The organism is Psychrobacter sp. JB385, from assembly GCF_900163785.1.
Classification (GTDB): Bacteria; Pseudomonadota; Gammaproteobacteria; order Pseudomonadales; family Moraxellaceae; genus Psychrobacter.
Genome location: NZ_FUKN01000005.1, coordinates 57,672 through 173,014, shown reverse-complemented (window position 1 = coordinate 173,014; position 115,343 = coordinate 57,672). Strand labels below are relative to the sequence as shown.

Here is a 115,343-nt window from a genome sequence, read left to right as displayed (position 1 = left end):
GTTCGCGGTGATGGCGACATGATATTTTATGGACAGAAGCGTAGCGATGATGGCAGCGTTAGCTTTCGTGGGCATGACAGTGATGGATTTTTTGATATCAATTTGCCTACTCAGCCTGCAAGCATCGAAAAAATAGCCTTTGCATTCTCTAGTGAGCAAACCTTAGCCCAAGTCGGCGATGTGGATATTCAGGTGTTGCAAGGTAGTCAAGTACTGATGACTTGCCAATTAAGTGCAGCTGGGCGTAACGAAAAAGCCATTATTTTGGCGGAATGTTATCGTAGGCAGGGCAGTTGGAAGTTTCGTTTTATCGCTCAAGGGTTTGAAGGTGGTCTAAAGCCTTTGTCTGAGCATTTTGGCGTTGAGATTGCGGATGAAGCACCAGCTCAATCCCAAAATCAGTCTCAAAACCAAAATCAGTCACAACCTATCAATATACAACGTCCAATCAACACGCAAAAAGCAAGTAGTGCTTCTCAAGCGAGCACACCGCCACCGGTTCCATCCAATCCTTCAATCAATTTGAGTAAAATCACGCTCACCAAAAATCAATCTAGTATCAATCTTAAAAAGCGCGATGACTTTGGTAAAATTTCTGTCAATCTAAACTGGAACCAACGTCCAAACACTGATAAACAATCACCCAAAAAAGGATTGCTTGGCGATCTTTTCAAACAGCATAAGGCCGGCGGTATCGATCTTGATGTTGGGGCAATGATCCACCTAAAGAGCGGTGAGAAAACACTGATTCAAGCGTTGGGCAATCGTTTTGGTAGTTTGCAGTCAGCGCCTTACGTTTGTTTGCGCGCCGATGACAGGACAGGACAAATCAGTGGAGGAGAGTGGCTCGATATCAATGGTCAGCAGTGGTCGCAGATTGAGGAGGTATTTATCTTTGCCTTTATCTATGAAGGCGCGCCAAATTGGGCACAAACCGATGGGGTAGTGACGATACATGTACCAGAGCAACCACCGATTGAGACTCGCCTAACAGAAGGTACCAGTAATTTGCCGATGTGTGCCATTGCACGTTTGGTCAATCAACAAGGCAGTATCAATGTTGAGCGTATCAATCAATACTTTAAAGGCCATCAAGAAATGGATAAAGCCTTTAACTGGGGTTTTAGCTGGAAGCGTGGCAGTAAATAAAACAACACAGTAGACTATGAAAAATCAGCCCCTTTATTATAAATAGAGGGGCTGATAACGTGTAGCACTATAAGATGTGTTTAGCAAAATAATTAAGCGTGCGGTGTGATGGCAGGCATGAGGTCATGGAAGGTACGACCAGAAGCGGTTTCACCAATGGCATGCATTTTCCATTCGTTGTTATGGCGATAGACTTTTGCCATCACCATGGCAGTATGACCACCTTGTGCCGACAAATTATAACGCGCTACTTCGCTGTTGTTATTGGCATTAACGATACGGCAAAACGCATTTTCGACGGTCTCAAAGGTTTGACCTGTAAAGCTATTGACCGTAAAGACAAGTGACACCACATTGGCAGGGACTTTTGAGAGGTCAACATTAATGACTTCGTCATCGCCTTCGCCATCACCAGTACGGTTGTCGCCAGTATGCACGATACTGCCATCTTTTGAGGTAAGCTGACTGAACCAAATCGCATCGACCGCCTGTTTGTTTGCGTCAAACATAATGCATGAAGCATCCAAGTCGATAGAGTCACCACCGCTGCCACCACCGAATAATTTTCCCAAAAACCCACTTTTTTTATCTTGTGGAGCTTGGGCAACGTCCCAACCTAACCCCAGCTTTACCTGTGTAAGATCGCCACCAGCTTCTTTGCTGAGAGATATTTTTTGACCTTTTTGTAAATTAATCGCCATGAGATAATCCTTATAATAATTATGAATAAACTGTTAAATGACATTCGTTTTTACGTATTTTTGTCTTAGGTAGTATTGTTTTTTTATAGGGTAAAGCGCTATAAAATATTGTTTAAAAATCCGCTATTCCCACCACGTCCACCCGAGCTTGTGCCTAAGACGCTTTGTAACCAGCCTTGGTAACTGTCGCGATTGCGCGAGCAGATAATGACTTTACCTGTACCAGAAAAGTTCAATACCATGCCTTCGCCGCTGGTAACAGAGTTGATAATATTGCTCATGATGCCTTTTTTCTTGCTGGTCGACACAGAGAGCTTATAATCAAGGTTTGAGTCCCAGCACACCACATGACCATTATCGATGATAACGTCCTTGTCTGGGGTTACCTCAATCTCAAACAACGAACCAAAACCTGAGACGACCACTTGACCTTGTCCTTGTGTTTGCATGACCATAAAACCACCAGTATCACCAAACACGGCACCACCCAAGTTACGCTGAATATTGGCTCTGATATCGACGCCTGTCTGTGCCGCAACAAAAGCGCCATCACTCAGCGTGTACTGCTGCGCGCCGACATCAATAATCTGCATGTCGCCATCCAGCGTTGGCGCGAGTAGACAATCTCCTTCGCCATTGACCGCTTCGATCTGCTGCTGAAATAGGGACTCATCGTTTGCAAACCGGCGCATTAGTGACTGCATAAAACCGCCTTGCAATTTGCCTTTAAGCTCAAGGTTTGATTCCATCATTACCATTGCATTGGCTTCACAATAGATTGAGTCGCCTTTTTTGAGATTGCAATGTAAAAAAGGTTCAATGGTTCCAATTAAGCTGAATGTTGCGGCCATGGTTTGCAAGTCCTTGTTCTAATATCTTAAAAATGTATGCTAACGACACATGATTTTGTATGCCGATATTCTAAAAAAGCCATCAAATGCATAAAAAAGTACACTTGATGGCCTATCTTTGATCCAATCAAAATCTGATTGCACCAACTAAATGAGCAAATAATGATGCTGGTAAACGTTACACGTTCACACCATAAGAAGACGCTAATGGTCCAAGACCACCGCTGAAACCTTGACCAACGGCACGGAATTTCCAATCGCCATTGTGACGATACAACTCGCCAAATATCATTGCCGTTTCGGTGCTACCGTCTTCTGATAGGTCATAACGGGCAATTTCAGCGGCGCCGTTGTCGTTGACGACACGAATATAAGCATCACCTACTTGACCAAAGTTTTGGTTGCGGCCTTGACCTTCATAGATGATGGCGCAGATTGCCACTTTGCTGACATCAGATGGGATGCTAGCAAGATTGATTTTGATTTTTTCGTCATCGCCATCACCTTCACCAGTACGGTTGTCGCCCGTATGTTCAACAGCGCCATTGTCTGATTTTAGGTTGTTAAAGAAAATGAAATCTTGATCGTTGCGTACTTTGCCTGCTTCGTTAACCAAAAAACCAATCGCATCTAAGTCAAACTCTTGCCCGTCAGTGGCACGTGGATCCCATCCAAGACCAACTGTAATATTGGTTAAACCTGGCGCTTCTTTTGATAAGTTTACGTTGCCGCCTTTTGTTAAACTGATAGCCATACAAAGATCCTTTAGATTAATAATTAAGTGGATTAAGTGATAGAAAAAGTAAAATAAAAATGATTTGTTTATGAGTAAAAGTGGCAAATACCTCTAGCTGTATGCCATGCTCTACATATCACTACGCTTTACTATACTAAGCGTTTGCTGACTAAGCAAGGCGTATTTTGTGCGCTTACTATATGTTTACTAAGAGACATAATTGACGGTTATTTCTGATACTTTTTAACATGCTCTTTATATTGGTTAAGGTTAAACGATCATAGAATACTTGGCTCAAATATTGTTAATCAGAAAAAACTGACCAGCCCGTTTTTTCTACGAACAGCTCTAACGCTTTTAATCCAAGTTTGGAGTTTCCAATATGATCAAGCCCTGGCGACCAGACAGCAATAGAGCCCTTACCAGGGGCTATGGTTAAAATACCGCCACCAACGCCACTTTTACCAGGTAAACCGACGCGATAGGCAAATTCACCAGAGCCATCATAATGTCCGCACATCATCATTAGTGAGTTAATCCTTCTTGCTCGGTGCTCGTTGATCACACGTACTCCTGAGTGCTTATCAACCCCGTTAGAAACCAAATAGAGACCAGCGCTGGCTAACTGCTGGCAACTCATCGCAATTGAGCACTGATGAAAGTAGGTACCCAACACCTTATCCACATCGTGCTTGAGGCGACCAAAGGATTTCATAAAGTGGGCAAGCGATGCATTACGATCTTTGTGCTCCATCTCAGACGCTGCCACTCTGTGGTCAAAACGGATGGATTCATCGTCCGTAATAAAATGCACAAACTGCAAAATCTCACCCAATACTTCTCTGGGTTCGTGACCCATCATGATCGCATCTACCACCGCAATCGCACCAGCATTGATAAAGGGATTGCGTGGCCTGCCAGTTTCATGTTCTAGCATGACGATTGAGTTAAAGGGGTCACCTGAGGGTTCACGGCCAACGTGTGTCCAAAGTCCATCGCCCAACTTGCCAAGACCGATGGTTAGAGTAAATATCTTAGAGATACTTTGGATCGAAAACAGCGTGCTTGCATTACCTGCTGTATACATCTGTCCGTCAGGGGTTGCTACTGCAATACCAAACTGGTTTGGATCGACATGGGCCAGTTGCGGGATATAATCTGCTACTTTTCCACGATCGGTTTCAAGTGCCATCTGTGCGGCGATATCATCAAGAATCTGTTGCATATAAGTTGTATAGCCGTATTTCTGTTGGTGAAGGGAGTGTTAAAAAGGATTGTACTCATAAAGCAGCGATTTTAACCGAATAAAGGGTTACAAGGAGGAAAAATTTGCAGGTTGAGCGAAAATGGCTTGATAACATCGATATCTTAAAAATTAGCACCGTGAAAGAGTAGCGCTATACAAAAAAAGCAGACCATACCTAATGATATGATCTGCTTATGTACAACATATGATATTGATAAGACGTGTTAATTCAAAGGTGCTTCTTTGGCTCTTTCGAGCTTACGATGCTTGAGCGATGCCCATAGTGCAAAACCAATAAAGGCAATACCGATAAGACCAGTAATCAGCTCAGGCACGTGGAATTTCACTGACAGCAACATGATAACTGCAAGGGCACCAATGGCGTAATGTGCCCCATGCTCAAGATAGATAAATTCATCAAGTGTGCCTTTATCTACTAAGAAGATAGTCATTGAACGCACAAACATTGCACCAATGGCTAGACCAAGCATAATCACGATGACGTCATTAGTAATGGCAAATGCACCGATCACCCCATCAAAACTGAATGAAGCATCAAGGACTTCTAAGTATAAGAAACCGATAATACCGCCTTTCATGATAGCGCTAGTGGCAGCACCAGTACTGTTGCCTTGAGCGTCTAGCTCTTCTTCAAGATCGCCCTCAAGCATACCAGAGATTACTTGCACGCCCAGATATACTAAAATGCCCCAAACGCCTGCGATTAGTACAGCAGAAGCTTGTTCATCGCTCGCCCAAGATACTGAAATCATTAGGACAATAAGGGCAACGAATACGCTCATGGCATCGACCTTGCCTAGCTTGACCAAACGGCTCTCAAGCCAGTCAAACCAATGGACCTCTTTGTCATCAAAGATAAAGTTTAAGAATACTAATAGTAAGAAAATACCACCAAAGGCTGAAATTTCAGCGTGATGTGCCATCAATCTGGCAGAGTATTCGGCAGGATTGTTCAATGCCAAATCAATCACTTGCATCATGCCAAGATCGGCAGTCACGGCAACGATGACAATAGGGAACACCAAGCGCATACCAAATACAGCAATCAAAATACCAACAGTTAAAAATATCTTTTTCCAAAATTCGTCCCAGCCCTTAAGGACTGAGGCATTGACCACCGCATTATCAAATGATAATGAGATCTCCATAACGGCCAAAATAGCGGTAATGGATAGGGTAGTTATTAGGCCACCCATACCGCCATGTGAATATCCCCACCATGCAGCTATCGCTAGAGCGATCACTGTGAAGATAAAATCTAAATAAAAATGTCTCATGACACATCCTGTCTGGTTGCGTAAAGCTAAGGTCAGTCTAGTATAAACACGCCATAAAAAAGTGGTTATCACTAACCACTTTTTATGTATAAATTCAGATGAAACATAAAGTATTATTGACCATTTGGCTATCAATAATTGTGACTATTTTGCAACTAGACATGTTTTATATTTCAAGGTGGAATCCTTGTTTAGATATCAACACCATACTGCTGACACATGGCTTGCAGACCGCCTGAATATCCTTGACCGACGGCACGGAATTTCCATTCGCCATTGTGACGATATACTTCACCAAATACCATGGCGGTCTCAACAGAGTAATCTTCTGCTAAGTCAAAACGTACGACTTCAGTGCCTGTGTCTTCATTGACCACACGGATAAAAGCGTTAGCGACTTGTCCGAAGTTCTGATTACGAGTAGCGGCGTCATGGATGGTGACAGTGACCACAATTTTATCGATATCAGCAGGCACTTGAGTCAAATTTACTTTGATAACTTCATCATCACCATCGCCTTCGCCCGTACGATTATCACCTGTGTGCTCGACCGCGCCATTATCAGATTTTAGCTGGTTATAAAAGATAAAGTCATGGTCGCCGCGCACTTTGCCTGCATTATTTAGCAAAAAGACACTCGCATCGAGATCGAACTCAGCGCCAGAAGTGGCACGCTCATCCCAGCCAAGACCGATAAGCAGTTTGGTCAAATTTGGGTCAGTTTTTGTCAGCGATAAATTACCGCCTTTATTCAGTGATAAAGCCATGAGATTGTCCTTATTATTAGAGTTAATGAGAAGTGCAGATGCACCTATAATCATAAAAAAAGCAATGTCTGACCAAAAATGGCGTGAGACCATCGCTTAATGACGCTCTATCATAGCAACAAAAAATGACCCAATCAAAGCGGATTGGGTCATTGTTATGTTTCATATACATTGGGCAAAAAACCTAAGTTTCAGGTAGTTATGCTGCCGCGATGAATTGTTCTATTTATAAATACTAACTTATAGACTTTGGCGATGGCGAATCTCAAAGCTTTGATGAATCGGTTTTTTGATATTAAAATCAAACCCGATCGTTTTTTGTGTGATATCGACAATATCGTAACGCTGGGTCAACTGCTCATCCAACTCAAAGCGCGTAAAGTTATTAGAGAAATACAAGACACCATCAGAGGTTAAACGGTTCATTGCACGATTGATAAGGGCCGCATGATCACGCTGTACATCAAAAGTGCCTTGGAATTTCTTCGAGTTTGAAAAAGTCGGCGGATCAATAAAGATAATATCAAACTGCTCGGTATTGTCTTTGATCCACTCAAAAATATCGGCAGCAACGAATTGGTATTTGTTGCGACTGACATCTAAACCGTTGAGTACAAAGTTTTGTTTGCCCCAATCTAGATAGTTCTGTGACAAATCAACGCTCGTGACTTTTTTGGCACCAGCAAGCGCTGCATGCACGCTCGCCGTACAAGTATAAGCAAACAGATTTAAGACAGATTTGCCGCGGCTATTGTCTTTGATACGCGCACGCATATTACGGTGATCGATGAACAAACCCGTATCGAGATAATCGGTAAAGTTGACATAAAAATAAGCACCATCTTCGCGGGCGACATGAAACTTACCACGCTTTTCTGTGGTATTTTGCTTGCTGTACTGATCATTACCAGACTGGCGCGAGCGTGTTTTGATAAAGACTTGCTCACGATTGATATCAAACACTTCACGGATACCCATCAGTGCTAGATTGAAGCGTTTTTTAGCCGTTTCTGGTGGAATCGTTTTGGGCGGCGCATACTCTTGTACATGCGCATAATCACCGTACAGATCGATAGCAACTTTGAAATCAGGCAAATCAGCATCATAGACACGAAAATTGCTGACGTTGTCTTTTTTAGCCAGTTTCTTGAGTTTGGCAAGATTTTTTTGCAATCGATTGACAAAATCCTGTCCTTCTTCTACTTCAATCTCATGTTTCTCAAAGCGACTCACAAGATTGCCTGTTTGCCCAGCGATTAACGTCCCATAACGGAAGTAAACTGTGATTGCACCGTTGTGGCAACGCAAGGTTTTTGGTTCTTTAATAGGCAGTATATCGACTTGTTCGACATTGGACGCCAATATGCCAACCATCGGATTGATATCACTAGCCGCAAAACTGTCTTGCAAAATCAAGCCCAATGCGTGATATAGCGGCTTAATCATCTCTTCGTCACCCAAACGCTCACCATAAGGCGGGTTGGTAATGATTAAAGGATTACTCAATCGACCATCATCCACGAGCGGTTTTAGGGCGCTACCAAGTTGATCAAGCGCACGCTGTTCAATGTCGAGTAGGGGTAACAAATCTTGCAATCCTGCGGCGATAAGGTTTTTTTCAGTTGCCACAATCGCGCCGCTATCTGCATCAAATCCCAAGATTAAAGGTAGGGTATCTGGTTGCTCATTCGCAATCTCTAATGCTTCACGAAAGCGCATCTGCGCATCTGCGATCATCTCTTGCCATAACGCATCATCATGATGCTGCCACTCATAAAAACCAAATTGATTGGCCGCTTTATCAATACCTACGGCATAATCACAGTGCATGAGTAGCGCTTCGATAAGGAAGGTGCCAGAACCACACATCGGATCGACAAGCGCATCATAAAAAGGCGCATTGCCTGCGTCGTTTTTCTTATGCCAACCAGCGCTATAGAGCAGGGCAGCTGCCAAGTTTTCTTTTAATGGCGCTTCTGTCATAGCCACGCGATAACCACGGCGATGTAAACTGGTTCCTGATAAATCTAAATACAGCTCGGCTTGTTTGTCGTTTACCGTTGCAAAAATAGAAAAATCTGGATTTTTACTATCGACATTAGGACGACTGTCATAAACTTCATTGAAAGTGTCTGCAACGGCATCTTTGATACGCAGCATCGCAAACTGCTGGCTGACAGCCACGCGTTTATCAACAGACAGACGAATCGCAAACGTTTGTTCTAAGCCAAATTGCTCAGTCCAATTGACGGACTTTGCCAAACCATAGATCTGCTCAGCCACATCATATTCTGCATTGATGTTTCTACGTTTGATGAGCATCAATACTCGAGACGCAACGCGTGACCAAAGACAAATAGTATATAAATCACGTAAGGTGCCAGTGACCGCCAGACGCCCTGTGCTTTTAATATCGCTCACAATACCAAAACTTGTCAGCTCAGTCTGTAGCGGTGCCTCAAGCCCATCGGCACAAGTGATAATAAGATCCAGCGACAACTCCGATGGAGAAGCAGCTAAAGAGGCGGGTGCGGTTGTTACGGTCATACGGATACCTGTGAGCTAAATTGACAAAAAATGCAAATAATAAAATGGGCGGTTTAACCGTTAATTTTACCATAATTCGCGGTAGGATGGTTTAAAGTGGCTATGTTTAAAAAGAGGTTTTAAGAGAAGTATAATTGACTGCCAAAAATTTAATACGTATTGATAATATCAAGGATCGTTTTTTGTCAGTGGTACGCCTTCTGAAGCTACTGGCGTCGTCGCCATAAAAGATTTGGTGGAAACAGGGTAATCAGATTCGTTTGGCATCAGCAAACGCATATGCGGGTAGGGAGTAGAAACGCCCACAGTATCAAAAGCACGTTTGATATCTTCTCTTAAGTTTTCTTTGATTATGGGCATACGGGCGACAGCGGCAGGCTTTACCCAAAAACGGACGATAAAAAACACGCCATATTCGCCAATTTCTGCCACAGTGGCTGAATGTTCAGGGCGACTGAGTATCACCTCAGTATCAGTGAGTACTTGTAGAATCTCTTTACGTGCTGTGGCAATATCGTCTTCAAAAGCGATACGGACACGAATATCAAAACGTATAAAGTTTTTTGAGGTCAAATTAATGACCTCAGATGAGGCAACATTGGAGTTTGGAATAATGACAGTGATATTGTCGCGAGTCAAAATGTGGGTCGTACGCAAAGCAATCAGTACCACGCGACCTTCATTATCATTGATATGGATCCAATCGCCAACCTGAAACGACTGCTCAAGTAAAATAGTGATACCTGCGATAAAGTTGGCAAGCGTGGACTGTGCTGCAAAACCTACTGCCAATCCGACAATACCCAAACCTGCAACCAATGAAACAATATCGAAGCCGAACTGCGCCATGACGCTGGCAAGCCCAAGTACCAAAAGCAGCACAGACAAAATATTTTTGAGTAGCTGTTCTATGGAAGCATTGAGCCCATAGTGCTGCAACACTCTATGAATAACTTGTCCTGACGTGGCCCAAAGCACGTAATAAATACCCGCCCACGTACTGGCTTTTGCTGTGGCTTCAACTGTTTCTGGTCTAAAGTTCATTTGACTCATGATTGCAATGAAGCTGGCGACAATCCAAATGTAGCGTAGTACTGAGCGCACAATTTTGGTACGTCGCTCATTGAGCCGAATCTTTGTTCTGCTTTGCTTAACCATATAAACTGTGAGCCAATAAAAAAATCCCAATATGGCAAGCAATATCAGGATTTTTATACCAGTACTGGTCAGCTCAACTGCTTGTGATTTCCAATCAAACGTTTCTTCTTCTATCGAGCCGCCAAGTCCAAGGTAAAGGCTAGTATGGAGATCATGAACAATCTCTTCAAAAAAGTCCTTAATACTAGCAATTTGCATTTTTTGGTCCATGCGGCGTGTGAATGACGTTAGCGTGTTCAGCAGGTAACTTGAGTGACTATTACGACTGAATACATCTAATGCTCAATGTATCGATTTTCTTATGGTTAACCTAATTATTAAAAGGTGTTTTCTTGGGTGTCATGGAACTGATAGGGAATTTCCATTTTATGCTGAACATCTCGTAATGCGGTTCTTAGCCCTTCTAGTATCGTAGGATGGTAAAAAGGCGTATTTAACATATCTTTGACACTCAAATTATTGGTAATTGCTGTGGCTAAGATATGCCCAATATACTCAGCATCAGGCCCAACCATGCTTGCTCCTAATACTCTATCAGTTTTTTTACATCCGTAAATATGTAATAGACCACAGTTGACACCCATGACGCGACTGCGACCTTGATTATCAAATCTGACGCTACCCACGACGTACTCTAGCTCTGAATCTTGCTGGATTTCAGGAAGTGATTTGCCAACGTTAACGATTTGTGGAGAGCAAAAAACAATAGAGAAAGGTATTGCAGGAGGACGAATATAAGCGTCTTCATTGTTTTTACAGACCATACTGCCTGCACTATACCCTTCATCGCTTGCAACATGTAGTAATGGGATATGAGCATTGGCATCACCAACGACATAGACATTTAAGTCGCCAATTTGACCGGTTTTTTTGCTCAGATTTTTAGGACGGTTTTTGTCATCAAGCTCAACGCCTAAATGTTCAACACCCAGCTGTTTTATATTGTTGCGACGCCCTGTTGCGACCAGTACATACTCGCCTTGCCATTGCTGTGACTCACCAGCACTGTCTTCATAATTAATAAATGCAGCAGCCCCTTCATTTTCAGTAGCATTGTGACCAAGATCCTTAATTTTGCTACCCAAATGCATGGTCAATTCGCTACTTAAGCAATCAATGGCTTTGTTATTGATGTCATCATCTTTAAGACCAGCCACGCGTTTCTCTCGATTGAATAAAGTAACGTCTACGCCCAAACGATTGAACGCTTGTGCGAGTTCAAGTCCTATTGAGCCTGCACCGATGACTGCCAGTGATTTTGGTAAATCTGTCAGCTCAAACACGCTATCAGAGGTTAGAAGGGCATCGCCAAGCTTATCAGCCCAGCCCTCTGGAATAAACGGTGAGCTGCCTGTTGCAACGATAATTTGACTGGCCTCAATCAATTCATCGTTGACTTCAATCAAACCCTGCTCGTTGATATGCGCATGGCCTGCAATTTTTTTATCATCTGGCCAACTGTCTACTTGTTTTTTGATATAACTGGCAAAATGACTGCGCTCATCACGCACGCGCTGCATGACTTGCTTGCCATCTATCTGGGTGGTGGTATGGATACCAAACTCTGTAGAATGGTTAGCATCGTGCGCACGATCAGCGGCTGCAATCAGCAGCTTACTAGGCATACAACCGACAGCGATACAGGTGGTTGTCCAGAATCCTTCATTGATAATGACGACATCGTCGAACATTTTACTGGCTTGACGAAAGGCGTTTTGACCAGCCGTACCAGCGCCAATAATAGCCACAGATACCTTACGAGTGACTTTGGATGAAGCCTTATCAGAAACGCTAGACTGTTTATTCATATTATTCTCAAGTAGTGTTTTATTAGTAAGGAATGTATTTATTATTTGATTTTAGATTTTTATCATAACGCTTGTTGTCAGTCATTTCATAACTTTTTTATCAGTTACGCGCTTAGTTTGACGATGAGGCGCTCAAGGTCTCACGCAAACGCTCGGTGTAGCCTTGAGCACGTAGGTTACGCTGAGCATGAGTAAGCTTCCCTTCGGTATCAAAAACAAAGGTCGAACGGACCAGTCCTAATGTGATGTTGCCATACATATTTTTTTCTTTAATCACATCAAAGTATTGGCACAGCTTTTCATCAGTATCACTGATAAGTGCGATTTGTAAGTTTTGCTTGGCAATAAATTTTTCATGTGATTCTACGCTGTCACGAGATACACCAATAATGTCATAGCCCAAATCATCAAACTTGTTCAGTTGAGCTGTAAACTCTGTCGCCTGCGTGGTACAGCCTGGCGTATTGTCTTTAGGGTAAAAATAAAGAATGAGGCCTTTATTGGTATTGGCGACCATTTCTTTCAGACTAATCTCATCATGAATAAAGTGCCCATCCAATTCTCGTACCATGGTGACAGGGAAGGTTGGTAACGTGATGTTTTCTGTGGTTGGCTTTGCCATTGTAGATTCCTTTTTGGTTTTGTGTGTATATGCTCTATTTATAGATATCTTATTATAGGCAGATTTGCAGCAATTAAGGATGAGTTTTACACTTTGCTGCTGTATTGGCAACAAAAAAGACTGGCAATAGCCAGTCTTTTGTATATCAGTCCCATGATGGGTTAAGCAGGTTTTTGTGGCTCTTTTAAATCCAAGCCAACTGTGCATTGCTGTAAGTCTTTTTGCATTTTTTTCACATAAGGCAAGTTTGAAGGGTCTTTTTTGTCTTGCGCGTAGCTTTCGATTTCCCACATCTGACCGATAGTCATATTGCTTCGGACGCCAATCGTACAGCTACACAGTTTGGTCGCATTGCCTTTATCAGCGACTTTGTATTTGACCGCACCATTAACGCAAGTATTGATATTATTTTGTTTAATATCAGCAGCGTTTGCTTGTGGAATCACAAACATGGCCGCTAGGGCTAGGGGTAACATCGGCAAAAACTTCATAAACGTCCTCTTAAAGGTGGTGTCAATTTCTTAAATCTTGTACTCAAATGAGAGTCAGGTCACTCGTATGTGAATGCTTCATTGCATGATGAGTAAATATTGGTACATGCAAGCGCTCATACCATAGCAAGTATAGCGATTAAAATACAACGGCAGCTTGCTGTGTTAATGCAAGTAAATGTTTCGCTAATGTTTACTATCAGCCTTTAAGCATAACTGCTATTTTAATCGGCATCACGCTTGATAATGAGTGGGATCAGCAACACCTGCTTGGGCGAATCCTTGACGGCGTAACGCACAGCTGTCACAGACACCGCACGCAAGACCATTGGCATCTGCGCGGTAACAAGAGATCGTTTGACCATAATCAACCCCTAACGACAAACCAAGCTCGATGGTTTGAGCCTTTGACAACTGCTGTAGAGGCGTTTGAATAGACAAGTGGTGACCAGTGACGCCCGCTTTGGTGGCAAGATTTGCCATGTGCTCGAAGGCGGCAATGTATTCTGGACGGCAATCGGGATACCCAGAGTAGTCGACTGAGCTTACGCCAATGACAATATGATTGGCATCCGTGACTTCAGCAACTGCCAATGCATAAGATAAAAAGATAGTATTACGCGCTGGTACATAAGTATTAGGTATGGCGTCGTTATCGATCTCATCGTGATTTTTATTAGGGAATTTATCGGCGTCGCCATCAGGTACGATCATGCTGTGATCGGTCAGTGAAGAGCCACCCAGCTGAGCAATATCAATATCGATTATTCTATGATTAACCTCAGCGGCTTCTGCGATGGCTTTTGCTGCTACAAGCTCGCTATTGTGACGCTGGCCATAATTGAAGCTGACCGCAGTGACAGAGGCATAACGCGCCTTAGCCCAATACAAACAAGTGACTGAATCAAGTCCGCCTGATAGTAGGACAACAGCGTTCTGACGCTTATGAAGGTCAGATACGTTGGTATCAGAAATTGGATTGGTAGGGGTATCCTGCATAGTAGCGTTTGTCATAGTGGTATCTATTATTGGTTTACGAAAACGGGTATTTTAGCAAAAATACCCTCATTACAGAACCATGAGACTATGATAAAAATAGTATCAAATATAAAATGCGTGGATTGTCTTGGTTGTGTCGGTTCTCTCAAAAAAAGACAAAGCGATAAAACATTAGATAGCGATATAGCTTTTGTGCATCAAACGATCAAGGCGATGTGGTATTTAACTTGATAATTTAATGTCATATTTTCAAACCATTAACAATATTTGTTATAATCGCTGCTTTCAAAACCTCCTTGCTAATTCCTTTTTTGCTAATGGCATTATGGCACCGCTTTGTAGCAAATGGTCTGACAGCAAAACCATCATTGTAAAGATATTGAGTAATTTATGACCGCAGCGACCTTGTTTACGCCACAAATCACGCCTGAGCTTGATGATACTGGCTTAGATAATCATGACACGATAACTGAGACTGATAGCGTGAACTATGATGATACAGCTGACGATATGAGTGAAGAAGCTTTGACGGACGAGCAGACAAGCTCTCCTGAGTCTGATCAGTTTCGCAAATTACAGAAAAAGCTACGTAGACAAGTCTCTTGGGCAATTCGTGATTTCAATATGATTGAAGATGGCGATGTGGTGATGGTTTGTGTCTCAGGTGGAAAAGACAGTTATACGTTGCTCGATATTTTACTGCTATTGAAGCGTATTGCACCGATTAGCTTTGATATCGTCGCTGTCAACCTTGACCAAAAACAACCTGGCTATCCTGAGGATATCTTGCCTGCGTATTTAAATGAGCAAGGTATTGCCCACTATATCTTAGAAAAAGACACTTATAGCATCGTAAAAAGCGTGGTACCAGAAGGCAAAACTTATTGCTCAGCATGTTCGCGTCTGCGTCGTGGCTCATTATATGGTTTTGCCAAACAAATCGGTGCCACCAAAATCGCCTTGGGTCATCATCGCGATGACATGCTCGCTACTTTCTTTTTGAATTTGTTTCATGGTGGCGCGCTCAAGTCGATGCCGCCTAAACTACTCAGTGATGATAAGCAAAACCTGTTGATCCGTCCGCTGGCGTATGTTGAAGAAAAAGACATCATTGAGTATGCCAAGTTAAAGGAATTCCCAATCATTCCTTGTAACCTGTGTGGTAGCCAGACCAATCTACAGCGTGCCATTATCAATGATATGTTGAGAGAATGGGATAATGCCCATCCGCAGCGTTTGGCTTCTATCTTTAAGGCCATGCAAAACGTAGCACCGTCCCAGCTTGCGGATCGTGAGTTATTTGACTTTGAGCGCTTGAGTCTTGAGCGTGATGACAACGAGCGCGTTTTTGAAGGGGATAACATTCAAGCAGGGCAGACCGATAGTTTGGCTGAGATAGGCTTGCCAGTGTCGCCAAAAACACAGACATTTAACCCGAAGTTCGCAAGTGACAATATTAACAACAGTGACAGCCAACCCTCGACAGGTACAGAAAAAGCAGCAGAGCACAATCGTACTATGCAAAAAATACCTACAATCAATCCTGTATTATAAGATGATACTTTTATTATTATAAAATACTAAAGAGCATAAAAAGCCAGCCATTTTCGATCAATGGCTGGCTTTTTTATAGTGCTATGGCGCACGATAAATAAAATCAGCTTTTTGCAAAAACAGGTAGCGGGCTAAAACTCACCTCCGAGCGAGGCAGTTTGGCCACATCTTGCATACGCCAGTCTTCCTTACCATCGTGACTGACTTGTAAGTAGTATTTGGCTTTGACAGGATCAATATCGACTTGTGCGCTGTATTTGTTACCTTCCTCATGCTGTAACACCACATCGCGATCTTTTTTAATATCAGTGGCATGCGAGATAGATAGCGCCAGCTCTTTTGGATACACGAGCGGTGTCCCGTCCAACAATTTACCGGATTGTAAGCTTTGTTTAGGATAATCCAAATAAAAAACCACATTGCCATTGTCTGCAAACTGCATTTTACCATGCAGATCTAAATCGTAAGTAAGCTTATCGCGTGATACATCCTGATAAAGCGTCTTGCCATCCATATACCAATCGTCACGTACCACACTATCACGAATCTGGTACGAGTAATAAACAAACCAAATGCAAGCGACTACCACAAATGCTGGCATGCCAATGACAAAGATGACAACCATGTAGTTTTTATACCATGGCTGAGAATCCTGATGTTTAAAGTTCGATATTGGAGTAGACATAACATACCTATTAACTGTATCAACGGATAATCTGACGGCAATATGCTGCCAGTTAATGATAAATCAGTCCTCCATTTATTTTGGATGAATGGAGGATATATAAGAACCTCAATAGCTTATATTTAAAATTACTGGCCTTGAGTGGTAAACACGTTTTGCTTGCTGACTTTGTACTGACCATCTTCGCTGGTCACATTTAGAGTAATTGGGGTTTGACCAAACTCAATAACATCAGGATCACCATAAATACTGACAGGCATATCAAAGCTTTCACCCGCCTCTAATGGTACATCATTAAATCGCAACTCTAAACTCAAACCCTCTTGTGGAGCAAGCGTGATTTTATAGTTATGAGCATCCTGTGTCTTATTTGTCAGTTTAACAATATAGCTGTTTTCGATCATGCCTTGTGTGTTTACAGAAGACAGCTGATTACGGTCGCGACGAATATCAATCTCCAATGGAACCCGATCGGTTAGCGCATAGATAATGCCACCACACAATATCCCCAATAATGCCAAATAAGCAAACAATCGCGGACGCAGCACTCGGCTGGGTTCTTTTTCCACTAATTGACGCTCTGTGGTATAGCGAATCAACCCACGTGGATAACCAACTTTATCCATAATGTCATTACAAGCATCAATGCAGGCGGCACATTGTATACACCCAACCTGTAAGCCATCTCGTATATCGATACCTGTTGGGCAGACCTGAACACACATCTGACATTCAATACAGTCGCCTAAATCTTCAGGATTTGTGCCTTTTTTGCGCGTACCGCGAGGCTCACCGCGCTCATAGTCATAAGACACAATTAAGGTGTCTTTATCGAACATCACGCTTTGGAAGCGACCATAAGGGCAGATCTGAATACACATTTGCTCACGCATGTAACCTGCATTGGCATAGGTGGCAAATGTGAAGATAAACATTGAGACCCAAATCCATGTCGGCCAATCTGGGATAGGTAGGATACCAATGGTTTGCCAGCTCTGATACAGATAATCTGTTCCAGCAACATAGCTGACAAAGGTGGCAGCTGTAATCACTGAAAACACCAACCAAATAACATACACCAAAGAGCGCTTAAAAAATTTTGTCGCACTCATTGGTGCGCTATCAAACTTGAGTCTCTTATTGCGATCGCCAATGACCCATTTTTCAACATATTGATATAGGTGTGTCCAAATCGTTTGTGGACACGCATAGCCACACCAAACGCGGCCTGCATAAACGGTCACCACAAATAAAGCGAAAGCTGCAATGATTGCAAATATGGCAATGAAATAAAAATCCTGAGTCAAAAAGGTCATGCCAAAAATATAGTAATGCTGTGAAGGCACATCAAACCATATTGCTTGCCGATCATTGTAGCGCAGCCATGGCAAAAGCAAGAAAGCAGCCAGAAGCGCATACATGGTGACGACCCGAATATTCTGATAAAAACCTTTCACAAACCTAGGATGAACACGATGCTTAGTCGCGTCAAGATCTACTTGTTGCACAGGAATTTTATTAGAGTGTTGTGCTGACATAAACGTGCCTCTTTTAAAAAAGAATCAGTTTGCTGGCAGGATGAACAAACACCTGTACTCATCAGATGTATGAATGTGCGATGTTATCCATGTCAGTAAGTGGTGGATAAAACAGAAACCCAATTCAAATCCACTACTCAAAAATCGATTGCGAATAAATGGCTTAATAAAAATTAGTGATGACGATGAAGATCAGTAGCTTACAGGTCGGTCTAAAATAGTGTTATTTTAACATTATCCCTACTTTAAATGGGGTAATGGTCGTAAAATGACTGCCCAATATGTAAGAATAACTGTGCATTGAGAAATCATTTTAAGAGCTCAATCTATAAGAATAAATATTCTAGTAGAGAAAAATAAATAAAGGGAGAACTGCTGTGACAGTTCTCCCTTTATTCAAGCTTGTCCATTTTAATTAAACAACTGAAACTGACTCAGAAATATCAATTAGCCGCCGCTGTTTTAGTTACTGTAGGCTGAGCAGCAGCATTAGCAACGGCTGGTTGAGCAGCAGCTGGTTGAGCGGTTTTATCTGATAAAGAGTAAACATACGCAGCAAGAAGCATAATACGCTCATTACCTAATTTGGTTTGCCATTGAGGCATAACGCCCGCACGACCATAACGTAAGGTCTCACGAATAGTCTCACGATCGCCACCATATAACCAGATATTATCCGTCAGATCTGGTGCGCCAGTTGAAATCATACCTTTGGCATCATTACCATGACAAAGCACACAATTGGTCGGCTGATTAAATATTGCCTTACCTTGAGCAACCATTGTTTGATCTAGCTCATAATTTTGCTGATTACCAGAGATGGATAAAACATATTCAGCTGCTGCACGTACGCCATCTTCACCGATCTGATCACGCCATGCTGCCATACCACCGACGCGACCATTGTGTAGTGTCGTCAAGATATTTTCAGGGGCGCCACCGTACAACCAGTCATTATCCGTCAAGTTAGGGTAGCCCACGGCACCCTTAGCATTTGAACCATGACATACTGAGCAGTTCTGTAAGAATAAGCGACTACCCACTTTTAAAGCGTTTGGATTTTCAGACAATTTTTCAACGTAAGGCGCAAGTTCTGCAACCTTTCCATCAATCTTCGTCTGCAAATCTGCAGGTGGGTTTTCACTATGGCTTCTTTCTGACTGTAGCTCAGCAAGTTCAGTCAATGTAGACGTTGCCGCGCTGGCATCCGCTTGCGCTAAGATGTTCTTTTCAAAGTTATCAGTAAATACTTTATTGTTGCGTTCAAGATCGCTGTATAGCTCATTCTTAGACGTCCATGGCACAGTTTCGCCATCCACTTCTACGGTGGCAAGACCTTCCCATTTTGCTGGAACCATTGCTGGGAAAAATACCCAATATACAACGCCCCAAGCGATAGAACCAAAAAATATTACTAACCACCATTTTGGTAATGGTTTGTCATATTCTTTAATACCATCATAAGCATGACCTGTTGTACCGTCGTCGTCTAGCTTTGGCTTGTATTTCAATACCATCAGTAAGATGCCGAGGATAAATGCCCAACATGCGAAACTTAGTAAGGTAATCCAAGAACTCCAAAAAAATGTCATCGTTCATCCTTATTGCGCTGCTCTTCAGACAAAGCTTTTACATCTTTGTCATCAAGCGCAAGTTGTGCATCTTCTTCGAAACGTTTTTTGTTTTTTGGCGAATACGCCCACCATGCAATACCCACGAAAGCAATAAAGGCAGAAACGGTCGCAATTGTTTGTAATTCACCAATACCCATTAGCGCTGTCCTTCCATCGCGGTACCTAGCTGCTGTAAATAGGCAACCAAAGCATCAAGCTCAGTGGCGCCAAGGACAGCATCAGGAGCCCCTTCGATATCTTCTTCCGTATAAGGCACACCAAAGCGATCACGGAATAGACGCATTTTAGTTTGAACGTTTGCGCCATTTACTTCGTTGGTCGCAAGCCATGGAAAACCTGGCATAACTGACTCAGGTACTAGCGAACGGGGATCAATCAAATGCTGCTTTTGCCAGTCTTCTGAGTAGCGACCACCAACACGCGCTAGATCAGGTCCAGTACGCTTTGAACCCCATAAGAACGGGTGATCCCAAGTTGATTCAGCAGCACGCGAGTAAGGTCCATAACGTTCAACTTCAGCACGTAGTGGACGAACCATCTGCGTATGACAGACGTGACAGCCTTCACGAATATAGATGTCACGACCTTCAAATTCTAATGCAGTCCAAGGCTCCATAGAGGGAAGGGGAGCGTTCACCCCACCTTCTTCAGGACCTTTATAATCATAAATCAACGGCACGATTTCAACTAGCGTTGCAAAGCTAATAGCAATGACGATACCGATGACCAACAAGCCTGTATTTTTTTCAATAATTTCATGCGGTGTACCAGCCATGATCGCTCCTTATACGTTAGCAGCTGTCGAGGTTGCATCGACACTAGGTTCATGATCAGTTGGATCTGCGATGTCCACAGGCTTACCTTCTGGCATCTTGATCGTTTTGTAGCAGTTATATGCCATCACAAACATACCCGATACGTATAGGAAGCCACCAAAAGCACGCCCCATATATGGAAAATGTGAGAACTCAACGGTATCAACGAAACTGTATACCAAAGTACCATCAGGATTCGTTGCAAGCCACATCATGCCTTGCCCAATACCTGAAATCCACATAGATACGATATAGAAGATAGTACCTGCAGTTGCCAACCAAAAATGCGTGGTAATTAAGCTAATAGAGTACATTTTTGGCTTATTGTAGATACGTGGTAACAAGACGTATAACGAACCAATAGTAATCATACCAACCCAGCCAAGCGCACCTGAGTGAACATGACCAATCGTCCAATCCGTGTTATGTGATAACGCATTGACAGTTTTAATTGACATCATTGGGCCTTCAAACGTCGACATCGCATAAAATGACAAAGCCACAATCATAAAGCGAATGATGGGATCGGTACGCAGCTTATCCCAGCTACCTGATAGTGTTAATACGCCATTAATCATACCACCCCATGAAGGTGCGAATAGAATAATAGAGAACACCATCGCTAGCGATTGAGTCCAATCTGGTAGGGCTGAATAATGTAAATGGTGACCACCTGCCCACATGTATGAAGCAATCAATGCCCAAAAGTGAACAATAGACAAACGATAAGAATAAATAGGACGACCAATCTGTACTGGGACAAAATAATACATCATCCCAAGGAAGGCTGCCGTCAAGTAAAAACCAACCGCATTATGCCCGTACCACCACTGTACCATAGCATCGGTCGCACCACTAAATATCGAGTAAGACTTAAATGCACTAACAGGAATCGCCATGCTGTTTACAATATGCAGCAGTGCAATCGTAATAATAAAAGCGGCAAAGAACCAGTTAGCCACATAAATATGTGAGGTTTTACGTTTGATAAGAGTGCCGAAGAAGACAATGGCATAAGATATCCATACCAAAGCAATCAAAATATCGATTGGCCACTCAAGTTCTGCATATTCTTTAGACGAAGTCAGACCTAAAGGAAGCGTAATAACGGCTGATACAATAACCGCTTGCCAGCCCCAAAAGGTAAACCAAGCCAGATAAGGAGCAAATAATCTTGTCTTACAAGTACGCTGAACAATATAGTAAGACGTTGCGAACAGGGCAGAACCACCGAACGCAAAAATGACCGCATTGGTATGTAGCGGTCTTAGACGACTAAAGGTCAGCCATGGAATATCAAAGTTAAGTGCTGGCCATACTAACTGCGAAGCAATGAACACCCCAATACTCATGCCGACGATGCCCCAAACCACGGCCATTGTCGTAAAAAATCTTATGACAGTAATTTCGTACTCACGGTCCACTGGGGCGACTGCTGTGTTTTGTAAACTCATTGGATGATTCCTTTACAGCCCGAATTATCAACAGAATTAACTAAGGCACCGCATTCTCTGCGCTATAAAAATTTATAGGCAGATAATGATTGCGGGATATGCTGCTTTTTGATTCACTTATTGCTTTAACGCTATTAACCATCGATTTAAGCATTCTCTTATATTAGCCAGTACTAATAAAATAAGAAGAGAAGATCGAAACACTCAGTGCTAATCGATAGTAGGATTGTTAATAGGTTGTTGGTGCAAATAAGACGATGCGCCGTTTTTAACATTTGACCTCTAATGAGGTTGAATGTTTATCTTCATTATTGTCAAAATCTGTATTAATAAAGACAGACATTAATGCTTATAAAAAACACATGGCAATAGACGTGTACTAGCGGCGGCTAACAAAAAAACAGGTTTATGTAATGTTTAGTTAAAACTCCCGACTCTGTTTAAGGGTATTGTAACGCAATCTTAATGAAATATCATCAGGACTATACGGCAAAATACAAACTCTTTAGTAAAAATCTTAGCAATCAACCTGTTACTACTGGGTTTTCTACCCATTTTATGCACAAATATGTCCCTATTCTAGGGATATGTTCGAACCAAAAAATAGTAAGCGTGACCTAGTAAGCCCAAAAATACGAGCAATATTTTTGTAACAATTGCAGTCTCAGCGATGTAAATAGGTTTTACTTATCATCAAGTCGCCCCTTATAATGAGGCAGAAAAGAATGATGCTAGCGCTTACCTACGTCGCTATTATCCGTTCTATCTTAGAATTCGATATTCAATGGGGTGAGAGCAAAACGACTCCGTGCCACATAATACTAATTAAGGAAATAACATGGCTGTATTTTTAACAAATGAATGGTTTGAGCAAGTAGAGCAAATGGGGAATGAAGCAGGTGAGCTTAACTTGCCACCGGCACTTGCCAATATGATCGTCAATTTAAAGGTATCTGACGCTGAGCAAGATATTGAAGCCAACTTTACAAATGGCTTATTACATCGCGGTTTGAATGATTCGGCAACAACGACCTTATTGCTTGATCGTGATATTCTACAATCTATTATTACTGATTTTGATACCAATCAAATCATGGGTGCATTCATGAGTGGTAAGATTCGTGTCGAAGGCGATATGTCACAGCTGATGGCAGTACAGACAGCGCGTCCAAGCGCGGAGCAAAAAGAGTTATATAGTCGCATTAAGTCAGCGACGACAATGGCTTAGTATTTTTAGACTTATTTAAAAATACCAACAAAAAGCCCCTAATAGATATTAGGGGCTTTTTGTTGATTCAGCAAAGATTCAAATATTTTTCTTACTTAAATTAACTGGCTTTTGACTGCTGGGCGGTATTCTGTTGATTTTCTTTATAGATAGCCGCTTGTAACCACACGTTTGCTTGTACATAGTCATTGACTTCAATAGCCGCTGTCTCTTTAGTATCCAGTGCACCAATGCGCATCACAAACGGATCTGCATCTTGTTCACGCAATACCACCACATCAAATAAAATGATGGATTTATCATTAAAGACGGTATTTTGTTTGCCCAGTACTTGACCTTGACACCATGCTTCATCTTCTTGGCCTAAAGTATCTCCAAATAGATAAGCGCACATATGACCTAAGTTGATTTCTACTGGTGCCATTTGTGCTTCTGTCTCAGGTTTCCATTCGCTGATTTGCGCTTGCAGATCGTCTGGAATTTGACCATCGTTGGCCGCCACAATATCATTAAATGCACGATGATAACGGATCGATTCTTGATCTTCGACCATAATCACCTCGTTTTGTTCGCTTGGTTTGATTTCGTGCGCCCAAGCACTCAAGTTCACAAAATAAGACGTATCGCGCTGATACAGATGGCGATTGGTTGTGTAGAGCTGGTCAAAAGCATAAATGATACTACCATCAGCCGTACGTAAACGTAAAACAGCATCGTGCGAGCTGTCATTGGCAATAACGCGCTCAATTTTGCAATTCAGTCCATAAGGGCTATCAACACAAGGGTAGGCATTAATGAAGCATTCAGGCTTACCGTTTTTCATTGCCAGTACTTGGTTGATGTGGCAAGGTTGGTTTTCAGATAGCAACAAACAGCTGTCTTGAGCGCTCACGTTACTATTGAGCCCTTTGGGCATTGCTGCTTTTTCAATCATTTTTTGTAGCCATTCTGGCACGTCATGACTCATGTCATCGGTTAAGATACGCCAATGATCAGCATGACCTGCAGATTGCTCATCGGTTAAAGTGATTTTGGTAGGGGTTTGGATATTTTTATATTGGTAATTAATAGTCATGAAAATACTCAAAATTAAGTCAGCGTGAAGTTTGAACCCAAAACTGCTGTTGCGCATGTACCATACAATACTTAACGATATTGATTTATGATAGTCAGCAACGTCATCATCAGCATAGAGTCAACAAACAGCAATAAATGGTTAATGACAATTGTCCTTAGCATACAATATATAGGTATTGACGCAAGTAATAGCAAGTCCCTCATTAAAAATAGTAACAAAACCCAAATTTTTATCAGAAAATATACTCAATTTTCGCTAATGAGTGGCACATCTCAGCCAAATTGTGTCAAACTAGCTCCCTTTTGATAGCTGTCTTTGAGCTGTCTTAAACCCTGTTTTTGTGTTCGATTTATATGTGAGTATGACAAATGCAAGCGCATGGTGCATTTGATGTAGCTCATTTTATAACAAATATAAAGTCGCACGTAGATAAGATAAAGAGTTTGAATATGTTTCGTCCTTTAGCGTTATTTATCGGCTTACGATACACCCGAGCAGAGCGCAGTAACCGTTTTATCTCCTTTATATCGCTCATCTCGATGATTGGTTTGACGCTGGGAGTGGCTGTATTGATTACGGTGCTGTCAGTTATGAATGGGTTTGATCGTGAGCTCAAAACCCGCATCTTGGGTATGGTGCCACAAGCAACTGTCGTCTCAACCGAAATCATCGGTGATTGGCAGCAATTGGCTGATAAAATCAAAGAAGATCCAGAAGTGGCAGCCGTAGCTCCTTTTATTCAGTTGCAGGGCATGCTGACCTCAAATGGTCAGGTGGCTGGCATCATGGTCACAGGTGTCGATCCTGAATACGAGAAAAAGGTTTCGATCATCAATGATCACATGATTGAAGGCAGTATCGATACCTTGCAAAGTGGCGATTTTAGCATCGTGCTGGGTGAGGAGATGGTGCAGTCATTAGGGCTGCGTCTTGGTGATAAGGTCACACTGGTGCTACCAGAAGCCTCGCCTTCGCCTGCGGGCGTCATACCGCGCTTCAAACGGTTTACCTTGACAGGTATTTATACGATCAGTCCTGAAGTTGATAGTTTGATGGCGTTTATTCCGATGAATGATGCTGCAAAACTATTACGTCTCCCTGCTGGCGCACAAGGCGTGCGTATGAAGCTTAATAATATCTTCAATGCGCCAATGGCGTCAGAAAAAGCAGCTGCGATCGCGCCTGAACGCTTATATCCTAATAATTGGACGCAAACTCACGGCAATCTATTTGGCGCCATTCAGATGGAAAAAGCCATGGTAGGTCTGCTGTTATTCTTAATTATTTTGGTTGCAGCCTTTAATATCGTGTCCAGTCTAGTCATGCTCGTCACTGATAAAAAAGCAGACATTGCGATTTTAAAAACCTTTGGTGCTTCTCCTCGTTTGATTACGCAGGTCTTCATGGTGCAAGGGGTTGTTATTGGTGTCATTGGTACGATTGCCGGCACGATATTGGGTGTAATATTTGCGCTCACCGTGAGCGATATTTTGGGCTTCATTAATCAAACCTTTGGTCTGAATTTATTTGATGCTTATTTCGTTAACTATTTGCCATCGCAGTTACGTTTGTTAGATGTTGTGTTGATCACAGGCGCTTCGTTTATTTTGAGCTTCTTAGCAACCATCTATCCAGCACGCCGAGCGGCTAAAATTCAGCCAGCACAAACCCTACGTTATGAGTAATTAGAGACATTAGCAGCCTAAGATATGAATAATCTCCCTTAAAATATAAGCATGTTTTGAGGAAAACTTGGGTTGCTAGAGACTAATTAAACTTGATGAGGCATCAACCTCAGTATAAATAGAATAAAGGAAGCGTCATGTCTGCCATTTTAGAGGCAAAAGATATCAATAAGATATACGATGAAGGGGCAGTGAGTACGCAAGTATTGACTGGTCTTGATTTGACTGTTCACCCTGGCGAACGCATCGCTATCGTTGGCACCAGCGGTTCGGGTAAAAGTACTCTACTACACTTACTTGGTGGTCTTGATACACCAACCAGCGGCGAAGTCTGGCTGCATGGTCAATTGCTAAATAGTATGAATGAAACTGAGCGCGGTGCCATGCGTAACAAGTATTTAGGATTCATTTATCAGTTTCACCATCTATTGGCGGAATTTACAGCTGTTGAAAACGTTGCTATGCCTTTATTAATGCGTCCAAAAGTGTCGATAAATGAAGCGCGTCAACAGGCAATTGATATCCTCGAGAGTGTGGGTCTTGAGCATCGCTTGGCGCATCGACCAGGTGAGCTGTCAGGGGGTGAACGTCAGCGCGTTGCTATTGCCCGTGCCCTCGTGACCAAGCCCTCGCTTATTTTGGCAGATGAGCCGACAGGTAACTTAGATTATGATAATGCTCAGAGCGTTTTTGGACTGTTATCAGAATTGCAAAATACCATGCAAACGGCCTTACTCATGGTCACACATGATCGTAATCTGGCGGCATTGGCAGATCGACAACTTCTGCTACGTAATGGTCATTGGGAACAATATTAAACGCAGCAAGGTAAAATCAGCAATAAGAAATCATAAAAGAATGGAGAAGTGATTAGTCACTTACCATTTCTGTTAATGGAATAAGGATAAATACAATGAACGAAAATGACGATCCAATTGAAGCTTTCGGCAGCGCTGAAGAAGGCAACGAGCCATTAAAACCTTATATGGATACAACGCTGTTTGATACGTTTGATAGAAAATCACAGGTGGAGATTTTAACGCCTGTTTTTGATGCCATTACTCTGGCTGGGGCTGATTTTGATCTAAAAGCACAGGACAGCGCAACGGGTAAACGCTACACACTCCTCAAAAATGACGAAGTGATTGACGTTTTTGTGATGAATGCAAATCTTGCTGATGAAATTCAAGTAGCAATGGAAAACAGCCAAGACGAAGAGTGATTGAAACACAAAACGGCTCTACTGTTCATAGTGAGTGGTACTTGATCATATATCAGTATCGCTCCTAAGAGGCAGGCTTTGATCGCCCTGAGTTGTATGCTCTTCTACCAATTTAATATTAATGAGATACTATCAAGGTTTGGGTGACTTATCCGTTGGTTTGTGTTGCCGTTTTTGCCAGCTAATGACAGTTTTGTAGCGCCAAATTGCTTTAAATGCTAATCCGCAAATAAGACTTGTGATAATCGCTAAAACAATGACCCCGATACAAAAAGCCGCAAGTGAGACGGTGCCGCGATAGGTCACAAAAGGATTGTCGCCATTCGATAGTATCCATAAGCTAAAGTCAGCAATCATACGCCCGATCAGCCGTAGACTAATCATCGGCACATCAAGAATCTTGGCTCCTACATAATAACTTGCATAAAAGACGGGTAGGGTGGTGAGCGGATTGGTGATCCAAGTTAAGCCTAGCGCCATAGGTACATTAGCTCGGAAAATTAATGAGCCAATCAAAGCCAACAGCATCTGTCCTGGCAATGGAAAAAAAGCACTGAGTACGCCAATATAGACGGCCTTATTCAAACTATGGCGGTTAAATTGCCATAATCTTGGGTCTGCCAGATGGGGTGCAAATAATTTTAGCGTGCGACTTTCTAGGATTTTCTCTGGTGTAGGCAGCAAGTCTTTTAGACGTTTTTGGGGCACGGGATCGCCTTTAATCATTAACGACAGTCCGATCAATCTTATTGATGGGCTGATATAAAGTAATGTCATTAGTAAGAAGTGGGGATAAGAACATATTAGATGATAGTGTCAGATAGGTATTATCGCAATATGTATAATCAGTATAGGGCAATATAAATAGAAATGCTATTACATGAGGTAGTAGTTATGGTCGGTTTGAGTCTAGACCGTATCGACGCATTTTTTTGATAATAAATGTTCATAGGTAATTGCATCGTTTACCTTTATTATTACGCAAGGAGCATGGGTGTATTGGTTGATCGTTGGTTTGATTCTTATTGTGATGATAGGTGTGTTGGCAGTTGCAGGCAGTATACCGATGTCGCTCGATTCATCTTTGTTGGGCCTCACTAATAATGTTAGTTTATTTTTATTCTTAACGATATTATCGATCATTTTGGTCATTGTTCTTCAATTTACGACACCGTCAGCAAATCACCTAGAATCTTCTCAGACGTCTTCTCATATTTTACCTCGTCGTTCTACACGATTTTTCTGTATTATTACTTACACTTTAGCCGTTATGCTGGCAACTGGGCTTGTGATTGGCAGCGCCTTACAAGCAATAAGTAGTTATCAGCAGGCAAAGGCCACGGAAGTGGTCGAACCTGTGCGTGTGCAAGCCTTGGTCACGATTGAAGGGGTAAGCGATAGTGTTTATGATGCCTCTGCTACGAGCGGCTATCGACAGGTTGCCATCATCAGTCAAATCTCGCCATTGGTTGCTGATTTAAGTACTCAAGATTTAAATAAAATAACAGACAAGTATGTCATTGATAATAAAAATAGCCTAAGCAATAACACTTCAACTCACAATCCTGCTCACGAATATAGTAGTAAAAACGCTACCTATCGTATATTGCTCAACGCGTATCCAAAAAACCCATCCAAATCTTCACTTGGCAAACCCTCTAATGACAGTCAGTTAACAAGGTTGAATCATTTAAAGCCAGGCGATCAGCTATTCATGAGTTTGGCATTAGCACCACTTGCGACTGCTGAGCAAACCATCAATAATCCCTCAGGGTTTGATGGTTATCGTTGGCTAAAAGCGCGACATGTTGATGGCGTGGCAAACATATTGGCGACTGGCACCGTGACTGTGCCTGAGGTCAACTCAGCGTCCGTATCTTCTGATAACGCCTATCTCCATAACTTTCGCACACGAATTGACCAAGGACGGTGGTATTTACGACAGCATTTTTATGAGAACTGGTCAGAACTGAGTGTGATTGATCAGCAAGCAAGAGCGGTTACTTTGAGTTTGTTAACGGGTGATCGTAGCCTAATCAATCGAGATACCAAAGATCTGTATCAACTCGCTGGTATCTCGCATTTGCTTGCCATATCTGGCACACATATTTTGTTTTTGGCAATTATGTTGTCAGCATGCGCGGTATTCCTCTTTGATCGACTATACCCGATGATGTATCGCGCTGTCCCGCGTTGGCAGCTGCGCTGGGGGGTGATGGTGGGTGCAGCGTTTGTGTATGCATTATTCACAGGTTTTGATGTACCAGCTGCGCGTACGGCGTGGATGCTATTAGCATTGGGGTTGGTACGTTTGACATTGCGACCTATCAGTACGATACGTGTCTTATTTGCGTTGGCCGTGTTGATGGCATGGCATGACCCTTATGTATTATGGCAAGCAGGATATTGGTTGTCTTTTATTGCTGTGGCACTACTACTCAAATACGATGATACCTCAAACAGATATACACAATCTGATACAACCCATAACGTCGGTTTAAAGAATGCTTTTTCTAAGCGTATGTGGGGCACAAGTAAACGTCTATTTAAACTACAGTTTTGGTTATTTATTACTTTATTACCCATCACTTTGCTCTTATTTGGTAAAGCGTCGTTGTGGGGGCTTATCATAAATCTATTTGCAATCGGACTGTTTGGGTGGGTGATTGTACCGCTTAATTTATTAGCAGGGCTTTGTTATCTGTTATCACCTACTATAGCAGACAGTATTTGGACGCTCGTCATTACCATCGTGGCTCATTTGCATGAGCTTATTATTTGGCTAACGTCGCTACCTTCATTGTCAAAAGCGTGGTTATACACACCTGTAAATACCGCAATAGTGCTCATGGTGCTATTAAGTCTGGTGCCTTGGCTATTACCACGAGGGTTTGTCAGTCGCTGGCTGGCACTGCCTCCTCTGACATTATTGATGATGACAGTGTATGCCAATCAGCAGTCACCAAAAACGATACCGACATTGTATATTTTGCCAACGGGTGACCGTTATGTGAGCGCTGCCTTGTTGCAGTATTCCAATGGAAGTAATGAACGTGCAAGTAAGAATAAAAATACAAATTGGCTATTTTTAGCACATCATAGGCCTACCGACCTACGAACAATGCCAAGCAAATTAACATCTGATAAGCTATCTGAGATAATAGAGCAGCAATTAGGCAGTCTATCTGTCGATGCGCTAGAAGGCATCATAGTGCAGAGTGGCGATGCTGGATTGACGACCACACTTAATATTGATGACAAGCATACTACGCCTGATATCAGACAGTCTGAAGTCTTGCCTATGTCAGTTGCCCAGTTGGCTGCGCGTATTCCTATTGGTCAATATTGGCAAGCTGGTCGCTCTGATCGTTGGGGCAGTTTGCAGCAAGCATATCAGACCATTAATCATTCTGAGGGTAAGTTAGGTGTGAATACTCAGCCCTGCGAACAAGGGAAGACATGGCAACTACCAAACGGAGAGTTAACCATTCAAGCACTAACGGGTTGGAGTAAGGTAGGCGATGCCAGTGTTTGGGATTGTACGATAGCGCTTGATACCAGTTTGCCCATACAAATATTAAAATATGATGCCTCTCAGCCTCTCAAATCCTTGCCTTCTACTATTCAAACGCGCATATCGAACGATCATTCTACTGTTCAGCAAATAGATGATTCATCATCACGCCTTATATTAAATACTGATACGCACCAGCACGTCTGGCAAATGTGGTCGTTATTGTGTTCCGCTGATGCTTTTAATAATCAAAACTCATCCAATACCACTTGGCTTGGACATAGTGAGTCACAGATAACGACCGAAATACTGAAGCATCAAGGAGTAGATGCAATCATAACTTATGATGAGAAAGGATTAGAGGCAGCATTACCGTTAGGTGAGATTGGCAATGAATCATCTCAAAAATAGGGCTCATAAGAGGGATGTTACAATATCGTGATATTTCACAGTTATACTATTGAACCATAAATGAAATACCACCATACTTAGCAGCTTGTTAATATAGATGACAGCGATACTTCAAAAGTACGCAATGTGAGCGTTCGCTCTTATTTGATACTTTTTTATGTTATCTTTTTTATTGTTTTAGATTGTTTCTGACTTAGGAAGTTATATGCCCAACTGGCCACCAGACCCTAACAAACGTCCTGATAATTCGGCGAACCAGCCCGTACCCATGCAGCAGCAAAGACCGCCGAGTGGTCAAGAGTGGCGAGTGCTGGAAAATACATTGTTGGCTAGCGTGGTTGAGCAGCGACGTGCTCGACGCTGGAGTATCTTTTTTAAACTATTGACCTTTGGTTATTTATTGCTGATATTCTTGATGCTGAGCCGTAGTTGTAGTACAGCAACAACGGGTCTAGATGGGGTTGATACGAGCCAGCCGCATTTGGCAGTGGTTGAGCTGCAAGGTGTGATCAGTAACGATGACGTAGCCAACGCTTACGATGTCAATGAGGCATTGAGAGACGCTTTTGAAAACCCTAACTCTAAAGCGGTGGCGTTAGATATTAACTCACCTGGTGGCTCACCGGTACAGTCTGATGAAATTTGGCAGACCATGATGGATCTGCGTAAAGAGTACCCAGATAAAAAACTTTATGCCGTTATCGGTGATATTGGTGCTTCAGGTGCTTATTATATCGCCTCTGCCGCAGATGAGATCTATGTCAATCCATCGAGCTTGGTTGGTTCTATCGGTGTCATTATGCCAAGCTACAATGTCAAAGGTTTAATGGACAAAGTCGGCGTAGAAGATCGTACTATCACAGCGGGTGAGTACAAAGACATCTTGAGCTTGTCGCGTCCATTGACTGACTACGAAGAAAAACATGTCGAAGGTGTGCTTGCCAATACGCACAAGCATTTCATCAATGCTGTGAAAGAAGGTCGCGGTGATCGCTTGAAAAACCCTGAGCAAAACAAACTGTTTTCAGGACTGTTTTGGACAGGTGAGCAATCTATTGAGCTAGGTTTGGCAGACAAAACAGGTAGTATCACAAGTCTTAGTAAACAATTGGATCTTGATACTATCATTAATTACAGTCCAACCGATCCCTTCCAAATGTTTATGGATCGTTTTGCCGTACAACTGGGTGCAGGTATTGGCTCTAGCATGAGTCTTGATGGTTTTTTACCGCAAGAAGAAGGTAATGCAAAAATGCGTTAAGCATTTAATATTTTAGATTTACTGTGTATGATTGTTAAGGCTGAGCATAGAACTATGCTCAGCCTTAATTGTAGGTAAAAACAAACACAAAAATTGATAACCTTGTCAGACTTTGGGCAAAGACTGACAGAGGACAATCATCATAAAAATGTGTGACCTATTCATAATGATCTAATGAGTGCCTATTATGAGTGATGAAATTGATTTAAATACTTTTGAAGCGCTACCTGTATCTAAGATAACAAACAAACCAGTCATCCATTTTGCTCATGCCAATGGCATGCCAAGTGCGGTCTACGCACCGTTTTTTGAACCACTGACTGAGTTTTTTACGATTGAATATATTGCGATGTTGGGCGTGACCCCCGATTATCCAGTTGATGACCATTGGCGCAGCCTGACACAACAGATTATCGATAGTGTAAAACATACCTGCAATAAGCACAGCGTTACGCAAGTAGTGGGCGTGGGTCATTCACTTGGTGCTATGTGTACTCTGCAAGCATTATATAAAGCGCCTGAGCGCTTTAGCCAAGCGGTACTCATGGATCCGCCTTGGATATATGGCAAAGTCAGTTTGCTGTGGCATTTGGCAAAGACGGCTGATAGATTGCCACTCATGAATAACCGTTTGATGGATAAGCTGTCACCAGCAGGCGTGTCCAAGCATCGCCGTGATGTTTGGGATAGCCGAGCAGACGCATATGAAAAAATGCGAAATAAAGCGTTTTTCAAAAACTTTGATGAGCGTAGCTTCCAAGGCTATATCGATCATGGCTTGCATGAGCGCGCGGATGGTAAGGTTACATTGGCCATTCCTAAAGCTAATGAAGTGGAAGTATTCCGTACCAATCCTTCTTGGTATTGGTTGGCACCGAATCGCGGCCCCAAAGTGCCTGTTACCTTGATTATCGGTCAAGACAGTATTTTTTTAAAACGTCGCTTTCCACAGCAAGTCAAATCACGATTGGGTATTCCTTATGAAACCCACGCTGGTGGTCACATGTTTCCGCTTGAGCATCCAAAATCAGTGGCATTGCAGGTACTAGCATTGATTGAGAAACAGCTACAGATTAAAGAGTAATTGCCACTCATTATGCGTTTTATTATAGATTTGGACTGATGGACTGTCCTTTTGAGTAACGACTTTATGCCAAAAAATGCTATTGATTCAGACAGTTTCACACCTTTATCTAAGCAGACGCCTTTGTTTTCTCGCTTAGGAGCTTGTCTGTTGACCATAGGCATGGTGCTCGCTTTTTTTATCAGCCAATTGCTGGGAGTGTACGCTGCTGGTAAGTTCGTATTACCCTCTACTAAAAGCTCAACCATCGCTGATATATTCTTTTTTGGTGGTAACGATGGCACAGTGAGCAGTTATTCAATCATTATTGGCTGTGTATTATTGATAGCGATTAGCGTCTTGATTATTCGCTTGCGGGGCGGGAACAGTCGTCAGTATTTAGCATTGAAGCCATTTGCTTTTTCGACAGGCATGAAGATGCTTGGGTTATTAATACTCTTTATGATTGGTAGTCAAGTGTTGACGTATTTTTTGGATGAAACACCATTGGTATTTGTCGATCCTTTATACCAATCAGTCAGCTCAATTTGGCTACTGGTCTTTGCAATGGTGATTGTTGCGCCATTATATGAAGAATTGGTTTTTCGCGGCATACTATGGTCTGCGCTCTCAGAACAATTTGCGACATCTCAATCGAGACATCATGGAGCAATTGTGGCAAGTCTCGTGACCAGCTTGATCTTTGCGGTGATTCACGTACAGTATGGTATCTACGAGATCAGTACTATCGTGGTGCTAGCACTTCTCTTTTGCTATGCTCGTGTCAAATCAGGTTCGTTGCTGCTGCCTATGTTGATGCACATGATCAACAATGGCGTGGCAATGGGACAATATATTGCTCAAACAGCATAAACGACATAGATACTAAGCTACTAAATAAGCTACTAGAAATATGGCTTTTCTAATATTGTCTAGGCATCAGGGTTCAATAACAAAACCTCATCAGCTGCTCGTTTAACCTCGTCAAGCGTTAGTTGCGGCTTACCACTTAAGGCTTGTCGCCATTTACGAGCGCCTGTTAATCCTTGAAATAACCCCAAATAGTGCCGAGTCATCGTTGGCAGTGCTTCACCTTTAGCAATCTGTTGTTCCAAATAGGGATATAGTTGCTTTAAAATCTGTGAGCGTTTAGGAACAGCATCTCCCCACAAGCCATTGGCTTCTGCTAATAAATAAGGATTATGATAAAAAGCGCGTCCAATCATAACGCCGTCTAGATGCTGTAAATGCATGTCAATATCGCTGATTGTCTCGATACCACCGTTGATTTCAATATCAAGTTCAGGGAAATCTTGTTTGAGGCGATAGACGTCATCGTAACGCAGTGGCGGTATCTCGCGATTTTGTTTTGGGCTAAGGCCTTGTAACCAAGCGGTTCTCGCATGCACGATAAAACGTGTACAGTCAGCATCAGCGACTTTTTGAACAAAGTCTGCCATAAACTCATAACTATCAAAATCATCAATACCAATGCGATGCTTCACGGTCACAGGAATATCGACAGCCGCCTGCATGTGTTTGACCAAGTCTGCAACGGTATGAGGCTCTGCCATAAGACATGCCCCAATTTTGTTGTGCTGTACACGGTCAGAGGGACAACCAACGTTGATGTTGACTTCATCATAACCATATTGCTGAGCAAATACTGCGCACTGAGTCATCTCAGTCGTATCTGCTCCACCAAGTTGCAGCACTAAAGGATGCTCAAGCGCATCAAAACGCAAGTGACGCGCGCGATTGCCATGTATCAATGCACCCGTACTGATCATCTCGGTATATAGGTACGTGTGCGGGTTAAACAGTCGCGCAAAGTAACGGTAATCTGTCGTCGTCCAATCGATCATGGGTGCAACTGAGAGTCTTTTGTTGGTCATATCAACCATGGTTGTACAGCCTTAATAATGAAATGTTTGAGTCTTACTGTTTGCGTTTTTATGGTAAATAAATGCGCAAGGGGTATGCAATAAACAACCCCTTATACTAAATTGATATATAAAATAATGTACGTTCACTGGCTAGAGATATATCACTCAGATATTTATCAGATAATCTCATCAATTTTTTTGAATTCGGGTAAGTTATAAAAGTAGATACCCATAATAATACCAATAAAACCGACGAACGCGATGTAGAGCGCGGGCGAAAAACTGACGTATAACGTTGCGTAGCCAAGTCCGAACGGAACCAGTACGCCGACGATACCGTAAGCCATATTATAACAAAAAGCCATTCCCGTTAGGCGTACATTGGTTGGAAACAACCGAACAAGAATCGCTGGAACCATACCTACGATACCAGCAGCAAAACCTAAGAGAGAATACATGATGAGAATGTAGTCACCACTGGCTTGCAAATGATAAAAGAACAAAAACATCTGAATAATCAATAAAGCAGAACCAATCGCCAAAACTTTACCAAAGTTCTGTTGGTTTGATATCAGGCCATAGAATATACAACCAAGAACCATAAAGATGATTCCTAGGCTGTGTGAAAATCCAAACAAATCACTGTCTAAAGCAAAGCGTAATTCAATCAAATCAGGTAATAAAAGCACGATAACGGTGGTAATGCTCGATATAATAATTGTAAGAACCATGCCAATAAATATGGAGTGTTTGCAATGTTTAAAAAGAAGACGGAACGGTTTTGCAATATAGTTATCAGGTTTTGATCTTTTCATTTCGACAAAGAACGGTGACTCATCTATCCAGCGCCATGCTAGCAGAGGTAAGAGACTCAAAATAGCGCCAGTTAGGAAAGGCAAACGCCACCCGTAATCGGCCAATTGATCAGGTGTCATACTGTTGGTTAGCCAAATAAAGAAGGCGTTGGAAAATAAAACCCCTACATAAAAACTGGCAGTGACATAGCTACAGGCTACCGATGAGTACTGGCGCGGGACATGTTCTGCCACAAAAACCCAAGCAAGAGGAACATAAAGTCCAAAAGCAATACCTTGTATCAGTCGTAATATAATGAATAAGGCTGGTGCTAATAACCCCCATTGGGCATAAGTAGGTAGCATTGCCATAGCGGATAAGCTGATTACGGTCACTAACATACTGATCAGCAATACTGGCTTTCGACCCATGATGTCACCATAACGCCCAAAAACAAGACCGCCAAGTGGTCTTGCCAAATAGCCAATAGCAAAGAGTCCAAGCCCTTGAATTTTTGTAATAGTAGGGTTGACACTGACAGGAAAAAAGGTTGCCGCCACAACATCAGCGATATACAAATAAATCAAAAAATCGAAAAACGCGACTGCGCTGCTAAAACATACTAATAAGACAATGTTTTTATCTTTAGCAGACATAAGGGCATATTGAGAACGAGAAGGCATAGTAGGTCGCGTATCCACATATATAAGTGCTCATCAAGCCAGTTACTATCAAAATAACTGACCATAATAAAAAACGGCGCATCAGTATAAAAATAATGACTTGCCGAAAAGATAAAGTGTTGAGCAAAAGAGAATTGAAAAGTAAGCAGTCTCATGAAACGTGTATGATCCAAAAACGCTTAATACTTAATGTTATGAGCGTTTCAGTATCAACACATACGCTTTTTGAATACCGTCACTTTTTAGTATGATACTTATAACAGCCAATCAATAGGCAACCATGACATAATAGTCAGCCAAATATGATCACTCACATCAACGCGTGGTTCTGAATCGTAAACCACTTTTTTATCATTTTCCATTGTGTGCCATTGTAGTTTGCCGTTGTCGAGTAACTTAACCTCATAAGCTTGATTCAACAAATCATCACTCAACGCACCATGTAATTGTTTTGCCAGCTGGTCGTCATTGATGATGACGCCCATTTCTGTATTGATATTGGCAGAGCGCGGATCAACATTGTAAGAGCCGATGAAAACTTGGTAGTCGTCAACCGCAAACGTTTTTGCATGCAAGCTGGTTGAGGACTGGCTGCGCGCTTTCCACAATTTGTTTTCGCGCTTTTCTTCAGAAGCGGTTGATTTTAGCTCATAGATTCTAACGCCTGCCTTCAAAAGAACAGGACGCCATTGTATATAGCCAGAATGAACCGCAGTCACATCAGTGGCATCAAAGGAGTTGGTCAAAATTTTAATATCAATCCCAGACTCAGCCAGTTTTACCAATGTATCAACCCCATCTTTGGTTGGAACAAAGTAGGAGGAAATAATGGTTAATTGTTTGGTAGGGCTACCAAGCAAAGTGCGTAATTGATGCACCAAATTGGTCTCAGATGAGACGGTTTTAGATAGTTTGCCTACATCATCACTCAAAAACTGCATGTCTGTCCAACGAAAGGGCACACGCTTATTAAGCAAGTCTTCATCGATGGTAGATTCTTCGATGGCCGTCTTATAGACCGTCACATCACTACGATCATCATCCTTATCTTCTGGCCCAAGCTTATCTAAGGCTTCTAAGAAACCAGATGGGACATCATTATCAGGTTTGACTAATGTTTCGATATCGAACGACAGCGGTGAAGACCAATAACTGGCAAAGCTGTTGTCAATATCGCCAACTACCTTACCAATCAGCAATACATCCAAGTCTGCAAACTGACTGTTTTGATCATTACTCAGATATTCATTGCCGATATTGCGTCCCCCAATGATGGTGATTTGCTTATCAAAGGTCATGCTTTTGTTATGCATACGGCGATTGATACGTGGTAAACCCGTGACATAATTCAATGTCTGAAGCTTACGATGCACCAAAGGGTTGATGATACGTACTGCAATATTGGGATGACTGGCAAAACGCAAAAGATGCTGATCAAATTCGGCATTGTTATTAAAATCATCCAATAACAAGCGTACAATTACCCCACGCTCGGCAGCTCTCCACAGATCTTTTAACAATAACTGCCCTGATTGATCGTTATGCCAAATATAATACTGTGCATCGATATTACGTGTGGCCATCTCCGTTAAGATGCTGCGAGACGCAAAGGCATTCGCACCTGTTACGATAGGATGATAGCCTGACAACTCGGGATGGATATTGTTCTGCTCACTAATAGCGGCAACCAAATTGGTATTGTCGCCTGTATCCTGTACGCTATTTTGGCTGTCTTCTTGTTGATATAAGGCGTCGACGCGTGCCGATAACGCAACGCTTTCAGGTAAATGCGGTTGCTTTGGCAAAATTTGGCATCCACTAAGGCTTAAGCTAAGTCCAAGTATGAGACTCAGAGCTAGGTTATTAGGTTCTATACTAAACATGGACATAAATGAATTACCTTAGTGAACCTTTGTATAATGAAGCGTTTCTTTTAGAAAATGGGCTTGCGTTTGCTATCGGTTTTTATAGATGATAGCACTGAATATGAGGCGTATGATAATATCACCCAAGGCAAAACTCAAATCGCTGCTAAGCTTACCAGCTGTCGTTATCTCTGCCTATTATAAATACGTTATTTTTATAAGATTCAGCGACTCATTTACGAGCTTACTATTTAAAATAAGCTAACATGATATGATAATCTTGCTGTGCTAGCCAATAATCAAAAAATAAGCAGTTCTTTTACTATTAATTAAATCAATACCAATCAAAGCAATGGAATATTTATGAGTCAGTCGCAAACCTATGATGAGAGCAATGTGAACCCATTAGATCCAAACTGGCGCAATGATGCCTTAGATTTAGGGCTTGATTATGGCATGCAAACCATTGCTGTACGAGCAGGGCAACATCGCACGGATGAAGGCGAACACTCAGAACCTATTTTTACCACCAGCTCTTATGTCTACCAATCCGCGGCTGATGCCGCAGCACATTTTGATGGTACCAAAACAGGTAATGTCTATTCACGCCATACCAATCCAAGCGTTCGTACCTTTGAGCGCCGTCTTGCCGCGCTCGAAAATGGTGAGCGCGCCGTAGCGACAGCGTCGGGTATGGGTGCGATTTTGACCATGTGCTTGGCGTACCTAAAAGCGGGCGATCATCTACTGGCAGCCAATCAGCTCTTTGGCTCATCTATCGGACTATTTAATAACTATATGGCCAAGTATGGCGTTGAGGTAAGCTACGTTGATTGCTTCGATAATGACGCATGGGCAAAGGCCGTCCAGCCCAACACCAAAGTGATCTATTGTGAAAGCCCAAGCAATCCGCTAGCTCAGATTTGTGACATCGGTTATTTGAGTGAGCTATGTAAAGCCAATGACATACTATTGGTCGTGGATAATTGTTTTGCGACGCCAGCGCTACAACGCCCGCTAGACTTGGGTGCTGATGTGGTTATTCATTCTGCAACCAAATATTTGGATGGACAAGGTCGCGTGCTTGGCGGCGCTTTGGTTGGTAGCGACAAATTGATGCAAGAAGCGTTTACAGTAGTGCGCTCAGGCGGTATTAGCATGAGTCCCTTTAATGCTTGGGTCTTTACCAAAGGTCTTGAGACACTCAAATTGCGTATGAACGCCCATTGCGCCAACGCCAATCAAGTGGCGACGTTTTTGGTCAATCATCCCAATGTCAGTAAAGTGCATTTTTCTGGTCTTAGCGATCATCCAGCTCATGAGCTTGCAACCCGCCAGCATCATATGAAAGATGGCTATGGTGCTATCATGGGGTTTGAAGTAAAGGCCTCTGATAGCCGTGATCCAAAGGCCGCTGCGTGGCATGTGATTGATTCCACACAAATGGTCTCTATCACCAATAATTTAGGCGATGCCAAAACCACAATCACCCATCCAGCAACAACCACGCACTTTCGTCTTACAGCGCAAGAGCGTGCAGAGGCTGGCGTCAATGATGGTTTGATTCGTCTGTCAGTGGGCTTAGAAGACGTAGAAGATATTATCAAAGATTTGGCGTGTGGTTTAGACAGTTTATAAAGATAACGGTATAATCACTGTCAGCGCATGCACGTTACGTTATAGTCAATATTAACCAAAATACATACCGAGCATTATAGTGTGTGACTGAGACAATTTTTTGCTTGCTGTGTCTTCGCTGACGGAGACGATAAACAAAGGCTACAAAAGATTTGCGCTAGTTCCACTGTATTTTTTTATATTGAACCGACTATATTACTTATTACTATAAAAGAAAGAGGCAGTTATGAACATTCAAGCATTGATGCAACAAGCCCAAACGATGCAAAAGAAAGTAGAAGCCAACGTAGAAAACGCCAAAAAAGAACTGGCCAACAAAGAAGTGCAAGCAGAAGCAGGCAGTGGTCTGGTAAAGGTCACTATGACTGGTCGTCATGTGGTTAAGCGTCTGAGCATTGATCCAAGCTTGCTAGAAGATGAGCCAGACATGATCGAAGATTTGATCGCGGCCGCTATCAATGATGCAGTTCGTCAAGCCGATGAGCTATACGAAGAAACCATGGCTGGCGCGACCTCAGGTATGGGTCTGCCACCAGGTATGCAAGGCATGTTTTAAGCATTAAATACTTCATGCTAAAGACAAAATGGGGTTGTTATCGACATGATACGACCCCATTTTTATAGCTATGGTTTACAAATAAAGGAAGTAACTTTGCTGACAGCCAAATTTGATTTGCTGGTCAAACAGCTACGTGTGTTGCCGGGTGTGGGTCAAAAGAGTGCCCAACGTATGGCGCTGCATTTGCTCACCAAAAAACGCCCCCAAGGAATGGCACTGGCTCATGCCTTAGACGAGGCAATGCGTGACATCGTAGAATGTCAGCGTTGTCATAGTTTTAGCGATGAAGCGGTGTGTCCACTCTGCCAAGACCCTAGACGTGATGATAGTTTGCTGTGCGTGGTCGAAACGGCAGCCGATGTCATGGCAATTGAGCAAACCGCAGGCTATCGTGGGCGTTATTTTGTGTTGGGCGGTCATCTATCACCCATCGATGGCATCAGTGCGGATGACTTAAACATTGATCAATTGGTTTGGCGGGTCAAGCAAGAACCAGTTGAAGAGCTGATATTGGCAACGGGTACCACTGTCGAAGGACAAACCACGGCGCATTTCATCAGCGAAGCTGTCGGACGCCACGTCAATAAAATTACCCGCCTAGCACAAGGCGTGCCGATGGGCGGTGAGCTTGAATACTTAGATAGTATGACGCTGGGTCAAGCCATGCAGAACCGCTCCTTTTTATAAAACCTAAGTATTCTATAAAATAAATCAGGCTTATTTTATAGCTCACTACGGTTATAATGACGTTATTCTTTATCCTATTTTATTAAAATACTATTGAGTGTTTTATTTTCTTTTATTTATGCAGGTATCTGCCCGTGTCCAATCATGCTGTGAACGTTTCAAACCCTCAACAAAATGCTACCAATGATCTCGCGACTGAGGATGCTTTAGCGAGCCATTCAGTCTCTTTATCCTCAGCCATAGACATCGATACATTATTAGAGACTGCTAATAATGCCGTCGTCACTTGGGTGCATGAGCAGCATCAATTGGATGAGGTCATCGAAGCATTGGCTACTTGTGGTCGCGTGGCGCTCGATACAGAGTTTATTAAGCGTGATACCTATTACCCACGCTTGGCACTGGTGCAGTTAAATACGGGCGATCATATCTATTTGCTGGATGCGCCGCAGCTGCAATTGGCTGAGCTTTGGCAAGCACTAAGTGATGTTGATGTCGCTATTTGGCATGCGTGCGGTGAAGACTTGGGTATCTTTTACCTTTTATCTGGTTGTCCACCATTGACCAATATTTTTGATACGCAGATTGCGCTGTCTTATTTGACGGGGCAATTGCAAATGGGTTATCAGCAGGCGTTGGCGGATCAGTTAGAGATACATATCGATAAAGAACAAAGTCAATCAGATTGGTTGCAGCGTCCGCTATCAGATGAGCAAAAGCAGTATGCCATTGATGATGTGCGGTTTTTGCCAGCGTTGTATTTGCAGATTGAGGACAAGCTAAAAGCGCAAGGTCTTTATGATTATGTGTGGGCTGACTGTCAGCTTTATGCCAGTGACCTATATGAGGCACAGCGTGTTGAAGATGATGCCATGTATCTATCGATGGCAGACTATCGCTATACCTCAGAGCAAATGGCCATCCTAAAAGCGATTGCTACTTGGCGAGAGGGACTGGCACGTTCGACCAATCAGCCACGTACTTTTGTCATAAAAAAACAAGCGGTGCGTGAGATTGTCACGGAAAAGCCGAACAGTATGCGAGAGCTTGCGCATAAAACCACGATGCACCGCAGTATGCTGCGTCTATATGGTGAAGAGTTACTCAAGATAGTAAGAGAGGCGAGAAGTCTACCACCTGCTGAGCATCCAGCCTGTTTATTGCCGCCTTATCGCTCAAAAAACAAAGTTTTATCAAAAGCAGTGCAGCAAGCGATTGACGATCACGCCCGTAGTATTGGCGTCCCTGCCAGTGTATTAATGCGTAAAAAGTGGCTTAGTCAGTTGTACGAAGTGGTTGCTTTTGATCAAGACATTAGTGAGCTACCGCAAGGACTAAAAGGCTGGCGCAATGACTGGGTTGTAAATACGTTAATTCCAGTCATTGAAAAGCATAAAACCGAGTTGAAGCAAGGTATGGGCATTAGATAAAAAGAAGTCGTTGTCAGCCAAGTATGCTGCATAACACGCTCTAGTGTTCAAATTCACCATTTTCCAAAAAGTAAATCACTTGTCGAGCCACTTCTTTGTCGACCAGCATGCCTGTGTGGGTGACGGGAAGGGTGATGTGGTCGTTGGCGCATTCAAGTCGTGTTTCGCTGACATAGACAGTGCCATCATGAGCACAGTTTTCTGTAGCTGCTGATTCGCCTTCTCTGTTCAGTTTGCGATTATGATATTGCAAAAAAGGTTGACCCAATCCGCGCGGTTTATCGCCTGCAATCACGCCCAGATGGATATGCTTAGGACAGGACGTCGCTGTACCATCGAGTGCATCGATATAAGAACGTCCTACAATCAAAGGACTCAGGCGCCATACGTAATCGGCGCAAACACTACCCACGTGCGGCGTGCCAAGCGTGACGCAGCGTCCAATTTGCCACTCAGGATAATTGGCCAAAAAATCACGAATAATCAATCCACCCAAGCTATGACCGACCAAATCTATTGGCTGATCGGGATGGTGGTTGGCGCTCAGCCACTCATGTAGTCGATGGCTGTTGGTTTTGATACTGTCGCGCATGCTGCGATAGCGGTATTGATGGGTGGCAAAGCCTTGCGCTTGTAAACGCTTTGCTAATGGACGCATCATCCAAGTCGTTTGATGTAGACCATGTATCAAAATCACAAGGTTTTTTCGTGTAGGCGTTTTTTGTTCCATGTCTTTTTGTTGCATAACGGTGTCCAAGTGAATAATATTATAACGTTTATCAACGCTTGTTCATCATAATGAGCGAATCAGCAGTCTGCTTATATTAGCGCTTTAGGGGTAAGAGTTGTCAAATTATCTGAATTTTTTAATCTCAATGTTAGCTATTTTTTCGCTGTCAGGTTGTACCACTTATAGAGTGGAGAAACCACCAATTGTTCAAGTAGATATGCCACAAATGACAGTAGTAAGCGAACCTATGCCAGCTAAGCCAACTCTGCAAATTGCGACTTGGTCTCCAGCTAAAACTGATGGTCGATTTGTAGCGATGACAGCTGGATACTTGACAAAATTTAATAACTGTCTTGCTTTAACTAGAGATAATGAAGAAGTAATGACACAGGACAATACTCTTTTATTAGTATTAGCGGATACTTCCTTTTCGTGGAACGCGGATAAAGAAATTTTATTATTTGAAGGCAAGTCCTACAAGATCGGCGATGAGCTTTATCTTGGTGGCGGGTCGTTTACTTATCCTAAAGGAATCCTGACAGGTGAAAATATAAAGCTTAACTGGATAGACTGTGGTTTGAATAAAGGTTGGTTAGGTGGTTAAGTCTCATTAATAATGTAAAAATTTAACAATGCACGCATAAAATAAAACCGCCAAATCAGCGATTGATTTGGCGGTTTTTTATAAAATAAATGGGCAGTTATCGAAAATGATCATTACATATAGTTTTCGATACTTGGGCAAGAGCACATAAGGTTCTTGTCACCGTACGCATCATCGACGCGTGCCACACTCGGCCAGAATTTATTGGCACGGATATAAGGTAGTGGGAACGCAGCAGTCTCACGGCTGTATGGGTGCGTCCATTCTTCACCAGTAATCATAGCGGCGGTATGCGGTGCATTGACCAATGGATTATCTTCTAGCGTCCAGTTGTCTTCGCCCGCTTTGGCTTTCATGGCTTCGGCTTTGATAGATTTTAGCGCGCTAATAAAGCGATCTAATTCTTCTTTAGACTCAGACTCGGTTGGCTCAATCATAAGCGTACCAGCAACTGGGAAACTCATCGTTGGTGAGTGGAAACCATAATCCATCAAGCGCTTAGCAATATCGCTTTCGGTGATGCCAGTTTCTTCTTTTAACGGACGAATATCGATGATACATTCGTGAGCAACGCGGCCGTTTTTGCCGGTATATAGGACAGGGTAGTGACCTTTTAACTCAGCTGCTACGTAGTTGGCATTTAACAATGCTAGCTCGGTCGCTTTTAGTAAGCCATCACGTCCCATCATAGCGATATACATCCATGAGATAGGTAAAATGCTGGCTGAACCATAAGGGGCTGCTGATACGGCTGAGCAATCTTTTTGCGCATTGTGTACAGGGCTTAGGGTATGGTTGGCCATAAAAGGTGCTAAGTGTGCTTTCATACCAATAGGGCCCATACCTGGACCACCGCCACCATGCGGGATACAGAAAGTCTTGTGTAAGTTCATGTGTAGCACATCGGCACCAACATCTGCAGGTTGCATCATGCCAACCTGAGCATTCATATTGGCACCATCCATATAGACTTGGCCGCCATGTTTATGAATTAGGTCGCAAATATGACGGATGCCTTCTTCAAATACCCCATGAGTCGATGGGTAAGTGATCATTAATGCGCCCAAACGCTCGCTGTGCTCTTCACATTTGGCGGTTAAGTCATCGATATCAACGTTGCCATTGTCATCGGTTTTTACCACGACCACTTGCATGCCCATCATCATTGCAGTAGCAGGGTTAGTGCCGTGTGCTGACATCGGAATCAAGCAAACATCACGGTTGGTTTCGCCCAATGACTCATGATAACGACGAATAGCGAGCAGACCTGCATATTCACCAGAGGCACCAGAGTTAGGCTGCATAGACACATCATCAAAACCTGTGATGGCTTTTAGCTGGTCTTGTAAGCTATCAATCATTGCGATATAACCAGTGACTTGATCGCGCGGTGCAAAAGGATGCACATTGGCAAACTCAGGCCACGTGATCGGTAGCATCTCACTGGTCGCATTGAGCTTCATGGTACAGCTACCGAGTGAAATCATACTGCGATTCATCGCCAAATCTTTGTCTTCAAGCGATTTTAAGTAGCGCAGCATTTCGTGCTCAGTGTGATGCGAGTTAAAGACTGGATGAGTCAAGATATCATCCGTGCGTAAATGTTCGCTATCAAGAGACACGCTAGCCGTTTCAGGCAAGTCGTGAGCTTTACTGACAAATAACTGCGTCAACACCTTAAAGTCTTGCTGATCACTGGTTTCACTAAAAGCAACCGCCAGTTTTTGCTCGCCCAAGCGCCATAGGTTGTAACCAAGATTGTCGGCATTTTCAAAAATCTGTGTGGCTAGTTTCTCTGAACCACAATCCACAACAACCGTATCAAAGAACTGATCATGTACCACATTTAGGCTGCTATCATTCGCTTCTTTAATTACTGTCGCAAAAGCAGTGGCAAACGCATGGATGCGAGTCGCAATACGCTTAACCCCTTCTGGACCATGATAAACCGCATACATGCCCGCTAAGTTGGCAAGTAATACTTGTGAGGTACAGATGTTTGAGTTGGCTTTTTCGCGGCGGATATGCTGTTCACGCGTCTGTAGAGCCATACGTAGCGCTGTATTGCCTTGAGCATCTTTTGACACACCAATGATACGGCCAGGGGCAGAGCGCTTGGCTTTATCTGAAAAAGCAAAATAAGCGGCGTGTGGACCACCAAAGCCCATTGGAATACCAAAGCGCTGCGTGCTACCAAGCGCCACGTCTGCACCCATATCGGCTGGTGATTTTAGTAATACCAAGCTCATGATGTCACTGACGACGCTGACATACGTTTTGTTTTCTTTGACTGCTGCGATGACATCTGTCAGATCTTTCACGTCGCCTTCAGCGCCCACATACTGGAATAGCGCACCAAAATAATCGCCTGATTTGGCAGTGTCAAAATCACCAACCACTACGTCCCAACCAAAGTATTTGGCGCGAGTATTGATAACATCTAGCGTTTGTGGATATACGCGCTCATCAACGAAAAACTGTGTTGATTTGCTTTTGCTCACACGCTTTGACATCGCCATGGCTTCTGCTGCTGCCGTGGCTTCGTCCAGTAAGGATGCGCCAGCCATCTCAAGACCTGTCAAATCAATACATACTTGCTGGAAATTGAGTAGGGCTTCTAAGCGACCTTGAGCGATTTCCGCTTGATAAGGGGTATAAGCGGTGTACCAACCTGGATTTTCAAGTACGTTGCGCTGAATGACCGCAGGCATACGTACAGGTGAGTAGCCTTGACCAATATAGCTCTTATTAACGGTAATGTCGTCCGCCATCGTCCGCAGTTTGGCAAGCGCTGCATGTTCACTCATTGCCACAGGCAGATCCAATGCTTTGTGCAAACGTACTGGCTCAGGAACGGTGTCGTTGATGAAGCTTTCCATGTCTTTGTAGCCAACCGCGCTTAGCAAATCAGCTTGTTTGGTGTCATTTGAGCCTAAGTGGCGATAGACAAATTCAGCTTCGTTGAATAATCCTTGAAAGGTATCAAACGTAGGGTTTTGAGAGATAGTCATGACAGTCCTTGGTTAAGGGAGTAATAAATAAAGTAACTAAAAATCACGGTCTCATACACTATACATAGTGCACGAATTGGTCTTGATCAAAACGAAATTGGGTATTGTAGACACCATTATCGGCACGCTCACCAGCACCAATCATCATAATAAGATGTTGCTCGTCGCTCAGATCCAATAGCTTCTTCATGGCTGGCTCATCAAAGCCGCCCATAGCACAGCTGTCAAATCCATGTGCACGTAGCGCTAACATAAGGTTTTGCGCTGCCAGTGCTGTATTGTTGGTGGCCCAGTTTTTGGTGTCTTCAAAGGTATAATAAGGTGATTTAATCGGGCCTTTTACGCGTCGAACGACCTGAGTTGCACCCCATTTTGCGGCAGATACGACATTGGCTGGACCTCGTAAAAAATCCATCGATACCACTTTGGTATAGTAGTCTTTCACCTTTTTTGGCACAGGTTTATCAGGATATTCACGCAATATTTGCTTGGCATGATCGTGCCAAATATCGGTTCGAGCCACGACAGCGATGAGGCGAGCTGATGTTTTTGCTGCATTTTGATTCATGCAGTTTTTTACGGCCTGCTTACGGCTATCAGTACTATCAATAACATAAAACTCCCACGGCTGTAAGTTGCTAGAGTTTGGCGCTAGCATAGCCAGACGCAGACAGTCTGCTAATACGTCATCAGGTATTGGTGTGTCCGTAAAGCGACGTACTGAACGGCGCGACTCAACCACTTCACGAAACGCTTGTAATTGCGGCGTGTGGCTAGGCGTAGCAATGCTGTCTTGATGGTCAGTATTGGGGTTCATATTAGGATCCAGACTGGGGATTGGGTGCTTAACTTGAGTCATTATCGATGGCAGCTTCTTAAGAATTCTGCAAATCTGCAATCATATAGTGCGACAAGTGATCAATACGAATAAGCGGGGTAGTTATTGACAGTAATACGTTGAACAATCACTTTTTAAATAAAACATATAGATACCAGCCATCGCCAGTATCTATCATAGTAAAATATCGTATCAAGAGCTGTTTACTGCTTCATAAGAGCGATACTTGATAAGTACCGCCTTAGATCAGCACATAAAGTAGATATTACAGCTCGTTTTCGTACTCATCGGCTGTCATTAGTGCTTCATAATCAGCGATGTTGTCAGGCTTAATACGGAAGAACCAACCAGCACCATACGGATCAGAGTTGATGATTTCAGGATCGTCTTCTAAGGCTTCATTGATTTCAACCACTTCACCTGAAATGGGCGCATAAACGTCAGAAGCGGCTTTGACAGATTCAACCACTGAGATTTCATCATCAACAGCAATGATGTCACCAACCTCTGGTAATTCAACAAACACCACATCACCCAACAAGTCTTGTGCATGGTCAGTGATACCAACGGTGATGGTGCCGTCGTCTTCTAAGCGTAGCCATTCGTGGCTGGCGATATACTTCAATTCTGCTGGGATATTGCTCATGGTCTCTCTCCTAAATGATAGAGGGTAATTAACAAAAATAGTGAACACTAGCTAATGCAGGCTAATAATAGGGTTTATGATGCTTATGAGTCAAATTGCTGTTTGCCATTACGAACAAACGGCAGCTTTAGAACGCGTACATCAACGAATTTACCTTTGCCGCGTAGATCGACTTGTACGCTATCGTCATCAGATACGCTGGCAGGCACACGAGCAATGGCAATGGAGTTTTTTAGACTAGGGGAGAAGGTGCCACTGGTGATGATACCGGTTTGCTCGTTTTCTGTGCCTTGATTGATAGTCACCGTCATGCCTTCACGCAAGACGCCGCGAGTGGTCAGTAGTAAGCCAACTTGTTTCATCGCGGTATTGTCGTCTTTTGACTGCTGACGCTTGCTGACCAAGGCCGCGCGACCCACAAAATCACGATCATCTTTTAGCGCAAGCGTCCAACCCATGTTGCATTCATAAGGAGTGATGGTTTCGTCCATATCATGACCGTATAAATTCATGCCCGCTTCCATACGTAGCGTGTCACGTGCACCAAGACCGGCAGGTTTGATGCCATTGGCTTTTAATTGCTCAAAAAATGCTGGTGCATCATCGCCATGCATAATGACTTCGACGCCATCTTCGCCTGTATAGCCCGTACGTGCGACGAACCAATCAGTGCCTTCGATGTCTGTTAAGTCAGCACCAACAAAAGGTTTTAGGCCTGCTAAAGTATCAGCCCAGCTTGGTTTGGCTTGTGCCAGTTTTTCGATGGCATTGGGGCCTTGAACGGCGAGCATGGCAAGCTCTGGACGCTCAGTGATGGTAAGGTCAAAGCCTTCAGCGACTTTATGAAACTGCGCCATGTCTTTGTCACGTGTCGCCGCATTTGAAACAATACGATATTCAGCCGCATCATCATTCATAAGATAAACGATCAAATCATCGATAACACCGCCTTCCTCATTGAGCATGCCAGAATAAAGTGCTTTCCCCGTCGTTTTTAATTTATCGACGTCATTGGCCAGTAGTTTTTGTAGCCATGCTTTGGTGTTCGCGCCTTTGATATCGGTGACAACCATATGGGAGACATCAAACATACCTGCATCGGTACGGACAGCGTCATGCTCTTCAATCTGTGAACCATAATGAATAGGCAGTTCCCAACCAGAAAAATCCACCATCTTGCCTTCACTATCGACGTGAGACTGATAAAGAGGGGTGCGTTGTGGTGCCTGAGTTTGAACGTTCTGAGAATTGTCGTTTTGAATATCGGTCATAACAAATCCTTATGTGTACATCAGTCGTACTCGATTATAAGTACGGTGGCTGATGCGCATTATCATAGTAATGAGAGGCAATAGTGCAGGGTGCAAGTATCACATCAAAGGGTGGTACAGAAAATAAAGATGAAGCCGTCAGCCAAACAGACGCTGAACGCCTGTTTAAGCAAAAGCCCTATCTGTCCTGTGACCTGAGATTTTCAACACGAACCATCATCGCGGTTTTGAAGTATGAGCTTTTTAAACCCAAATGCGCGGATGTCGCGTTTTCTCCCCTTCGGTGGGTAAGGCGTCGTCGGCGCTTACCACTCTCCAGATTTGTTATGCCTGTTGTTTGTAGACGTTATGCGCGGTTGGCGACATTTGACCAAACAATAATGACATGTGTTTTTCAGTCCTTTTACCTGAGCGATTGGCAGGGTAGATGCGCCTTCGGTGGTCATGGGGTCGTTATATGAATCGTATTACCAATGCGGTTGATACGAGATATTTTTATCGTATAACTGAGCCACAAACTCTCTCCTGAAAAACGCTTTTATTATGAAAGGTTCACAGCGCTTTTACAAGTCATCCGTGGCATTAAAATAGATAATTTTAAAAAACGCTGATTTTTGTACCGATTATTTGTCAAAATCTGTCTCTCAAGTAAATGCTGTATGCCGTCGTAACTCGCCCGTTTTAAAGGGGTTCGGTATGATGCGCCGCAGTGCAAATACCGAAAGCAACTACTGGTCATTGCCCAAAATATGCTAACCTATGACGATAGTTTCTGATAGGTCATTTTTATGCATTGCGATATTTATAAATTCCCCAAACACGATGACATGTACGTCTATATTGCGCGTCCTGATTATCCAGACGACACGGAAGAGCTGAAGGATTGGCTGGGTGTGTTGCCAAAAGATTTTCGTGCAAGCCTAGGACGTAGCCAGTTTGTGATGCACTTGGATTTGGCGACTCGTCCGTCCCTTGCTCGTGTGAACAAAGAAGAAGTAGTAGCAAAATTACAGTCGCAAGGGTATTTTGTGCAGATGCCACCACAAGACGTGATGCGTCGCCAAGCAGAGCTTCGGGCGCGAGAAGCACAAGACAACATTTACGATTAATGGGGTTTTCATACGTTAGCAGACTATTCGAAAGTAGGTTCTAAAACGTCTATGAAACATACGGTCACATGCATTTGGGTAGAAAGTCGTGATAAACTAGCGCTCTATTAAGGGTGCAGGCTGGTGATATATTCGATTTTACTAATGGTATTTACTGATAGTATTTATTGATAGTAGAGCAGAGTATGTCATATATGGCTAAACGCAAAAACGTGTGGCACCATTTATAAATGCAGGTAATAAAACGCGCATGGACTGGTTAAAAAATATCGTACACAGCTTACCATTAGAAGCCATCAGTGACATTCTCGGCGAAATTGCTATTTGGTGGGGACAGCTGGTAAAAGACGTACCGCCCGCTGATTTACCCATGTATGCGTATCTTGGCGGTGTCATTATCGTGTTGGTACTGTGGTTGTTGGTCGCTCGTATGCTGCCAAAGCCATTGGGCGGTATGAGTTGGATGATACTGTTTGCGGTATTGTTGGCACCTGGCACGGCGATTGGTGATCCTAGCGTGATTGCACCAGCCAGTATTGGTGTGGTTTATGCCATTATGATGAAAGACCCCACTGGCGCAATCACCAGTATGCTGCCGATATTGGTAGTACTGGTGGTGGGCTTATTTGTTGGGTTTATTTGGCAGCTGATTCGCGGGGCATTTGAGTCCAGTTTGGACAAAGCTCGCAGTCGTACGGCAGAAGATACGCAAGCGACGATGCAATTGACCACAGGCAATTATTTAACAGAAGGCGCTACCTTGACAGAGCAGCCTAAGAGCACTGATACAATGCCTGTAACGGCAAAATCTGACACAGATATTAGCTTAAAAAAAGACAGTGCGTCAGATAAATAATCAAATATCGATTATAAGCGATAAATCAATATAGTAGGCTAAATATTGACCGTTCCAACATAAGTGCTCAAGTAAGGCTTGATGATATAAACAAAAAGACACGCATCGTGTCTTTTTTTGTGGGAGCATGTTTATTGAGTGATGAAAACAGAGCCGCTGATCACCGTCAATATTAGACTTCATTTACAATAATTGCGAACGCACGAGTATTTTGGCAATGGACAGGGCTGTGCTACTCTAAATCATTATTTATTCTCCACAGATTTACTTTATATCTTTTAATCTATAGTCAGCTCAATATAAAAAATAGACAGCGAGATTTGGATACATTTGTTGTCACCTCTGTCTGCAACAGCAGAGCAAGCAAGAAAAATTTATCTAAGCTTCGCCTTATGATGTTTTGTATTTATTTTATGCAGTATCGACTATATAACAATAACTGAGATTTGATTATGACGACTGATCACACCAAAAAAAGCTTCACAGGTACGCAAAGTTATATTGCTACGGATGATTTGCAGTTAGCAGTGAATGCGGCCATGACGTTACAAAAACCTCTACTTATCAAGGGTGAGCCGGGTACGGGTAAGACGTTATTGGCAGAAGAAGTGGCTGAGAGTTTAGGGATGCCTTTGATTACTTGGCACATCAAGTCGACGACCAAAGCCGAGCAAGGTCTATATGAATATGATGCGGTATCGCGTCTGCGTGATTCGCAGTTGGGCGATGACAAGGTTTATGAGATTGGCAATTACATCAAGCCCGGCAAACTGTGGGACGCTTTTACCAGCACTGAGCGTAGTGTACTACTCATTGATGAGATCGATAAAGCAGATATTGAGTTTCCAAATGACTTGCTGCATGAGCTCGATAAGATGTCATTTTATGTTTATGAGACGGGCGAGACCATTACGGCTGAGCAGCGTCCTGTGGTCATCATTACCTCAAACAATGAAAAAGAGCTGCCAGATGCCTTTTTACGTCGCTGTTTCTTTCATTATATTGATTTCCCAGAAGAGCAAACCATGCGCCAAATCATTGAGGTGCATTTCCCCAATATACAAGAAAAACTGGTCAATGACGCATTGGATATCTTTTATAAGCTGCGTAATATCCAAGGTCTTAAAAAGCCCCCTTCTACGTCAGAATTGGTCGATTGGCTAACGTTATTGCTTGCAGACGATATGGCACAAGCAGAGCTAGAAGAAAACTTGCGCGGTGAAAAATCTATTCCACCGTTGTATGGTGCGCTCCTAAAAAACGAAGCCGATGTGAGCTTGTTGCAGCGCTTTGCCAATATGATGCGTCGTTAAGCCCTAAAAAATTTTTGATTTGTCACCATATTCGCCAATAAGTGATGCGACTCTTATGTTTATCAAACTATTCTACACCCTACGTACTTACGGCGTACCAGTCAGTACGCGTGAGCTGCTTGATCTCAATGCCGCTTTAGACAAAGGGCTGATGATGCAGCCCCATCCTGAAAACTCAGCATTGTCTACCTTTGCGAGCCGTGAGGATATGTATCGGCTGATTCGGCTGTGTATGGTCAAAGACGAGCGTCATTTTGATAAATTTGATCGAGCGATGGCGGATTATTTTGACGGGGTAGACAGTCTTGATATGGATGAGCTGCTGGCTAAGCTGACAGACATCCCAAAAGAATGGCTTGATCTAAAGCTAGATCCAAAAAACCTAACCGAAGAGCAGCGCAGACTACTAAGAAAATACGGCTCATTAGAGGAGCTAATGAAAGCATTAGAAGAGCGCCTAAAAGAGCAAAAAGCGCGTCATCAAGGTGGGAGTAAGTGGGTAGGTACAGGTGGCACCTCACCATTTGGTGCTTATGGCGATCATCCAGAAGGCGTGCGCGTTGGCGGTGAATCTCGTAAACGCAGTGCGGCAAAGGTGTGGGAGCAGCGCAAATATCGCAATCTTGATGATGACAATCAGCTTGGTACGCGCCAGATTCAAATGGCGCTGCGCAACCTGCGTCAATTTGCGCGGACAGGCAGCGCGGATGAATTGGATATTCACGAAACCATTAAGCGCACTGCCAAAAAAGGCGTGCTTGATATTCACATGCAAGCTGAGCGTCGTAATCGCGTCAAAGTATTGATGCTATTTGATGTGGGCGGGAGTATGGATATCCATGTTGAAGCGCTTGAGAAGCTGTTTTCTGCGGCAAAAAACGAGTTTAAAACCCTAGAGTTTTTTTACTTTCACAACTGTCTGTATGATTATGTGTGGAAGGACAACAATCGTCGTCATAGTGCACCGATGCCAACGTATGAGCTGCTCAATAAATACGGCCGAGAGTATCGTATTATCTTCGTTGGGGATGCTTCAATGTCGCCTTATGAGCTGATGACGGTGGGCGGTAGCGTTGAGTATATGAATCATGAAGCAGGTATCGTCTGGCTAAAGCGTGTACTTGATCATTTTGATAAAGTGGCGTGGCTCAATCCTGAGACGCCAAGTTATTGGCAATATACCCAAACCATCATCGAAATAAAAAAACTGTTCGATAATAAAATGTATCCCATGACCTTGCATGGCGTAGAAGAGATGACCGACTATCTCGCCCGCTAGTATCAATCAAATATTTGCACCAATAAAAAAGCACTTAACAGAAATCATGTTAAGTGCTTTTTTGAGTTTAAACGCCATTAGTCGTTCCGCGCTACCACGCCAATCATCACGCCCATCTCTTTTTTGTCCTCTTCATCAATACTAGGCGCGTACAGTGCTGAGGCAATACCGCCATCTAAAAATAGGGCATTGGAGCAATGCAGCTCGTCTTTGAATAGCGTTGCAAACTGATAAAACGTAACAGGCGCTTTGGTGTTAACGAATTGGATACTACCATCGCTGCAAATGCCTACACCATTGCGAATTTTGAGTGAGGTGCTATTAGGGTCAAATTGTGGATGTATGTCATCATTAATGACCAGCATTGGGCCAGATTGCGTCGCATACCACGGCTTTGCTTCGGCGCTCTTAAGCTGCTCATCAAAGGCATGGCTTTCTGTGATTTGAACATTGCCTGCTTTGTCCCACCACAGCACACCATTCGGCAGTAAATGAAAATTGCCGCCGCCTTCTTTGAGGTTTAAGGCACGCTTTTCTTCGCCTTCAATAACAGTGTAGCCAATCGGTGCAAATTTTTCGTTATACATACCCGCATTGGTAGCAAAGCTAAGCGTTTGGTTGGCTGATAAGGTTGTCAGTAATGTGTCAAAAGTAAGCAAAGGCTGCGTACTATCTGGCTGTTGCCAAAACAACTGCAATGAGTAATCGCCGCTGGTTAAAGCATCAGCTTGAATATGACAAGCGTCATAGGCGAATGGCGCATCTTGTGACTCACATGACCAGTTTTTTGTATCACTGTTTGGGGCATCAGTACTCGTCTGCTGGCAAGCACTAATACTGAATGAGAGTAGTGCAAGGACAGCCAAAGACAAAGTAGAACGAGATGAGGTAAAGGTGAAACTTGGCATCAATAAAACATCTTTTTTAATAGGTAGGATAAATAAGCAATCAGTAATAACGTTTTATCATCGTCACGTCATTACTTCTCGATCACTGTTTTGCCATCATTGTTTAGTCCTGACTGGGTGGATACTCTCGAAAGGTATTATTGACATTGCCAATCAGTCTGCCACCATCGACGATATTTTCGAAGTTACCAGTGGCAATGCTTCGCTCTGTCGGTGCACTGGTTTCTTTACCCTTGTCTCGTGAGTCTTTATTGTAAGCAATGAGCGCATCATTATTGGCTAAGAAGCTATCAGGACTTGCCATGACCCACATTTGGTTGAAGACATCTGCACGCGCGCTATGGTCGAGTAGGGCGTCTTTGTCGGTAAAATAAAAATACTTTGATAATAGCTTGATCTGTCCATCATCCAAACGGCGGGCGATATGATAAGGCTGCAACTGGCTTGGATGCTGTAGACCGACTGCGCCGACGATACTGGCAAGCGATTTTAGCGTGTTTTTATGAAAACTTGCAACACGCTCAGCTTTACTTGGTACATCGAGCGCCTTTTGGCGATACGGATCTTGAGTGGCAACGCCTGTTGGGCAGGTATTGGTATGACAAGAGCGCGACTGAATACAGCCCACTGCGAACATAAAGCCGCGCGCGGAGTTACACCAGTCTGCGCCCAGCGCAATCATACGAGCGATATCAAAGCCAGAGACGATTTTACCGCTCACGCCAAGTTTGATTTTGTCACGTATGCCAGCACCAACTAACGTATTGTGAACGAGCAAAAACCCTTCAACCATAGGCATGCCGACATTATCCATAAACTCAACGGGGGCTGCGCCAGTACCGCCTTCTGCGCCATCAATAACGATAAAGTCAGGGTAGTTGTCCGTTTCTATCATGGCTTTGACAATCGCCATGAACTGCCAAGGTTGACCCACACATAGCTTAAAGCCAACTGGCTTACCGCCCGACAAGTCACGTAACTGCTGCCAAAAGGCGACAAGCTCACGCGGGGTGCTAAAGGCCGTGTGCGAAGAAGGCGAAATACAGTCTTGTCCGAGTGGTACTTGACGAGTATCTGCAATCTCTTGAGTGATTTTACTAGAAGGTAGTACACCACCTTTACCCGGTTTGGCACCTTGTGACATCTTGATTTCGATCATCTTGACTTGTGGATCAGCTGCTTTTTCGGCAAAGGATTTTGGGTCAAAGTTACCATTGTCGTCACGGCAACCAAAATATCCTGTACCCAGCTCCCAAATCAAATCACCGCCAAACTTGCGATGATAGGGACTGATGGCACCTTCGCCAGTATCATGGGTGAATCCACCAATTTTCGCGCCTTGATTGAGCGCCATAATGGCGTTACCTGACAAGCTGCCAAAGCTCATCGCTGAGATATTAAAGACTGACATATCATGTGGCTGCTGACAACGCTCACCGCCAACCATGATACGAAAGTCCTTGTTTTCTAGAGGCTGGCTGACAGCTGATTGCAAAAACCACTCTTTACCATGCGTGTATAAATTGTCTAGCGTACCAAAAGCATTGGTGTCGCTGACATTCTTAGCACGTTGATAGACAAGCGCGCGTTGCTGGCGCGAAAACGGTACTTGTTCTTTATCGTCTTCTAATAAATATTGGCGAATCTCAGGGCGAAAATCCTCCAAAACATAACGAATATGACCAGCAACGGGATAATTGGTTAAAACAGAATGCTTGGATTGAACCAAGTCATAAATGCCTAGTGCCACCCCAAACCCACCAATCACAATCAGCCACCAATTGGTCAGTAAAAGACCAGCTAGTAGAAGAAAAATTGCCGCGCCAAAAGTGCTATAGCGCAGTAATAAACCGACCCAATAAGGAGAGCTGGTTTTGGGTTCAGGGTTCAGATTGGTACGAGACTCAGGCATGATAATACTCAACAACAATACGTAAATAGTAAAAAACGGAGATAATATAAAGATAGACGTAAAAAAGCGCTATTCCTATCACCGAACGCGTATAAGGGACTTAAATTTATCGCTTATATCATACACACATGATATCACCGTATCGCAGTAATTGAGTAACAGTGTGCTAATGCCGACTTTAAGCCTGACAGTGTTTAAGCGATGACTTTGACCAATGTCTTATCGTCATCTACTACGTCAAATTGAATCTCAACAGGTAAAAATTGCTCAATCAGCCATGCTTGAGTCATGGTGTGAGCACTAATCATACGGGCGCTAAATTTACCGCCACCAGACAAAGCTAAAGGTAAGAGAAGCTGATCCGTTAAGTATTCATCAACGAGTGCATTAGTACTCAACAAATAGCGCTTAACCAAGCCTGCTAGGCGATTGCCCATATTTTCTGCTGAGCTGCGCTTTTCACCGAGCAAGGTAAACACTTCTTGGTGATACTGTTCTTGGTGATAAGGTTGAGCTGACGGCTCACCAACTTGATGGGTCACCTGCGCATAACAGGTATTGCCTTCGCCCATGCCTTGCAACTTATGACTATGAGTGGTTATCAGTGTCTCATCGATGCCTGATTCGATCAATGACGCTTGTGCGCTGGCAAGCTCACGTTTGCAAATGTCGTAATCCAAATTGAGCACGCTTGCGACCAAGGCGATGTTAACCAAATCGACACGTTCGATAAGTGTAAATGATGGCGTATTAGCACGGCATAAAAAAGGCGTAATGGTCGCCTTAATGAAACCGCCACCGATGGGCGCAAACCCTACTTTTTGTCGTTCAATATTCACATGCATGCCAAGCTTAGCAAGAGCTGGAACAAATGCTTGATTTAAAAAATCTGTGGTTGGTGCAAGGGGATTGTGTGTACCGCCTTTAATAGTAACGGTGGATGGTGAAACTACACTCGTATTAGCAAAAAGCAGGGCAGGCAATAGCGTTTGTAGTACCAGACTGGTACTCCCTGCCGAACCAATATCAAAGATATAATCGCCTGATTGAATGGTATTAGGCGTGAAATTAAATGACGTACTGCCCAACTGTGCGCCCGTTACTATTGCATCCGATATGGCTTGCGAGGCTTGTACACAAACTAAATGCTGTCGCATCAATCCAGGTTTGGCGCGTCCTGCGCGGATATTGATGATCTCAATTGGCGTACCAGTGAGCATCGATAACGACAGCGCGCTGCGGATGATTTGTCCGCCGCCTTCGCCTGTGCTACCGTCGATTTTTAGAGTTTGGGTTTTTGTAATGGTTGGCATGATGGTTTTCTTAATTGCTTATATAACTATTGTCTCAAGACGCTTCATACGTGAGCACAATAGACTTAACGAGAGCATAATAAAATGCCGCCCGTGAATTACGAGAAGCATGAATAATAAGATTGAAACCGACTGTCAGTGTCTGGTGGTAAGGTCTAAATGGTGCATTGTGCCAAGTGACGAGTACGGGGCATAAGTTGTGAAAAATGCGTTTGCCCGCAACGCGTAGCAGCCACTACAGTATGTTTTCAACCCCCTGCTGTGGCGGTTTGGGGTCTGACACTCGCCCAGTCGGTTCCAAAAGGGGAGTCTGCTGACTTATACTAAGCTCGCAGAGAATTTGGTATTATTGGTCCAATATTTATTGCGCGACATTGTTATTCAACAAGGTCAATCTGCCAGTTATTGGCTTGAATGACAAGGTTAATCTTGCGAAGTTTCATGGCGATATCATCAGCTTGCTTTTGCAGACCTGCGACTGAGACCATGACATGCCACTTAATCTCGCGAGGGCTATAACGATCAACCTCGGTATCGGTGGCTTCAATCGCCTCTATCAACAGCTTATGACGCATCTCTAACGTATCACGTTCGATTAGTAACGTCAGCATCGATTGACCGTCATTGGTCTGAGCGACGGCATTAGTGCGATGAATACGCTCAATCAACATGCTCAGCTCGGTAATGATTTGGCTGGCATCGACCATTAGGGCATTTGGGTCTTCGTTTGGCGTATCGCCTTCTTGGACTTTTACATTGCTGCGAATACGTCCTTTGATTTGTGCCAGCTTTTTTTGCATGTCGCTACGGATAAGTAGGGCTTCTGCGAGTTTCATTGTTGTTCCTTATAATTGTTGATGCTGATATATGTCGATAGTAATATCTATTTTTAAAATTTAAACTGAAGTAATTAGCTGAAAAACTCAGCAAACGGTATTACAAATAAGTACCTATTTTTAATCACTACAAAGCTGTCACCACGTGCCCATGGATAAGAAAAGCCTTCTCCCATCTTCAGTATGTTCTCTCCGTCATATTGAAAAATGACTTTTTGAATAATTCGCGCTTGATGTGCTTTCTGTAATTCAACCACATAAAATAGCATTCTATGCTCATAACCACCGTCAAACACGGCATTATTACCATCAACCATAAAAGCACTACTGCCAGAAACAGGCACATGCCAATAATTGGTAATTTTTTGGTTTTGAATCTGTACTAAGTCAAACTCGCCGCAGTCGTTATCATCATTGTAAAAGTAGTAAGCATAAGTAGCAGTATCAAATACTACATTTAATGCATAACAGTCTTCTATAGCATATAAACCATCCGAAGGTTCAAACTCATATACTTTTTCACCATCAGTATTCCATGCAACCAATCCTGTTGATCCTAAAAGGTCATACCAGTGGGAACTGTAGCGACCCAATGTGCCTTGGTAAAAATAACTGACCCAAATGATATCATGTTCTGTGGTTTGAACATCTGCAACACCGTCACCCAGTAGAAGCTGTTGCTTTAATCTACCATCAACAGTATAGATATAGCCATTTTTATCATAGTCATTTTCATTTCTATATTGAGAGAGTCTATTGACCAGTAAAAGATCACCATTGGTAAAGCGTTGCACGTTATGAAAATCAACTTCTGCTGTAACCTCTGCACATAGTGATAATGCACTACTATCGTCTATTGTCTGAAAGATCTGATATGTCTGTTGTCGATTTAGCGTTTTTTTGAAAGAGTTAGTATTGTTGAGGTCTTCACGGTTATCTGTCGAGTTGATAGACATCAATATCAATAATTGACCCGCGTAATCTCTAGATAAGCTAATAAACTCGCCTTCAGGTAGTTTGCTATATGGCTGGATATCCTTCGTGATAGTTTTCATTTTTTTTATTCTCTTTATAACTTTAAATATGGTGAACATGGCGGGAGTCGAACCCGCATCAATGCAATAACTGCCGTTTTTAGTCGAACAGCCGAGAATGATATTGGCCTGATGCAATGGGTGAACCGTTTTCAGAGCCAGCAAAGCACTTCTAACCTTACTATCAAACCCAGTTATGATTTCCTACTGCACCTAGTTTTACCTAGACCGCAAATAACAATAAGTTTTGTGCGGTGGCAACTTCGCTTATGCTTCGTCTTGCACTCGGGCAACTGTCTCCCAGACACTTGCTAATCCTCGCTCACCTGTCTGCCAACATGCCCATATTTTTTATCAGCCAAGCACCACTTGGCTTTTATGAGCCTAAAAAGGTCTCCTAGACCTTTTATTAACGCTTTCCAGTTCATAGTACATGTTTTTATCCTTTTTATTAGTCGTAGCGCAGAAGTAATGAATTGTCAGTACTATCTTCAACTAGCCATACTAAGCTTTTAGCTAAATCCATGATTTCAAAAATCTGTATATCTCTATCATTAAATTCAGTTCTTTGTCTTCTGAGATTAATGTAATTTTCTACTGTTACTTGTTTTAAGTTTTCAACAAATAATGGCTTGTTTTCAATTTCATACCAGTCGTCAAATGCTTCATCAAAATTGGTATAAAATTGCTCAAAACGTTTTACAGTCGGACACGGATTTGGTAAGTCTAGATAAAGCAAAAATAGTAATATGTGTTCTACAGAAATCGATAAACTATAAAAGAAGTAGGTATCAGTGCCTTGTGTAAACTTAAACTCAGCGCATGCCAGTCCCCAATACAAGTCGTAATATTCTGCGCATAGATACTCTTCTTTACGAGGATGAAGTAGTGGAGTCGTCATTTTTTCGTATTTGTTTTTCATGATTGTCCTTCTATAACTCACCCCTTCACACACACCACCTGCCGCAAGGTATGTACCACTTCCACCAAGTCGCTTTGCGCACTCATCACGTCTTCAATGTTTTTGTACGCCGCTGGGATTTCGTCAATCACGTCTGCATCTTTACGACATTCTACGCCTTCGGTTTGGGCGATTTGATCGGCGGTAGTAAAGACTTTTTTCGCCTCGGTACGTGACATCACACGACCTGCACCATGCGAGCAAGAGCAAAACGATTCTTCATTGCCTTTACCGCGCACGATAAAGGATTTTGCGCCCATTGACCCTGGAATGATACCGTATTCACCAACGCGCGCCCGCACCGCGCCTTTACGTGTGACAAAGACTTCCTCGCCGTAGTGCTCTTCTTTTGCTACGTAGTTGTGGTGGCAGTTGACCGCTTTTACGGCTGCATCAAAAGGTTTTGTCACAACTTGACGCAGTGCTTTGATGGCTTTTTCCATCATGATTTCGCGGTTTTTAAAGGCAAAACGCTGCGCCCAGCCCACGGCAAACCAGTAGTCATCAAAGTGTTCAGTCCCTTCGGCAAAGTAGGCCAAATCCTTATCAGGCAGATTAATAAACCATTTGCGCATGTCCTCACGCGCCAGCTCGATAAAGTAGCGACCGATGGCATTGCCTACGCCGCGCGAACCTGAATGCAGCATGATCCACACCTGATTGGTCTCGTCCAAGCACACTTCTACAAAATGGTTACCCGTGCCAAGCGTCCCCAAATGCGTCAAGTTATTGGTATTTTTAAGCTTAGGATGCTTTTGGGTAATGTAGTTAAAGTCGTCTACCAATGTACCCCAGCCATCCTTGACCGAATTATCAGGATTGGTCCATGCGCCGACATCACGACGCGACCCGCGACCGCGTATCTTGCTGCGACCGTGTGGAATGGCTTTTTCCAGCTCTGTACGCAGACCGCGCAAATTATCAGGCAAGTCGTCAGTGGTCAGCGTCGTTTGCACTGCCATCATACCGCAGCCAATATCGACACCGACTGCCGCTGGGATAATCGCTTCCTTGGTCGGCAGCACCGTACCGATGGTCGCGCCGATACCGACATGGACATCAGGCATCACAGCGAGCCACTTATAAATAAACGGCATTTTTGAGGCTTTGATCAGCTGGTCGTGCGCTTTTGGATCGACAGGCACGCCCTTTGTCCAAAGTCTGATCGGTGTACCACCGTCTTGAATAATATTGTGGGTCGTTGGTTGCATGAGTAATTCCTTACTATTTAAAATATTTGCTTCATAAAATAATTTATTTTCTTATACTTATATAATGCGAAGAGCGTGCCAGTTTGTGAATTTATCATTTTTATGTTCATAAGTATTTGATATTTATGATTTAATTATTTTTTCAGAATTATACATAAAAAATTTTAAAAAATAATTCATAGAAAAAATTATATAAAAATAGAATTTAATATATTATTAATCAACCATTAAATCCAAATGAATAACTATGATGACTAACCAGCAACCAAACAAAACAGCCGTTATCGGCTTTCTCGGCACCACCTTAGATAATGGTTTTAGCGAAACCCGTTGGCAACGCTGGCGTCCAACTGTAAGTCTTGGGCTACACGATGAGTTGCTTGTCGATGAGCTGCATATCTTATATAGCACACGTGATAAGCGCTTATTTAAGATCATCGTCGATGACGTAGCGCAAGTCAGTCCGCAGACTCAAATCATTGGTCATCACGTGGCGCTATCGAGTCCGTGGGATTTTGCCGAGGTTTATGCTGAGTTGTATGACTTTGTAACAGCGTTTGATTTTCAAGATAGTACGGACTATTTGCTGCATCTGACCACGGGCACGCACGTGGCGCAGATTTGCTGGTTCCTATTGGTAGAAGCGGGTTTTATCCCAGCGGATCTGATTCAGACGTCGCCTTGTCCAAGACCCGACCAAACCGATCCACAAGGGCGCTATCAAGTGATTGACTTGGATGTCTCTCGTTATGATGAACTGCGCGAACGTTTTGAGGCCGAAAAACAGCAGCATTGGCAAACCTTGCAAGCCAATTTGGTCACCCAAAATGCCGCTTATCAACAATTAATATCTGATATTGAAAAAGTCGCCACGCACTCGACGGCACCCATATTGCTGATGGGTGCAACAGGCGCAGGCAAGTCGCAGCTGGCAGGTCAAATTTATGCGCTAAAAAAAGCCAAGGCGAGCAGTACAGCGCAAAATAAGTACACGCTTGATAAATTCATCGAAGTCAACTGCGCGACCTTGCGCGGTGATACGGCAATGAGTGTGTTATTCGGTCATGTGAAAGGTGCGTTCACAGGTGCGGCATCGAGTCGGGAAGGGCTGTTGAAGTCCGCCGATGGTGGTTTGTTATTTTTAGATGAAATCGGTGAGTTGGGACTGGACGAGCAAGCGATGCTACTGACTGCATTAGAGGAGCAGCGTTTTTATCCGCTCGGTAGTGATACGCCGATTAGCGTGTCGTTTCAACTGATGGCGGGGACGAATAAGGACTTGCGTCAAGCAGTTGCTGATGGGACATTTCGCGCGGACTTGTTTGCACGACTCAACACATGGACATTTTTTTTACCGTCATTAAAGGACAGGTTGGAAGATTTGCCAGCCAATATCGATTATGAATTGGCGCGTTTGGGCAGCGAGCAACAGCAGCAGTATCGATTTACGTCTGAAGCAAGAGCGCTTTATGAAACTTTTGCTACGAGTGCAGATGCCACATGGCAAGGAAACTTTCGTGATTTGACTGCTAGTATGACTCGTTTGACCACGTTGGCTGAGAGCAAAGTGATACGGGTAGATGACGTGCAAGCGGAGATTGAACGCTTAACACATCTTTGGGGCTTATCCAATAGTTTAAGTGTCACAAACCACGTTAATAACGAAATTATAAATAGCCTAAGTAATAAAAAATCTGACTTAGCGTTCAATAATCAATTCATCGAGCAAGCAAGTTGGGCACTACTCAGTATTTATCTCGATGAGCAAACCTTAACGGACATTGACCCATTTGACGCCGTGCAATTGGCTTACGTCATTGAAGTTTGTCTCCAGCACAAAAACCAAGCAGCGGCAGGGCGTTATCTGTATGCCAACTCACGCGATAAGCTAAAAAGCCCGAATGATAGCGATAGACTGCGTAAATATTTGATGAAGTTTGGGCTGAGATTTGATGAGTTGGATCAAGAATCAAGTATTGATTAAAGCGTAGTAAGAAAAAATCCCTGTCAATTTAGCAACTGAAACGATTAATCTTAAAGACCATAAACATCAAAAAATAGCTGGCATTACTACGACAAAAATTGGTAAAGATACAGGCTCTAAACCAAGTAATGTTGGTTTTCACTTGTTTGAAATTGAACTCTATGTAAGCTCTAGGACAAAGCTATCAACATCTAAAATTGGTGTGACAAATAATACAATGGGTATGTCAATTAAGTGAATAATAGAGCTGCCAGAGATTTTGCCTTAAATTTAAAGATATGATTAAAAAGGAAAAAGTATGTTTAGCTTTTTAAAGAAAGTCGGGGTGAAGAAATTCTCTCATGACAATAGATTTAACGAATGGGAAAAAGAGTTAAGAACTAGAATAATTCCTGAATCTAATTTTTATTACAAAGAAAAAAATCTTTTAGTAAAACATTTGTAGTTGAGGAGATATCATCAACGACTATGCCAAGCTTCTCTGTCAGGCATTATCTTGAAGAAGCTATATACTTAATATTTACTAAATTTGATGAACAAGTATCTACTGCTTATCTGCAAGTTTCTTTAGATATCGCTAATACTATATTGGCTTTACCCCAAAGTGAGACTGAACGCTGGAATGGTGAGGATCTATACACAGAATTGTATCATTCAAGTATATCAATCGATAAGCTCTTGCTTGAATCGCTATTGGATAATGAAGGTATAGATATGGATGAGTTAGCATGTTTCAGTAAGGCATTATTAAATTATTTAAAAACATACAAGGGCAGGCTTTGGGAGGGTGTTAATGAAAGTAAGTATTTATCTAGCGTTTGGCATCTTATGATAGCAGGGCAATTAAAAGACGCAAAAGCGCACCTTAGCGTTAGAAAGTCATTTCGATACACTGAAAACTTATATAATTGGACAAAGCAGCTCAATAAACTATTGATTGAGCAGCAGTCTGGCGCAGAGGTAGGTGCTGAGATTAATGCAATGTTTGACGAGGTATTTGATGTTATTCGCTCTCCATATTGGAAAACTGATCGCCAGAAAGAAGAAAATAGATTTCCTATAACGATGAATCCAAATTATGTACGTTTGCAACTGGCGATTATCAGATGGTTATATGTTGAAAAACAGCCGTTAAAAGGGCATTGGAATGAGGTTTTGGCGCAAGTTTCGAGATAATATATTATAATTTTTTGAGTTTAGTATGAGTGATGACCCTATTGAAATAGTTGCTAAGCTTGATGGTGATAAAGAATACAGCTTAGCCCCATTTATTGAATACTTTATTGATCGAGGGTTTAACATCCGTGCCAGTCAAATTGACAAAGAATCGTTGCCGAAATCTTTACAAGATAAACTTGTTATAGATGAGAATTTTACTTATATATCGGGGACGCTTAGGATGTTCTGTGAGGCATTTTTTTTGGGCAACAGCGGTCCAAGTTACCCATTCAATGAGTATAACTATCATAATATTTACTTACCCAATAAAGAGGACATTGAGCTTGATGTTTTTCCTGACGAAGGTGATATTTATGCCTATCAAGCGATAACCATCACTGATCCTAAAGATGAAGGCGTAGATAACGTTTTTAAGATTGGACTGTTAAACTCTTTTTTACAGGGTAGGCTGTTGGTTATCAGCGTCATGTATGAAACCTCTAAAAGAATTATGAATGCTTTAGACTATGACGAAGAAGAAACAAGCGATATAGGTTTCCCGCTATACCCTATAATCTTTAAGCATTTTGATCCATTAAAAGTACTCTATGTTAATCTTACCAGTCATAGAGAGGATTTTTATAGCTTTTTCAGTGAAGAAAATAAGGATGCGTACCGAGACAAGTTTGCCAGTCGAATGACTGAAGACCCAGTGTTTATGACGGACTATTACAATAAAGGATGGTGTTATCAAGACTATATAGACACAGGTGTTTTATACCGATTTTTTGATTTTTCATATTATCAAATCCTACTCTATCAAAAATATGCAGATAACTTTAACTGTCCACAAGAAGAGTTGGATAAAGCATGGGCATGGTATCGAGAGAATGACCAGCGCTTTTTGGAATGATAATAAACTATCAAACTACCGATATGCGCTGACTTTATTTTTACAATCAAGACTCAAGATCAAAACGGATTATTATTTTTTCTAGTGAAAACTTCTTCATTTAAGCTTATGTCAACAAAATATTAATCTGATCATAGGCTGAAACGTACATACTTTGACGGGTCAATCGACCTAGCCAACCGCTAAACCCCACTCCCAATCCGATTCGCCAACGCCTGTAATTTAGGCACAATCATAGACGCATACTCATCCATATCCCAGTTAGCACTTGGCACACTGGCATTTAATGAATAAACATATTGTCCAGTGGCGACATCAAACACCCCGACGGCGACGGCCAATATATCAGTAGAAAACTCCCCATCAGAGACCGTATACCCATATTTACTATAGTGTTCTACAGCTTGATCCAAAGCGGCTCTTGCAGGGGCGTACGCTGCTTCAGACACATTATCTCGTATGTTTTTTAGAATGATGTCTTGTCTGGCTGATGAGCTTGCTGCATAAAAAGCGCGTCCAATCGCGGTGTACGCTACAGGCACTGCTGAGCCAACTTGTAAGTTGACTGAGAGCCGCGCGGGACTACGACAGCAGGCATGATAGCGCATTTCTCCTCCCGTCTCTGTGGCCAAATTCACCGATACTTCATTTTCGCGGGCAAACTGGCGTAGCAATGGTTCTGCTGCGGCAACCATATCATGACGGCTCCAAGCAGTTGCGCTGAGTCTCATCGCACTACTACCCAGCTGGTAATGCCCATGCTCTGTAATGCGTAAAAATCCAAGTATGGTAAGGGTATGGATAAGTCGCGTGATGGTCGCTTTGGGTAGTTTGGTCATTTGGCATAATTGCTGATGACTAAGCAACTCCTGATGCTCAAAAGCCGTCAATAACATCAACCCGCGACCCAGCGCTGTCACAAATTGTCGGTCATTGTCTTCTTTGTTTTGGTAAAGAGCGCTATCCATTCGATCGAGTAATGGTGGGATATTCGATAGAGAGTTTGTCATTTTATACTCATATTTCTTTGATAAAGGTTTACAGCACAGTGAAACTTTGCTTAAATAGAATTATATTGTGAAACTAAGTTTCGCATAGCGGAATCACGAAGTCAATGACTTGTTAAGTTAAACGGCTCATTAATCATTACTCGTCAGTCAGGAAGACTGATATCAAGGAGAGACACATGGCAACATCGACCAGCCCACGTTTTGATTGGGAAGATCCTTTTTTATTGCGTGATCAGTTGACAGAAGAAGAGCGTATGGTCACTGACAGCGCTCGTCAGTTTTTTCAAAAAGAGCTGATGCCAAATATCGTGGAAGCCAATCGTAACGAACACTTTGATCGTAATATCATGCGCCAAATGGGTGAAATGGGTTTGCTTGGCGTGACGATTGAGGGTTATGGTTGTGCTGGTCTATCGAGTGTGGCTTATGGTCTGATTGCCAAAGAAGTTGAAGCAGTGGACTCAGGTTACCGCTCAGCGATGAGCGTGCAGTCAAGCCTTGTGATGCATCCTATTTGGGCATACGGCACAGAAGAGCAAAAGGAGAAATACTTACCAAAACTTGCCACAGGTGAATATGTCGGTTGCTTTGGTTTGACAGAGCCAGATTCAGGATCAGACCCTTCATCGATGTCGACGCGTGCGCGTGCGGTTGACGGCGGCTATGAGCTGACAGGTAACAAAATGTGGATCACCAACAGTCCTATCGCGGATGTGTTTGTGGTATGGGCAAAAGACGATGCTGGCGAGATTCGTGGTTTTGTCTTAGAAAAAGGTATGAAAGGGCTATCTGCACCGAAGATTGAAGGTAAGTTCTCACTACGCGCCTCGGTCACTGGTGAGATTGTCATGGACAAAGTATTCGTCCCTGAAGCCAATGCTTTCCCAGATATCCGTGGTCTAAAAGGGCCGTTTGGCTGCTTGAATAAAGCCCGTTATGGTATCGCTTGGGGCTCAATGGGCGCTGCAGAATTTTGTTGGAAAGCTGCTCGTCAGTACACGCTAGATCGCAAACAGTTTGGTCGTCCGCTAGCAGCAACGCAGCTGGTGCAATTGAAGCTTGCCAACATGCAGACTGAGATTGCTTTGGGTCTACAAGCGGCGCTGCGTGTTGGTCGCTTGATGGATGAGCACAATGCGGCACCTGAGATGATTTCACTCATTAAGCGTAATAACTGCGGTAAAGCGCTTGATATCGCTCGTATCGCCCGCGATATGCATGGTGGTAATGGTATCTCTGATGAATTCCATATCATTCGCCATGTGATGAATCTAGAAGCTGTTAATACTTATGAAGGTACGCACGATATTCATGCGCTGATCCTAGGTCGTGCACAAACTGGCATTCAGGCATTTTATTAATCTCGTCTAGGTAATCACTGTTAGTACAGTTTTATCTTATAGCGTACGTCACTGTCTGATTCACCAAATAGTATTTATAGACAGTAACGTACGTTTTTTAGTGATTATCCATAATCATTGCATGTTAAAGCACCAAAGAATACGTTAAAAAATAAGGGATTATTATGACTGTCGCCATATCCACGCCATTCTCGTCTAAAAGCACTGATCCTATCGTCAAACCCGACGGCAATACCAATGAAGATATTAATGCAAATATCAATGCAGATATTAATGACAGTACCAGTGAAAGCGGTGACGTACCAAAAGGCGCGTTGCATGGTATCAAAGTGCTCGACTTATCAAGAGTACTGGCGGGCCCTTCTTGTACCCAAATACTTGCAGATTTGGGCGCAGACGTCATCAAGGTTGAGCGTCCCAAGATAGGGGACGAAACGCGGCACTGGGCACCACCAACCTTTAGTGATGATACCTCTGCTTATTACGCCACCATCAATCGCAATAAAAAATCACTGACTGTAGATATCACCGCGCCAGCAGGGCAAACCATCATCAAACAGCTCATCGCTGAGAGTGATATTGTGGTAGAGAACTTTAAAGTGGGTGGTTTGAAAAAATACGGCTTGGATTATGACAGTCTCAAGCAAGCCAACCCGCGTTTGATTTATGCGTCTTTGACAGGATTTGGGCAGACAGGGCCAGATGCGGCGCGACCCGGCTATGATTATATTATTCAAGGTCTGTCAGGATTGATGAGTATCACAGGCCCTAGTGACGGGGAGCCACACAAAGTTGGTGTGGCCGTCGTTGATTTATTTGCAGGCTTGCAGCTAACGATTGGTATTCAAGCGGCATTATTGGCTCGCCAAAATACAGGGCTTGGGCAGCAGGTAGATGTGGCGTTATTAGACAGTGCGCTGGCAATGCTAGCCAATGTGGGTATGAATCATTTGGCATCGGGCAAGATACCACCAAGACTTGGCAATCAACATCCGAGTATCGTTCCTTATCAAGTCTTTGCAGCCGACAAGGAGGCGCATTTTGTCTTAGCTTGCGGCAATGACAGTCAGTTTGCTAGGCTTTGCGATGTGCTTGGTGTTGATTGGTACACAGACAGCCGTTTTATAACCAATCCCGATCGCGTGGCTCATCGAGATGTGTTATGCGACGCACTTGCCAAACGATTTGCCGAAAAGCCGCGTGCACATTGGTTGGCCGTTTTGGATCAAGCGGGCGTTCCATGCGGAGCGATACACAATGTCGCTGAAGCATTGGCGATGCCGCAAGCGCAGGCGCGTGAAATGATTATTGATTTTGCAGCATTTGATAGTCCCGTAAAAGCGCTTGGTAGCCCCATTAAATTGTCCGCATCGCCAGTCTCTTATCGTATACCGCCACCGCGTCTTAGTGAGCATACTGATAGCACACTTGCGGATTTAGGTTATGACAGCGAGACGATTGCTAAGCTAAAAGCGGATGGTATTGTTTAGGTTTCTCAAAATCAATTTACCTTTGACATCACTATATGGGTCATGAGCGACACGACCCATATAGTGAGAGGCTATCACATCACTTCGCCTCATTAGAGCAAAACCCCAAACGCTGCTCCATTTGTTTGGCCAGCTCAATCAATACCGCACTGACTTCCGCTCGTTTTAGCTCGTACTCTCCTTGCAAAAAACTGACTGCCATACCGGCAATAACATTACCCGAAGCGTTACGAATATACGTGCCTAAACAATACATTCCCTCGCGCAACTGTCCATCATCGAGAGATATTCGGCTGTTTTGAATATCCGCTAATTCCGCTTCTAAATCAGTAAAGTTTTTCACACCGCGCGGTGTCATAGGCGTAGGAAAGCCTGTCGCGTACATGGATTTTATGTTTTCCATAGATAGCGTTGAAAGCATCGCTTTACCTGTTGAAGAAAACACGGCAGGTACGCGGACACCAGCGCGAAAAGTAAATCCAAGCGGGGCAGGCGCTTCATGACACGCCAAAAATACCACTTCTCCCAAGTCCAGCTTAGACAGCGTCACAGTATGCTGTAGGAGGGTAGGGTACTGCACGATAAGTTCTTTGAATAACTGTATGACGCCTTGCTGCTGTTCGTACTTGCCCGCCCAATACATCAGATAAGACCCCAAATGAAAACGGTTCTCGGTATCCTTGTAGATCACATGCTTGGCCAGCAAGCTCTGCAAAATATTATGCGTTGAGCTACGAGGAAGATCCAATTCTTTAGAGATATGGGCAGCCGTTAAAGGTTGAAGGCTATCAGTAATCAAATCTAGAATCTGGAAAGTCTTGTCTAGTGCAGGAACGGAAGTGACGCTCATAAATAACCCATAAAAGTGAGTAAAATTAATAAGATAACAAATTAATAAGATAAATATTCATAGAAATGATTTTAGGGGTTGCAAATAACTGACTATCATTCCTATAATAATGTCTCGTATATAGAATTAGTGTTCAGTATATTGAACATATAAAGTGTTATCAACCCGTATTTTATATCTAAATTTTTATTTATCGCTATGCTTTTATTTTGATAAATCTGTTATTCCCAATTACAAGGAGCGTTTATATGTCACAGCATACGCTACAGCTATCAAACCCAGCACTACTGAAACAGCAGTGTTTCATTAAAGACAGTTGGCATGGCGCAAGCGACCAAGCCACCATCGACGTAACCAACCCTTTTAACGGTGATGTTATTGGTACTGTGCCAAGCCTCACGACTGAAGATGTCAATGAATCGGTTGCTTATGCTCATGACGTGCAAAGTGTTTGGGCTGCCAAGACAGCACAAGAGCGTGCAGAACTCATGCAGAAATGGGCAGACCTCATTGATGCCAATAAAGAAGACCTCGCCATCATCATGACCGCCGAACAAGGCAAGCCTTTAACCGAGTCTCGTGGCGAAGTTGGCTATGCCAACAGCTTTATTCGCTGGTTTGCCGAAGAAGGCAAGCGTGTTTATGGCGATGTCATTCCTGCCAATAAATCACAACTGCGCCACGTTATTTTAAAGCAGCCAATTGGCGTTTGCGCCGCGATTACGCCTTGGAACTTCCCAGCCGCGATGATCACTCGTAAAGTCGCTCCCGCATTAGCAGCTGGTTGTACCATTATTGTCAAACCTGCAACCGAAACGCCATTCTCTGCTTTAGCATTAGGGGCATTGGCCGAGCAAGCAGGTATTCCAGCAGGCGTGATCCAAGTTGTAACTGGTAAATCTTCTACTATTGGCGATATCTTAACAGGTGATGCGCGTATTCATAAGCTGTCGTTCACAGGATCTACTGAAGTCGGTCGTACCTTGATGGCTCAGTGTGCACCAACCATCAAAAAGCTTTCATTAGAGCTTGGCGGCAATGCGCCATTCATCGTTTTTGATGATGCTGATCTCGAAAAAGCAGCTGAAGGTTTGATCGCTTCTAAATATCGCAATGCGGGTCAAACTTGTGTTTGTGCCAACCGTGTCTATGTGCAAGACAGTATCAAAGACGCTTTTTTAGACATATTTGTCAAAAAAGTAGCCGAGCTGAATGTCGGTAATGGCATGGAAGAAGGCGTGGATATTGGCCCATTGATCAATAAAAAAGCGCTAAATAAAGTACAAGCGCTGCTTAAAGACGCGCTAGATAAAGGCGCAACGTTGGTCACAGGCGGTAGCGTAAACGAAGCGTCAGAGCTGACCTACAATCCTACAGTCATCACTGATATCAAGAGCGAGATGGACATTGCCTCTGAGGAAATCTTTGGCCCTATCGCGACTATCTTTACTTTTAAAGATGAAGAAGAAGTCATTCGTGCTGCCAATGACACCATCTATGGCTTGGCCGCTTACTTCTATAGTGGTGGCTATGCACGCTCGTGGCGTGTGACCGAAGGTCTTGAGTACGGTATCGTTGGTCATAACACAGGCCTTATCTCTACAGAAGTTGCGCCATTTGGTGGCGTGAAGCAGTCAGGCTTTGGCCGTGAAGGTTCAAAGTACGGCATTGAAGACTATGTGGTTATCAAATACTGGTGTTCTGACGTCAGCTAATGATTTGCCTAAACGTTTTACCACTCATTTTATGATGCAATCTTGAGTCCTCAGGTTTTAGTTTATCTAACTGAGATTGTTTATACCAAAGATAAAGAAAAGGATATTTTTATGACAATTACCAATCAATCATTACTCGAGCGTCGCAAAGCCGTTTTACCAACTGGACTTGGCGTTGCTTTTCCTATTTTTGCAGAAAAAGCGAAAAACTCAGAAATTTGGGATGTAGAAGGTAAGCGTTATATCGACTTCGTCGGTGGCATATCGGTTCTTAACACTGGTCATAGTCATCCAAAAATCACTCAGCGCGTGCATGAGCAATTGGATAAGTTCACTCATACTGCGGCACAAATGATCAACTATGAGTGCTATGTGGACTTGGCTGAAAAGCTGTGCGAAAAAGCCCCGATCAGTGGCGATACCAAGGCATTCTTTTTGACGACGGGTGCTGAAGCTGTTGAAAACTGCATCAAGATTGCCCGTGCAAAAACAGGTCGTCCAGGTGTTATCTCTTTTGTTGGTGGCTGGCATGGTCGTACGCTCATGTGTATGAGTCTGACAGGCAAAGTACTGCCATACAAAAAGAACTTTGGCCCGATGCCAGGACCTGTGTTCCATGCGCTATTCCCAGCTGAAGAGTTGAATGTCACCGAAGCGCAAGCTTTGCACAGTCTTGAGATGATTTTCCAAGCGGACATCGATCCTAGTGAAGTAGCTGCGATGATCGTTGAGCCAGTTCAAGGAGAAGGTGGTTTTCACCAAGTGACCCCATCATTTGCCAAGGCATTACGCGATATCTGTGATGAGCATGGCATAGTACTTATTTTTGATGAAGTGCAGTGTGGTTTTGCGAGAACCGGTACATTATTTGCTAGTGAGCAATTGGGTGTTGAGCCAGATCTTATGACTTGTGCCAAGAGTTTGGCAGGTGGTTATCCGATCTCTGCCGTGATTGGTCGTGCGGATATTATGGATGCGCCGCAAGTAGGCGGCTTAGGCGGCACTTACTCAGGTAATCCACTTGCTTGTGTGGCAGCACTTGCTGTAATAGAAGTGATTGAAGAAGAGAACTTATTGGCGCGCAGTATTGAGATTGGTGACAAAATTGAGTCGTTCTTAAAAGGTCTTAATCTGAGCAGCATTGGTAATATTCGTCATAAAGGCGCTATGTTAGCGTTTGACTTAGTAGACAGTGAAGGCAAACCTGATACTGAGGCAACTGCCAATCTCAAAGCAAAATCATTTGAACAAGGTTTGCTATTGGCATCTTGTGGTATGTATGGCAACGCGATTCGTGTGATGGTTCCGTTAACGGTTGAAGATGACGTCCTACAAGAAGGTTTGGATATCATCAAAGGCATCTTAACGGCGTAATCCAATACTTACTTGATAGGTATAGAGCATTTATCGTTATTTACTGTGTAATGGACCCCCTTTAGCCAATAATGAACAGGCGTTCAAGGCTATTGTTAATACAACAGCAAGGTTGCTCTCATGTCACTCATTTAGAGTGTGTTTTTGAACGGCGCCTTGCAAGTCAAGGCGCCGTTTTTGCTGTCTGTTTAAAAGTTAAATAAATAGTGAACGACGGTTTTTAGGCAAAAGGTCTATACGGTAAATAAGATAGGTGCTATCCCACTAAATAGAAATAGTGTAACTGTCACAGGTTCACACGGATGACACACAGACAAGGAGTAGGTTATGTCTGAATTAAAGAAAACGTTGGGTGTGTTCGATATCATCGCGTTAGCGTTTGGTGCTATGGTCGGTTGGGGCTGGGTTGTACTGGCGGGTGGCTGGATTATCTCGGCAGGTATATGGGGCGCAGTCAGCGCCTTTTTGATCGGCGGTCTTGTGGTTATCTTGATTGGCGTGGCGTATGCAGAGCTGGCAGCATCCATGCCCATCACAGGGGGTGAGCACACATATACGCACCGTGCATTGGGGGTGAATGTCTCCTTTATCTGTTCGTGGAGTATTTTGTTCGGTTATTTTTCCGTGGTGGCCTTTGAAGCGGTGGCACTGCCTACCGTCGTCGAATATATCGTGCCCAATTATAGTCAAGGGTATCTTTGGAATATCGCTGGCTGGGATGTGTATGCCACGTGGGTCGCTGTCGGGATGATCGGTTCAGTGATTGTCACATGGCTCAACATTCGTGGTATGGAAGTCAGTGCTTGGTTCCAAAAATTGGCAGTCGTGGGTATTTTCCTCGTGGGTATATTGCTGTTCATTGGTGCCGTATTGTTCAATCCTGAAACATCTAATTCAGTACAAGCCCCATCCTTTATTGGTGGTATGGGTGGCATCATGACCGTCATGGTAATGGTACCGTTTTTATTCGTTGGTTTTGACGTGATTCCGCAAGCGGCAGAAGAAATCAACCTAACACGTCCAAATATCGGCAAATTTTTGATTGTCTCTATCATCATCGCCGTACTTTGGTACGTAGCGGTCGCTTGGAGTGTGGGTAAAACATTACCACTATTACAAGCGCAAGACTCAACATTGGCAACTGCGGATGCGATGACCAATGCTTGGAATGGTAAATGGGCGGGTACGTTGCTGGTTATTGGCGGTGTATTGGGGATTTTATCAAGCTGGAATGCGTTTCTTATCGGTGGTAGTCGCTTATTGTACGCCATGGGTAAAACGCACATGTTGCCGCAGTTCTTGTGCAAGCTACATCCTAAGTATAACACCCCAGTGAATGCGATCTTATTGATTGGTGGTTTGGCGACATTAGCGCCATTGTTTGGTCGCAAGATGCTGGTGTGGATTGTTGATGCGGGCGGGTTTGGTATTGTTATCGCTTACACTTGCGTGGCATTATCGTTCTTGGTACTGCGTTACCGTGAGCCTAACATGGTACGCCCGTTTAGAGTACCCGCAGGTAAATTGGTTGGTGTGATTACTATTCTGCTCAGTCTTGGTATGTTAGCGCTCTATCTGCCAGGTATGCCATCCGCACTCGTGGCTATTGAATGGTGGATATTCCTTGGTTGGACAGTTCTTGGCGGCGCACTGTATGGTTATGCTTCAATGAAAAATCCTGGTAAAAGCAAAGAAATTATGGATCATGAGTTACATGAGCTCAAAATTGTTAATCAGCAATGGTTAAAAGACAATCCATATAAAAAATAGCTTTATGTATCTAAATAAGTCGGTTCAATCATAAAAAAGCCTAACGTCAAGCGTTAGGCTTTTTTGTTGCTTTTAAAAAGCACATAAATAGCTTAAAGAGAAAATAAATAGCTTGATAGTAGATGAGCATAAATTAGAGCCCTGACATAGATTGTTAAAGGACAGAGTTTTTGTTCTAACCAAAAAATAGGCAGACACCGCTCATAAATTTCCCATTCCTAAATCCTTAACCAATACAGGCAGTTACTTTCTATGCTCAAAAATAATTAACTAGAGGATGAAAAAATAAAAAATTACATAATTCAATTTTTTATTTATTGACATTTGTAAGCTATAAAGTCAAATTATTCATTTTTATCTACTTTCTTATTGTCATGGAGGACAAAATATGATCAAAAGTGGAGATCAATTGAGATGTACCAGTGGTAATGATTTTTTTTCGGAAGGATCTATCTATACCGTAGGCAACATTATAAATGAGAAGTTTTTTCAGATAAATATTGGTCTAGGTGATGAGCATTGGTATGCAACCAAGGACAGTGAGGGAATATATGTCCGCTTTGATTTAGACAGTCATTTAGTCAATGATGCGTGGTTTGCGCTACTGTAGCATTACTATTTACTGATCTATAAAGGTCGCTTAATGCGCGATTTCATTTATTAAAAATACATCGAAGGAACGATGGGGTTTAGTAGATGGGTATTATTTTTACTACACGCATTATGATAGATATAGAGTGATTAAGAGTCTTTCGCCTAAAATCTATGCTCATTGACGATACGGATTTATAAATCCTTATCTTCTTGAATGGTTTCGGCATCTGTGATCGCTTTTGTGGTTTCTGCTACTTTAGGTGTTTCTTGTAGCAGTTTTACATTGGTATTTTTGCGATTGAGATTCAGCGCTCGTTGATCGAACGAAACATCGCTAACCGTAGACTCTCGGGTAGCTTGAGAGGATTTTTTCAAACGTCTTTTGAGCTTTCGATCGGCAGCAGCATCGATTTCGGCCTGTTCCTTGGCTATTGCTGCATCATGAAGCCCTTGATAGACGGCGAGCGTTTCTTCAATCATCTCACGCATGGTAAATTTATTGGTCATTTCAGGACGCGTCACGCTTTCTAGTTGGTTTCTCACCGCCTTACAAAGCGCGTTGGCATTGTATTTTTTGACTAAGCCTTGCGGATACAGCGGTTGTAATATTTCACTGAAAGCTGCTTGATCCCAACCAATCACAGGCGTTCCTAGGTGAATGGCTTGTAGTGCATTGATGCCAATTGACTCAGGCTCGTTGGCAAGCGCCATCACGATATTGGCCGCTGACAGCCATTCGCGCATGTCATTGCGTTTTCTGCCTACATACGTGATACGCTCAGCCAAACCTAACGTGTTGGTACGCTGACGAAAGTCTTGATGGAAGACGTCATTCTCTCTATAGTCGTCATCCATGATGATGGCATGAATATTAGGGAACTGTTCTTGTAAATTACCTAAGATGTCAATCAACCACTCTTGACCGTATTCATGACCAATAATGGTAGGAAACACCAGCCATTTTTTATGCTCAAGCTCAGGGTATTCAGCAAAGGTATGTCTGAGCCAGTATACAGAAGGGTTGTGCCGATAAGGGTAGCGGCGCGTATCGACGCCGCGGTAAATCCGCTTGATGGTTTTAGGGTCAGCGTCTTCAAGACGCAAACCTTTCTTTAAGTAATTGGTCACACTATCAGAGACCGTGATGATTGTGTCAACATTCAATAACGCTTGTGAGTACTTATTAATAGGATAGAAGCCATACATGGTCGATACCAATTTTGGCATGCGCTTGACGCGAGCACGGCGCAGGGCCAAGTGCAATATCCATGCGGGGGTACGTGAATGTACATGAATGACATCAGGGTTGTACTTTTCGATCAATCGTCGTAGCGGGGCAACTTGTAACAAAGATAACCAAGATTTCTTATTCATATGCAATTGATGATAGAGGTTGCCATCACGTTTGAGACGTCTGACCAAATCATTGTCTTCCTCTGCGCTTGAGACAATGATGGAGGTGTGCCCATTTTTTACCAATGCGCGCCCAAGATGAAAAATACCGCGCTCGGATTCATCATGCTTAAGAGACGACAGTAAGCGCATAATCTTCATAATAGCGTGGGTCACTGGTTAATAATATGAAGCTGCTATTGTCAGTTAAAAATAGCCAAAACTCAACCATCAAGACAAAAGATAAGGTCAAACGATGAGTCACATGAAAAAGAGAGGATAAATTTGGTAAAACTTGTGAAACCACTAGCGGCGTTTTATTAAATGTTCAGCATTGGGTATGACCTGTTTTTCACTTAAGTATTTCCAATAGCGCTGCGGTAAATACTGCTTATGCAAACGCGGGTTTTTACGCTCTTTAATATTAACGTTGGTAAAGTACCCTTGCCAAAATTTCTGGTAACGCTGCTCATCATCACTATGAATGCTGGCAGGATTGCGTAATACGGCATCATCGAGGTCAGTGATGGTTTGCAGCTCAGCGGGATGAGAACGCGTGCTGTTGCTTTTGTCATAATAAATGCCATAGCCACGTGTTAGATCGTAAATGGCCCAGTGCTGATCTTGGTAACGCTGACGAAAATGCTCACCAATCAAAGGTAAAACATTGAAATCAGGTTTCACGCGCGCAAAGTAAATATCATCGGTGGTGTGCTCAAAACGCACGAAGGCTTCCATACGATGCTTTTCACGGCCTACGGATTTGACGGTTTGTACCAATTCCAGCACTTCTAAATTGCCCAAATCTTGCATGATTTGACGATTGGGGTAGTCAATGGCGTATTTAATCACATGAAACAACGTTGTGCCGATATTGTTTTTTTCAGACAAAAATCCCCATAGAACATTGCGCATACCTGAACGACCCAAAAGCTTGTTTAACTTGATTAATACGCGCTCCGCTTTGTCTTCGTCCTTATGAACGCTCACTGCCTGAGCAATCAAAGAGGGCGCATAGTCATCTTGAGCAAACAGTTGCAGTGCTGGTTCGTGCTGTAATCTGTGCTCGTAGACATAAAAAACAGCGCTCAGCCACCCCTCAAAACTTGGCTCATAGAGTATGATACTGGGTGTTAACTGACCGACAGGATAAGAGGTATCGAGAGTAAGTTGCGACATTTTTTATCCTAAAATGACGGTAGGGATATTGTCGCTTATCTTAAAAGCGACATTTTGATAGCGTATTTAAAATACAGAGTATGGTCACAGGTGCTACTGGCAATATTTTTCTAGCTTGCTGTTCGCATAGCGTGACAGAGGCTACAAAAAATATTACCAGTAGCGTTGGCCATATATGGGGTTTTAGAGTGATCTTATGATATTTAAAACAACACCAGCTGACCGCTACGCTGATCTTTAAACTTGGTCTGCGTTTGCGCCAATACGTATTGGCGAAAGTTATCTCGCGTCAAATGTGCCAGATGCTCGTTTTTGCCCGTGGTTGCAATAAAGTATTTGGCACGATTGACCGCAGCGCCCATCTTTTTTAAATGATATAACGTCAGTTGATTGAACTTACGTGCCTTGACGATTTTTTTGGCTGTTTTGGTGCCGATGCCGGGTATCCGTACAATCATCTCATAACTCGCGGTTTGAATATTGACAGGGAAATGCTCACGATGACGTATCGCCCATGCCAGTTTTGGGTCACAATCTAAGTCCAAAAATGGCGACTCTGGCTCGACAATTTCGTGCGCGCCAAACCCATAAAAGCGCATTAACCAATCTGCTTGATAAAGACGATTCTCTCGTACCATCGGCACAGGCGTGCCAATCGCTGGTAGGCGATTGTCAGAGAGCATCGGCACGTAACCGGAATAGTAAACACGCTTTAGATCATAGGTTTTATAAAAGTGGCTGGATAGTTGAATCACTTGCAAGTCTGTCTCATTACTGGCACCGACAATCATCTGACTGGTCTGACCTGCTGGTGTAAATTTAGGCGCTTTTTTATGGGTTTTACGGCTTTCACGAATAGTAATAATCTCTTCTTTTACCGTTTCCATCGGTGCTTTTAATTGCTCATGTGATTTTTCTGGTGCGAGCAGAGCCAGTCCTGATTTGGTCGGAATTTCAATATTGACGCTCAAGCGATCGGCGTATAAGCCTGCTTCAAGGAGCAACTCTTTTGACGCGCCCGGAATGGTTTTTAGATGAATATAACCGTTAAAACGCTCGCGAGTACGCAAGAGTTTGGCTACTTCGACTAGTCGCTCCATCGTATAATCGCCGCTTTTGAAGATACCTGAGCTGAGAAACAGTCCCTCAATATAATTACGGCGATAAAATTGCATGGTCAGATCAACGACTTCTTCGACACTAAAAGCCGCACGCGGTGTGTCATTGCTTTTGCGTGAAGTACAGTAAGCACAGTCATAGATACAATGATTGGTCAAAAGGATTTTTAGCAGGCTAACGCAGCGACCATCTTCGGTGTAACTGTGGCAAATACCCGTTGCTGAGGCATCACCAAGCCCACCACCTTGGTTTTTGCGTGTACCAGCGGAGGAGGAACAAGAGACATCATACTTAGCGGCATCTGCTAAAATATTGAGTTTGCCCTGTAGTCTTTCGTAATTGATAGCTGCCATAAGTGGGTATTTACCAATGTATTAATGAAAGACTATTTTAGCAAATATGGTGTTAAGTTATTGTATTTGTAGGAAAATTATAAAAACAATACGACATTCAGTGTCGCTTGAAAAAACAGAGTCTTTTAAAATTTAGTCATTTTTGCAGGGGTTAGGTAGGTGTTTAATATCGTGATTGTTCATAAGGTTTGTGATGATAAGATCTCCTTTTTTATCAAATTCAACGCTAAATTTTGGCTGTATTGCAGATTTACTGCTACCGTAAGTTGAAGGCAATATTATCTCACTGTCAGAGAAGAAATGACGCGCAACCCATAGCCCATAGTTTTTTGCCATCATCGTATTCAACCGTATATCGACTTTTGGCATCAAGATCAAAGTATAGGCCAAAGTCTTGCTCTTTACCGCCACGACCAAATATCATATTAGCACCGCAAGGACTGCCACAACCAACGTAAACATGATAAGTATCGGCATCAATCTTATTGATAGAAATATGATTCCACCCGTAACCACCGATTCCATTCATTAAAACAGTCTCTTTTGTTTGACCGCTAGCTATCGTTTCGCTTTTAAGAATATAACCATCATCGCAATATTCATGATCGTCTTTACTCATGCATGCCGTACAAATCTTTGATATATAAAAGCTATTGTCAAATGCTGTTTCAGCAGATTTACTCCAAGCCGTAGAACTCAAAATACCGCTGCAAATGATAAAAGCCAATGAATAGAAATAGGTAAATCTATGCATATGAATAACGACCAAATATTTGTTTTGAATGAACAGCACTATAGCAAAAGGACGTTTGCTAATAAATAACCATCACATAATAAAAAAGGCGTTGCCCGCTATTAATCAATCTAGCGAACAAAGCCTTTTATAATGAGTGTTACTGAGTCATTTTTTGATATTCTAGAGCTGGTTTTATCTAGTAGATCTTATTGAACTTTGGCACGTATCACCACAGTTTGAGCAGCATTGGGATTCAAATTTACTAAGTTCCATTTAAGACCAGAATAGTTCTCTTGAATAACGGTCGTGTTACCAACTTGTTGAATGGTTTGATAGTTACCGCCGCCAGTGGTTGCAAGCGTAGGTATTGAGCTATTCAATGACACCAATCTTACGCCAGTTGGTAGAGAGACCATCGCATTAATATCATTGACTGGCTGAGCGGTGGTATTGGTATAAGTGGTATGGTATTCAATCACATCTCCTGGAGCGATGTGATTGGCAGGTACCGCTACTTCACGACCAGCACTGTTTTTTAAGATTTTCATGACCTTGGTTTGGGCATTAACGATATCAGGCGTACTAAAAGTTGGGGTAAGTTGGAGAGCATCTAATGACGTTGTGGTTACCTGGCTCGTCACTGGCAACGGCGTCGCTGTTGTGACAGGCATAACTTGTGTCACGGTACTGACAGGCGTGGTGATTACATCGACGTTGGAGACAGTATTGGTCACTTGGTTACTAACAGGTACGCTGGTAACCGTGGTGCTACCTTGAGTCACAACCACATTGTTATTGCCAGCTTGACGGACAACATACCGAGGAACCGTTGTCACTTGAGTGACGGCATAAGGCATGCCATCTTGCATCGTGATACCGTTTGGTGTCGCAGTGATGGTTGCCGTCTTACCATCTGAGTATTGTTCAACGACTGTCGTGCTATCACCAACAGGCGAGCTAATGGCGATTTCAGGCGCAGCATGTGCCAGTGATGCTGTCAATACAGTACCTACCGTAAAGGCCGAGACTACTGTGGTTAATGACGTATTACGATTTATACTCATAAAAAGCTCCTTTAAAATAATGGTCAATGAAACAGCAATAAATAATGTATAGACAAGAAAAACCCTTGTTAAATGACACAGCAAAGTATGCCAAATAACAAGGGTTTCGGTACTGACGATAGTCAACATTCACTATCAAGCCATCATTATTTTTGATCAGAGGCCATGCCAATTTAACTGTGTCAAACGGCTTAACCATCCATACTCAAGCAATTATGCGCCAAAACAAATTGAGTAGAAAAGCAGCATTGTGTAACTGCTATTGTATAAATAACGATGGTCTACGTGATCTGACTTGCCTATCATCTATCATCCAGATAATTTGCTATTTTGTCCGCTTTAATACAGAACTTTTATCAAAGGATGTTTTTATAAAGGCACGATAAGCACAGAATTAGTCGTAGATGACTTTCATCACTTCGTATTCAACCACACCTTTTGGGGTCTCGATACGCACTTCATCGCCTTCGAATTTACCGATAAGACCACGGGCAATCGGTGAGTTGACTGAGATTTTGCCTGCTTTAAAATCAGCTTCATCATCGCCGACGATTTTGTACTGTTTTTCTTCCTCAGTGTCCATATTTTCGATCACGACGCTGACGCCAAACACGATACGACCTTCTTTTGGCAATGTTGAAGGATCGATGACTTGTGCGCCACCAAGTTTGGCTTCGATATCACGGATGCGCGCTTCACAAAAGCCCTGCTGTTCACGAGCGGCATGATACTCAGCGTTTTCTTTCAAATCGCCGTGTTCGCGTGCTTCAGCAATTGATGCGGTGATGCGTGGACGATCGACACTTTTTAACTGTTTTAATTCGGCTTCTAAAGCCGCATGTCCTTGCGGAGTCATGGGATAACGTTGCATGTTTTTTCCTTAAACCAATAACACCACACCACCTCATAAGGAGATGGTGTCAATGTTGTTGCAATGAGTATGAAATATAAAAAGAGTGGGGTTCAGATGGCGTCGTTCGTAAATGGGCGGTAGGTATGAGCACATTCACTCTTAGCACCAAGCAAGCTGACAGTACCAAGCACACTGAACCTTACGTAATAAAAAGCATAGTCGCAGTTTAGCCACTATGCTTTTGTAGGTTTGACTCTTTAAAGATATTGTTTTTTTAACGTACGATTGTCATAGAATAATCAATAACAAGTCTTGGCTAAGCTTTTGTATAAGCTTAGCGGTTATGCTTAATCTACTGAAATTATTCAGTCACGTCAATAGTCTTTGCTTGTTCATGCAAATCTTGTAACTTATAGACTTCAAATGGCAAGTCAATCGCATAAGATTTACAAACCGCGTCTGCTGCTCCTAACGTGGTGACATAGAAGACTTTACCTTGTAAGGCACTGCGACGAATAGAGAATGAATCCTCTTGCGCCTGCTTGCCTTCAGTCGTATTAATAATAAGGTCAATTTTGCCATTTTTCAAGGCGTCAACGATATGCGGGCGACCTTCGGTAACCTTATTGATTTGCTTGCATTCAATACCAGCTTCGCTCAGTACTTTTTGCGTGCCAGTGGTCGAGACGATATTAAAACCGAAATCTGCAAGCTGACGGGCGATCGGGGCGATTTGCGCTTTGTCACTGTCACGAACGGAGATAAAGACGGTTTTGGTTTCGCCTTCAGTAGGCAAGCCTGGCAGACGTTCGTTACTACCGATGATGGCTTTGTAAAATGCTTCGCCAAAGGTTTTGCCCACACCCATGACTTCGCCCGTTGATTTCATCTCAGGACTCAAGATTGGGTCAACACCTGGGAATTTAGCAAATGGGAATACTGCTTCTTTGACCGCATAAAATGCTGGAACAATCTCAGTGGTAAAGCCTTGGTCTTTAAGCGAAGTACCAGCCATACAGCGAGCCGCAACCTGCGCTAACGAAGTACCGATACACTTAGAGACAAACGGTACGGTACGGGCAGCACGTGGGTTCACTTCTAGGATATATACGGTTTCGCCTTTGACCGCGAACTGAACGTTCATCAGACCGACAACGCCAAGCTCTTTCGCCATCGCGACCGTTTGCGCGCGCATGACATCACATAGCTCTTTAGATAGTGAGTAAGGCGGTAGCGAACATGCTGAGTCACCTGAGTGGACGCCAGCCTGTTCGATATGCTGCATGATACCGCCGATGACAACATCAGTACCGTCACATACACAGTCAACATCAACTTCGATGGCATCATCTAAGAAGCGATCTAGTAGGACAGGCGCTTCGTTTGAGGCTTGTACTGCAGTACGCAGGTAATGTCTGAGCTCATCTTCGTTGTAGACGATTTCCATCGCGCGGCCACCAAGGACATATGATGGACGTACAACCAGTGGATAGCCCACGTCTTTAGCTTTAACCAAGCCATCTTCTAAACTCGTTGCTAGAGCGTTTGAAGGTTGTACTAGGTTTAGCTGCTGAATCATGTGCTGGAAGCGCTCACGGTCTTCAGCGCGGTCGATCGCATCAGGACTCGTACCGATGATTTTAACGCCTGCTGACTCTAGAGCGCGCGCCAGTTTCAATGGTGTTTGACCACCGAATTGTACAATCACGCCATCAGGGTTTTCGATACGAACGATCTCTAGCACGTCTTCTAACGTGATTGGCTCAAAGTATAGACGGTCAGAAGTGTCATAATCGGTTGAAACCGTTTCAGGGTTACAGTTGACCATGATGGTTTCAAAACCATCTTCACGCATGGCAAGCGCTGCATGCACACAGCAGTAATCAAACTCAATGCCTTGGCCAATACGGTTAGGACCGCCACCGATGACCATGATCTTTTTCTTGTCAGTTGGGTTGGCTTCACATTCGCTATCGTAGGTTGAGTACATATAAGCGGTGCTGGTAGCAAACTCTGCGGCACAAGTATCAACACGCTTGTATACTGGGTAAACGTTCAAATCCCAACGTTTCTTACGTAGTTGCTTTTGTGACACGCCTAGCAATTTAGCCAAACGCAAATCTGACAAACCTTTACGCTTGAAGCTACGCAGGTTTTTCTCAGTCAAACCACCAAAGCCGAGTGATTTCACGGTAGCTTCGGTTTTGACGATGTCTTCGATCTGTACCAAGAACCATGGGTCAATCTTGGTGAAGTTGAACACCTCATCGACACTCATACCAACGCGGAAGGCATCAGCGATATAGTAGATGCGATCAGGGGTTGGAATCGTTAGGCGATTGATAATCTCGCTACGAGCCTTTTCAGCACTGACTTTTGATAAGTCAATTTGCTCATCGAAACCATCCGCGCCAGTTTCCATACCGCGCAAGGCTTTTTGCATCGACTCTTGGAAGTTACGACCAATCGCCATGACTTCGCCGACCGATTTCATCTGAGTCGATAGGATGTTGTCTGCTTGTGGGAATTTTTCAAAGTTAAAACGAGGGATCTTGGTCACGACATAATCAAGCGCAGGTTCAAAGCTCGCTGGCGTTTTGCCACCCGTGATGTCGTTTTGCAATTCATCTAGCGTATAACCGATTGCCAGTTTTGCTGCGATTTTGGCAATCGGGAAACCAGTCGCTTTTGAGGCTAGGGCAGAGGAGCGTGACACACGTGGGTTCATTTCGATAACGACCATGCGGCCAGTATCAGGGTTGATACCGAACTGTACGTTTGAGCCGCCTGTTTCTACACCGATCTCACGCAGTACCGCGAGCGATGCGTTACGCATGATTTGGTATTCTTTATCCGTCAATGTCTGTGCAGGGGCTACGGTTATTGAGTCGCCTGTATGTACGCCCATTGGGTCAAAGTTTTCGATGGCACAGATGATGATGCAGTTATCGTTTTTGTCACGAACCACTTCCATCTCGTACTCTTTCCAACCGATGAGTGACTCATCGATGAGTAGCTGATGGTTTGGTGATAGATCAAAACCACGCTCACAAATCTCGATGAACTCATCGCGGTTATACGCGATACCGCCGCCTGAACCGCCCATGGTGAATGAGGGACGAATAATACACGGATAACCCATTTTTTCTTGAGTGGCAAAGGCTTCTTCCATCGTTTCAGCGGTTTCAGCGCGTGGGCACTCAAGACCGATACGTTTCATCGCTTTGTCAAATAAGTCGCGATCTTCTGCCATCTCAATCGAGTCTTTGGTCGCGCCAATCAGCTCGCAGTCGTACTTAGTCAGTACGCCATGCTTATCTAGATCTAGCGCGCAGTTTAGGGCGGTCTGTCCGCCCATGGTTGGTAAGATGGCATCAGGACGCTCTTTGGCAATGATTTGCTCAACCGTCTGCCACGTGATCGGCTCGATATAGGTCGCATCAGCCATGACAGGGTCGGTCATGATGGTCGCTGGGTTTGAGTTAACCAAGATGACACGGTAGCCTTCTTCTTTTAGTGCTTTACACGCCTGTGCGCCTGAATAGTCAAACTCACACGCTTGGCCGATAACGATGGGGCCTGCGCCAATGATAAGAATGCTTTTTATGTCGGTACGTTTTGGCATAGTTAGAGCTACCTTCGTTTGGGTGATATTTTAAGTAATCTTTATTTTTAATAACGCTTATGGCGTTTTATACTTACAATGCTTTGTTGCAGTACTGCTCAAACCGCTTTTAGCGATTCAAGCATTGACTTGCTATATAGTTCTAATCATTGTTTAAGCTTGAGCAGTTTTAGCCGCTGCCATCATCTCAGCAAACTTATCAAACAATGGCGCGCAGTCATGTGGACCAGGACTTGCTTCTGGATGACCTTGGAAGCTAAAGACTGGCTTATTGGTCAGCTCAATACCTTGGTTAGTACCATCAAACAGTGAGCGATGCGTCGATTTAACGTTGTCAGGTAGCGTGTCTTCATCAACCGCAAAACCATGGTTTTGACTGGTGATCATCACTGTGCCAGTCGCTATATCTTGTACTGGATGGTTAGCACCATGGTGGCCCGTTTTCATTTTGATCGTATTGGCGCCGCTAGCAAGACCGATTAGCTGATGGCCTAAGCAAATACCAAAGGTTGGTACGTCTGTTTCTTCAATAATGTGACGCACTGCATCGATGGCATAATCACAAGCTGCTGGATCACCAGGGCCATTTGATAAGAAAATACCATCTGGATTCATCGCGAGCACGTCTGCGATAGGCGTTTGTGCTGGTACGACGGTCACGTGACAACCGCGGTCGACGAGCATACGTAGGATATTGGTTTTGCTACCGAAGTCATAAGCGACGACATTGTATTTAGTGTCGATATGCGTACCCAACTGCTTAAAAAAGCCGCCCGTACCGCTATCAAAGCTGCCTTTGACATCGCGGTTGAGTAAGGTGTCTGACAGATCCCATGTGCCCGCTGTCCACTCAAAGCTTTGTGTCGTGCAGCATTCTTTTGCCAAGTCCATACCTTTTAAGCCTGCAAACCCTTTTGCTAGCTCAATCGCTTTTTGCTCGTCGTCTTGGGTGATCGTCTCACCGTTTGATGCGGTCATGATACAACCGTTCTGAGCGCCTTTATCACGTAATAGACGTGTCAATTGACGTGTGTCAATTTCAGCGATAGCGACGGTATTATTACGCTGTAGGTAGTCGCTAAGTGATTCTGAGTTACGGAAGTTAGAGGTTGCCATGGTGGCGTCACGGATGATAAGACCGTCTGCCCATACTTTGTGGCCATTGCCAGATTCGGTGTCCTCGGCGTTGGTGCCTGTATTACCGATATGCGGATACGTCAAGGTCACCAGCTGTCGTGCATAACTTGGATCGGTTAGAATTTCTTGATACCCTGTCATGGCGGTATTAAATACCACTTCACCAACACGATGACCTAGGCTGCCGATACTGACACCGCGAAAAATTGTACCGTCTGCTAGTGCCAAAATTGCTTGTGTTTCTACCGATGAATTCAAGGATTGCCTCCGCTATTATTGGTGAGTGCCATCATGTTTTGTTGGTTAAGGATTTGCTCCGTATCCCTTTATTTACGGTACCTGAAGATTGTCAGATAAAGAAAAAAAAGGAAGATACACAAAAATTTTCCACAAAAAAGCGAGAAGACATTATTGATGAAAACTACAAAACCCACTAGATAGTGAATAGGTAACTTGCATCATGTCCGCTCGCTTAGGCACAGATTTTGCGCATTATATACAATATATGTACAAATAGCCAGTCGATTTTATAATCTACGTGATAAACATAAATCTTGTATCTATATTAAATATAGGATACAGCGTTATTTGTGAGCGAACTCCACTGTAAGATGGCTTTAGTAACGAGTTATAAGCCAATCATTACTTACGAAAGCATTCACATATAAGAGGTCGTATCGCTATTTAGAATAAATAGCCTAAGCAAACTTGATAAGCTATCTATATAAATACCATCTCTATACCAAGTATCACGATTCTAGCGGCATTAATAGCGCTGGATTTTAATGAATGGCTTTGCCACAATAGGCAGCGCTGTTCGCCATATTGATATAGTCGCGATTAATTGTGCGGACATAAGTAAATTTTAAGATATCAAGCAGTGATAAGCACTATTATTTGCCATTCAAGATAAGTACAAAGAACAGTAAAAATAACAAGGAGTCGTTATGATTTATCAATATTTAGATAAAGTACCTGAGTTTGCCGTACCGTTCAACGGTTGGGTAGCAGACTCAGCACAAGTAATGGGCGATGTATATTTGGGCCATCAGGCTAGTATTTGGTTTGGTGCAATAATTCGTGGAGACGTTGGTCAAATTCATATTGGTGACTATAGCAATATACAAGAAAATAGTGTGCTTCATACTGATGCTGGTATTGAAATCAAGATTGGTGACTATGTTACTGTTGGTCATTTAGCCATGCTGCATGGCTGTGAAGTTGGTGATAATAGCTTGATTGGTATAGGCGCAGTGGTATTGAATAACGCCAAAATTGGTAAAAACTGTCTCATTGGCGCTAAAGCGTTGGTTACAGAAGGACAGGAGATTCCAGATAACTCACTGGTGATGGGTGCGCCTGCAAAAGTCGTGAAAACGCTGACCGATGAGCAAGCAGCCATGCTAAAACTATCAGCGCTACACTATGCTGAGCATTGCCAAAGTTTTAAAACTGGTTTAAAAGAAATCACCATGCCAGATTAAATGGTCAGGCTAAGTAATAAGTAAGTAGTAGCCATTAAGTCATAAGCATCATTACCAGCCAGATAATGGCAAAAATGATGATACCAATGATGAGTCCGCGAAAAATATCGTGCCGTACGGAATAGTCATTCAAGTAAGCGTTATCATTGGTAGTCTCGTCGATACTTAAGGCATTGACGCTTTCAGCACCAGCAGATTTGCCAACGATGAAACCCATTATAGCCCCAAGTATCAGCATAAAAGGGGTAAATAACCAAAAAATCTGACCGTTACCAATACCGAATACTGAGCGGATGACCACAATGCCCAGATCAATCAATAAGCCGCCAAACCCATACATCAAACTGTTCAAAAGTGCATGGGTAAGCCGTTCTGAAAGTGACTGATGACTGGTGCCCGATTGACGCTGTCTGATCTCTCTGATCGAGCGTGCAGGACGACGAGGTCTTTTGGAGAGGTCAGTTTTAGGATTTGACGATTTCATAGAGATTTCCAGTCTTTTTATTAACACGCTAGACAAAATAAATTACCATGCTTTTACTGAGGGCATCGTAATTTTCTTAAAATTTTACTGACCAAACTTTTTATTTTAAAGCGCTATATTATTTATAGTAAATATTATGTTTTCAACACACCATCATAAGGCCATATCATGCAGGCAAATCAGTCACAGCGCGCTCAAAAAGAACTGGCATTGTTTGATTTAGATCATACGTTGCTCGATGTAGATAGCGACTATCTATGGGGCGAGTATATCGTCAAACACAATCTTGTTGACGAAGCAGAATATCGCACGGCCAATCAGAAGTTTTATCAAGATTATATCGAAGGTACGCTGGATGCGACGGAGTATAATGAGTTTGTCGCGCAGTTCTTGAGTAGCTTACCAATAGATAGGCTGCATGAGCTACGAGAAGACTATATCAAAAGTGAAATCGAGCCTCACATTCGCCCCAAAGCGATGGAGGTCTTATGTCAGCATATAGAGCAAGGTCATGATGTGGTGATTATTTCTGCAACCAATGATTTTGTCGTCTCTGCGATTGCCAAACGTTTTGGTATTGAAGACAGTCATGTATTATCGACACCACTTGAGATTAAAGATGAGCGCTATACAGGCAAATTGACGGATAAGCCCAATTTTCAAGAAGGGAAGATTTATCATCTCAATAAATGGCTTGATAAGCAGCAAGCAGCGGGTATCGAGTTCAATAAGACTTATGCGTATTCAGACTCTAAAAATGATATTCCACTACTTGAGTGGGCGGACGTGGCGATCTGCGTATCACCTGATGACACGCTACATGCGCATGCGCTGGCACATCGCTGGGCGGTAGAGGATTGGTCGCTTTAACTTTTTGGGATAAGTGATAAATAATTAGCCACACATTTGGCCTTAATCTGCTTTAAAATACAATCGATTCAAAATAAAAGTGTGACACAGAAAAAGTATTATGCTGGTATAAATTTTTCTCGCTGGCTGTGGCGTTGCCAACAGAGGCTTCGAAAAATTCCTCCCAGCAACCCTATATTCTTTCTAAGTTGAATTGATTAGACTGGTATTCTACTGGTCAGATATTTATTCACTACTATTATAAAGACAGGAACCTTTATGGAAATCAATCCGTATCAAGAACAAATCAAAGATTTATCCGAGCGTGGACAGGATTTGCGGAGGTATCTTTGACTTCGATGGTAAGCAAGAACGCTTAGAAGAAGTCAATTTAGAGCTGGAAAATCCAGAACTTTGGAACGATCCAGAGCGTGCGACCAAGATTAACAAAGAAAAAAGTCATCTTGATGGCGTCATCGACGTGGTAGTCTCACTTGAAACTACGCTAGAGGATGCGTCCGCCATGCTAGAGTTGGCGGTCGAAGCAGAAGATGAGTCGCTGCTTGCCGATGTGCAAAGCGAGCTGGATAGTGCTGAAGCACGCGTGGCTGACTTAGAGTTTCGCCGTATGTTCAGTGGCGAGATGGATCCAAACAATTGCTACTTAGATATCCAGTCGGGTAGTGGTGGTACAGAAGCACAAGATTGGGCAGAAATGCTACTGCGTATGTACACGCGCTGGGCGGAAGCGCATGGCTTTAAGGTTGATGTGATCGAAGTTTCGGCAGGCAGCGTGGCTGGGATTAAATCAGCGACGATCGAGATCAAAGGCGATTATGCCTTTGGTTGGCTGCGTACTGAGATTGGCGTCCATCGTTTGGTACGTAAGTCACCATTTGATAGTAACAATGGTCGTCATACGTCGTTTGCCGCGGTATTTGTGTCACCCGAAATCGATGACAATGTCGAGATTGATATCAATCCTGCTGACTTGCGTATCGATACCTATCGCTCATCTGGCGCGGGTGGTCAGCACGTCAACACGACTGATTCTGCCGTACGTATCACTCATGAGCCAAGCGGCGTGGTGGTGACCTGTCAGAATGAGCGTAGTCAGCACGGCAATAAAGCCACTGCCATGAAAATGCTACGCGCCAAGCTTTATGAGCTTGAAATGCAAAAGCGTATGGAAAAACAACAAGCGGTCGAAGACAACAAGTCTGACGTTGGTTGGGGCAGTCAAATCCGCTCTTATGTACTCGATGACTCACGTATTAAAGACTTGCGTACAGGTGTAGAAACCTTCAACACGGGCGCGGTACTAGATGGTGATCTCGATCAATTTATTGAAGCCAGTCTAAAAGCAGGTCTGTAAAATACAATTCAAATATCAACTAACATGCAATTAAGGAAGATTATGCCAAGCGTAAATAATTATTTTGATGACAAAGTGACATCCATTGCTTTTCAAACAGCAACCAAGCCTGCTACCGTTGGTGTGATGGAAGTGGGTGAGTATGAGTTTGGAACCAGCGAGTTTGAAACCATGAGTGTGGTGAGCGGTGCATTGACCGTAAAGTTACCAGAGAGCGATGAATGGCAAACCTTCAGTGCTGGCGAGCAATTCACGGTTGAAGCCAACAAAAGCTTCAATGTCAAAGTTGAGGTAGAAACGGCTTATTTATGCGTTTATGGTAAATAACGCTATTTAAATCACAAGCATATTTATAGAAAACGCCAAGTGTCATGCTTGGCGTTTTTTGTGTATTAATGATTGTCTTAAAATAGAATTTTCATAAATTTTTACGGTATTGCACCATGTCAGTTTGAGTGGCGATGGCATCGTAGAGCTTACGTGCCGCGCTGTTGCTTTCTTGCGTCGTCCAGTAGACCCGATTGCAGTTTTTTTGAGCCGCAAAGTTATAGACGTACTCAATCAAAGCCCGTCCAGCCCCTTGTCCGCGCGCATTGTCACTCACGTATAAATCTTCTAAGTAACAACAGTCAGAAGTATTCCATGTATTGGGGTGTAATACGACATGAGTGATACCAACCAAGGTGTCGTCTATCCATGCCCCAAACCCATAAATAGCGACGTCTTGATTGAGTAGGTTGTCCCATGTCGCCTCTGTGGTATGAATAGGCAATGTCGTTTTATAGAAGCTCAGATAGCGTTGCCATAACACGAGCCACAAGCTGTAATCTGTTTGAGAAAGGGGCGCTATTTTTATAGAAGTGTTTTTCATCGTATTTTATTCAACTTAAGTTCTAATTTACATTAGATTATGCCTTAAAAGTCAATTTTATAGAACCCTTGTATCCATTTAGTTTTACACAGGATTACACTTTGTCCTTGGCAAATAAACAGCAAAAATTATCATAGTTCATTATGCTAAAACGATTCATTTATCAGACGAGTCTTCTCATGGACAAAGAAAATCAGCAAAACCCCACACAAGATGTGCGCCATGACTATGAGCATTTGGCTCAGTTGGCAAACTTACGCTATGTCAGTGACAATGAGCCTGGTTATGGGCGCAGACGATGGGGACGCGGCTTTACCTATCGCGACGCAACTGGAAAAACAGTCAAAGACAAAGCACTACGTAAACGCTTTGATGCGTTGGTGATTCCGCCTATGTGGTCGGAGGTGTGGATATGCCAAGATGAAAAAGGCCATCTACAATCGACAGGCCGCGACGAAAAAGCACGCAAACAATATCTGTATCACCCTGAGTGGGATCGCGTGCGCGACCAAGCAAAGTTTGATGCCATGATTGGTTTTGCACAGGCCTTGCCAAACCTGCGCGCCCAAGTCGAACAGGATTTGGAGGCCACACCATTGTCACGAGCCAATGTCTTGGCAGCTGTGGTCAAGCTGTTAGAAACCACGCTCATTCGTATCGGTAATAGTCGCTATGCTAAGCTGAATAAAAGCTATGGTTTAAGTACACTGCGTAGCAAGCACGTCAGTCAAACTGACACAGGTCTGGCATTTGATTTTGTCGGTAAAAGTGCCAAGGAGCATCATATTGAGCTACAAGATGAGCGTTTGATTGAGATTGTACAAGCGTGCTCTGAGCTACCGGGTTATCAGATTTTTAAGTATCTGGATGAAAATGGCGACAAGCAAGTTGTTGACAGTAGTGATATCAATGAGTATCTGCGAACACATACTTGCACCGATGGTAAGAGTGGCAATATGTATAGCGCAAAAGACTTCCGCACATGGATGGCAAGTGTCCTTGCAGCCAGTCATTTATATGACGAGTTACAAACCTCTGACGGCAAAGCCATATTAGCCAGCGCACCTGACAGTGCCGAGCGCCAAAAGCTAGTCACTGATATGGTGAAAATGGTCGCAGAAGAGCTGGGTAATACGCCTGCGGTTTGCCGATCTTCTTATATCAATCCTATTATTATCCAGCGGTTTTTAGCGGGGCAATTTTTTGAGTCCTATAAGCAAGCACGCTGTGGACATACCAAAAAGCATCAAAGCTGTGAAGAAAAGGCGTTATTGGGGTTTTTGAGTAATGATATTTAATGAATAATTGAAAAAAGAAAGGTCGCTGATATCTGTACTCTAATGACGCCTGCTTGGCGTACAAAAGCTTTATCGGTTTATAGGAAAACTATGAAATAAAAATGATACGGTATGTATTGAAATAAGTATAAAAATGCGTTAATAATAGAGTATATGAAACAACAAGGTTTGAAACGGTCATAGGATATAACCGTTTCAACCATAGCCTCTATTGTTTTACCCGTTACTTATTATTGCTAAAGGATTAGCTTATGAATACCCTTTCCTCAAATACGTCGTCTGTCAGTCACCCACTTTCAGACGCATTGTCTGTAAACGCCGAGTCTTCAAAAACCGAGTCTTCGAACACTGATACAAATACTAAAAACTACAATGATTATTATCATAACTTTAGCATGGACGCGTTGCTGACAGAGATTTTTGGTGAGCATTTAGACGATCGTTTAAACGCCTATATGGCATGCTGTGGTCGTCACGTGCGCGATGGTCGTGGTGATATGACCGCACTGGTGCATGAAGATACCGCAGGCAAAGTGACCAAAATGACGTTTGCTGAGCTTGATAAAGCAAGCGCACAAGTTGCCAACCTATTGCAGTCTTATGGTGTCAAGGTAGGCGATCAAGTCGCAACCATGTTGCCTCGCACACCTGAGCTACTGACTATTGTGTTAGCCACATGGCGAATAGGCGCCGTATACCAGCCGCTATTTACCGCTTTTGGTTATGATTCAATCAAATATCGAATGGATAAAGCAGGCACCAAAGTTGTCTTTACCAATATCGATAACCGCAGCAAATTTGAAGACTTGGCTGACCAAACCAAAATGGTATTGGTCGGTAGCGAAAGTGATATACAAGCCGATGATCAGCAATGGGATGATGATCGCTATGCCAAAATGATGGCGATACAACCAGAAACGTTAGAACCTGTATTATTGGATATTAATGCGCCATTTTTACAGATGTTTACCTCAGGCACAGTCGGCAAGTCCAAAGGTGTCAGCGTCTCATTGACTGCGCTTCCTGCTTTTTATTTGTACATGCGCTATGCCATCGACTTACGTGACGATGATAATTATTGGAATATGGCAGATCCAGGCTGGGCTTATGGCTTGTACTATGCCATTACGGGGCCTTTGTTGCTGGGTGTGACTACTCACTTTAATGAAGCTGGCTTTGATGCTACCAATACTCGTGACTTTATGATGCGTCATAAGATCACCAATCTGGCCTCTTCACCAACGGCATTTCGCATGATGAAGTCGAGTGGTGTGTTTGATAATGTTAATGAAGACGCTCGTAACAATACTAAAGCTAAATTATCACTGCGCTGTGCCAACTCGGCAGGCGAGACCCTCAATACGGAAGTGGTTAATTGGGTTGAGACTTATTTGAACTGTAAGGTTTGTGATCAGTATGGTCAAACAGAGACGGGAATGACGTGCTGTGCGCATCATGCATTGGAACATGAGTCTCCAGTTGGCTCAATGGGAATGGCACTGCCAGGGCATACGCTCGTTGTATTAGATGACGATATGAACGTATTGCCTGATGGCGAGCAAGGGCAGTTAGCCGTCGTGGTGAGCCAATCACCCGCGTTTTATTTCCATGGTTATAGCTGGAATGAAAAACAAGCGTTCGCTGATGATTACTATTTGACGGGCGATGTGGTTGAGCGTCATAGCGATGGCAGTTATTGGTTTTCAGGGCGTGATGATGACATCATTATCACCGCAGGGTATCGCGTAGGGCCAACGGATGTTGAAAACACAGTCTTAGAGCATGAAGCCGTTGCCGAATCAGCAGCTGTTGGTATACCCGATGAGGTGCGCGGTCATACCATCAAATCTTATGTGGTATTAAAAGACGGTATTGAAGGAAGGGATGAGATTGCCAAGGAGATTCAAAACTTGGTACGTAAGCGCTTATCAACTCATGCCTATCCACGCGAAGTGGAATTTGTGTCATCTTTACCGAAGACACCAAGTGGCAAAATTCAGCGGTTCTTGCTACGTAGTTTATCCGCGGCTCAAAAGCCTATTTAAGAAAATACATTAAAAATGATTATAAGAAGGAGTAGTCATGCACATTGAAAAAAACAGCTTTTTGGTGACGGGCGGGGCATCAGGTTTGGGCGAAGCAGTGGTTCGCGCTATTATCGCTCAAGGCGGTAATGTCGTGATTGCCGATCTCAACGAATCGGCAGGACATGCTTTAATCAATGAGCTAGGTGATCAAGCACGGTTTGTACCGTGCGACATAACCAGTGGCGATGATGTGCAAGCGGCTGTCGATATGGCTGAAAAAGCGTTTGGCGGTTTACAAGGCTCCGTTAACTGCGCTGGCATCGCTGTTGTACAAAAATTGCTGGATCGTGATAATAATCCAGCCGATCTTGAGTCCTTTAGTCGCGGGGTCAATATTAATCTTGTGGGTTCATTCAATGTGGCGCGTCTGGTTGCTGCCAGTATTGCCAAGCGCGTCGCCAGTGAGGCGACAATGACGGCAGAAGGCAATACTGAAAAAAACAATGCGGATCAAGGTATTATTATCAATACGGCATCTATCGCAGCCTTTGATGGTCAAGTAGGACAAGCCAGTTACTCATCATCAAAAGCAGGCGTAGTGGGTTTGACTCTACCGCTCGCGCGTGAGCTTGCGCGTCATGGCATTCGTGTGATGACCATTGCCCCTGGCGTTTTTGCCACGCCAATGATGCAGAGCATTCCTGAAAAAGCGCGTGAACAGTTGGAGGCAGGCGTGCCTTATCCAAAACGTTTGGGCAATCCAACGGAATTTGCCAAACTGGTCACCCACATCATCGATAATGCGTATCTAAATGGCGAGGTCATTCGTTTAGACGGCGCGATTCGCATGGTGTGATGCTACATCACGTCTTTAAACAGAAAGCAGTAGCTCTAGCTATCTGATTCATCACTTTTGCATAAAACTTGGCATAGTGCTTTGATATATTATGATTCATTGCTATCTAGTATTGGTTATAAGGGTCAAAGTCTATGTCATTTTTTCACACACCTGCTGGTAAATATTCAAACTGGTTGTTTGTCGCGATAGGACTTGGCCTTGCTACAGTTGTGAGCGCCAGTGCTGTCATTTATATCAAGAGTTACTCAACACAACAATCCTCCATTCCTAATACGACTATCATCGATAAAGTCTTTGTTGACAAATCAGAGCGTCGTTTACAGTTACTGAGTGGCGATACAGTGATTAAGTCTTATCACATTGCGCTTGGTGGTAATCCTATTGGTCACAAGCAGCAAGAAGGGGACAATCGCACCCCTGTTGGTAGCTACACATTGGACTATAAAAACGAAAATTCTATTGCCCATCGCTCTATTCATGTCAGCTATCCTAACGCTGCTGATAAGGCACGTGCGCAGTCATTGGGTGTTGATGCGGGCGGCGATATTATGATTCATGGACAGATGAATGGCTTTGGTCATCTGGCTTGGCTGAATCAAAAACGCGACTGGACCGAAGGGTGTATTGCAGTGACGAATGAAGAGATGGATGAGATTATGGCGGCGGTAAATGTCGGAACACCTATCGAAATTGTTGAATAATGACCTCTTGGTTTTAAAACAAACCACCAAACCCTTCTCTTACTGGTACTTACGATATCAGTTGAACGACGCTTTTTATTATTCTTTGTCTGCTCTCTTGAAATATTGGCTTTATGTGCCTATTAAGTCTTTATGATGATATCATCACAATTAGTAAGGTTTTTTATCAAAATCAAAATTTTGATGTTACCAATAAGTCATTATTTATGGTTGACAACTCATATATATGAGTTGAAATCTGGCATGATATACCCTATATAGATGATAACTGACAATAATTGATACCTGATAAAATTGGTGGTTACCACCACAGTTTCGGTATCTTATTTTTTGTCAATCAATGAAAAATACTAATTATAAAAGGACACAAACATGAGGTTCGAAAAATTTACCCAAAAACTGCAATCGGCAATTCAAGAAGCCCAAAGTCTAGCGTTAGGACGCGATCATACAGGCATTGATCCCGTCCATTTGTTGGCAGTATTGCTGCAAGATGAATCTAATCTGTCGATTTGCCAACAAGCAGGCGCTTCTATTCCTGCGTTAAAAAATGGTGTGGCAAAGGCATTGGATAAGCAAGCAACGATTTCAGAGCCGACCGGTGATGTCAATTTAAACCCAAATTCCGTCAAAATTCTAAATTTAGCCGATCGCCAAGCACAAAAAGAAGGCGACGATTTTATTGCGACAGAATGGGTCATGTTGGCGCTTGCCGAACAAGGCGAAACCAAGAAGATATTTGAAAGTGCTGGCGTGACGGCAAGCAAGTTAAAGGTAGTCATTGAGCAATTGCGCGGTGATGACACGGTGAACAATCAAAATGCCGAAGATCAGCGTGATGCACTCAATAAATATACGATCAACCTAACTGAACAGGCGGAGCTTGGTAAGCTTGATCCAGTGATTGGCCGTGATGAAGAGATTCGCCGCACCATTCAAGTGCTTTCACGTCGTACCAAAAACAATCCTGTACTGATCGGGGAGCCAGGTGTTGGTAAAACGGCAATCGTCGAGGGCTTAGCACAAAAAATTATCAATGGTGACGTGCCTGAGGGATTACGTCGTAAAGAAGTACTATCGCTAGACTTAGGTGCACTCATTGCAGGGGCAAAATTCCGCGGTGAGTTTGAAGAGCGTCTCAAAAGCGTATTGAGCGACTTGGCTAAGCAAGAGGGCAACGTTATCTTGTTTATCGATGAGCTGCATACCATGGTCGGCGCTGGTAAATCAGAAGGCGCAATGGATGCAGGTAACATGCTCAAACCAGCATTAGCGCGTGGTGAGCTACACTGTGTTGGCGCGACAACGCTTGATGAGTATCGCCAATTTATTGAAAAAGATGCCGCGCTTGAACGTCGTTTCCAAAAAGTGCTGGTCGATGAGCCAACGGTTGAGGATACCATTGCCATATTGCGTGGCCTAAAAGAGCGTTATGAGCTGCATCATGGCGTCGATATTCAAGACAGCGCAATCATTGCTGCCGCTCGTATGAGTCATCGTTACATCACTGATCGCAAATTGCCTGATAAAGCGATTGACTTGATTGACGAAGCTGCCAGTCGCTTGCGTATGGAGATGGATAGCAAACCTGAGTCATTAGGCAAGCTTGATAGTCGCCTGATTCAGCTAAAAATGCAACGTGAAGTATTGAAAAACGAAGAAGACGCGGGCGCGCAAGCCGAGCGCAAAGTACTGGATGTACAAATTGATGAGCTTGAAAAAGAATACGCTGACCTCAACGAGATTTGGCAAGCAGAAAAGGCATTAGTCAAAGGCAGCCAGCAGTTAAAAGATGAGCTGGATAAAGCACGTATTGCTTATGACAAAGCCAGTCGCGAAAGTGACTATGAAACCATGAGCAAGCTGCAATACGAGACCATTCCGCAGCTAGAGCGACGTATCCATGAGTCTGATTTAGCTGAGCAAAAAGAGCAGACTGGTGAAGGCAATGGGGTAAAACTGCTGCGCAATAAAGTCACAGACAATGAGATTGCGGAAGTGGTTGCAGCAGCGACTGGTATCCCAGTCAGTAAAATGATGCAGGGCGAACGTGACAAAATGCTCGCCATGGAAGAAAAACTCCATGAGCGTGTGATCGGTCAAGATGAAGCGGTCGAAGCAGTCGCTAATGCTGTACGTCGTAGTCGAGCAGGATTGTCCGACCCGAATCGTCCGTCAGGTTCCTTCTTGTTCTTAGGGCCAACGGGTGTTGGTAAGACGGAGCTGACCAAATCGCTTGCGAACTTCTTGTTCGATAGTGAAGATGCAATTGTCCGTATCGACATGAGCGAATATATGGAGAAGCATAGTGTCAGTCGTTTGGTGGGTGCACCTCCAGGATACGTCGGTTACGAAGAGGGCGGTGCATTAACGGAAGCGGTACGCCGAAAGCCTTATAGCGTCATCTTGTTTGATGAAGTTGAAAAAGCGCATCCTGATGTGTTCAATATCTTGCTACAAGTTTTGGATGATGGGCGTTTGACAGATTCTCAAGGTCGAGTAGTTGACTTTAAAAATACGGTTATCATCATGACCAGTAATCTAGGGTCGCATAAGATTCAAGAAATGGTTGGCGAAAGCTATGAGGATATCAAAGCTGAAGTGATGGAGTCTGTGGGACAGCATTTCCGTCCTGAATTTGTCAACCGCATTGATGAGATTGTGGTCTTTCATCCACTTGGTATGTCACAAATGGCAGGTATCGCTGATATCCAGTTAGATCGATTGCGCAAGCGTTTGTATGAGCGTGAAATGGATATTGAACTCTCAGCAGATGCGATGAATAAGCTGGTTGCTGTGGGTTATGATCCTGTTTACGGCGCGCGTCCACTAAAACGTGCGATTCAGCAAGAGATTGAAAACCCATTGTCATTGAAGCTGCTGGCAGGTGATTTTGTCGCTGGTGATATTATCAAAGTCGATGTCGGCGCCGATGATAAGCTGGTTTTTGATAAACTGAGAATGAGCTAACAGTAAACGCTGAATAACGTTTTTATAAATATAAACCAACCCCTTACTTGCAATGGCGAGTAAGGGGTTTTTACGTTGTGTATTGGTATTATTTTACTTTTTTAACACGATGACTGTGCTATAAATAATTTAAGCTCTAACGACACCAACTTAACACGGACGGAGAGTAAAAGATGACGACAATCAATACAAGGTATATTAGTACACCGTTAACCCTGCCAATCATCATATCAGCACTACTATTTAGCACCGCTGCCTGCTCAAGTGAGCCAGCAGTTAATGCCACATCAGACAAACAAGCAAAAGCCTCTACTACAGAGTCGTCAATGAGTGCCAAAAAGCCTGCTTTTACGACTAAGGCCGTAGCTACCTTTGATGAGCCGTGGGCAATGGTAGCACTGCCCAAATCGAATAATACATCCCTCAAGTTTTTGGTCACACAAAAGACAGGTGAGTTGTTTATTGTAGATACCGTTACAGGGGCTAAGACAGAAGTGTCGGGTGTACCTAGTGTTGCTTATGGCGGACAAGGTGGATTGGGAGACATTGTACTTGCGCCAGATTTTGCGACCTCCAACAACGTCTATATCAGCTATGCAGAAGCAGGTACGGGCACTGACAGCAATAACTTTGGGGCCAAGGTTATAAAGGCCAAACTGTCAGGATTGAATACGGCCACGCCAAGTCTACAAAATATCACCCCAATTTGGCAACAAATACCAAAAGTAACTGGGCAAGGTCATTACAGTCATCGCTTGCTATTTTCACCTGATGGACAGTATTTGTATATCAGCTCAGGAGAGCGTCAGAAAAAAGACCCAGCGCAAGACATGAGTATGAACTTGGGCAAAATCATCAGACTACATCCTGATGGCTCGGTGCCAAAAGACAATCCATTTGTCAATGATAGCAATAAAATTGCCTCTCAGTTCTGGACAATAGGCAATCGTAATGTACTGGCAATGAGGTTCGATGAAAATGGCAAGTTATGGATAAGCGAGATGGGTCCAAAGGACGGTGATGAATTTAACTTAATTGAAAAAGGTAAGAACTATGGTTGGCCGATTGTGTCTAATGGACGCAACTATTCTGGTACGCCTATTCCCGATCATGATACTCGTCCTGAGTTTGAAGCGCCTAAAGTCACATGGACACCTGTTATTTCGCCCTCATCAATGAGTCTTTATACGGCTGGTATGAAAAACGATTTCCCAGCATGGCAAGGAGATTTCCTAGTTGGTGGCTTATCATCAAAGGCTTTAGTTGTAGTGGATGTTGACAATGATAATACTGCTTCTGAGCGTTATCGTTATGATATGGGTGAGCGTATTCGTAGTGTGCTGACTGTAGATGGGCAAGTGTGGGTACTAGAAGACGAAAGTGACAGTAAGCTGCTGCAATTGATACCAGAGTAAGATGTTTCTCGCCCGAGGTTTATTTTATTGGATCAAAAACCAGCTCTAAGCACAAAAATTAATAGGCAAACTGACGTAGATATTACTACCAAGTTTGTCTATTTTTTGTAAAATTGCATACGGATATGCAGCATAATTTTATAGTATGTCTATTAGTAACGAAATTGTAAGTATTTGAATTAGATTTGATAATTATGAGCGACCTTGTTAAGGTGGCCTTTCTAAAAAATCGAGGCTAATAAATAATGGATCATGTAAAGGTTGGCAGATTAGGCCCATTCCCCCGAGTTAGTAAACCTGTGTTTATTACTTCGGCATTACTTATCGTAGGGTTTATTATTTTTGGTGCTTTTTTCACCGAAACAGCAGGAACACTATTTACTTTCTTACAAAATTTTATCACTGACAAGTTCGGCTGGATGTTCACCATTTTGATGAACTTGGCGCTGATCTTTTGTATTTACCTTGCAGCGAGTCGGTACGGTGATATACGTTTAGGTCAACAAACAGAGAAGCCAGAATACAGTCTATTCTCATGGATTGGCATGTTGTTCTCGGCTGGCATTGGTATTGGATTGGTATATTGGGGCACTGCTGAGCCGTTGTATCACTACATGGCACCGCCACTTGGCGAGCCAGAAACGATAGATGCGGCCAAGCAAGCAATGAGTATCTCATTTTTGCATTGGGGTTTACATGCTTGGGCCATTTATACCATTGTAGCGTTGTCGTTGGCTTACTTCCATTTTCGTCGTGGTTTACCGCTCTCCATTCGCTCAACCCTATATCCCATATTAGGCGAAAAAATTTACGGTCGCTGGGGTCATACGGTTGATATCTTGGCGGTGTTCGGTACGATGTTTGGGGTAGTGACTTCTTTGGGTCTGGGTGTTATGCAGATCAACTCAGGTCTAGAGAATTTATTTGGTATTCCCAACAACTTGACAGTACAGTTTATTACTATCGCCTTTGTGACTGCACTTGCCTGTGGGTCTTTGATGCTTGGTCTTGATAAAGGTATCAAGCGCTTAAGCGATATTAATATGGGTTTCACAGGTATACTTTTGGCCTTTATGGTGATTTTAGGGCCAACCTTATTTATTCTTGATAGCTTTCTTGAAAATATCGGAAATTACGTAGTTGATTTAATACCTTTAGCAACATGGGGTGAGTCTTATAGTAATACAGACTGGCAAAGCAGTTGGACCATGTTCTACTGGGCATGGTGGGTAAGTTGGGCACCATTTGTAGGGGTGTTTATTGCTCGTATCAGCCGTGGTCGTACGATTCGTGAGTTTGTACTGGGTGTCCTATTAATTCCAATGGTACTTTTGTTTTTCTGGTTTACAACCTTTGGTGGTGTGGCTATCCACATGGAAATGCTTGCAGCGCTTGATCCAGCCCTTGCCAATCCAGGATTGGTAGAAGCGGTACAACAAGATATGGGCAGTGCCATTTTTAGATTGGTTGAGTATTATCCATTTACTAAACCGATTACGCTACTTATCGTCGTGATGATTATCTTGTGGTTCGTTACGTCATCAGATTCGGCAAGTTTTGTGATTGATATGTTGACTGCTGGTGGTGATACCAACCCACCTAAGATTCAGCGTTTGTTTTGGGCGATTACAGAAGGTTTGATTGCTGCTATTTTGTTAGCCGCTGGCGGATTGGGCGCTTTACAGGCAGCAGCCATCGTTGCGGGACTGCCGTTTGCTTTGGTCATATTTTTGATGATGTATGCGTTGCATCGTGGTTTGGGTCGAGACCGACTGATACTTTATCGGGCTCAGCAGCACTTTATTACTGAAGAGTCTGCCGATCATAACTCAGCCAACGAATTTGCCGACGAGCACTTATTAAAAGGCCCGCCTAAGATTATAAAGGACGAGTAGTTCGCGAGTAAAATATCTATCATATGATGGTTATTGAAAAAAAATCCTAAGACACATGAGTGTTTTAGGATTTTTTATGTTTGTATGGCCAATAATTTTTTTTAAAGCACTCAGTTGTCTGAGCATGATTTTAAACCCTTGAGCGCGGTATTATTTACATTCACCTTTTACATAACCTACCGCTTCAGGCATATTGCAAGCAGAGCAAGCATTGCCCGCTGTACGATAACTGATTACTGAACCGACTTTGGTTTTTACACAGACGGGATCATACTGCATGGTACACATAGTATCTCCAGCACTCGCATTAGAAGGCGGACATTGAGTGAGGCTGCCTTGCGGTAGTGTATTGCCGGTCTTGGCTGGCTGAGTAGGTGTGGTATTGGTCTTGTCTGGACTCGGTAAGTAACTACAATTTGTCAGTGCCATTGTCAGGGTTAAACCAAGTAAAGAAGATTTAAGCAAATTGATCATCATGGTATGTCCTTATAAGATGAAGATAGGGATTTTATTACTGACGTTCTGCTGTCGTATTGATAGTAGCGCATTTATAAGCGACCATCTATAGGGTATCATTTTAAAATATATCGAGGCTAATGAGGTTAAAAGTATCAATAAAAAAGCCCAAGCTTGTCAGACAGCTTGGGCTTTGATATGAATATTACTGTTATCAAAATATTAAATAAGCGAGCTGACTTTATTCAGCTGGCTTATCGTCTTTGTTGATTTGCACGTATTTATCAAAGTTTTGCGCATAATCGGTTAAGTTATCGCTTAACATTTGACGATATTGTTTGACATAAAATTCAACGATATCGTCTTTTTCTTTGGCAAAGTCGTCGCCCTTAATAAAACCGATAGAGGCAACTGATGCGCTATAGCGTGCGGCTGCATACAATAAAGATGCACCCACTTGTCCAGAATGTGCTTCTGGCCCCAATTGGCTATTTGCAACACCAATGATGGCATCCGCGCGCTGGTAAAATGCCTGCATTTCAGGGGTAATCTCAATGTTTGCATCAACATTGTTGTCTTGAGTGTTGTTGTCTTGCGACATAAGCGACTCCTAATAAGTGTCAGAATGTTGAGTTTATAAAAATGGTTTATAAACGATATAAAATAAGATTTCTATAAACCAGCGTCTGCTTTTAAGATCTCAGCTTTGTCTGTTTTTTCCCACGTGAAGGCGGTTTCTGAGCCCAAACGACCGAAATGACCAAAAGTCGCGGTTTGCTGATACATTGGCTGTAATAGATTGAGCATGCGAGTAATGCCATAAGGACGCAAGTCAAAATGCGTACGAATCAGACGAATGATCTCATCATTGCTGATTTTATTGGTGCCAAAAGTATTGACAGAAATAGAAGTCGGTTCAGCGACACCAATCGCATAGCTGACTTGGATTTCACAGCGCTCAGCCAGTCCTGCTGCTACGATGTTCTTTGCCACATAACGCACTGCATATGCCGCGCTACGATCTACTTTTGAAGGGTCCTTACCACTGAATGCACCGCCGCCATGACGCGCCATACCACCGTAAGTATCAACAATGATTTTACGACCTGTCAATCCTGCATCACCAACAGGGCCACCGATGACGAATTTGCCAGTTGGATTGATGTGATAACGTGTACCCGCATGTAGTAGCTCAGCTGGTAATACGTGCTTAATGATAGATTCCATCACTGCTTCTTGTAAATCATGCTGCGATATGCTGGGATCATGCTGGGTTGATAAAACAACGGCATCAACGGCGACAGGCTTATTGCCATCATATTTTAGGGTGACTTGCGCTTTGGCATCTGGACGTAACCACGGTAGCTCTCCTGCACGGCGTAGCTCAGACTGACGCTCCATTAAGCGATGAGCGAATTCGATAGGAGCGGGCATTAAGACGTCAGTTTCGTTACTGGCATAACCAAACATCAAACCTTGGTCACCTGCGCCTTGTTCTTCAGGATCACTGCGATCAACCCCTTGAGCAATTTCGGGAGATTGCTTACCAAGCATATTGATAACGGCACAAGTCTCGCCATCAAAGCCCAAATCTGAATGATGATAACCGATGCCATTCACAGTATCACGGACCAGACGTTCCAAATCGATATTGGCAGTTGTAGTAATTTCGCCTGCTAATATCACTGCACCCGTTTTGACCAATGTCTCGCAGGCCACACGTGCATGTAGGTCTTCACTCAAGATAGCATCAAGGATAGCGTCTGATATTTGGTCAGCCATTTTATCAGGATGGCCTTCACTCACAGATTCTGAGGTAAATAAGTTGTATTCACGCATAATGGGATCGCTTAATTGCAGGGACTGTAGTTTACGCACTCAGTCATTATTAAATGTATAGAAAAATAAAAGGTGAAAAAGAATCAAAAAATTAGCGTATTTTAACGTGTATCGAGGCAAAACTCTAGCGATGGATGGTATTATGAGGTAACCGAGCCTGGATCAAGGGCGATAAAAGTCATCGATATCACTATTTTCTTGCCAACGATATTCGGTATAGATAGCAATGTGACGTGCAATCTCTACATCGTGTCTGTCAGCAATAAAACCAAGTGCCATGTCCATGCCAGCACTCACACCTGATGACGTATAGAATTTATCATCGACTACCCAGCGTGCTTGTTTTATCCAGTTGACTTGCTCAGATTGCAATATTACCCATTGCCATGACAGCTTGTTAGAGGTGGCGCGCTTGCCATCCAAAACCCCAGCCTTTGCCAACAAAGCGCTACCAGTACAGACGCTAAGCACCCAATCCGCTTGTTCGACAAGCGCTGTGAGGATCTGCAAGAAAGGCTTATTATGTACCAATTGCCTAGTACCCATCCCACCTGGTACCAATAAAATATCAGTCTGATCCTCTAATTCTGCGACGGCAGTTGTTTGCATAGCAACGCCATGCTTGCTGCGAATAATACCACCGGTCATCGAGGCAAATTGAATGCGATAATGCTCAGGCATACTTCCAAACATCTCAATCGGCCCAAACAAATCCAAGGTTTCAAAGTCGTCAAACAGCAGTGCAGTAATCGTATTCATTTGATTTTCCTTAATATGACAATGATTTTTATAACGATAAGTAGCCATCCATGGCAACTGGTATCCACAATTTTTGCTTTATTTATTGACATAAATGCCATGGTAATTTATCAAAGTAACGATGATATACTGAGTTTAGTATAAAATCGATACAGTGTAATTAGAATGAATTTTTCGCAGCCTCTGTCTGCAAAGGCACAGCAAGCAAGAAAAACTCATTCTAGTTCAGTGTTGACATGTAATATAGCTGTTTTATTTAGCATCGACTAGAGGTAGGCGTACAATTCGTCGTTGTGGTTTGAAACGGATAGGTCAAACCCCTACAGTTCCAAAAATGCAGCTTTGTCTTTAAACATACACTCAATATAAACAGGGCAGGCGCCGCATTTTGGTGTGCGCGCTTGACAGGTATAGCGACCGTGTAAAATAAGATAATGATGCGCATCAACGATGAAGTCGTCTGGAATACGCTCAACCAGTTTTTCTTCAACAATCAATACATTTTTGCCTGTGGCAAGCCCCGTACGATTGCCAACGCGAAAGATATGCGTATCGACCGCCATCGTTGGTTGACCAAAGGCCGTGTTTAAAACCACATTGGCTGTTTTACGCCCAACGCCCGCCAGCGACTCTAAGTCTTTACGATTGTCAGGCACGGTACTATCAAACTTCTCAATCAAATCGCGGCAGGTTTTGATGACGTTTTTGGCTTTAGCATTGTACAAACCGATATTTTTAATATACGCCTTTAAACCCTCTTCACCCAATGCCAATATCGCTTCAGGTGTATTCGCGACTGGATACAATTGCTGGGTGGCAATATTGACACTCACATCCGTTGCCTGTGCAGACAATATGACGGCAATCAATAATTCAAAATTGCTGGCATAGTTGAGTTCAGTAACGGGTTCGTCGATCGTCGCCGCCAGTTTTTCAAAGAATGGACGCACATCACGATTGGGCATTCTTCTTGATGGTGGTGTATCGGCTGTTTTATGTTTGACAGTTTTACTCATAATATTTTATTAATGAATGTTATTGGGCAATGAATGAGTCAATCTCTTATTTTGGTCATTTTATAGCAATTGAGCAGCGCGTATTGTGTATCAAATGATTAGAACTGTAAAAGCTCGGCCTGTAGTGCTTCAAGCTCAGCTTGCTTTTGCTCATTGGCACGAACGCTCAGTTGTTTTTCCAGTTTCTTAATCTTAGTACGCAACTTGGCCGCGGCAATGGTGTTTTTCGCTTGAGACTCACTGATATTGAGAGATTGGCTCGCTACATTGTTCAGTTTGGCCTCTACCATACTGACGACTGGTCTGCTATTGCTGCTATCTGCAAGCTGTTCGGTCACTCGTCTTAAATGCGTGTGATAGCGCAGCCTCAAATCTTCTTGCTCGACTTCTCGTTCAGAGACAGAAACCTCGCGCTCTATTGTGACCAAGTCAATACAATCAACGGGGCAAGGCGCAATACATAGCTCGCAGCCAGTACAGAGGTCAGTAAAGATGGTATGCATGTGTTTGCCTGTACCAACGATAGCATCCACGGGACAAGCGGGAATACACTTGGTGCAGCCAATACAATCGTCCTCACGAATCACTGCGCGCACCTCGGTAGGTCTTCCAGAGGCAGTGTCTATTGGCCATTGAGAGGGAGCGGCTATGAGGGGTATTTTATGAGTATCAGGATACAGAATCTGTGCGATGGCATCAGTAACGGGCTGCCCACCAGGTACGCATTTGTTGTGTGGCTCGTCCTCTAAAACGATGGCAGCCGCGTAGGGCAAACAGCCATCTGGATGTTCACAAAGACCACATTGGGTTTGCGGTAAACAAGCATCAATACGTGAGATTTTTGTTTGTACGTCAGCGGGCAAGGTATCAATATGCAATGACGTAAACAAGATAGGCAGGTCTGCCAAGCGAGTTTGTGGCGTATCTTGAGAATGGGTGTCGGTTTGGGACATGGTATTGCAGGCCTTAATATCGGTCATTATCAAAGGTCGTCTTCTATCTCTATTAATAAAGAGACAGACAAGTGACTATTATAAAGGGCTATTTATAAGAGGCTATTAATTGAGCATTTTATCGGCATATCACAAGTTTGTGTATAGACGCTATATGTTCTATGGCAACAAACCGAGGAGTGACTGCTCTTTTGCCGCGAAAGATTAACACATTTGCAGCCCCAAAACAGTATAGTCAAATACTAAGGCTATGAGGTAAGCGTTAAAAAATAGCGGTGACAGCATGCAGTATTTGGTTTAAATGTGGCACAGATCATCAGCATAAGAAAACAATCATTAGCGAAGCGACTACTTATCAAAGCACTTGAGCATAAAATTGATCAATAAATGCATACGATAAGGCATGTTATCACGGTCGCGGTAGAGCATCTGACAGCCTCTAGGTTGGTTGTGCCAATCAGGCAATACTTGCTGCAAATGTCCTGATGCAATCAAAGGCTCAGCATCATAATCGGGAATAAAACCCAACCCGATACCATCCGCAATAGCCTTTGTCAGCAAGCTGATGTTATCGACCTTTAAACGAACATTGTGCGTTGGCTGATGCGTGTGCACCTCACCTGTCGTGCGATGTTGCAGATGCCAAGTCGACATAGGCGTGCACAATACGGTAGGGTAACCCGCCAAATCATTGGGCACATGAATAGCAGAGATATCGGTAATACTTGAGGCACAAATCATAAAGCGAATATTGGTCAGCTGTCGTCCAATCCAGTGATCAGCACTGTGCTCACCAATGCGAAAAGCGATATCAATGGCCTGTGCTTCTATATCAATGGTTTGATTGGATAGTCGTAAATCCAAATGGATATCTGGATATCGCTTTAAAAAGGCATTGAAATAGGGTGCCAAAATATCGCTACCAAAGTTGACAGGAGCACTGACTCTAATCGTACCTTTGGCTTGATTTTTATCTTGTAATAAGCAAACCGCGACGTTTTCTAACTCGTCAAACAGATGGGCGCTACTTTTGTAATACTGTTGTCCTGCATGGGTTAGCTGCACGCGGTGCGCATCACGATTGAGCAGTCTGAGTGCCAGATCGGATTCTAATTTGGCAACACGGCGGCTCAATGTGGATAGTGGCATATCTAGCATGACAGAGGCTTGACGAAAGCTGCCGTAACGGACAACCGCGCAAAAGCTGCGCATGTCATCGAGGGAGTAGTTAAATTTCATATTCGGAATCTATGCTCTCGTTATTGCTTGTTTATACCGTATTTAAAATATATACACTGGTGGTTATCTTTTCGCAAGTTTTTTGGATGTAATATGAGCCGTTCCGCGAATACCAATGCCGTACTATGTCTGTTATTGTGCACGTTTTTTTGGGGGGCAAGCTTTCCTGTTGGCAAACATGCTTTGGGCGAGGTCAATGCCTTAACCTTAGTCATGTGGCGCTTTAGTATTGCCGCTATATGTCTGTATTTTTATGCAAAATACAAGCACATGCCAATGCCGACTCTCACGCCAAAACAATGGGCATGGGCAATTGGTGTGTCCATCATCGGTGTTGGTGGTTTGAATCTGGGTCTGTTCACAGGCTTGGCTCAGACCAATGCCAATAATGGTGCGTTAATCATGGCACTCAGCCCGCTGGTCACGTCATTGATTGGTTCTGTGGCGCAGCGTCAATTTCCTACCAAGGGCGCGCTGTTTAGTTTGGTGGTTTGTCTCTCTGGCGTGCTACTGGTACTGACCGATGGCGCATTTACCAAACTGTTGGGTTTTGAGTTTAATCACGGCGATCAAATGATCTTTTTGGGCATGTTGTGCTGGAGTCTTTATACTTATCTGACCCAAGGCATTAGTCGCTGGATGCCAATGATTCCTTATACCTTGGTGGGTATGCTGTCGGGTCTAGGCGTCATCTCGCTGATGGTACTGTTTAGTGCAGAGGTACACCCAATACAAGAAAGCCTAGTAATCAGTCGAGGCGTGCTTGTTGATTTGATATTTATTGGGGTCTTTGGCACGGTTGGTGGTTACCTGTTATGGATTTCTGGCGTGAAGCAATTGGGTGCTGCCAATGCGTCTTTGTTCTTTAATTTTGTGCCTGTTTTTGCAGCGCTGACCGCATTCGCTTACGGTCAACAAGTCACTGTTTTACAATTGGTTGGCATGATGATTGTCATTGCTGGACTATTAATACCCAGATTGTTCAAATGGCAGCAGGCACGTTTGGCAAACCGTAAAGCGACTGTCTAAGTAAGATAGACAAACCAAACCCTTATAAGCTCAGGCCCTGCTCATGAGCGACGAGTGCAATCAATTCATAAGCAATACTGCCCTTAAAAGGAATTTGGGGCAGGTTTGAGATATCAAAAAAATCCGCGTGGGTCAGCTCTTCTTCTTGAATAACAATGTCGCCCTCTGCATAAGTGGCTCTAAAACCCAGCATCAAGTTAGAAGGAAATGGCCAAGGCTGACTGCTTACGTAGCGTATGTCGGTCACACTGATGTTGACCTCTTCTGCAACTTCGCGTACCACAGCATGCTCTAGACTTTCACCCACTTCGACGAAGCCGGCAATCAAACCATACATCGCCGGTTGCTTTTGTACACCATGGCGTCGATGCTGAGCCAGTAAAATTTGCATCTCACCTGTTGTTGGGTTGGGACGAGTGATCGCGGTGATGACACATGGCTGGACACGAGGATACTGGCGCAACTGGCACACAGGACAAACCATTGCGCGTTCATCTGTTTTGGTATGAACAGCAGGTGTGGCACAGCGACTACAAAACTGCGTATCTTGTTGCCAACGCAGTAGCTGTATGGCTTGACTGATTTGCGTAGATAATGCGATAGGCAGCTGGGTAATCAGCTGTCGATAAGGCAAAAAATCGTATCCGCTATGGTCGGTAATCGCTGGCAATACCATATTGTGCGCTAGAGCGTAGGTATCAGTAACGGCATTGGTGCTTTGTGCTGTGAAAGTGTCAACACTATCAGTCTCAATCGCTTGATGTCCAGACTCAACGGAGCTCTTTGGCAAACTATCAGACAACCAATGACTGGGTGCTAGGCTCTCAAGTAGCGCGACTCGACCCACTTGATAGGTTGGTGAACGCTCGCCATCTTCTGATTGTGGAGTAGACTGCGGTAATTGAACCTGCAATGGCCACCAGCCATCAGATGTTTGACGACATAAAAGCGTGTCATCACGAAATACAAAAGCATGGGTCATATACGACATTCCAAAGCATTAAAAACAAGTTTGTAGTACATGACATACAAACCTGTTTGAAGTAATAAAAATGTAGAGAATTCTATCGTAATGAAACATCATGCACATAACGATGGTCATCACGATCAAACCGTATCGTCATTAAGCCGCCAGTAACGCACTTAAGCTTTGTTGACCCACATTGAGCGCCTGTTTACTGACAGGACGATTGTGTTCAAACCCTTCTAAATGATAATCAACGGCCATAATAATATCAGCAATATAGGACAGGGTATCATCGTCTATGCGTTGTCCACTTTCGATGCGTTGCTCAATATAATTAGCCAATTGACTGAGCATGCTGGCAGGAGTCGGCAGTTGCAAAAAGCGTACAGCTCCTGATACTTGGCGCATCATTTCGGGTACGTTTTGAATATTCAGTAAATCTCGCTCTGGCTCGTCCAAATAATCAGTGATGGCTTGTTCGGCACTGGCAATCGCAGTGCGACTTTCTTGAATCAAGGTATCATTGGCAGTATTGAGCTGGTGCAGTGAGATATGAGGGTTGTTCAATGGTAAATAAATAGCCCCTGGCGTGTGTGTCTCTGCCATTGCGATGGTGGCGTTTTCTGCATGCATCAATGCCAATAATAAATGATCAAAGTCTTCAGGTGCAGGCGCTCGCCAATGCTTGACCGCTTGTGCTGCGGTACTCAGACTGCTGGCAGCATTTGTGAGGCCAAGCAAACGTAGTGCTGAGCTCAAGGTAGTGAGCTCGTCAATGATCTGCGCTGTCTGCATGTCAGCAGGATTGATGGAGTCACCGCGTGCGTAGCTGTCTACATCTTCTTTGATTGTGTTGATTTGGGTCTGAATAATGGTATTCAAAGTATCGGTCAGCGCACGATTTGGCCCAAATAAGAAGCGCTTCATCTGTTCAATCTGAGGCCCTTCCAACTGGTTGTCAGCGTACAGTTCACGCAGTTGCTGCGCCTCAGTCGTGTCACGCTGACATGCAAAGCTGACCAAATCAGCAAAACGTCTATCCATCACTGGCAGATAGCTTTGGAATTGTTGTTCCAAATAAATAAAGATATGTTTTTGACTCAAGGTTAGCGGCAATAGAGTGGCGATATCCGTGACAGCGGCATTGGCTGCTTGCCAAAATAAACTATCGGTCTTTGAGGCGATCAGTGCACAGGCCGCACTCATGGCATCGATTTTTTGTTGCTCATCTGGGCTGACATTGCCATTTTGATTGAGCAAAACCACACTAAGCCCGCTACGATAAGCGGAGGTCAGTAGTTCGTTGTTCACATCCAGCTCTTTGAGTGGCTGAAAATTGCTTTCAGGGTTGGCAATGATGACACTACTGCTACCAAAAGCAGAAAAATAGTCCGCTGAAATAAGGTTTTGGTGACTATGAGCGTTCAGTTTGTTGATCACTGGCAATAATAAAATAGGCTCTACCGACTCCGTCAATAGCACAAATTCGACATAACGCTCTAGGGTCATAATGGCTTCTGATAGATCCATAATCAAATGAATGTCGTTATTGTCACCATTGTCATAAAGGCGCTGTAATCCATTGACAATTGCGGTATTTAAGACTTCGGCACCGACCAAAGAGATCAGTTTAAAAATATAGGATAGTTGCTTTAGGACAACAATAGAATCTAGTAGTAAAGGTGCCTGACTGTCATCGTCATTGAACTCGCCCAGATGAATTTCGGCATCTTTTAGCGTTACGACAATCTCATCATGCAGCAAATGTAGTGAGGGTAAATTGAAATCAGTAATACTAAGCGTGGGAGCGGTTAACTTCATTTGCGCAGACTGGTCCATAGTTATTTTTCCATAATGTACTGATGAGAATGGCGATGGGTTAGATAATGCTAAAAGTAGGTATGGGTGCTGTTTTAACGCTGACTGTAATCATGAATACTGTACTGTAGCATTGGCAATGTCAAAAACGATGACGATTAATAACTACATATTGGCTTTAAGCTCAGGGTAGTCCTCTGAAAGCGAGGTGTACCATTGTTGGTTTGCGTCTTCGTCTGTACTTGACGCCAGTAATAAAGCGGCTAGATCGGCAAAGTTGGCATGGGCAGTTTGTCCGCCCTCAGTTTGTGTATCTTCTTCAATGGCGAGCGTGACCTGCCCACCTGTCATCGCTAAATATACTTCAGCCAAAATCTCTGAGTCAAGTAAAGCACCGTGAAAAGTACGATCTTGCTTACCAACATCTAAGCGCCTTACCAAAGCATCCAGGGTGTTTTTTTGCCCCGGATAC

Annotated in this window: 97 protein-coding genes and 2 riboswitches (2 of these 99 cut by a window edge); of the genes, 40 read left to right on the top strand and 57 right to left on the bottom strand. The window is 43.3% G+C overall.

Translation table 11 applies throughout. The features are described 5' to 3' along the window. Positions 1-1,149, top strand: the 3' portion of a protein-coding gene (locus CZ794_RS02890; RefSeq protein WP_087040126.1) for a TerD family protein. Its footprint begins 132 nt before the window's first position; only the last 1,149 of its 1,281 coding nucleotides appear in the window; its start codon lies beyond the left edge, outside the window; its stop codon occupies positions 1,147-1,149. Between the two features lie 92 nt (positions 1,150-1,241). Here the strand turns inward: CZ794_RS02890 and CZ794_RS02885 are convergent, their stop codons facing one another. The 12 genes from CZ794_RS02885 to queC all read right to left on the bottom strand — a co-directional run bounded on the left by CZ794_RS02885 (position 1,242) and on the right by queC (position 14,373). After that, positions 1,242-1,850, bottom strand: a complete 609-nt coding sequence (locus CZ794_RS02885; RefSeq protein WP_087040125.1) for a TerD family protein — start codon at positions 1,848-1,850, stop codon at positions 1,242-1,244. Between the two features lie 98 nt (positions 1,851-1,948). Continuing rightward, a complete protein-coding gene (locus CZ794_RS02880; RefSeq protein ID WP_087040124.1) occupies positions 1,949-2,701 on the bottom strand; it encodes a TIGR00266 family protein in 753 nt (250 codons plus the stop codon). 178 nt (positions 2,702-2,879) lie between these two features. Then, positions 2,880-3,455: a TerD family protein gene (locus CZ794_RS02875; protein ID WP_087040123.1), complete on the bottom strand. Its 576-nt coding sequence runs from the start codon at positions 3,453-3,455 to the stop codon at positions 2,880-2,882. A 286-nt stretch (positions 3,456-3,741) separates the two neighbouring features. Next, entirely contained in the window at positions 3,742-4,662 is a 921-nt protein-coding gene (locus CZ794_RS02870) for a glutaminase (protein ID WP_087040122.1), read from the bottom strand. A 245-nt stretch (positions 4,663-4,907) separates the two neighbouring features. Further along, positions 4,908-5,981 (bottom strand): DUF475 domain-containing protein, encoded by a 1,074-nt coding sequence (locus CZ794_RS02865; protein WP_087040121.1) that lies wholly within the window; start codon positions 5,979-5,981, stop codon positions 4,908-4,910. Positions 5,982-6,172: 191 nt separating this feature from the next. Continuing rightward, entirely contained in the window at positions 6,173-6,748 is a 576-nt protein-coding gene (locus CZ794_RS02860) for a TerD family protein (RefSeq protein WP_087040120.1), read from the bottom strand. 240 nt (positions 6,749-6,988) lie between these two features. After that, positions 6,989-9,295 carry a bifunctional 23S rRNA (guanine(2069)-N(7))-methyltransferase RlmK/23S rRNA (guanine(2445)-N(2))-methyltransferase RlmL gene (gene rlmKL, locus CZ794_RS02855; protein ID WP_087040119.1) on the bottom strand — a complete coding sequence of 769 codons (2,307 nt, stop codon included), beginning with the start codon at positions 9,293-9,295 and terminating at the stop codon, positions 6,989-6,991. 168 nt (positions 9,296-9,463) lie between these two features. Continuing rightward, entirely contained in the window at positions 9,464-10,651 is a 1,188-nt protein-coding gene (locus CZ794_RS02850) for a mechanosensitive ion channel family protein (protein ID WP_256958844.1), read from the bottom strand. Positions 10,652-10,770: 119 nt separating this feature from the next. Beyond that, on the bottom strand, positions 10,771-12,261 hold the full coding sequence (locus tag CZ794_RS02845) for a dihydrolipoyl dehydrogenase (RefSeq protein ID WP_087040117.1): 1,491 nt from the start codon (positions 12,259-12,261) through the stop codon (positions 10,771-10,773). A 112-nt stretch (positions 12,262-12,373) separates the two neighbouring features. Beyond that, the gene (locus CZ794_RS02840; RefSeq protein ID WP_087040116.1) at positions 12,374-12,883 is read right to left on the bottom strand and encodes a peroxiredoxin; all 510 of its coding nucleotides are present in this window, start codon (positions 12,881-12,883) and stop codon (positions 12,374-12,376) included. 161 nt (positions 12,884-13,044) lie between these two features. Beyond that, positions 13,045-13,374: a hypothetical protein gene (locus tag CZ794_RS02835; protein ID WP_062844993.1), complete on the bottom strand. Its 330-nt coding sequence runs from the start codon at positions 13,372-13,374 to the stop codon at positions 13,045-13,047. Positions 13,375-13,608: 234 nt separating this feature from the next. Beyond that, entirely contained in the window at positions 13,609-14,373 is a 765-nt protein-coding gene (gene queC, locus CZ794_RS02830; protein ID WP_218778300.1) for a 7-cyano-7-deazaguanine synthase QueC, read from the bottom strand. A 390-nt stretch (positions 14,374-14,763) separates the two neighbouring features. Between queC and ttcA the strand changes: the two genes are divergently transcribed. After that, positions 14,764-15,927 carry a tRNA 2-thiocytidine(32) synthetase TtcA gene (ttcA, locus tag CZ794_RS02825; RefSeq protein WP_087040114.1) on the top strand — a complete coding sequence of 388 codons (1,164 nt, stop codon included), beginning with the start codon at positions 14,764-14,766 and terminating at the stop codon, positions 15,925-15,927. A gap of 103 nt (positions 15,928-16,030) precedes the next feature. Here the strand turns inward: ttcA and CZ794_RS02820 are convergent, their stop codons facing one another. The 6 genes from CZ794_RS02820 to ccoN form a co-directional block, all read right to left on the bottom strand. Continuing rightward, on the bottom strand, positions 16,031-16,612 hold the full coding sequence (locus CZ794_RS02820; protein ID WP_087040113.1) for a FixH family protein: 582 nt from the start codon (positions 16,610-16,612) through the stop codon (positions 16,031-16,033). Positions 16,613-16,740: 128 nt separating this feature from the next. Further along, positions 16,741-18,150 carry a cytochrome c oxidase accessory protein CcoG gene (gene ccoG / locus CZ794_RS02815; protein ID WP_087040112.1) on the bottom strand — a complete coding sequence of 470 codons (1,410 nt, stop codon included), beginning with the start codon at positions 18,148-18,150 and terminating at the stop codon, positions 16,741-16,743. A gap of 443 nt (positions 18,151-18,593) precedes the next feature. Then, entirely contained in the window at positions 18,594-19,742 is a 1,149-nt protein-coding gene (gene ccoP / locus CZ794_RS02810) for a cytochrome-c oxidase, cbb3-type subunit III (RefSeq protein WP_087040111.1), read from the bottom strand. After that, on the bottom strand, positions 19,739-19,921 hold the full coding sequence (locus CZ794_RS02805; RefSeq protein WP_062844987.1) for a CcoQ/FixQ family Cbb3-type cytochrome c oxidase assembly chaperone: 183 nt from the start codon (positions 19,919-19,921) through the stop codon (positions 19,739-19,741). The genes ccoP and CZ794_RS02805 overlap by 4 nt, the downstream gene beginning before the upstream one ends. Beyond that, positions 19,921-20,559: a cytochrome-c oxidase, cbb3-type subunit II gene (gene ccoO, locus CZ794_RS02800; RefSeq protein ID WP_062844986.1), complete on the bottom strand. Its 639-nt coding sequence runs from the start codon at positions 20,557-20,559 to the stop codon at positions 19,921-19,923. Before ccoO ends, CZ794_RS02805 begins: the two co-directional genes overlap by 1 nt. Positions 20,560-20,568: 9 nt before the next feature. After that, on the bottom strand, positions 20,569-22,053 hold the full coding sequence (gene ccoN, locus CZ794_RS02795) for a cytochrome-c oxidase, cbb3-type subunit I (RefSeq protein ID WP_087040110.1): 1,485 nt from the start codon (positions 22,051-22,053) through the stop codon (positions 20,569-20,571). Between the two features lie 838 nt (positions 22,054-22,891). Between ccoN and CZ794_RS02790 the strand changes: the two genes are divergently transcribed. Continuing rightward, entirely contained in the window at positions 22,892-23,281 is a 390-nt protein-coding gene (locus tag CZ794_RS02790; protein WP_062844984.1) for an SCP2 sterol-binding domain-containing protein, read from the top strand. Between the two features lie 100 nt (positions 23,282-23,381). Here CZ794_RS02790 and CZ794_RS02785 read toward each other — a convergent pair whose 3' ends face one another. Continuing rightward, positions 23,382-24,356 (bottom strand): hypothetical protein, encoded by a 975-nt coding sequence (locus CZ794_RS02785; RefSeq protein ID WP_087040270.1) that lies wholly within the window; start codon positions 24,354-24,356, stop codon positions 23,382-23,384. A 452-nt stretch (positions 24,357-24,808) separates the two neighbouring features. Between CZ794_RS02785 and CZ794_RS02780 the strand changes: the two genes are divergently transcribed. The 3 genes from CZ794_RS02780 to CZ794_RS02770 all read left to right on the top strand — a co-directional run bounded on the left by CZ794_RS02780 (position 24,809) and on the right by CZ794_RS02770 (position 27,266). Next, entirely contained in the window at positions 24,809-26,044 is a 1,236-nt protein-coding gene (locus tag CZ794_RS02780) for a lipoprotein-releasing ABC transporter permease subunit (RefSeq protein WP_087040109.1), read from the top strand. A 137-nt stretch (positions 26,045-26,181) separates the two neighbouring features. Beyond that, entirely contained in the window at positions 26,182-26,862 is a 681-nt protein-coding gene (lolD, locus tag CZ794_RS02775) for a lipoprotein-releasing ABC transporter ATP-binding protein LolD (RefSeq protein ID WP_062844981.1), read from the top strand. Between the two features lie 95 nt (positions 26,863-26,957). After that, complete coding sequence (locus CZ794_RS02770) at positions 26,958-27,266, top strand: hypothetical protein (RefSeq protein ID WP_087040108.1); 309 nt, start codon at positions 26,958-26,960, stop codon at positions 27,264-27,266. A 132-nt stretch (positions 27,267-27,398) separates the two neighbouring features. Here CZ794_RS02770 and CZ794_RS02765 read toward each other — a convergent pair whose 3' ends face one another. Beyond that, positions 27,399-27,974 (bottom strand): DUF2062 domain-containing protein, encoded by a 576-nt coding sequence (locus CZ794_RS02765; protein WP_227681147.1) that lies wholly within the window; start codon positions 27,972-27,974, stop codon positions 27,399-27,401. Between the two features lie 286 nt (positions 27,975-28,260). Between CZ794_RS02765 and CZ794_RS02760 the strand changes: the two genes are divergently transcribed. From CZ794_RS02760 to CZ794_RS02745, 4 genes are all read left to right on the top strand, one after another. Continuing rightward, positions 28,261-31,191, top strand: coding sequence for a ComEC/Rec2 family competence protein (locus CZ794_RS02760; RefSeq protein WP_256958843.1), 2,931 nt, complete (start codon positions 28,261-28,263; stop codon positions 31,189-31,191). A 205-nt stretch (positions 31,192-31,396) separates the two neighbouring features. Next, positions 31,397-32,452 (top strand): signal peptide peptidase SppA, encoded by a 1,056-nt coding sequence (gene sppA / locus CZ794_RS02755; RefSeq protein WP_087040106.1) that lies wholly within the window; start codon positions 31,397-31,399, stop codon positions 32,450-32,452. Positions 32,453-32,639: 187 nt separating this feature from the next. Continuing rightward, positions 32,640-33,536 (top strand): alpha/beta fold hydrolase, encoded by an 897-nt coding sequence (locus CZ794_RS02750; protein ID WP_087040105.1) that lies wholly within the window; start codon positions 32,640-32,642, stop codon positions 33,534-33,536. Between the two features lie 66 nt (positions 33,537-33,602). Continuing rightward, the gene (locus CZ794_RS02745; RefSeq protein WP_256958853.1) at positions 33,603-34,388 is read left to right on the top strand and encodes a CPBP family intramembrane glutamic endopeptidase; all 786 of its coding nucleotides are present in this window, start codon (positions 33,603-33,605) and stop codon (positions 34,386-34,388) included. Between the two features lie 59 nt (positions 34,389-34,447). Here the strand turns inward: CZ794_RS02745 and dusA are convergent, their stop codons facing one another. The 3 genes from dusA to CZ794_RS02730 form a co-directional block, all read right to left on the bottom strand. Further along, entirely contained in the window at positions 34,448-35,419 is a 972-nt protein-coding gene (gene dusA, locus CZ794_RS02740) for a tRNA dihydrouridine(20/20a) synthase DusA (protein WP_087040104.1), read from the bottom strand. A 158-nt stretch (positions 35,420-35,577) separates the two neighbouring features. Further along, positions 35,578-36,879 (bottom strand): MFS transporter, encoded by a 1,302-nt coding sequence (locus CZ794_RS02735; protein ID WP_087040103.1) that lies wholly within the window; start codon positions 36,877-36,879, stop codon positions 35,578-35,580. A 254-nt stretch (positions 36,880-37,133) separates the two neighbouring features. Beyond that, positions 37,134-38,768: a phospholipase D family protein gene (locus CZ794_RS02730; protein ID WP_087040102.1), complete on the bottom strand. Its 1,635-nt coding sequence runs from the start codon at positions 38,766-38,768 to the stop codon at positions 37,134-37,136. A gap of 339 nt (positions 38,769-39,107) precedes the next feature. Here CZ794_RS02730 and CZ794_RS02725 point away from each other — a divergent pair, with 339 nt between their 5' ends. The 4 genes from CZ794_RS02725 to CZ794_RS02710 all read left to right on the top strand — a co-directional run bounded on the left by CZ794_RS02725 (position 39,108) and on the right by CZ794_RS02710 (position 43,058). Further along, positions 39,108-40,382 (top strand): O-succinylhomoserine sulfhydrylase, encoded by a 1,275-nt coding sequence (locus CZ794_RS02725; RefSeq protein ID WP_087040101.1) that lies wholly within the window; start codon positions 39,108-39,110, stop codon positions 40,380-40,382. Positions 40,383-40,608: 226 nt separating this feature from the next. Further along, the gene (locus CZ794_RS02720; protein ID WP_087040100.1) at positions 40,609-40,938 is read left to right on the top strand and encodes a YbaB/EbfC family nucleoid-associated protein; all 330 of its coding nucleotides are present in this window, start codon (positions 40,609-40,611) and stop codon (positions 40,936-40,938) included. Positions 40,939-41,034: 96 nt separating this feature from the next. Further along, the gene (recR, locus tag CZ794_RS02715) at positions 41,035-41,628 is read left to right on the top strand and encodes a recombination mediator RecR (RefSeq protein ID WP_087040099.1); all 594 of its coding nucleotides are present in this window, start codon (positions 41,035-41,037) and stop codon (positions 41,626-41,628) included. A gap of 134 nt (positions 41,629-41,762) precedes the next feature. Further along, a complete protein-coding gene (locus tag CZ794_RS02710) occupies positions 41,763-43,058 on the top strand; it encodes an HRDC domain-containing protein (protein ID WP_143515697.1) in 1,296 nt (431 codons plus the stop codon). Positions 43,059-43,098: 40 nt separating this feature from the next. Here the strand turns inward: CZ794_RS02710 and CZ794_RS02705 are convergent, their stop codons facing one another. Beyond that, positions 43,099-43,803 carry a triacylglycerol lipase gene (locus tag CZ794_RS02705; protein ID WP_256958842.1) on the bottom strand — a complete coding sequence of 235 codons (705 nt, stop codon included), beginning with the start codon at positions 43,801-43,803 and terminating at the stop codon, positions 43,099-43,101. A 100-nt stretch (positions 43,804-43,903) separates the two neighbouring features. On the opposite strand from CZ794_RS02705, the gene CZ794_RS02700 reads away from it, so the two are divergent. Continuing rightward, positions 43,904-44,392 (top strand): hypothetical protein, encoded by a 489-nt coding sequence (locus tag CZ794_RS02700; RefSeq protein ID WP_143515696.1) that lies wholly within the window; start codon positions 43,904-43,906, stop codon positions 44,390-44,392. 113 nt (positions 44,393-44,505) lie between these two features. Here CZ794_RS02700 and gcvP read toward each other — a convergent pair whose 3' ends face one another. The 4 genes from gcvP to gcvT all read right to left on the bottom strand — a co-directional run bounded on the left by gcvP (position 44,506) and on the right by gcvT (position 50,158). Then, complete coding sequence (gene gcvP, locus CZ794_RS02695) at positions 44,506-47,403, bottom strand: aminomethyl-transferring glycine dehydrogenase (protein WP_087040097.1); 2,898 nt, start codon at positions 47,401-47,403, stop codon at positions 44,506-44,508. A gap of 58 nt (positions 47,404-47,461) precedes the next feature. Further along, complete coding sequence (locus tag CZ794_RS02690; RefSeq protein WP_179207226.1) at positions 47,462-48,220, bottom strand: nitroreductase family protein; 759 nt, start codon at positions 48,218-48,220, stop codon at positions 47,462-47,464. Between the two features lie 286 nt (positions 48,221-48,506). Next, positions 48,507-48,887 carry a glycine cleavage system protein GcvH gene (gene gcvH, locus CZ794_RS02685; RefSeq protein ID WP_087040095.1) on the bottom strand — a complete coding sequence of 127 codons (381 nt, stop codon included), beginning with the start codon at positions 48,885-48,887 and terminating at the stop codon, positions 48,507-48,509. A gap of 83 nt (positions 48,888-48,970) precedes the next feature. Then, positions 48,971-50,158 carry a glycine cleavage system aminomethyltransferase GcvT gene (gcvT, locus tag CZ794_RS02680; protein ID WP_087040094.1) on the bottom strand — a complete coding sequence of 396 codons (1,188 nt, stop codon included), beginning with the start codon at positions 50,156-50,158 and terminating at the stop codon, positions 48,971-48,973. Positions 50,159-50,330: 172 nt separating this feature from the next. Continuing rightward, a riboswitch (glycine riboswitch) is annotated at positions 50,331-50,487 on the bottom strand. Positions 50,488-50,543: 56 nt separating this feature from the next. Further along, a riboswitch (glycine riboswitch) is annotated at positions 50,544-50,696 on the bottom strand. Between the two features lie 250 nt (positions 50,697-50,946). On the opposite strand from gcvT, the gene CZ794_RS02675 reads away from it, so the two are divergent. From CZ794_RS02675 to CZ794_RS02660, 4 genes are all read left to right on the top strand, one after another. Next, the gene (locus CZ794_RS02675) at positions 50,947-51,267 is read left to right on the top strand and encodes a YcgL domain-containing protein (protein WP_087040093.1); all 321 of its coding nucleotides are present in this window, start codon (positions 50,947-50,949) and stop codon (positions 51,265-51,267) included. 214 nt (positions 51,268-51,481) lie between these two features. Continuing rightward, positions 51,482-52,123 carry a hypothetical protein gene (locus CZ794_RS02670; RefSeq protein WP_256958841.1) on the top strand — a complete coding sequence of 214 codons (642 nt, stop codon included), beginning with the start codon at positions 51,482-51,484 and terminating at the stop codon, positions 52,121-52,123. Positions 52,124-52,575: 452 nt separating this feature from the next. After that, positions 52,576-53,436, top strand: a complete 861-nt coding sequence (locus CZ794_RS02665; RefSeq protein WP_087040092.1) for a MoxR family ATPase — start codon at positions 52,576-52,578, stop codon at positions 53,434-53,436. A gap of 55 nt (positions 53,437-53,491) precedes the next feature. After that, on the top strand, positions 53,492-54,715 hold the full coding sequence (locus CZ794_RS02660) for a VWA domain-containing protein (RefSeq protein WP_087040091.1): 1,224 nt from the start codon (positions 53,492-53,494) through the stop codon (positions 54,713-54,715). A 77-nt stretch (positions 54,716-54,792) separates the two neighbouring features. Here CZ794_RS02660 and CZ794_RS02655 read toward each other — a convergent pair whose 3' ends face one another. The 7 genes from CZ794_RS02655 to CZ794_RS02625 form a co-directional block, all read right to left on the bottom strand. Then, positions 54,793-55,623, bottom strand: coding sequence for a phosphodiester glycosidase family protein (locus CZ794_RS02655; protein ID WP_087040090.1), 831 nt, complete (start codon positions 55,621-55,623; stop codon positions 54,793-54,795). 103 nt (positions 55,624-55,726) lie between these two features. After that, positions 55,727-57,535, bottom strand: a complete 1,809-nt coding sequence (locus tag CZ794_RS02650; RefSeq protein ID WP_087040089.1) for an FMN-binding glutamate synthase family protein — start codon at positions 57,533-57,535, stop codon at positions 55,727-55,729. 194 nt (positions 57,536-57,729) lie between these two features. After that, positions 57,730-58,848, bottom strand: a complete 1,119-nt coding sequence (gene rtcA / locus CZ794_RS02645) for an RNA 3'-terminal phosphate cyclase (protein ID WP_087040088.1) — start codon at positions 58,846-58,848, stop codon at positions 57,730-57,732. Positions 58,849-59,225: 377 nt separating this feature from the next. After that, a complete protein-coding gene (locus CZ794_RS02640; RefSeq protein WP_087040087.1) occupies positions 59,226-59,684 on the bottom strand; it encodes a DIP1984 family protein in 459 nt (152 codons plus the stop codon). Between the two features lie 74 nt (positions 59,685-59,758). Continuing rightward, positions 59,759-60,883, bottom strand: coding sequence for a hypothetical protein (locus CZ794_RS02635; protein WP_143515695.1), 1,125 nt, complete (start codon positions 60,881-60,883; stop codon positions 59,759-59,761). Positions 60,884-61,169: 286 nt separating this feature from the next. Next, the gene (locus CZ794_RS02630; RefSeq protein WP_087040085.1) at positions 61,170-61,640 is read right to left on the bottom strand and encodes a hypothetical protein; all 471 of its coding nucleotides are present in this window, start codon (positions 61,638-61,640) and stop codon (positions 61,170-61,172) included. A 17-nt stretch (positions 61,641-61,657) separates the two neighbouring features. Further along, on the bottom strand, positions 61,658-62,890 hold the full coding sequence (locus CZ794_RS02625) for an RtcB family protein (protein ID WP_087040084.1): 1,233 nt from the start codon (positions 62,888-62,890) through the stop codon (positions 61,658-61,660). Between the two features lie 247 nt (positions 62,891-63,137). Between CZ794_RS02625 and rtcR the strand changes: the two genes are divergently transcribed. The 3 genes from rtcR to CZ794_RS02610 all read left to right on the top strand — a co-directional run bounded on the left by rtcR (position 63,138) and on the right by CZ794_RS02610 (position 66,945). Next, positions 63,138-64,874 (top strand): RNA repair transcriptional activator RtcR, encoded by a 1,737-nt coding sequence (gene rtcR / locus CZ794_RS02620; protein WP_373407883.1) that lies wholly within the window; start codon positions 63,138-63,140, stop codon positions 64,872-64,874. A gap of 468 nt (positions 64,875-65,342) precedes the next feature. Further along, positions 65,343-66,050, top strand: a complete 708-nt coding sequence (locus tag CZ794_RS02615) for a hypothetical protein (protein WP_087040083.1) — start codon at positions 65,343-65,345, stop codon at positions 66,048-66,050. A 25-nt stretch (positions 66,051-66,075) separates the two neighbouring features. Next, complete coding sequence (locus CZ794_RS02610; RefSeq protein WP_087040082.1) at positions 66,076-66,945, top strand: hypothetical protein; 870 nt, start codon at positions 66,076-66,078, stop codon at positions 66,943-66,945. Between the two features lie 182 nt (positions 66,946-67,127). Here CZ794_RS02610 and CZ794_RS02605 read toward each other — a convergent pair whose 3' ends face one another. Then, positions 67,128-67,955: an IclR family transcriptional regulator gene (locus tag CZ794_RS02605; protein WP_087040081.1), complete on the bottom strand. Its 828-nt coding sequence runs from the start codon at positions 67,953-67,955 to the stop codon at positions 67,128-67,130. A 176-nt stretch (positions 67,956-68,131) separates the two neighbouring features. On the opposite strand from CZ794_RS02605, the gene CZ794_RS02600 reads away from it, so the two are divergent. Further along, positions 68,132-69,316: an acyl-CoA dehydrogenase gene (locus CZ794_RS02600; RefSeq protein ID WP_087040080.1), complete on the top strand. Its 1,185-nt coding sequence runs from the start codon at positions 68,132-68,134 to the stop codon at positions 69,314-69,316. Between the two features lie 164 nt (positions 69,317-69,480). After that, positions 69,481-70,806 (top strand): CaiB/BaiF CoA-transferase family protein, encoded by a 1,326-nt coding sequence (locus CZ794_RS02595; RefSeq protein WP_087040079.1) that lies wholly within the window; start codon positions 69,481-69,483, stop codon positions 70,804-70,806. Between the two features lie 79 nt (positions 70,807-70,885). On the opposite strand, the gene CZ794_RS02590 is transcribed toward CZ794_RS02595, so the two are convergent. Further along, positions 70,886-71,656, bottom strand: a complete 771-nt coding sequence (locus CZ794_RS02590; protein WP_087040078.1) for an IclR family transcriptional regulator — start codon at positions 71,654-71,656, stop codon at positions 70,886-70,888. A 248-nt stretch (positions 71,657-71,904) separates the two neighbouring features. Between CZ794_RS02590 and CZ794_RS02585 the strand changes: the two genes are divergently transcribed. From CZ794_RS02585 to CZ794_RS02570, 4 genes are all read left to right on the top strand, one after another. Continuing rightward, entirely contained in the window at positions 71,905-73,371 is a 1,467-nt protein-coding gene (locus tag CZ794_RS02585; protein WP_087040077.1) for an NAD-dependent succinate-semialdehyde dehydrogenase, read from the top strand. A 111-nt stretch (positions 73,372-73,482) separates the two neighbouring features. Further along, on the top strand, positions 73,483-74,745 hold the full coding sequence (gabT, locus tag CZ794_RS02580) for a 4-aminobutyrate--2-oxoglutarate transaminase (protein WP_087040076.1): 1,263 nt from the start codon (positions 73,483-73,485) through the stop codon (positions 74,743-74,745). A 327-nt stretch (positions 74,746-75,072) separates the two neighbouring features. Further along, the gene (locus tag CZ794_RS02575; RefSeq protein ID WP_087040075.1) at positions 75,073-76,515 is read left to right on the top strand and encodes an APC family permease; all 1,443 of its coding nucleotides are present in this window, start codon (positions 75,073-75,075) and stop codon (positions 76,513-76,515) included. A 388-nt stretch (positions 76,516-76,903) separates the two neighbouring features. Beyond that, entirely contained in the window at positions 76,904-77,125 is a 222-nt protein-coding gene (locus CZ794_RS02570; protein WP_087040074.1) for a hypothetical protein, read from the top strand. A gap of 176 nt (positions 77,126-77,301) precedes the next feature. On the opposite strand, the gene CZ794_RS02565 is transcribed toward CZ794_RS02570, so the two are convergent. From CZ794_RS02565 to carA, 8 genes are all read right to left on the bottom strand, one after another. Beyond that, positions 77,302-78,663, bottom strand: a complete 1,362-nt coding sequence (locus CZ794_RS02565) for a glycosyltransferase (protein ID WP_087040073.1) — start codon at positions 78,661-78,663, stop codon at positions 77,302-77,304. 144 nt (positions 78,664-78,807) lie between these two features. Further along, positions 78,808-79,680, bottom strand: coding sequence for a TIGR03915 family putative DNA repair protein (locus CZ794_RS02560; RefSeq protein ID WP_087040072.1), 873 nt, complete (start codon positions 79,678-79,680; stop codon positions 78,808-78,810). Positions 79,681-79,883: 203 nt separating this feature from the next. Further along, entirely contained in the window at positions 79,884-81,152 is a 1,269-nt protein-coding gene (locus tag CZ794_RS02555; RefSeq protein WP_087040071.1) for a putative DNA modification/repair radical SAM protein, read from the bottom strand. 289 nt (positions 81,153-81,441) lie between these two features. Continuing rightward, positions 81,442-81,906 (bottom strand): hypothetical protein, encoded by a 465-nt coding sequence (locus tag CZ794_RS02550; protein ID WP_087040070.1) that lies wholly within the window; start codon positions 81,904-81,906, stop codon positions 81,442-81,444. Positions 81,907-82,094: 188 nt separating this feature from the next. Further along, positions 82,095-82,952, bottom strand: coding sequence for a hypothetical protein (locus tag CZ794_RS02545; protein ID WP_087040069.1), 858 nt, complete (start codon positions 82,950-82,952; stop codon positions 82,095-82,097). Between the two features lie 394 nt (positions 82,953-83,346). Beyond that, positions 83,347-83,823 (bottom strand): transcription elongation factor GreA, encoded by a 477-nt coding sequence (gene greA / locus CZ794_RS02540; RefSeq protein WP_057760725.1) that lies wholly within the window; start codon positions 83,821-83,823, stop codon positions 83,347-83,349. A 343-nt stretch (positions 83,824-84,166) separates the two neighbouring features. Next, positions 84,167-87,430 carry a carbamoyl-phosphate synthase large subunit gene (gene carB, locus CZ794_RS02535; protein ID WP_087040068.1) on the bottom strand — a complete coding sequence of 1,088 codons (3,264 nt, stop codon included), beginning with the start codon at positions 87,428-87,430 and terminating at the stop codon, positions 84,167-84,169. 153 nt (positions 87,431-87,583) lie between these two features. Then, on the bottom strand, positions 87,584-88,825 hold the full coding sequence (carA, locus tag CZ794_RS02530) for a glutamine-hydrolyzing carbamoyl-phosphate synthase small subunit (protein ID WP_087040067.1): 1,242 nt from the start codon (positions 88,823-88,825) through the stop codon (positions 87,584-87,586). 689 nt (positions 88,826-89,514) lie between these two features. On the opposite strand from carA, the gene CZ794_RS02520 reads away from it, so the two are divergent. Further along, complete coding sequence (locus CZ794_RS02520; RefSeq protein WP_087040065.1) at positions 89,515-90,051, top strand: gamma carbonic anhydrase family protein; 537 nt, start codon at positions 89,515-89,517, stop codon at positions 90,049-90,051. Positions 90,052-90,085: 34 nt separating this feature from the next. Here the strand turns inward: CZ794_RS02520 and CZ794_RS02515 are convergent, their stop codons facing one another. Continuing rightward, positions 90,086-90,535 (bottom strand): hypothetical protein, encoded by a 450-nt coding sequence (locus CZ794_RS02515; RefSeq protein ID WP_087040064.1) that lies wholly within the window; start codon positions 90,533-90,535, stop codon positions 90,086-90,088. 168 nt (positions 90,536-90,703) lie between these two features. Here CZ794_RS02515 and CZ794_RS02510 point away from each other — a divergent pair, with 168 nt between their 5' ends. The 3 genes from CZ794_RS02510 to CZ794_RS02500 all read left to right on the top strand — a co-directional run bounded on the left by CZ794_RS02510 (position 90,704) and on the right by CZ794_RS02500 (position 93,086). After that, positions 90,704-91,405, top strand: coding sequence for an HAD family phosphatase (locus CZ794_RS02510; protein WP_087040063.1), 702 nt, complete (start codon positions 90,704-90,706; stop codon positions 91,403-91,405). 258 nt (positions 91,406-91,663) lie between these two features. Beyond that, a protein-coding gene (prfB, locus tag CZ794_RS02505) for a peptide chain release factor 2 (protein ID WP_099046701.1) occupies positions 91,664-92,759 on the top strand; the annotation gives its coding sequence in 2 pieces (ribosomal slippage) (positions 91,664-91,735 and positions 91,737-92,759; 1,095 coding nt in all). Between the two features lie 42 nt (positions 92,760-92,801). Then, positions 92,802-93,086, top strand: coding sequence for a pyrimidine/purine nucleoside phosphorylase (locus CZ794_RS02500; protein ID WP_087040061.1), 285 nt, complete (start codon positions 92,802-92,804; stop codon positions 93,084-93,086). Between the two features lie 91 nt (positions 93,087-93,177). On the opposite strand, the gene CZ794_RS02495 is transcribed toward CZ794_RS02500, so the two are convergent. Then, positions 93,178-93,630 carry a GNAT family N-acetyltransferase gene (locus tag CZ794_RS02495; RefSeq protein ID WP_087040060.1) on the bottom strand — a complete coding sequence of 151 codons (453 nt, stop codon included), beginning with the start codon at positions 93,628-93,630 and terminating at the stop codon, positions 93,178-93,180. A 179-nt stretch (positions 93,631-93,809) separates the two neighbouring features. On the opposite strand from CZ794_RS02495, the gene CZ794_RS02490 reads away from it, so the two are divergent. The 7 genes from CZ794_RS02490 (at position 93,810) to CZ794_RS02460 (ending at position 104,795) form a co-directional block, all read left to right on the top strand. Then, on the top strand, positions 93,810-94,928 hold the full coding sequence (locus CZ794_RS02490) for a DNA topoisomerase IB (protein ID WP_087040059.1): 1,119 nt from the start codon (positions 93,810-93,812) through the stop codon (positions 94,926-94,928). Between the two features lie 395 nt (positions 94,929-95,323). Continuing rightward, positions 95,324-96,973: an AMP-binding protein gene (locus tag CZ794_RS02485; RefSeq protein WP_373407885.1), complete on the top strand. Its 1,650-nt coding sequence runs from the start codon at positions 95,324-95,326 to the stop codon at positions 96,971-96,973. Between the two features lie 37 nt (positions 96,974-97,010). Beyond that, a complete protein-coding gene (locus CZ794_RS02480; RefSeq protein WP_087040057.1) occupies positions 97,011-97,811 on the top strand; it encodes an SDR family NAD(P)-dependent oxidoreductase in 801 nt (266 codons plus the stop codon). Between the two features lie 134 nt (positions 97,812-97,945). Then, a complete protein-coding gene (locus CZ794_RS02475) occupies positions 97,946-98,515 on the top strand; it encodes a murein L,D-transpeptidase family protein (RefSeq protein WP_087040056.1) in 570 nt (189 codons plus the stop codon). A gap of 372 nt (positions 98,516-98,887) precedes the next feature. Further along, positions 98,888-101,485: an ATP-dependent chaperone ClpB gene (gene clpB / locus CZ794_RS02470; RefSeq protein ID WP_087040055.1), complete on the top strand. Its 2,598-nt coding sequence runs from the start codon at positions 98,888-98,890 to the stop codon at positions 101,483-101,485. Positions 101,486-101,658: 173 nt separating this feature from the next. Further along, positions 101,659-102,900 (top strand): PQQ-dependent sugar dehydrogenase, encoded by a 1,242-nt coding sequence (locus CZ794_RS02465; RefSeq protein ID WP_087040054.1) that lies wholly within the window; start codon positions 101,659-101,661, stop codon positions 102,898-102,900. Between the two features lie 245 nt (positions 102,901-103,145). Further along, positions 103,146-104,795: a BCCT family transporter gene (locus CZ794_RS02460; protein WP_087040053.1), complete on the top strand. Its 1,650-nt coding sequence runs from the start codon at positions 103,146-103,148 to the stop codon at positions 104,793-104,795. Between the two features lie 150 nt (positions 104,796-104,945). On the opposite strand, the gene CZ794_RS02455 is transcribed toward CZ794_RS02460, so the two are convergent. The 7 genes from CZ794_RS02455 to CZ794_RS02425 all read right to left on the bottom strand — a co-directional run bounded on the left by CZ794_RS02455 (position 104,946) and on the right by CZ794_RS02425 (position 111,057). Continuing rightward, entirely contained in the window at positions 104,946-105,272 is a 327-nt protein-coding gene (locus CZ794_RS02455) for a hypothetical protein (RefSeq protein ID WP_256958840.1), read from the bottom strand. 220 nt (positions 105,273-105,492) lie between these two features. Next, entirely contained in the window at positions 105,493-105,852 is a 360-nt protein-coding gene (locus CZ794_RS02450) for a DUF3144 domain-containing protein (RefSeq protein WP_087040052.1), read from the bottom strand. Positions 105,853-105,923: 71 nt separating this feature from the next. Beyond that, complete coding sequence (metK, locus tag CZ794_RS02445; protein WP_087040051.1) at positions 105,924-107,090, bottom strand: methionine adenosyltransferase; 1,167 nt, start codon at positions 107,088-107,090, stop codon at positions 105,924-105,926. Between the two features lie 162 nt (positions 107,091-107,252). Beyond that, positions 107,253-107,849 carry a DJ-1/PfpI family protein gene (locus CZ794_RS02440; RefSeq protein WP_087040050.1) on the bottom strand — a complete coding sequence of 199 codons (597 nt, stop codon included), beginning with the start codon at positions 107,847-107,849 and terminating at the stop codon, positions 107,253-107,255. Between the two features lie 320 nt (positions 107,850-108,169). Continuing rightward, positions 108,170-108,865, bottom strand: a complete 696-nt coding sequence (gene nth / locus CZ794_RS02435; RefSeq protein WP_087040049.1) for an endonuclease III — start codon at positions 108,863-108,865, stop codon at positions 108,170-108,172. Positions 108,866-108,963: 98 nt separating this feature from the next. Next, positions 108,964-109,818 carry an RnfABCDGE type electron transport complex subunit B gene (locus tag CZ794_RS02430; RefSeq protein WP_087040048.1) on the bottom strand — a complete coding sequence of 285 codons (855 nt, stop codon included), beginning with the start codon at positions 109,816-109,818 and terminating at the stop codon, positions 108,964-108,966. Between the two features lie 348 nt (positions 109,819-110,166). Continuing rightward, entirely contained in the window at positions 110,167-111,057 is an 891-nt protein-coding gene (locus CZ794_RS02425) for a LysR family transcriptional regulator (protein WP_087040047.1), read from the bottom strand. 93 nt (positions 111,058-111,150) lie between these two features. Here CZ794_RS02425 and CZ794_RS02420 point away from each other — a divergent pair, with 93 nt between their 5' ends. Next, positions 111,151-112,086 (top strand): DMT family transporter, encoded by a 936-nt coding sequence (locus CZ794_RS02420; RefSeq protein ID WP_087040046.1) that lies wholly within the window; start codon positions 111,151-111,153, stop codon positions 112,084-112,086. Positions 112,087-112,108: 22 nt separating this feature from the next. On the opposite strand, the gene nudC is transcribed toward CZ794_RS02420, so the two are convergent. The 3 genes from nudC to dnaQ form a co-directional block, all read right to left on the bottom strand. After that, on the bottom strand, positions 112,109-113,068 hold the full coding sequence (gene nudC, locus CZ794_RS02415) for an NAD(+) diphosphatase (RefSeq protein WP_087040045.1): 960 nt from the start codon (positions 113,066-113,068) through the stop codon (positions 112,109-112,111). Between the two features lie 141 nt (positions 113,069-113,209). Further along, positions 113,210-114,892 (bottom strand): hypothetical protein, encoded by a 1,683-nt coding sequence (locus CZ794_RS02410; RefSeq protein ID WP_087040044.1) that lies wholly within the window; start codon positions 114,890-114,892, stop codon positions 113,210-113,212. Positions 114,893-115,036: 144 nt separating this feature from the next. Continuing rightward, a protein-coding gene (gene dnaQ, locus CZ794_RS02405; protein WP_087040043.1) for a DNA polymerase III subunit epsilon crosses the window boundary here: on the bottom strand, positions 115,037-115,343 show its 3' end. The gene runs 1,337 nt beyond the window's last position; only the last 307 of its 1,644 coding nucleotides appear in the window; its start codon lies off the right edge, out of view; it ends in the stop codon at positions 115,037-115,039.

Excerpts from the sequence above, each read along its gene's own strand:
- CZ794_RS02820 (WP_087040113.1), bottom strand. The coding sequence starts at position 16,612 with ATGTCTACTCCAATATCGAACTTTAAACATCAGGATTCTCAGCCATGG.
- CZ794_RS02575 (WP_087040075.1), top strand. The coding sequence starts at position 75,073 with ATGTCTGAATTAAAGAAAACGTTGGGTGTGTTCGATATCATCGCGTTA.
- CZ794_RS02465 (WP_087040054.1), top strand. The coding sequence starts at position 101,659 with ATGACGACAATCAATACAAGGTATATTAGTACACCGTTAACCCTGCCA.
- metK (WP_087040051.1), bottom strand. The coding sequence starts at position 107,090 with ATGCGTGAATACAACTTATTTACCTCAGAATCTGTGAGTGAAGGCCAT.
- CZ794_RS02630 (WP_087040085.1), bottom strand. The coding sequence starts at position 61,640 with ATGAAAAACAAATACGAAAAAATGACGACTCCACTACTTCATCCTCGT.
- CZ794_RS02520 (WP_087040065.1), top strand. The coding sequence starts at position 89,515 with ATGATTTATCAATATTTAGATAAAGTACCTGAGTTTGCCGTACCGTTC.
- ccoG (WP_087040112.1), bottom strand. The coding sequence starts at position 18,150 with ATGTCAGCACAACACTCTAATAAAATTCCTGTGCAACAAGTAGATCTT.
- CZ794_RS02650 (WP_087040089.1), bottom strand. The coding sequence starts at position 57,535 with ATGCCTGAGTCTCGTACCAATCTGAACCCTGAACCCAAAACCAGCTCT.
- CZ794_RS02665 (WP_087040092.1), top strand. The coding sequence starts at position 52,576 with ATGACGACTGATCACACCAAAAAAAGCTTCACAGGTACGCAAAGTTAT.
- CZ794_RS02730 (WP_087040102.1), bottom strand. The coding sequence starts at position 38,768 with ATGTCCATGTTTAGTATAGAACCTAATAACCTAGCTCTGAGTCTCATA.
- CZ794_RS02440 (WP_087040050.1), bottom strand. The coding sequence starts at position 107,849 with ATGAATACGATTACTGCACTGCTGTTTGACGACTTTGAAACCTTGGAT.
- CZ794_RS02615 (WP_087040083.1), top strand. The coding sequence starts at position 65,343 with ATGCCAAGCTTCTCTGTCAGGCATTATCTTGAAGAAGCTATATACTTA.
- gabT (WP_087040076.1), top strand. The coding sequence starts at position 73,483 with ATGACAATTACCAATCAATCATTACTCGAGCGTCGCAAAGCCGTTTTA.
- CZ794_RS02490 (WP_087040059.1), top strand. The coding sequence starts at position 93,810 with ATGGACAAAGAAAATCAGCAAAACCCCACACAAGATGTGCGCCATGAC.
- CZ794_RS02705 (WP_256958842.1), bottom strand. The coding sequence starts at position 43,803 with ATGCAACAAAAAGACATGGAACAAAAAACGCCTACACGAAAAAACCTT.
- CZ794_RS02720 (WP_087040100.1), top strand. The coding sequence starts at position 40,609 with ATGAACATTCAAGCATTGATGCAACAAGCCCAAACGATGCAAAAGAAA.
- CZ794_RS02500 (WP_087040061.1), top strand. The coding sequence starts at position 92,802 with ATGCCAAGCGTAAATAATTATTTTGATGACAAAGTGACATCCATTGCT.
- CZ794_RS02480 (WP_087040057.1), top strand. The coding sequence starts at position 97,011 with ATGCACATTGAAAAAAACAGCTTTTTGGTGACGGGCGGGGCATCAGGT.
- gcvT (WP_087040094.1), bottom strand. The coding sequence starts at position 50,158 with ATGACCGATATTCAAAACGACAATTCTCAGAACGTTCAAACTCAGGCA.
- CZ794_RS02510 (WP_087040063.1), top strand. The coding sequence starts at position 90,704 with ATGCAGGCAAATCAGTCACAGCGCGCTCAAAAAGAACTGGCATTGTTT.
- CZ794_RS02625 (WP_087040084.1), bottom strand. The coding sequence starts at position 62,890 with ATGCAACCAACGACCCACAATATTATTCAAGACGGTGGTACACCGATC.
- CZ794_RS02655 (WP_087040090.1), bottom strand. The coding sequence starts at position 55,623 with ATGCCAAGTTTCACCTTTACCTCATCTCGTTCTACTTTGTCTTTGGCT.
- carB (WP_087040068.1), bottom strand. The coding sequence starts at position 87,430 with ATGCCAAAACGTACCGACATAAAAAGCATTCTTATCATTGGCGCAGGC.
- clpB (WP_087040055.1), top strand. The coding sequence starts at position 98,888 with ATGAGGTTCGAAAAATTTACCCAAAAACTGCAATCGGCAATTCAAGAA.
- rtcA (WP_087040088.1), bottom strand. The coding sequence starts at position 58,848 with ATGCCAACCATTACAAAAACCCAAACTCTAAAAATCGACGGTAGCACA.
- CZ794_RS02860 (WP_087040120.1), bottom strand. The coding sequence starts at position 6,748 with ATGGCTTTATCACTGAATAAAGGCGGTAATTTATCGCTGACAAAAACT.
- CZ794_RS02425 (WP_087040047.1), bottom strand. The coding sequence starts at position 111,057 with ATGAAATTTAACTACTCCCTCGATGACATGCGCAGCTTTTGCGCGGTT.
- CZ794_RS02430 (WP_087040048.1), bottom strand. The coding sequence starts at position 109,818 with ATGTCCCAAACCGACACCCATTCTCAAGATACGCCACAAACTCGCTTG.
- CZ794_RS02845 (WP_087040117.1), bottom strand. The coding sequence starts at position 12,261 with ATGAATAAACAGTCTAGCGTTTCTGATAAGGCTTCATCCAAAGTCACT.
- CZ794_RS02495 (WP_087040060.1), bottom strand. The coding sequence starts at position 93,630 with ATGAAAAACACTTCTATAAAAATAGCGCCCCTTTCTCAAACAGATTAC.
- CZ794_RS02870 (WP_087040122.1), bottom strand. The coding sequence starts at position 4,662 with ATGCAACAGATTCTTGATGATATCGCCGCACAGATGGCACTTGAAACC.
- lolD (WP_062844981.1), top strand. The coding sequence starts at position 26,182 with ATGTCTGCCATTTTAGAGGCAAAAGATATCAATAAGATATACGATGAA.
- CZ794_RS02455 (WP_256958840.1), bottom strand. The coding sequence starts at position 105,272 with ATGATGATCAATTTGCTTAAATCTTCTTTACTTGGTTTAACCCTGACA.
- sppA (WP_087040106.1), top strand. The coding sequence starts at position 31,397 with ATGCCCAACTGGCCACCAGACCCTAACAAACGTCCTGATAATTCGGCG.
- CZ794_RS02475 (WP_087040056.1), top strand. The coding sequence starts at position 97,946 with ATGTCATTTTTTCACACACCTGCTGGTAAATATTCAAACTGGTTGTTT.
- CZ794_RS02875 (WP_087040123.1), bottom strand. The coding sequence starts at position 3,455 with ATGGCTATCAGTTTAACAAAAGGCGGCAACGTAAACTTATCAAAAGAA.
- CZ794_RS02410 (WP_087040044.1), bottom strand. The coding sequence starts at position 114,892 with ATGGACCAGTCTGCGCAAATGAAGTTAACCGCTCCCACGCTTAGTATT.
- CZ794_RS02570 (WP_087040074.1), top strand. The coding sequence starts at position 76,904 with ATGATCAAAAGTGGAGATCAATTGAGATGTACCAGTGGTAATGATTTT.
- nudC (WP_087040045.1), bottom strand. The coding sequence starts at position 113,068 with ATGACCCATGCTTTTGTATTTCGTGATGACACGCTTTTATGTCGTCAA.
- ccoN (WP_087040110.1), bottom strand. The coding sequence starts at position 22,053 with ATGAGTTTACAAAACACAGCAGTCGCCCCAGTGGACCGTGAGTACGAA.
- CZ794_RS02725 (WP_087040101.1), top strand. The coding sequence starts at position 39,108 with ATGAGTCAGTCGCAAACCTATGATGAGAGCAATGTGAACCCATTAGAT.
- CZ794_RS02790 (WP_062844984.1), top strand. The coding sequence starts at position 22,892 with ATGGCTGTATTTTTAACAAATGAATGGTTTGAGCAAGTAGAGCAAATG.
- ccoP (WP_087040111.1), bottom strand. The coding sequence starts at position 19,742 with ATGACATTTTTTTGGAGTTCTTGGATTACCTTACTAAGTTTCGCATGT.
- dusA (WP_087040104.1), bottom strand. The coding sequence starts at position 35,419 with ATGGTTGATATGACCAACAAAAGACTCTCAGTTGCACCCATGATCGAT.
- CZ794_RS02835 (WP_062844993.1), bottom strand. The coding sequence starts at position 13,374 with ATGAAGTTTTTGCCGATGTTACCCCTAGCCCTAGCGGCCATGTTTGTG.
- CZ794_RS02605 (WP_087040081.1), bottom strand. The coding sequence starts at position 67,955 with ATGACAAACTCTCTATCGAATATCCCACCATTACTCGATCGAATGGAT.
- CZ794_RS02550 (WP_087040070.1), bottom strand. The coding sequence starts at position 81,906 with ATGCATAGATTTACCTATTTCTATTCATTGGCTTTTATCATTTGCAGC.
- CZ794_RS02770 (WP_087040108.1), top strand. The coding sequence starts at position 26,958 with ATGAACGAAAATGACGATCCAATTGAAGCTTTCGGCAGCGCTGAAGAA.
- CZ794_RS02690 (WP_179207226.1), bottom strand. The coding sequence starts at position 48,220 with ATGAACCCCAATACTGACCATCAAGACAGCATTGCTACGCCTAGCCAC.
- CZ794_RS02515 (WP_087040064.1), bottom strand. The coding sequence starts at position 90,535 with ATGAAATCGTCAAATCCTAAAACTGACCTCTCCAAAAGACCTCGTCGT.
- CZ794_RS02610 (WP_087040082.1), top strand. The coding sequence starts at position 66,076 with ATGAGTGATGACCCTATTGAAATAGTTGCTAAGCTTGATGGTGATAAA.
- CZ794_RS02735 (WP_087040103.1), bottom strand. The coding sequence starts at position 36,879 with ATGCCTTCTCGTTCTCAATATGCCCTTATGTCTGCTAAAGATAAAAAC.
- CZ794_RS02840 (WP_087040116.1), bottom strand. The coding sequence starts at position 12,883 with ATGGCAAAGCCAACCACAGAAAACATCACGTTACCAACCTTCCCTGTC.
- CZ794_RS02780 (WP_087040109.1), top strand. The coding sequence starts at position 24,809 with ATGTTTCGTCCTTTAGCGTTATTTATCGGCTTACGATACACCCGAGCA.
- CZ794_RS02585 (WP_087040077.1), top strand. The coding sequence starts at position 71,905 with ATGTCACAGCATACGCTACAGCTATCAAACCCAGCACTACTGAAACAG.
- nth (WP_087040049.1), bottom strand. The coding sequence starts at position 108,865 with ATGAGTAAAACTGTCAAACATAAAACAGCCGATACACCACCATCAAGA.
- queC (WP_218778300.1), bottom strand. The coding sequence starts at position 14,373 with ATGCAGGATACCCCTACCAATCCAATTTCTGATACCAACGTATCTGAC.
- CZ794_RS02565 (WP_087040073.1), bottom strand. The coding sequence starts at position 78,663 with ATGAAGATTATGCGCTTACTGTCGTCTCTTAAGCATGATGAATCCGAG.
- CZ794_RS02805 (WP_062844987.1), bottom strand. The coding sequence starts at position 19,921 with ATGGGTATTGGTGAATTACAAACAATTGCGACCGTTTCTGCCTTTATT.
- CZ794_RS02595 (WP_087040079.1), top strand. The coding sequence starts at position 69,481 with ATGACTGTCGCCATATCCACGCCATTCTCGTCTAAAAGCACTGATCCT.
- CZ794_RS02660 (WP_087040091.1), top strand. The coding sequence starts at position 53,492 with ATGTTTATCAAACTATTCTACACCCTACGTACTTACGGCGTACCAGTC.
- CZ794_RS02880 (WP_087040124.1), bottom strand. The coding sequence starts at position 2,701 with ATGGCCGCAACATTCAGCTTAATTGGAACCATTGAACCTTTTTTACAT.
- CZ794_RS02600 (WP_087040080.1), top strand. The coding sequence starts at position 68,132 with ATGGCAACATCGACCAGCCCACGTTTTGATTGGGAAGATCCTTTTTTA.
- greA (WP_057760725.1), bottom strand. The coding sequence starts at position 83,823 with ATGCAACGTTATCCCATGACTCCGCAAGGACATGCGGCTTTAGAAGCC.
- CZ794_RS02850 (WP_256958844.1), bottom strand. The coding sequence starts at position 10,651 with ATGCAAATTGCTAGTATTAAGGACTTTTTTGAAGAGATTGTTCATGAT.
- rtcR (WP_373407883.1), top strand. The coding sequence starts at position 63,138 with ATGATGACTAACCAGCAACCAAACAAAACAGCCGTTATCGGCTTTCTC.
- CZ794_RS02785 (WP_087040270.1), bottom strand. The coding sequence starts at position 24,356 with ATGACTATTAATTACCAATATAAAAATATCCAAACCCCTACCAAAATC.
- CZ794_RS02485 (WP_373407885.1), top strand. The coding sequence starts at position 95,324 with ATGGACGCGTTGCTGACAGAGATTTTTGGTGAGCATTTAGACGATCGT.
- CZ794_RS02450 (WP_087040052.1), bottom strand. The coding sequence starts at position 105,852 with ATGTCGCAAGACAACAACACTCAAGACAACAATGTTGATGCAAACATT.
- gcvH (WP_087040095.1), bottom strand. The coding sequence starts at position 48,887 with ATGAGCAATATCCCAGCAGAATTGAAGTATATCGCCAGCCACGAATGG.
- CZ794_RS02745 (WP_256958853.1), top strand. The coding sequence starts at position 33,603 with ATGCCAAAAAATGCTATTGATTCAGACAGTTTCACACCTTTATCTAAG.
- CZ794_RS02560 (WP_087040072.1), bottom strand. The coding sequence starts at position 79,680 with ATGTCGCAACTTACTCTCGATACCTCTTATCCTGTCGGTCAGTTAACA.
- ttcA (WP_087040114.1), top strand. The coding sequence starts at position 14,764 with ATGACCGCAGCGACCTTGTTTACGCCACAAATCACGCCTGAGCTTGAT.
- CZ794_RS02750 (WP_087040105.1), top strand. The coding sequence starts at position 32,640 with ATGAGTGATGAAATTGATTTAAATACTTTTGAAGCGCTACCTGTATCT.
- CZ794_RS02640 (WP_087040087.1), bottom strand. The coding sequence starts at position 59,684 with ATGAAACTCGCAGAAGCCCTACTTATCCGTAGCGACATGCAAAAAAAG.
- CZ794_RS02555 (WP_087040071.1), bottom strand. The coding sequence starts at position 81,152 with ATGGCAGCTATCAATTACGAAAGACTACAGGGCAAACTCAATATTTTA.
- CZ794_RS02590 (WP_087040078.1), bottom strand. The coding sequence starts at position 71,656 with ATGAGCGTCACTTCCGTTCCTGCACTAGACAAGACTTTCCAGATTCTA.
- CZ794_RS02675 (WP_087040093.1), top strand. The coding sequence starts at position 50,947 with ATGCATTGCGATATTTATAAATTCCCCAAACACGATGACATGTACGTC.
- CZ794_RS02545 (WP_087040069.1), bottom strand. The coding sequence starts at position 82,952 with ATGAGTATAAATCGTAATACGTCATTAACCACAGTAGTCTCGGCCTTT.
- ccoO (WP_062844986.1), bottom strand. The coding sequence starts at position 20,559 with ATGGCTGGTACACCGCATGAAATTATTGAAAAAAATACAGGCTTGTTG.
- CZ794_RS02885 (WP_087040125.1), bottom strand. The coding sequence starts at position 1,850 with ATGGCGATTAATTTACAAAAAGGTCAAAAAATATCTCTCAGCAAAGAA.
- gcvP (WP_087040097.1), bottom strand. The coding sequence starts at position 47,403 with ATGACTATCTCTCAAAACCCTACGTTTGATACCTTTCAAGGATTATTC.
- CZ794_RS02420 (WP_087040046.1), top strand. The coding sequence starts at position 111,151 with ATGAGCCGTTCCGCGAATACCAATGCCGTACTATGTCTGTTATTGTGC.
- rlmKL (WP_087040119.1), bottom strand. The coding sequence starts at position 9,295 with ATGACCGTAACAACCGCACCCGCCTCTTTAGCTGCTTCTCCATCGGAG.
- CZ794_RS02865 (WP_087040121.1), bottom strand. The coding sequence starts at position 5,981 with ATGAGACATTTTTATTTAGATTTTATCTTCACAGTGATCGCTCTAGCG.
- CZ794_RS02460 (WP_087040053.1), top strand. The coding sequence starts at position 103,146 with ATGGATCATGTAAAGGTTGGCAGATTAGGCCCATTCCCCCGAGTTAGT.